Here is a 115,343-nt window from a genome sequence, read left to right on the forward strand (position 1 = left end):
CTACCCAAGCACTGGTCGCACTAGCCCGCAAGCTTGCCCGGGTGGTATTTGCTCTGTTGAAAAACCAGAGCGAATACTCACCTAAAGCGGTTTAGGGGCTAGGCATGAACCATAGAATCTCCCACATTTGATCGTGTTCCTTCAGCAGGAATGCAATTCCATGTGGGAGCGAGCCTGCTCGCGAAAGCGGTCTGGCAGGCCGCGAAATTACAGCGCCTGCCACCCACCGCCAAGTGCCTTGTACAACGCAATGCTCGCCTGCACCCGCGACAGCCGCAGTTGTACGTTCTGATCCTGCGCCGCATACAACGTGCGCTGGGTTTCCAGCACCGTCAGCAAGTCTTCGGCGCCGGCCTGATAGCGGCTTTGGGCGATGTTGAAGGCGGTCTGCGCCTGGCTCAATTCTTCGTTCTGCCACAACCGCTGCTCCTCAAGGCGCCGAATGCTGTTGAGGGCTTTCTCCACATCAGCGAAGCCATTGATGATCGCGCCACGATAGTTCTCCAGCAGTTCTTGCTGGCGTGCTGTGGCCTTGTCGCGTTCAGCGCCGAGACGGCCGTTATTGAAGATCGGCGCGACTAGCCCGGCGGTGAGGTTGTAGAACGGACTGCGGATCAAATCGTCGAACTGGTTGGCGCCGGAGCCGAGCTGTGCCGTCAGGGTCAACGCCGGCAGCATGGCTGCACGGGCGACTTTGACGTCGGCCTCGGCGCCAGCCAGTTGCGCTTCGGCGCGAGCGATGTCCGGACGACGGCTGAGCAGCTCGCTGGGTACACCGGCAGCGATATCTGGCCATTGCAGGTGATCGAAGGGCTCTTTTGGCGACAGTTGTTGCACCGGTTGGCCGAGCAGCGCAGCCAGGCTGATCAGCGCGTCTTGCGCTTGCTGCTGCACACGCGGCAATTGCCATTGCTGAGCGGCCACCAGACTTTTTTGCTGGGCCAGTTCCAATGCCGTCGCCGAGCCTGACTCATAACGCGTCTGCACCAGCTTCAGCACGCTTTGGGCGTTGGCCAGATTCAGCTCGGCGATGCGGCTTTGCTCGCGCAGCGACAGGGTTTGTGCATAGGTATTGGCAACGCCGCTGAGCAGTGTCAGCTCCACGGTCGCACGATCGAATTCACTGGCCTGCAGGGTGAATTGCGCACTGTCGCGGGACGCGCGTTTGCCGCCCCAGAAGTCGATTTCGTAAGTGGCACTCAGATTTGTATCGAAGTAATCCACGGCCTTGTTGCTGCTGTTGGCGTCCAGTTGGCTATAGCCGTTACCGCGCAGCAGTTTTTGCCGATTGGCGTTGAGCCCTGCTTTGACTTCTGGCAGCAATGAGCCGCCGGCGATCACCGTGTCGGCCTGCGCCTGACGCACCCGGGCAACGGCCGCCGCGAGGTCGAAGCTGCCGACTCGTGCCTGTTCGATCAGGCTGTCGAGTTCAGGGCTGCCGAACTGCGTCCACCACTGTGCATTGTTGCGGGCGGCGCGGGCGGCTTGTGGCGATTGCCACGTCGCCGGTGGCAGCAGGCCGCTGTCCGGGCGCTGGACGGGATTGGCGCAGGCGCTGAGGATCAGGCACACGGTCAACAAACTGAGGCGCGGTTTCATAGATCGATCATTCACTGGTAAGGGCCGTGACCGGGTCGAGCCGGGCAGCTTTGCGGGCCGGCATGAAGCCGAAGACAACACCGGTGATCAGGGCGCAACCGAAGGCGCCAAGCACCGCGATCAAGGAAAACGCCACGGCGACTTCGCTGAGCACCAGCACGCCGCCGACGATCAGCGCCAAGGCGATGCCGGCGATGCCGCCGACCACCGAGAGCATCACCGCCTCGGTGAGGAACTGGCGCAGGATGTCGCGCTGTCTGGCGCCGGTGGCCATGCGGATACCGATCTCGCGAGTGCGTTCGCGCACAGTCATGAGCATGATGTTCATCACGCCGATACCGCCCACCAGCAGCGAGATCGCGGCAATCGAACCGAGCATCAGTGACAGTGTGTTCTGCGTGCGCGCCTCGGCCTGGATCATCGCGGCGTTGTTGGTCAGTTCGAAATCTTTCTTGCCGTTGTGCAGGCGCAGCATCAGTTGTTCGATGGCCTGTTCGGCTTCCTTGACCCGGCGGGCGTCGGTGGCAGCGATGGCCACGTATTCGGGATCGCGGGTGCCGAACAGGCGCACGCTGGCCGCCGAATAGGGCACGGCGATGCGGTCGTCGCTGTCGGAGTCGCCGGAGCTGGCACCTTTTTCCGCCAGCACGCCGACCACCTGGAAGGGCACGTTCTCGATCAGGATGTATTGGCCGATGGGGTTGCTCACACCCTTGAGCAATTTACTGCGGACCTTGTGGCCGATCACTGCAACGGCCGCTGCGCTCGCTTCGTCGGCGTCGGTGAAATAACTGCCTTGCACCACGGGCCAGTTGAAGATTGCCGGGAAGTTTGTGTCGTTACCGCCGACATAACTCATATGGTCGACGTTGCCGTAACGTACGCCGGCCTCGGCGCCATTGACGGGCATGATTCGCTGCACTTGCGGCAGGCTCGCCAGTGCATGGACGTCGTCGAGGGTGACGATTCCCGGCGGCGTGCGCGGATTGGGCGCGGAACCGCTCAGATAAATGATGTTAGAGCCGAATGCGCCCATTTGCGCCATGACTTGGCGCTTGCTGCCTTCGCCTACCGCCAGCATTACCACCACTGACGCCACGCCAATGATGATCCCGAGCAGGGTCAGGGCGGTGCGGAAGCGGTTGATCCACATCACCCGCCATGCCGCGTGCAAGGCGTCCACCAGTTCACCTTTCCAGGCGCCGGTGGCCTCGGCGCCCTCGGCCAGACGCTTGCGCAAATCCACCGCCTGCAAGGCGCCGGGGTTGGCCGTGGTCTGTGCCTCGGGATTGTCTCGGGCGCTGTCGCTGATGATCAGACCGTCGCGGATTTCGATGATGCGTTTGGCCCGCGCCGCCACTTCGCGATCGTGGGTGATGAGGATCACCACATGACCCAGGCTCGCCAACTCGTCGAGCAGCGCCATGACCTCTTTGCCGCTGTGGCTGTCGAGGGCGCCGGTGGGTTCGTCGGCGAGAATGATGTGGCCGCCGTTCATCAAGGCGCGGGCGATCGAGACCCGCTGCTGCTGGCCGCCGGAGAGTTGATGGGGGCGGTTGCCCATGCGTGAAGCGAGGCCGAGACGATCAAGCAGGGCGGCGGCGCGGGCATGGCGTTCGGCGGCGGGGGTGCCGGCGTAGATGGCCGGCATCTCGACGTTTTCCTGAGCCGAGCCGGACGGAATCAGATGGTAGCCCTGAAACACGAATCCGAAGGCCTCGCGGCGCAGCCAGGCCAACTCATCGCTGTCCAGGTCGGCAACATGTTCTGCGGCGAAGCGATACTCGCCTGACGTTGGCCTGTCCAGACAGCCGAGGATGTTCATCAGCGTCGATTTGCCGGAGCCGGAAGCGCCGATGATCGCCACGAACTCGCCGGCCTGGATCGACAGGTTGATGCCGCGCAACACATGGACTTCAGGCGCGTCGCCGCCGCCGTAGGATTTGCGGATGTCCTTCAGGTCAATCAGAGGCGTTTGCATTCAGTCTCCGCTGCCGACAGCGGGGCCGATCAGCAAGTGATCACCTTCGCTCAAACCATCGAGAATCTGCACCTTGAGCCGGTCGCTGATGCCAGTGCGCACCTCGCGAGATTCAATGTTGCCGTTGGCGGCGACTACCTGAGCGGTCTGCAGGTTGGCCGTGTCGCTGCCTTGCAATGCTGCGACCGGTGCAGTGAGGACATCTTTGGCTTGATTGGCGACGAAGAATACTTGGGTGGTCATCTCGGCCATCAAGGCGTTGTCGGTGTTGTCGACGTCGAGCAGCACGGTGTACAGCACGACGCGGGCGCTGCCGCTTTTGCTGCTGGCCGGGCTGCCGCCGCCCTGGCTGGTCTGATCCAGCGGTTTGGGTGGCACTGGCAGAATCTGCCGCACAGTGCTGCTCCAGCGCCGGTGGCCGCCGCTGAGGGTGGTGAAGTACGCGCTCATGCCCGGTTTGACATGACCGATGTCGGCTTCGGACACCTCGGCCCACACCGTCATTGGCGAGAGCTTGGCGATGCGCAGGATCAATGGTGTCTGTTGCTGGGCATTGAGGGTCTGGCCTTCGCGCGCATCGAGAGCGACCACGGTACCGGCCATTGGCGCATAAATGCGGGTGTAGCCAAGTTCGGCCTGATCGCTGCGCAGGCTGGCTTGGGCCTGACGGATCTGCGCCTGGAACATGTCGATGCGGGCCTGCGTGGCTTTCAGCTCGGCGCGGGCGGTCTGCACGTCTTCTTCGCGGGTCGCACCGCCGGCGGCAAGATTTTGCTGGCGCTGGTACTTCTGTTGCGCCAGTTCATGCTGGGCGCGTTGTTCCTGCAATTGCGCCTTTAGATTCTCGACGGAGAAGCGCCCGGCATCGAGCTTGGCCTTCTGCGTCGACGGGTCGATTTCCACCAGCAACTGGCCTTCCTTGACCACGTCGCCGACTTCTACGTGGATCTTCTGTATCTGGCCCGAAGCCTGCGCGCCCACATCCACATAGCGGCGTGGTTGCAGGGTGCCGAGTGCAGTGACGCTGCTTTCGATATCGTCACGGGTGACTTGCACGGTGGCGAATCTATCCCGACCCGGCGGCATGATCTGCCACGCGGCGTAAGCGACAACGGGGATCAGACAAAGGACTACAAGCAGGGCGCGTCGGGCGGGGCGGGGACGTTTCATGCAGGGTTCCGGCCAGTGGAAATCGGCCCGTCGTTCGGCTGGCACACGGATTCGGGCAGCGCTGAACGCCGTCGCAGGGCGCGACAGACACGGGGAGCTGTCCTGTAAACGAGGAAAGTGCAGGGGAATTTAAGCGCGGACACACCCAGTAACAGCTATAGAACAGGACTATTTATCGGGCAAAGACAAACGCTACTTTAAATCTATATGAGAATTACTATAAATTACGCACCTTACGTTGCCACTATCTTGCTACCGCTCATCGCGGGGTGATCGATCAGTGTGCTCATGGACACAAACCGCACCTTTTGCGGCCGGGAGTCATGTTGGAAAACTACTATCGCGAGCTGGTGTGTTTCCTGAACGCCAAGCTGGGCAACCGTCAGGTTGCCGAGGATGTGGTGCATGACGCTTATCTGCGGGTGCTGGAGCGTTCCAGCGACACACCCATCGAGCAACCCCGGGCCTTCCTTTATCGTACGGCGTTGAATCTGCTCATCGATGATCATCGACGCAACGCGCTGCGCCAGGTCGAGCCGCTGGAAGTGCTCGACAACGAAGAGCGCTATTTCACGCCTTCCCCCCATGGCACCCTCGATCACGGCCAGCGTCTGGAAATGCTCCAGCGTGCGCTGGCTGAACTGTCGCCCGCCTGCCGCGACAGTTTTCTATTGCGCAAGATCGACGGCCTGTCGCACCCGGAAATCGCCGCACAGCTCGGTATTTCCAAGGCCCTGGTGGAAAAGCACATCGTCAATGCGATGAAACATTGCCGTCTGCGGATCAAACAATGGGATGCCCATTGAGCCGTCGTCGTTAAATTTTATTTCACTGTTCTCGTTCCTACTCAACAGACGACCTGCCGTCCTGCTCAAGGCCGGTCAGGTCACTTAGGCTTTCCTTTCCCCACTGTTGAGGGGTTCATCCAGAGGACACTGGAAATGACACAGGCAATTGCATCGCCCATCGTTCACGACCTGATCGGCGTCGGTTTCGGCCCTTCGAACCTGGCGCTGGCCATCGCTCTGCAAGAGCGCGGCCCGAGCCAGGGCGAGCTGGATGTGCTGTTCCTCGACAAGCAGGCCAACTACAGCTGGCACGGCAATACCCTGTCGACTCAGAGCGAGCTGCAGATTTCCTTCCTCAAGGATCTGGTGACCCTGCGCAATCCGACCAGCCCGTACTCGTTCGTCAATTACCTCAAGTATCACGGCCGCCTTGTGGACTTCATCAACCTCGGCACCTTCTACCCGTGCCGCATGGAGTACAACGACTACCTGCGCTGGGTCGCCGGGCAGTTCACCGAGCAGAGCCGTTATGGCGAAGAAGTGCTGACCATTGAGCCTGTGCTGCACAACCATCAGGTCGAAGCGCTGCGCGTGATTTCCCGCGACAGTCAAGGTCAGCAACATGCGCGGACCACCCGTTCGGTGGTGGTCAGTGCCGGCGGCACGCCGCGTATTCCCGAGGCGTTCAAGGCGCTCAAGGGCGACAGCCGCGTGTTCCACCATTCGCAATACTTGTCACAGATGGCCAGGCAGCCGTGCGTGAACAATCAGCCGATGAGCATTGCGATCATCGGTGGCGGGCAGAGCGCGGCGGAAGCCTTCATTGATCTGAACGATTCGTTCCCGTCGGTGCAGGTCGACATGATCCTGCGCGGCTCGGCCCTCAAGCCAGCCGACGACAGCCCGTTCGTCAACGAAGTGTTCGCGCCGGAGTTCACTGACCTGGTGTTCCAGCAAAACAACGCCGAGCGTGAGCGTCTGGTCAACGAGTACCACAACACCAACTACTCGGTGGTCGACATCGATTTGATCGAGCGCATCTACGGCATCTTCTATCGTCAGAAGGTGTCCGGGATTGCCCGCCATGCCTTCCGCACCCTGACCACCGTCGAAAACGCCACCGCCACCGAAAACGGTATCGAGCTGACCGTGCGCAACAACGCCACCGGCGAGGTAACCGTTCGCCTTTACGACGCCGTGGTGCTGGCCACCGGTTACGAGCGGCAGATGCACCGCAAACTGCTGGCGCCGCTGGAAGAATACCTGGGCGAGTTCGAGGTCGATCGCCACTACAAAGTGATCACCGATGAGCGCTGCAAGGCAGGCATCTACATGCAGGGTTTTTGCCAGGCCAGCCATGGTTTGAGCGACACACTGCTGTCGGTGCTGCCGATTCGTGCCGATGAAATTGCCGGCTCGTTGTATGAGCATGGCAAGCATCGTGGGCATCGTTCGATGGCGGATCTGTTGTTGGCGACTGCCAGCTAGATTCTGCTGCGACTGATTCATCGCCTTCGCGAGCAAGCCCGCTCCCACACTGTTTTTCTGTGTAGGCAGGAGAAAATGTGGAAGCAGGCTTGCTCGCGAAGGGGCCATTTGAAGCAACACAAATTCTGAATCCTGAACCCTTCCTGAAGAGCCCTGTAATTCCCCGACACACCTCCTTTTGCCGGTTTACTCTCCAGATATCGGGGCGTAAGCTTCGCGCGTTTTCATCAATAGCGGAGACCCACAGTGGGTACTTGTTCGAGTGACAGTTGTCGGCCGGTCTCGATAACCGGCAGATTCTCGGCAAGATAGCGCGCCTCTTTTGTGCCGTTGTCTCGCCGTAAAAGCGAGCAGCGGCATCCCGTGCATGGCCCGTCCTGGGTCATGTCTGGACGTTCCTTCTCATCGACACTGAAAGAGCGTGATTTCGACTCATCGTCGTCATCGCAGCCCTATCGACACGCCTGTCTTTTCTGACCGGCGCGCCAAGCCTTGCCGTGCCGGTTTTTCCGGCGGCACAGGCGCGGCCGTACCTGCTTGACGGTTTCCCGGCTGACCATAGGGGCAACAGCCATGAAACTTACGCTCAAGGAATTTTTCGCAGGCTTTCTGCGGACCCGCCACTTCGCCCGGCACTTCCGTCGTCTGGCGTTGCTGGAATCGATCACCGACACCACGGTCAGCCGTGAAGTCCCCCCCACTCTGGCCAACACGCTGGTCGATGCTGCCCATTGCGACAGTGGTGCATTGCTGTCTTCACTGGGCACCCATTGCGACGGCCTCACCGACTTGGAAGTCGATGCGCTGCGTGCGCAGTACGGTTTCAACGAAGTCGAACACGAGCAACCGCTGCCATGGTGGACCCATCTGTGGCACTGCTACAAAAACCCATTCAACCTGCTGCTGACACTGCTGGCGTTGATCTCGTGGCTGACCGAAGACCTGCAAGCCGCCGTGGTGATTTTCTCCATGGTGGTGCTGTCGACGCTGTTGCGCTTCTGGCAGGAAAGCAAATCCAACCAGGCGGCTGATGCGCTCAAGGCGATGGTCAGCAACACCGCCACCGTCATGCGCCGTGATGAGCCACGCACTGAAGTGCCGATCAAACAACTGGTGCCCGGCGATCTGATCGTGTTGTCGGCCGGTGACATGATTCCTGCCGATTGCCGCGTGCTCAGCGCCAAAGACCTGTTTGTCAGTCAGGCGGCGATGACCGGCGAGTCGATGCCAGTGGAGAAATTCCCACGTCAGGCGGATCGCGACACGCACAACCCGCTGGAGCTGGACAACATTTTGTTCATGGGCACCAACGTGGTCTCGGGCACGGCGGTGGCGGTGATTCTCACCACGGGTAACAGCACGTATTTCGGTGCGCTGGCGCAACGCGTGGGCGCGACGGATCGGGCCGTCACCTCGTTCCAGCAAGGCGTCAACAAAGTCAGTTGGCTGTTGATCCGCTTCATGTTCGTGATGGCGCCGCTGGTGTTGTTCATCAACGGTTTCACCAAGGGTGACTGGACGCAAGCGCTGCTGTTCGCGCTATCGATTGCCGTGGGCCTGACCCCGGAAATGCTGCCAATGATCGTCACCTCGACGTTGGCCAAAGGCGCGGTATTCCTGTCGCGCAAAAAAGTCATCGTCAAACGCCTCGATGCGATCCAGAACTTCGGCGCCATGGACGTGCTGTGCACCGACAAGACCGGCACCCTGACCCAAGACAAGATCTTTCTGGCGCGCCACGTCGACGTCTGGGGTGAAGACTCGGACGACGTGCTGGAAATGGCTTATCTCAACAGCTATTACCAGACCGGCCTGAAAAACCTGTTGGATGTGGCGGTGCTGGAACACGTCGAAGTCCACCGTGAACTCAAGGTCGGCACGGCGTTTCGCAAGGTCGATGAGATCCCATTCGACTTCGACCGTCGGCGCATGTCAGTGGTGGTCGAAGGGCGTGGTCAGGCGCATCAGTTGATCTGCAAAGGCGCGGTCGAAGAAGTGCTGGCGGTGTGCACTCGTGTGCGTCACGGCGACGTCGATGAAGCCTTGAGCGATGAATTGCTGACCCGGATTCGTCAGGTCACCGCCGCATTCAACGCTGAGGGCATGCGCGTGGTAGCGGTGGCAGCCCGATCGATGCCTGAAGGTCGCGACACTTACAGCCTGGCCGATGAGGCGCAGCTGACGCTGATCGGCTACGTGGCGTTCCTCGATCCACCGAAAGAAAGCACCGCGCCAGCGCTCAAAGCCTTGGCCGAACATGGCATCGCCGTGAAGGTGCTGACCGGCGACAACGAGTTGGTGACCGCAAAAATCTGCCGCGAAGTCGGCCTGGCGCAACAGGGCCTGTTGCTGGGCAACGACGTCGAGCGCATGAGCGATGCCGAACTGTCGGTGGCCGTGGAAACCACCAATGTCTTCGCCAAGCTGACGCCATCGCACAAGGAGCGCATCGTGCGCATCCTCAAAGGCAATGGGCATGTGGTCGGGTTCATGGGCGATGGCATCAACGATGCGCCGGCACTGCGCACCGCTGACATCGGTATCTCGGTGGACAGCGCGGTGGACATCGCCAAAGAAGCGGCGGACATCATCCTCCTGGAAAAGAGTCTGATGGTGCTGGAGGAGGGCGTGCTTGAAGGGCGCCGAACCTTCGCCAACATGCTCAAGTACATCAAAATGACCGCCAGTTCGAACTTCGGCAACGTCTTCTCGGTGTTGGTCGCCAGTGCATTCATTCCGTTTCTGCCGATGCTGCCGATGCATCTGCTGGTGCAGAACCTGCTCTACGACATTTCGCAGATCGCCATCCCGTTCGACAACGTCGATGACGAAATGCTGAAAAAACCACAACGCTGGCAGCCGGGCGACGTCGGGCGTTTCATGCTGTTCTTCGGCCCGATCAGTTCGATCTTTGACATCACCACGTTCGCCTTGATGTGGTACGTGTTCGATGCCAACACCCCCGATCACCAGACGCTGTTCCAGTCCGGCTGGTTCGTGGTCGGGCTGCTGACCCAGACGCTGATCGTGCACATGATCCGCACGCCGAAGATTCCGTTCCTGCAAAGCCGTGCCGCCATGCCGCTGCTGGTGATGACCGGGATCATCATGGCGGTCGGCATCTTCCTGCCGATGGGGCCGTTGGCGCATTACTTCAAACTGCAGGCGCTGCCATCGCTGTACTTCGTGTTCCTGCCGGTGATTTTGCTGGCGTACATGGCCCTGACCCAAGCGGTCAAAGGCTTCTACATCCGCCGGTTCGGCTGGCAGTAACACCACCGTACCTGTGGGAGCGGGCTTGCTCCCACAGGAGGGATGCGTTCTCAAGGAGGACTTCATCATGCAAGCCATCAACAACCTCAATCTCACCTCGCTGCTCGACACTCTCGTCAGCCTCAGCGCGGCTTTCATTCTCGGAGGCCTGATCGGCTTCGAGCGCCAGTACCGGCAACGCACCGCCGGCCTGCGCACCAATGTGCTGGTCGCCGTTGGCGCGGCAATTTTCGTCGACATGGCCAACCGTCTTGCCGGCGCTGAAGGCGCGGTGCGCGTGGTTGCCTACGTGGTCTCCGGCATCGGTTTTCTCGGTGCCGGGGTGATCATGCGCGAAGAAGGCAACGTGCGTGGCCTGAACACCGCCGCGACCCTGTGGACATCGGCTGCGGTCGGCGCCTGCGCCGGTGCCGATCTGCTGGCCGAAGCGGTGCTAGGAACGCTGTTTATCCTCGCCGCCAACACCTTGCTGCGACCGATCGTCAACAACATCAACCGTCAGCCGCTGGACGTGGTCTCGGCCGAAGTTACCAACATCGTCTACGTCATCGCCCGACGCTCGCAGCAAAAAGCCGTATTTGCCTTGCTCGAAGCGGAGCTTGAACGCAGTAACTACCCGGCCAGCGATGTTGACGTGCATGCCTTTGGCGCCGATGAAATCGAGATCGAGGCGACGCTGGCAACCACCTCGGTCGACGGTGACGAGCTGGACGCACTGGTGGCGCGGATCTCGACGTCGACGCTGGTGGTGCAGGCTTTCTGGAGTCCGAGTACAACCGATTAGCGCTGGGAAATATCCTACATCTCGGAGGGAAAAAACTTACATTTTCACGCGTAGGCATCACTCATTATTTTCCCCGGAGCAGAGATGCCCTGCGTCCTGAATAATCAGTGAGGCATTACTTTTTTCACAACTGTTGGGCCAGGAAAATACCGGCGGCGATGGCCAAAAGTATGGGGGCTTCAGTTGTCGGAATAAGCCATGGTTTATTTGTTACAGCGATAAGCCAGATTGCCGCTCGTGAGTTATTTGGGAAGCCAGGCCGCTGGGCCTGATAAATAACTATCCCTAGAGATGCCTACGATGAATAAGTTTTTCGCTGTGACTACCGCTGCTGTTGCCATGAGTCTTGCTTCTTTCGCCAATGCTGCGCCAGCAACCGGCAACCCAGGCACCGTGCGTTTTATCGGTGAAATCGTTTCCGGTGCATGTGGTATCGACGCCAGCTCCCTTGATCAAACTGTTTCGCTGGGTCAGGTCCCATCGAACCGTTTCAAGGCTACGGGTGATCGCTCCGACCCGGTCAAGTTCGACATCGTCCTGACCGACTGCGACACCACCACCCAGAAGAACGCCCGCTTCACCTTCAGCGGCGTGCAGGACCCATCGGTTCCTGCACTGTTCGCCACCACTGGCCTGGCCCAGAACGTCGGCATTCGCCTGCAGGCAAGCGCTGGTGAAATGCTCGATAACGGCAAGGAGCAGGTTGCGCCAGTCGTTCTGCAAGACGGCAACAACACCGTGACCTTCGCGGCGATGTACGAAGCCACCGCGGCTGCTGTGACCACCGGTGAAGCGGACAGCGTTGCCAACTTCACCGTTGCCTACAACTGATACGCCCGTATTGATTGTTTTAAGAAAAAGGGGCGATAGCCCCTTTTTTCTTATCTGTCAGAGCACTGTTTAAAGGGTATTGCCCGTGTACTGCCGCACACTTTTCGTGTCTTGCGTATTGATCCTCTCTGCGCGCTATTCAAATGCCGTGGAGTTCAATTCGGAGTTTCTGAATATTGATCGTAAAGACAATATCAGCCTCGGACAGTTTACCCATGCCCAATACACAGTACCCGGCAGTTACTTGCTGGACATTACTGTCAATCAGCGTTACTTCGGCAGCCGTTCCATAGAATTCAAAAGTGCTGACGATCCGCAGGAAAGTTACGCCTGTCTGCCGGAAGAACTGGTGGCGATGTTCGGTTTGAAACCGGAGGTGTTGAAGGGCCTGCCAAGGCTGGCTGACGGCCAGTGCGTTGATTTGCGCGGGATCGACAACGCCAGCATCAAGTACATCAAAAGTCTGGGCCGACTTTCGATCAGTCTGCCGCAGGCGACGTTCGAATATGACGATCCCAATTACATTCCCCCGGCTGCCTGGAGCGAGGGGCTGGACGGTGCATTGCTCGATTACCGGGTGATCGCCAACAGCCGCCAGTCCACGGCGTCCGGTGATTCCCGCTCGTTGCAAAGTTACGGCACCGCCGGGGTGAACATTGACGCCTGGCGGATTCGTGCCGATTACCAGGCCCGGCAAGAGTCCGGTCAGCAGAGCGGTGACATCAACAGCAAAGCGTTCCAGTTGAACCGTCTCTATGCCTATCGCGCCTTGCCGGCCATTCGCTCGAAGCTATCGGTGGGCGAAGATTATTTGAACTCCGATGTGTTCGATACGTTTGCCCTGCGTGGCGCCACGTTGAGCAGCGACGACCGCATGTTACCGCCCAGTCTGCGCGGTTATGCGCCGTTGATCAGTGGTTTGGCGCGGACCAACGCGACCGTGACCGTGTCGCAGCAGGGCCGAGTGTTGTACTCGACCACGGTCACGCCTGGCGCATTCAGCCTTCAGGATTTGAACAGCAGCGCCCAGGGCACGCTGGATGTCACCGTGCGCGAAGAGGACGGTACCGAACAGACCTTCACGGTCACCACGGCGGCGGTACCGTTTTTGTCCCGCGAGGGCGAGTTGCGCTACAAGGTCTCGGCCGGGCAGCCGCGGCTCAACGGTGCCGGCGGCACCGAGCCCGGGTTTATTGCTTCAGAGTTGGCCTACGGTTTGCCACGGGACTGGACGGTGTATGGCGGCGTGCTTGCAGCCTCGGATTACCTGTCGGATGCCATCGGCGTCGGCAAGGATCTGGGCGTGTTCGGCGCGTTGTCGGCAGATGTCACCACCTCGCGGGCCAAGTTGCGCTGGAGTGGCGAAACGGTGGTGGGTAACTCGTACCGGATCAACTATTCCAAGCGTTTTGATGCCATTGGCACAGACCTGCGGTTTCTCGGTTATCGCTTTTCAGACAAGACGTTTACCAACTTCTCGCAGTTTGTCGGCGACCCTGATTCCTACTCGCTGAACTCGGGTAAACAGCGCTATTCGGTGACGCTGGCCAAGCATTTTTCCTGGCTGTCGACGAGTGTCTCCTACGACCATTCCACCTATTGGGACGCGGCGCCCTCCGAGCGTTTCGGTCTGTCGCTGGCGCGCAGTTTTTCAATCGGCAACGTCAAGAACATCAATGCCAACCTGTCCGCGTATCAAACCCGCAATACGCGGCAGAACGACTCGCAGATCTATCTCGGGGTTTCCATTCCGCTGGGCGGTAACTCGATGCTGTCGAGCAACATGCAGCGCTCGGGGACCGGGGCGTCGTCGGGCAACGTCGGGTATAGCCACGACGACGGCGATGGCCTGAATTATCAGGTGTATGGCGGGATCGGTGATAACCGCTACGTCAATGCTTATGTCGGCAAACGAGCATCCACCTATCGGGCCAACGCTTCTGCTACCACCGATGGCAGCACCTACCGTTCGCTGACCGGCGAGTTCGACAGTTCGCTGGTCGCCACCCGCTATGGCGTGTCGGCCCATGGCAACGGTTCGAATGGCGATACCCGTTTGCTGGTATCGACCGATGGCGTGCCGGACGTGGCGTTCAGTGGTCAGACACGCTCCAACCAGGCCGGTTACGCGGTGATGGACGGTTTGCCATCGTTCCAGGCCTATGAAGCGCGGATCAACATGGAAAAATTGCCGCTCAACACCGAAGTCTCAAACCCGATCCAGCGTCTGGCGCTGACCGAGGGCGCTATCGGCTATGTGAATTTTTCCACCGCCCGTGGGCATAACGCCTACGTGACGTTGACCCGATCTGATGGCAAACCGGTGCCTTTCGGCGCGTCGGTGCAGGACAAACACACAAACAAGGAAGTGGGCATCGTCGGTGAAGGCGGGGTGACTTATCTGCTGGGCGTCAAAGCGCAGGCTGAGTTGGTCGCGGTGTGGGACGACGTCAATCGTTGTGCCTTGGCCGCACTGCCTGAAGAAGACGTCGTGACCAACATCGCCAAACCCGTGCGCTGCCTTTAATCCGGGCTTGAACCTGACCCGGCCTTTATCCTTGCGGAGAACCTTTATGCAATCTCTTTCATTGTCCACAACCCGTGGCCTGTTCAATCGTTTGGGCCTCATTGCAGGCCTGTGTGTTCCGTTATTGGCCAACGCGGCGGTGGTGCCGGACCGAACGCGAATCGTGTTCGAGGAGAGCGCGCCGTCAGTCAGCGTCACGCTCAGTAACAAGAACGCGCAGTTGCCTTTTGTCGTGCAGTCGTGGATCGAAAACGAAGCCGGCCAGAAGGTCACGTCGCCGTTCATGGTGCTGCCGCCATTGCAGCGCATTGAACCCAGTGAAAGCAGTGTGTTGCGCATCGTGAAACTGCCTGAGCTGGCGTTGCCCAAAGATCGCGAATCGGTGTTTTACCTCAACGTGCGCGAGATTCCACCCAAGACTCAGGCTGTCAATTCGATGCAGATCGCCTTGCAGTCGAAGATCAAGCTGTTCTATCGCCCGGCCTCGGTCAAACGCGAGCGTGGAGATGATCTGGCGCTGGGCTTGAAGCTGAAAATCGATCCGGGCACTAAACAGCTTTCGGTGGAGAACCCGACGCCGTTTCACATCACCGTGGTCGGGCTGCTGGCCGGTGAGCAAAAGCCCCGGATGCCGATCGACACGATCATGATCGCGCCCTACGCCAACGCACGCTTTCCATTGACCAGCACGGCGTTCACCTCGCTGCGGGTGTCGAACATGAACGACTTCGGAGGGCAGACCGATACGCTGTTCAAGTGCGTGGCAAACGTCTGCACGGGCGTCAAGCCATGAAGCGCACGCCGCTCAGGCTTTGTCTGGCGATGCTGTTGCTGATGTTTTCTCAGGCGTCCTGGGCGATGTTGTGCAAATCGCTGAATGACGGCTCGTACCTGAGTGAATACATCGGCCCGGTGTCGGTGCCCGATACGGTGCCGGACGGTACGATCATCTGGCGCTCGAAAACGCATGTGGTGCCCGCCAAGTGCTGGAAGGTTCACGACATCCATTTTGCCGAAGACGACCCGATCTATTTCTACGGCAACCCGGCTGGATTGAACGCGACACCCTGGGGTATTGAATTTGGTCTGGTGTACAAGGGGGTGACAGCCTGGGACGGTGACTGGAGCGCCAACCCGACCCAAGGGGTGAATACCGGTTTTGTTTCACGGGGCTGCCCCTCGGCCTCCAATGATGCAGAGATGTTGCCGTGTTCGTTGGTCAGTCCGAGCATCGCGTTTCAGGTGGTCATCCGCAAACGCGGGCTGTTACCGCTGCAGCGGCCCTCACAAGATACGTACGACGTCTTCCAGTTCGACGGGTTATATGGACTCAACGGCGGGCCAGGCAATCCGTTTGGCAATTTCCGTTTTCAGCTCAGCGGCCTGCAAAACATTGTCGGCACGGCTTGCAGTGTTGATGTGACCGTAACCCCTGAGCCGGGAATCGTCGATTTCGGGGTCATCCAGAAAACCGCCAACGGCCTCTCACCGCCCAATCCGACCCGGCCTTTCAGCCTGGCGCTGGAGAAACGATGCAGCACGGCGATCAACCTGGGCGCCACATTGGTCACCACTCAGCAGCAGGGTGATTACACCATCGTGCCGGCCAGTGATAGCCAGTTCGGCATTCAGGTGCGCGATTCACGCAACCAACTGGTACCGATCAACGAACCCTTTCCGCTGGTCAATTTTCCGGCGGACGTGACTCATATCGACGTGCCGTTCAGCGCTTCGGTCGTATCGTTGGGCGATCCCAAGGTCGGGCCTTTCGAGGCAATCATGGTGGTGCAGATCATCTATTACTGAGGCACGCCGCCGGCGCCAACGGCGGCATTTTGTTGCAGGCGTTATCTCTGGGAAATTTCCTACATGACTGTCGGATAAGTCCTTCGCAGCACGCTTTTGGCTATCGCCAATATGCCTGCTCTCAGCTCGATTAAGCGATGAATTGACGATGGCTTCCCCGCGTATTCTAGTGTTGGAAAATCAAGGTTTTGCGCGCAGCGTGCTGGTCAAGATGTTGCAGCGCCTGGGCGTACACGACGTGGTCCAAGCCACAGATGGCGAACATGCGATGGTGCAGATGCACCTCTATGGCGGCGTCGACATCGTGCTGTGCGACCTGACTGATCGCGGACTCGATTGCCTCGAGTTTCTGCGGCGCGCCAGTCAAAGCGGCATGGTGCGCGCGGTGGTGCTGTGCAGCGAATTGCAGCCGGAGTTGCATCGTGCGCTGGGGCACATGCAATCGTTGGCCGGGCTGCAACTGCTGGGGATACTCCGTCGACCGATTCAACTGCGCTCGGTGCATCGTTTGTTGCACCGCTACAGCCGCGCGCGGGCAGTGCCGGTGCCGAACATGCTGCGCAGAGAGCTGCCTACTGAAGAGGAAGTGCGGCGTGGGCTGGCGTTGGGCGAGTTCCGTGCCTGGTTTCAACCGCAGGTCGAACTTCAGACCGGCGCAGCCGTCGGCGTCGAAGCGCTTGCGCGATGGCAGCATCCGGCGCGGGGTGTGTTGCTGCCCAGTGAGTTCCTGGCGGCGGTGCTGGCGTATGACTTGATTGACCAGATGTTCAAACACCTGCTGGAACAGGGTTTGAGCCTGATGGGGATCTTGCGTCGCCAAGGCGTCAACCTGACGCTGGCGTTCAACCTGCATGCCTCGCAACTGGCGAACGGTGAACTGATCGAGCACATTAAACGGGCACTCGAGCGACATGCCTTCAAGGGCTCGACGCTGATGTTCGAATTCGCGGAAAACGGCTTGCTCGACAGCGCCCCCGGCATCCATGAAAACCTCCTGCGATTGAGACTGTTGGGCTGCGGTTTGTCGGTCGATGACTTCGGGGTGGGCTTCTCTTCGCTCAAGCTGCTCTGCCAGCTACCGTTCAATCAGATCAAGCTCGATGGACGCTTCGTCCAGCGTCTGGATCGCCAGCGCAATCGTGCCATGGTGACCTGCACGCAGGGGCTGGCGCAGTCGCTGGACATGAGGCTGGTGATTGAGGGGGTCAGTAGTCCGCGGATTCGCGAGGGGCTGCTGGAACTGGGGTGTGAGACCGGCCAAGGGTTTCACCTGGCCAGGCCCATGAATGGGCACGATTTGTTGCAGTGGCTGAAAACGCTGGAAAGCGCACGGTGAACTTTTCACCGTTTGCTCCGATATGGTTGCAGAATTTTCCTACACTTCATTCGCGCTCGTGTATTTTTGCCGCACGCACCGAATGGCTTGCTGTCCCACTCACACTCATGGCCTTGACGATGTCGGTTGCCGGCGTGCTCTCCAGAGGTTTTTATGCTTAAAGCGATAGTTGTGGACGATCATCCGTTCATTCGCTCTTCGGTCAAGATGCTGCTCAAACAGGAACAGTTCGACGTCGTGGCCGAGGCGGACAACGGCGCCGACGCTGTGCAACTGGCCCGTGAACACGCTCCGGACCTGATTATTCTGGATATCGCCATGCCCAAGCTCGATGGGCTGGAAGTGATTTCGCGTATCAGTGCACTGGGGCTGTCGAGCAAGGTGCTGGTGCTGACCTCGCAATCGGCGCTGTTCTATTCCATGCGCTGCATGAAGGCCGGCGCCGCTGGCTATATCTCCAAAACCAACGATCTTGATGAGCTGATCAAAGCCATCAAGGCTGTGATGGACGGCTATACCTTCTTTCCCAATCTGGCCACCAGTTCGGTGCGGCGAAGCGATGTTGATGCCACCGATCTTGAACTCATCCAGAGCCTGTCCGATCGTGAGCTGACGATCCTGCAACAGTTATCCAACGGGCTGAGCAACAAGGAAATTGGTGAAGCGATGTTGCTGAGCAACAAAACCGTCAGCACTTACAAGACCCGGCTGATCGAGAAGCTCAAGGTCAAATCGGTGGTGTACCTCGCCGATTTTGCCAAGCGCAATAACCTTGTCTAGATGAATACTTCTTTCAGAAAGTGCTTTGCGGGGCTGTTGCTGTCTGGCTTGCTGCTAGCCGGCAATGCTTTTGCCGCTGAGCCTGAAACATTGCAATTGCTTGGGCGTTCGACGGTCGATGAATATGCGGTTTCACTCGACGAGTCGGACTGGAGCTGGTTGCGGCATCGCAAAGCATTGTTGCTGGGCGCTTCGGCTCCCGATTACTCACCGTTTGGCATTACCACCAATGACAATGACTACGAAGGTCTGACGGCCGACTATGCGCAGTTGATCGCTCAGTTGCTGCATATCAAGGTCGAGGTGCGCCGGTTTGAGTCGCGCGACGAGGTGCTGGCTGCGCTTAAAAACGGTGAAATCGATTTGCTTGGCACCGCCAATGGTTACGAGGCAGTTGATCCCGACCTGGCAGTGTCCAGGCCCTATGCCGACGATCAGCCGACGTTGCTGACCCGCATCGGCGAGAACCAGGATCTGCCGGTGGATCTGGCTGGCAAGCGTGTGGCGATGCTCTATCACTATTTGCCACCAGAAGTGGTGAAGGCGTTCTATCCCAAGGCCACCATCCAGTTGTATCCCTCAACCTTGAGCGCTATCGGTGCGGTGGCGTTCAGTCAGGCGGACGTCTACCTGGGCGACTCGATCAGCTCCAACTACCTGATCAGCAAGAATTACCTCAATAACGTGCAGCTCAGTGATTTCTCGCGGCTGGAAGTGCAGCCATTCGGCTTTGCTGTGTCTCGTGGCAACGACCGACTGTTGCGTATCCTCAATGCAGCGCTGGACACGATTCCCACCACTGAGCGCATGAGTATTTTGCGCCGATGGAGTGCGGGGGGCGCGACCATGCCCGGGCGACAGACCCTGCACTTCAGCGTCAGCGAGCAACGCTGGCTGGAGCGTCACCCCAGGATAAACGTGGCGATCAATGAGAACTTTCTTCCGCTGACGTTCTTCGACAATGAAGGCAATTTTCGTGGCATCAGTGCCGATGTGCTGGCCAAAATCAGCCTGCGCACCGGCCTGAAGTTCGACGTACAACGGGCCGAGTCAGTCGCTGACCTGGTCGATCTGGTGACCAGCGGCAAGGCTGACATGCTCGCCGCGTTTACCCCCAGTGCCGAGCGTGAAGGTGCCTTGCGTTTTACCCGACCTTATCTGACCAACCCGTTCGTACTGGTTACGGCCAGCGGCGAGGGCGCTCCCCAGACCCTGGACCAAATGGCCGGCAAGCGTCTGGCGTTGATTCGCGGCAACGTGTTGCGCGAATACCTTGTGGAGCAGTTTCCCCGGGTGCACCTGGTGACGGCGAAAAATGCTGCCGATGCGATGAACATGGTTGCCAAGGGCGAGGTCGATGGTGCGATCAATTCCTTGCTCAATGCCCGTTACTTGATCTCCCGCCAGTATCGCGGCCGGCTGCAAATCACCAGCACCGTAGGGACTCAGCAGGCGCGTATAGCGCTGGCGACCGATCGCGGAGCCCTGGAGTTGTACTCGATTCTCGACAAGGCGCTGTTGAGCATTTCCCCTGAAGAAATGGATGAGCTGACCAACCGCTGGCGCACTGAAGTGGTGGTCGACGACAGTTATTGGCTGCGCCATCGCAGCACGATCATTCAAGGGTTCGTCATCGCCGGTGTGTTGTTGCTGGTGGCGTTCGGCTGGATTGCTTACCTGCGCATGCTGATGCGCAAGCGGCGCCAGGCTGAAATCGCCCTCAACGATCAGATGGAGTTCATGCGCGTGTTGATCGACGGCACGCCGCACCCGATCTATGTGCGCGACCGCGAGGGACGGCTGGTGACGTGTAACAGCGGTTACCTGCAAGTGTTTGGCGTTGAACGCGAAGCCGTGATCGGTAAAACCGTGACCGACGGCGTGCTGAGTGACGCTATCGAGGCGCAGGGCTATGCGAACGATTACCGGCAAGTCATGGATGAAGGCGTGCCGCGAGTTGAGGATCGCAAGCTCAGTCTGGCAGACGGTCGTCTGCTGACTATTTATCACTGGATGCTGCCTTACCGTGGCAGTGATGGCGAAGTCAGCGGGATGATTTCCGGCTGGATCGACGTCAGCGAACGCCAGCAACTGTTGCACGAGTTGCGCATCGCCAAAGACGGCGCCGACGATGCCAACCGCGCCAAGACCACGTTCCTGGCGACGATGAGTCATGAGATCCGCACACCGATGAATGCCGTGATCGGGATGCTTGAACTGGCCATGAAAAAAGCCGATCAGGGCGTCATGGATCGTTTCGCCATTGAGGTGGCCTCGGGCGCGGCGCGGGGCTTGCTCGATCTTATTGGCGACATTCTCGACATCGCACGGATCGAATCCGGCCGGTTGTCGCTGGCTCCGGAGCGGGCCAATCTGCGTGAGCTGATCGAGTCGGTGGTGCGGATATTCGAAGGCTTGGCGCGACAAAAACAACTGCGCCTGCAACTGGATCTGGATGCGCTGGCCAACGTAGACGTCTTGATTGATCCGCTGCGCTTCAAGCAAGTGCTGTCGAACCTGTTGAGCAATGCGATCAAGTTCACCGAGGTGGGTCACGTCGTATTGCGTGTGCGGGTAGAACCTGCGATTGACCAGGATCGGTTGGCGCTATGTCTGCGGGTCGAAGACAGTGGTCGCGGGATATCCGTGGAAGACCAGCAACGGCTGTTCACGCCGTTCACCCAGGCTGGCAACCATGGCCAGTCTGTGCAGGGCGGTTCCGGGCTGGGTCTGGTGATCAGCCGCACCTTGTGCGAAATGATGGGTGGCTCGCTGACGATGCACAGTGCGCTGGGGCAGGGCACACAGATTGAGGTGCGCCTGAGTTTACCCACCTTGCAGCCATTGGCCCGCGTTGCGGTGGCCGAGATTGAACCGGTTACGGTCAGTCGGGCGCTGAATATCCTGGTGATTGATGACTATCCGGCCAACCGTTTGTTGTTGTCCCAGCAACTGACTTATCTGGGGCACCGGGTCACGGACGCTGAGGACGGCGCCCATGGTTTGCGGGCGTGGCGCAATGAGTCTTTTGATGTGGTCATCACCGATTGCAACATGCCGATCATGAACGGCTACGAGCTGGCGCGGGCGATACGCGACGAAGAAACCGCACGAGCGTTGCCACGCAGCCTGGTGCTGGGCTTCACCGCCAATGCACAGGCCGAGGAGAAGTTGCGTTGTGCAGAGGCGGGCATGGACGATTGCCTGTTCAAGCCCATCAGCCTCAAGGATCTGAACGCGCGATTGGCTTCGATAACGCCTCATGTCCGACCTGTAACCGAAGAAGAGGATACCGGCAACGCGGAGGGTGGCATTGATTTTGACGTGAGCAGTCTTGAGCAACTGACCCGCGGTGACCGGGCGTCAATCAAGAGCCTGCTGACGGATCTGGCCACCAGTAATGACGACGACATGGCCAAACTCATGCGACTGTTCACGCAGCATGATTTGCCAGGGTTGGCTGACCTTGCACACCGGGTCAAGGGTGGCGCGCGGATCATCAAGGCGCAGTCGCTGATTCAGGCCTGTGAGGCTTTGGAAACCGCCAGCGAAGGTCTGGATTCGGCGGTGTTGACCGAGGCGGTGGACGCCCTGCAGCAAGCCATGGAACACCTCGCCGCGCAATTGGAAACCTACCTGGCGAACTGATCGCGGTTCGCTGGATCTTTTTCGTTTTGAACGTCGATATTTGCGAATTTTCCTACATTCGCCAATGACCCTCCCTCGTTAACGTGCAGTGGACTCAGCGTAAGGCTGATTCAGACAACGGGCGATCAACAGGGGCCATCAGCGCAACGCTGACGGCCCCTGTCGAAGCGCCGTACGCAACGAGCAGGGGCACTGATTCTCGGTAACGCCGACTCCCCTTCGCGCTGCGTGTCATCCCACTTTTATTGTTTGGAGCAGTTGATGAACCTTCAACATCTGTCTTCCCGTGCGCGACTGTCGGTCAGCGTGCTGGTTGTAGCGGCAGCTTTGAGTGCCTGTGCCAGCGCACCGATTCCGGAGCAACAGATTTCGCTGTCCAAAGAGGCGGTCAATCGTGCCGTTTCGGCAGATGCGACCCAATATGCCCCACTGGAAATGAAGGCGGCGCAGGACAAGATGTTCCTGATGGAGCGCGCCCTGGGCGAGAAAAATTACCCGCAAGCCAAAGTGCTGGCCGAGCAGATCGAAGCTGACGCCAACCTGGCCGAACGCAAGGCGCGAGCTGTGAAGTGGCAGAAGCAATTGACAGACGCCCGCAGCGGCATCCAGGTGCTCAAGCAGGAAATGCTGCAAGACCCGGTTACCGGTTTCAATCCGCCTGCCAGTGCTCAATAAGGAAAAGCCCCATGCAGACTTTCAAATTACTGCCAGCCGTTTCCCTGTTTGCCCTGATGCTCGCCGGTTGCGCCACACCGCCGGAAAACCCGCAATTGCTGCAAGCCCGTGCGCAATTCGCCGCGCTGCAACAAAAAGCCGAGTCAAACACGCTCGCGGCGATCGAAACCAAGGACGCGTTCACTGCGCTGAACAAGGCCGATCAGGCTTCCCTCAAGGATCGCAAGGCCCCAGATGTTGATCAGTTGGCTTATCTGGCCAGCCAGAAAATTGCTGCGGCCGAGCAGACCATTGTCGGTCGCCAAGCGGAGGCCGGCCTAAAGAAAATCGACGCCGAACGCACTCAGGTGCAGCTCGATGTCCGTACCCAGCAGCTCAAGGCCCTGCAAGCACTGAAAGCCAAGAAGACGGATCGGGGTGAGGTGGTGACCTTCGGTGACGTGCTGTTCGACACCGGCAAGGCTGATTTGAAGTACGGCAGCCAGCGTCAGTTCCAGCACCTAGCCGACTTCCTGGCCAGTAACCCGGAGCGCAAAGTGCGGGTGGAGGGCTTCACCGACAACGTCGGCAACGAGGCCGCCAATCAGGTGTTGTCCGAGCGCCGCGCGTCTTCTGTCGCCAGTGCGTTGTCGCAATTGGGGGTGGATCGTCGGCGTATCGTGACTCAGGGCTTTGGCGAGGAATTCCCGGTGGCCGATAACGGCAGCGCGGCAGGACGCCAGCACAATCGGCGGGTCGAAGTGATTCTGTCCAATGGAGCAGAGGTGGTGGGCGCGCGCCACTGATTGCACCCGTAAAGCCGGATACCCGCTCTCTCGTGAGGAGAGCGGGTTTGCTGCAAGTGTTGTACTTACGCTAGACGAATGCTTGTGATACCGCTCATTTGCTTCGGAAATTTCCTACAAATGTAGGGAAATTTCCTACTCAGCAAGTTCTCTTCGATCTCTAAATTACAGACCTCAACTGAGCCGCCGGCCTTCCATCAGTCGCTGCTCAGCCCCTATGCCATTGGCATTTCCACTGTCGACCCGGCAGTAAGAACGAGGTACTGAACATGAAGACGATCAACTCCAAACAGAACCCTGCACTGACGCTTTCGCCCCTTGCGCTGGCTATCTTCCTGTTGCTGCCGGTACAGGCGAACGCGTTCACTTCAACCGTCAACAACGGCGCGGTAGTCGATGGTGAAACCGTGGTCGGTGGCACGCAGAATATTGGCACCAACGGTACGGCCAACAACACGTTGATCGCAGTCACCGGGAGTCAGACGGTTTTTCAGAACGGCGTGTCGAATGACGCCACTGTCAACGGCGTCCAGAACGTTCAGAGTGGCATTGCCAACCGCAGCATCGTTAACGCCGGCGGCTCACAGGTGGTGGGCATCTCCGGTGTGGCCAACGACACTATTCTGAACGGTGGCGCACAGACGGTGCAAACCACGACAGGGCGGGCCAACCGTACCGTGATCAATCAGAATGGCGTTCAGACTCTGACTGTCGGGGGCACTGCAACTGACACCGTCATCAATAGTGGCGGGCTGCAGGTGTTGACCAATAAGGGCGTGGCGCGAGACACCCTGATCAACAGCGGTGGGGAGCAGAGTCTGCAAATAGGCATGTTCGGCGGCACGGTGGCAACCGGTACACGCATCGACGGTGGCTTGCAGAGTGTCTATGACACCGCCACGGTCAACAACAGCACCGTGAGCAATGGCGGGCGAATCAATCTGTACAAGGGCGCGCAGGCCAACGGGCTGGTCGCGGACGCAGGCGGTACCGTTAATGTCATGGAGAACGGCGTGAAAACCGTTGACTCCCTGACGCTCAATGGCGGCAGTGTTGCCTTTGTGCCAAGTACGGATGGCAGCTTCAAGACATTCACTGTCAATGCATTGTCCGGCAGCGGCAACATCCTGATGAACACCGATATCGCCAATCAGCAAAGTGATTTGCTGGTGGTGCAGGGGGCTGGCCTGGCGAGTGGCGATCATACGTTGATCGTGGGCGACTCCGGTCATGAACCCGCGGCTATTGACGGGCGTCTGGTGCTGGTCGATACCCAGGGCGGCAGTGCGAAATTTGGACTCTACGGTGGCCATGTCGATGCCGGCGCGTTCCGCTACACCTTGCAGCAACAGGGTGATGACTGGGTGCTGGCCAGTGGCAGCAGCGATCCCGTCGTTCCGGTCACGCCTGCCGATCCAGAACAGCCTGTCGCCCCGGTAACACCTGTCAATCCAGTGACGCCTGTCGATCCAGCAAAACCACTGGATCCGGTGACGCCGCCGACGCCGGTCAACCCACGGCCGGAAAACCTCTCAAAGGGCACTAACGCCGCCATCGCCGCGCACACGGCTGGCGCCAGTCTGTGGAGTGCGCAAATGAATGCGCTGGTCAAACGTCTGGGTGAATTGCGCATGGGGCAGGACGACGGTGGTATCTGGACGCGTGCCATCGGTAAGCGCTTCGATGTCAGCGAGAACTCCAGCCGTGCTTACACCCAGGACGTTAGTGGTCTGGAAATCGGTGCCGACAAGGCATTCGCGGTCGACAGCGGCAAAGTCTATGTCGGTGCCATGGTCGGCACGGCCCGTTCGGACCTGAACTTCGGCGAGGGCGCCTCGGGTGAGATCGATAGCCGCATGTTCGGCCTCTATGCCACCTATTTGAACGACAACGGCGTCTATGTGGACAGCGTGTTGAAGTACAGCCGCTTCGATAACGACATCAAAACCCCGAGCAATCTGGGTAATTCGGTAAAAGGTTCCTACAGCACCAATGGTGTGGGTGCCGACATCGAGATCGGCAAACGCATCGCGCTCAAAGATGGCTGGTTCGTTGAGCCGCAGGTGGAAATCACGGCCACTCAGACTCAGGGCGCGAGCTATACCGCCAGCAACGGTCTGCGGGTCAAGACCGATAATCTGAATTCGCTGCAAAGTCGTGTCGGTTCGCTCTTTGGTCGCAGTCTGGAACTGAGTAACGGTATGAAGGCCCAGCCATACGTCAAAGCATCCTTCATTACCGAGCACGCGGGCAGCAGCAAGGTCACCGTCAACGGCAATAAATTCGATGCGAAATTGCCGGGTAGCCGTGTGGAAGTCGGGTTCGGTGGCGTGTTGCAAGTCACGGAGAAAAGCAAGATTTCTCTGGATGCCGAGTACGCCAAGGGCAACGGTATCGAACAACCGTTCGGTGTCAGCTTGGGTTATCGCTATCTCTGGTAAGAAAAAAGGCAGCGCCGGGTAGTCCCGGCGCGTCTTTATTAAGGGAATTCGTATGCGTCTTGGGCGATTTTCAGAACTTTCTTACATAGATCGTCGAGCCTTTTGATTAGCGTGATCTACCTTCACGCCATTGTTGAAATCACATGCCCTACAAATGTTGGCGAATCCTGATCGTCGAAGATCAGCCTTATCTGCGTAGCAGAATCGAGAAGTCTCTCAAGGAGCTGGGTTGCCGCAGGCTGACTCCCGCGCAGTCCTTTCGGGAGTTGCTGGGCTTGACTCATTACTCGCACGATCCTTTCGAAGGCTTTGAACTGATGATCATCAATGGCGAACTGTTAGCGGCTACGGGGATTGATCCGGTGCGATTCTTCCTCAGCAACCCGCAGATTCGCCACGGTGTGATCTATGACGCACGTCGGGGTCAGTTAAGGGCTGAGATGATCCATGCCAGCCAGCGACGTCAATTGAGCCTCATACAGACGCCTGACCGGCAGTCCCTGGACGCCGTGCTGATGTCTCTTGGTGCTTAGGAAATTTCCTACGCATTTTGGGATCTTTCTTAGAGTATTCAGGCCTCTGATTCCACAAAATTGTGTTGCCCCTCAACAGATGAGTCGATCGCCATGCCCACTTTGCCGCTCCGTGTCCTGGTTCTAGAAGATCACACCTTCCAGCGTTCCGTAGCGGTGAGCATGCTCCAATCGCTGGGATGCCGAGAGGTGTTCGAGGCCAGTGACGGCGCCCAGGCCCTGGCGGTGCTGGAAACCGTCGGGCCGGTGGATGTTGCCCTGTGCGACTTACAAATGGAGGGCATGGACGGCCTCGAGTTTTTGCAGCGGGTGGGCGCGTCGGGGCAGGTCAAGTCGGTCATCATCAGCAGCTCGTTGTCGGCGGATCTGCGTCGGGCGGTGCATCAAATGGTGACGTTGCTTGGACTCGAGTTGTTGGGCGATGTGGGCAAACCATTGCATGTGCAGGTGTTGGAGGATTTGTTGAGAAAGGCCCTCGTCAGGCCGGTCAGTCAGCAGCCACCGATCAGCGCCAACACGCTGGCCAACGAAGACGCGGTCCGCGAGGCCTTGGCTGAGCGGCAGTTACAAGCCTGGTATCAACCCAAATTCAATCTGCTGACCGGAGAAGTCAGTGGTGTCGAAGTCCTGTGCCGCTGGCAGCATCCGACGCAGGGGATCATTTCGCCGGCGGTTTTCATGCCTGTGCTGGAGCGCTGCGGCTTGCTCGACGAGTTGTTGTTTTGCCAAATAAATGAGGCGTTGACGTTGCAGTGCAGCGCGAGGGCGCAAGGCTTTGTGTTGAACATGGCGTTCAATCTGCAGGCTTCTCAACTCGCCAGCAGCGATTTGACGGCAACCATCCGGAACATACTGGCCAGTCACGCGGCTCCCGGTTCAAATCTGACCTTCGAACTGACCGAAAGCGGCCTGCTGGAAGCACCGGCCACCAGCCTGGAAAGCCTGGTGCGCTTACGAATGATGGGTTGTCGCTTGTCCATTGATGACTTCGGTGCCGGATTCTCCTCACTGCAACGCTTGTGTCAGTTGCCCTTCAACGAGATCAAGCTCGACGCTGATTTCATTCGTAACCTTGAGCACGAGCCACGTTGCCGGGCGGCGATCAGCAGCACGCTGGCGCTGGGCGAAACCCTGGGCATGACAGTGGTGATCGAGGGCATCGAGACCGATGTGCAGCGCCGTGAACTGCTGGCACTCGGTTGCGCGCAAGGTCAGGGCTACTGGTACGCACGGCCGATGGCAGGGGCCGATTTGTTGAGGTGGCTGCAACAGCGCAGCGTGGTGCAGAGCTCGGAAAAATGAGCGGTTTTTTAGGAAAATTCTTATAGATAGCGTCTCAGGGCTTGCGTAGGCTTGCCGCCTTCAGAAACCGTCACCACCAGGAGATCAAGCATGATCAATAAAACCCTGCGCATCCTGATCGCCGACTCGCAGCATTTTCACCGGATGAACGTCGAACGTCTGTTCAATGGCCTCGATTACTACCGTGTTGCCCCTGTGCAGAGCCTTGTCGAGTTGCTGACCCTTGTGGAGTACGGCTGTGAACCGTTTGACGTGGTCGTCATCAATGCCGAGCTGACGGCCGGCTCACTGGACCTGCCGGGTTTTTTGCTGGAGAACCCGCAGGTCCGTCACGCGTTGATATACAACGATCCTTCGGCGCCGCTGCAGTTGGCTTCGGGGTTCGCCCAGGAAAATGTCCAGGTCAGTCACGCGGCGTTACCCAATGCACAAGCGATCAAGCACTTGATGTCGCGGGTCGAGGCATTCGCCGAGCATCAATCGTCAGCCTGGAACCAGGATCAGTTTGTGCGAAGTCGAGCCCACGCATAAAAAGATGTTTGCCGCAACTGTCAGGTCTGACAGGTGATTCGCTTTCCGTTCCGTGCAACAGCGCGCTGCGCAACCACTGAGTCTGGATCAGCCCATGCCGGTGGTCCTATCGCCAGATTTTGCACTGGGAGTGGTTATGAAGTCAGCGCTGATCGTCGACGATCATCCGGTGGTGCGCGCCGCCATCCGAATCGTGCTGCAAACCGAGGGCTTCAAGCAGATCTACGAGGCGTCCAGTGGCAACGAGGTGCTGCCATTGATCCGTGAGCACAAACCCCGACTGGTCGTGCTAGACCTGCGTTTGCCGGTGCTTGACGGGTTGGATGTACTGGCGCGAATCAAGGCCAGCGACCTTGACTGCCGAATTCTGGTCTTCAGTTCCCACGATCCCTTGTTTTACCAGGAGCGTTGTCTGCGTGCGGGGGCGATGGCCTACGTGACCAAGACCAACCAGTTGCAACAATTGCATAAAGCCATTCAGGCGGTGATGTCGGGCTACACCTATTTTTCCGCCCTGCCGGACAATGTCAGCGCACTGAACGCCGTGCAAACCACGGAAAAGCAGATGGTCGATCAACTCTCCGACCGGGAGTTGAGCATTTTTGTACAACTGGGGCAGGGCAGAGCCAACAAGACGATTGCCGAGGACATGCACCTGAGTCACAAGACCGTCAGTACCTACAAAACCCGCCTGATGAAGAAGCTCGGGGTCAGCTCGGCGGTGCACTTGCGCGATTTCGCCAAGCGCAATCATTTGCTCTGAGCGCCCGGTCATGAGGCCGGTATTACGGATTTTCTGGTTGTGGCTGAGCCTTGTGGCCACCAGTTGGGCGAGTGAACCGCCACAGTTGCTGGAGGTGCTGACCCGCACCGCTCTGGAAAGGGTCCAGCTTCCTCTGGACGAGCAGGATCGGCAATGGCTGCGTCAGCACGCGGTGTTGCGCATGGGCGTTTCCGGGCCTGATTATCCGCCGTTCGAGATAACCCGCAATCAACATGAGCTGGAAGGACTCACGGCCGATTACGCCGATCTGCTGGCGCAACTGCTCGGCATCGGCATCGAGGTCCGGCGCTATGCCAACCGCAATGCTGTGATGGATGCGCTCAAACGCGGTGATGTCGATCTGTTGGGCACCTCCAACAGTTTTGAGGTCGCTGACCCGAAAATCATTCTGTCTCGGGCCTATGCTGACGACCAGCCGATGCTGGTGACCCGGCTCGGTGAAACCTTGCCGGTGAACCTGGCCGGCAAGCGTGTCGCCATGGTCGAAGACTATCTGCCGCTGGCGAACGTGCAGGCGTTTTATCCCGAAGCGCTCGTGCAGCGCTACCCTTCGGCGATGGATGCCCTCGGTGCAGTGGCGTTTGGCGCAGATGACGTTTATCTGGGCGACTTCATCAGTGCCAACTACTTGATCAACACCAATTATCGCAACGACTTGCAATTGGCTGGGCCGTCGGGGCTCGATGCCAATCCGTTCGGCTTTGCGCTGTTGCGAACCGATGTGCGCCTCAGACGCCTCGTCGACAAGGCGTTGGCGAGCATTCCCATGGAGCATCGTCTGCGCATAGAACAGCGTTGGAGCGCGGGTCTCGCCGAGATGGCCGAACAGACGCAGGTGCAACTCAGTACCGCAGAGCAGCAATGGCTGGGCCAACACCCTGTGGTGCGAGTCGGCGGCATCGAAGATTTCGCCCCGCTGACGTTCTTTGATGCAAACGGCCGTTTCAGTGGGCTTTCGGCGCAATTGCTGAACTTGATCAGCCAGCGTAGCGGGCTGCATTTCGAGATCGTGCGCGGGGGCTCGCTGGACCGTCAGATCGAGCAACTGAAGATGGAGGCGCTTGACGTGTTGCCCGTGGTGACACCCAGCAGCGAGCGTGAAACCGAACTGCAGTTCACCCGGGCCTATCTGAACAATCCCTTTGTGCTGGTCAGTGCGGCCACAGCGCAGAGCCCTCGCGATCTCGACGATTTGGCGGGGAAGCGCCTGGCGATTTATCGTGGTCACCCATTGCGCGCTTATCTGCTGGGACGCGTACCCGCCATTCACCTGGTCGAAGTCAAAAGTCCCGCCGAAGGTATGGCGCTGATCGCCAAAGGCCAAGTGGACGCGACGGTCAGCTCGTTGCTGGTGGCGCGTTATCTGATTGCCCGCCAGTACCGCTCGCGTCTGCGCATTACCGGTACCGTGGGTGATCAACCCGCCCGTATCGCGCTGGCCACTTCGCCGCAGGCGCCAATACTGCATTCGATCCTGAACAAGGCACTGCTGAGCATCGCCCCGCAGCAGGTGGACGAACTGGTCGAGCGCTGGGGGCATGATGTGGTGGTGGAGGATAGCTATTGGCTGCGTCATCGCCGCATGATTGTCCTGGGATTTGTCGCTGCGGCGAGCCTGCTGTTGCTGGCATTGGTCTGGATCGGTCTTCAGCGCAGGCAAATCCGCCAGCGTCAGCAATGGTTGCAGCAATTGCAGGAAGCCAAGGACGTTGCGGACGACGCCAATCGGGCCAAGACCACTTTTCTGGCGACCATGAGCCACGAGATCCGCACACCGATGAATGCGTTGATCGGCATGCTCGAACTGGCGCTGAAAAGGGCCGATGAAGGCGTGACTGATCGCTTGGCGATTCAGGTGGCCTCCAACGCCGGGCAACAATTGCTGGCCCTGATCGGCGACATTCTCGACATTGCACGTATTGAAAACGGGCATTTGTCCCTGGCCCCCGAACGGGCCAATCTGCGTGAACTGGTGGTGTCGGTATGCCGGGTTTTTGAAGGGCTGGCGCGGCAGAAGCGCTTGCTGTGGCAGATCGAGCTTGATGCCGGCAGTGACGTCGATGTGTTGATTGACCCGACGCGCTTCAAGCAAGTGCTGTCGAATCTGCTGAGCAACGCGATCAAATTCACCGAGGAGGGCGAGGTGCGTTTGTGGCTTGCGGTGACAGCAACATCGGCCGAGCGACTGGCAGTGAGAGTGGTCATCGAAGACAGCGGGATCGGTATCAGCGCGCAGGATCGGCAACGGCTGTTCAGCCCGTTCGTTCAGGCCAGCAATAACGCGCAATCGGTGCGCAGCGGTTCCGGGCTGGGCCTGGTGATCAGTCGTAGCCTCTGCGAAATGATGGGCGGCGCGTTACGGCTAGACAGCGAACCCGGCCACGGAACGCAAGTTGAAGTCAGTCTCGAGTTGCCGCTGCTGACCGCGCTCGCGCAGAACCCGGCGACCGCTCAAACCCTGGGCGCGCCGGAACACGCCCTGAGCGTTCTAGTGGTGGACGATCATCCGGTGAACCGATTGTTACTAGGCTGGCAGTTGAGTGAGCTGGGGCATGTCACGGTCGATACCGAGGACGGCCATCAAGCACTGGAGTGTTGGCGGGCACAGCCGTTCGATGTGGTGATCACCGACTGCAACATGCCCCGGCGCAACGGCTATGAACTGGCACGATCAATCCGTGACGAAGAAGCCGCGAGCGGCCGTGCACCTTGCCTGATTCTGGGTTTCACCGCCAACGCGCAGGTCGAGGAGAAGGTTCGCTGTCTTGAAGCCGGCATGGACGAATGTCTGTTCAAACCGATCCGTTTGCACGATCTGCAGCAGGCCCTGAATGGCGCGAGCCAATGCGCGAGCGATGTCGATTCGACCGAGCATATTGCCCTGACAGAAATCGACTTGAGCACACTGGAGCAAATGGCCGGCGATGATCTCGCGTTGATCGAGCGCCTGCGTGAAGAAGTGTTGAACAGTCTGCATCACGATCTGCAACGACTTGACGATTTGAACGCCGAGGACGACCACGCTGGGCTGCGCGAGCTGGCCCATCACATCAAGGGCGGAGCACAGATGGTGGGCGCGGAGCGGGTGGTGTCGGCGTGCGCTGATCTTGAGCTGGCTTGTCGAGAGGCCGAAGCCGTCGTCATCATCGTGGCGATCAATGCGTTGCGCGCGGCCATGCACGGCCTCGCGCAACGTCTTCAGGCCTGAGCCGGTTAATCCCAGTCGGGCGCAAGGCCTTTGGGGCTGGTCAGGCGATGGCCGCGATCCAGCGTGGCGATTTGCGCCATGTCGGCGTCGCTCAAGGTCAGTGTGGCTGCGCCGAGGTTGCTTTGCAGGTTGGTGCGTTTGGTCGATGACGGGATCACCGCATACCCCGATTGCATGGCCCAGGCTAGCGTGACTTGCGCCGGGGTGGCGTGCAGGCGTTCGGCAATTTGTTCAATCACGGGATCCTTGAGCACTTCACCGTAAGCCAGGGTCATGTACGACGTGATCTGGATGCCCTGGCTGTTGGCGAACGCGGCCACTGTGCGGTTTTGCAGGTAGGGATGCAGCTCGATCTGGTTGGTTGCGATGTGCTCGGCGCCGACGGTAGCAATCGCTTGTTTCATCAGGTCGATGGTGAAGTTGGAAACGCCGATCTGCCGGGTCAGGCCCTGACGCTTGGCTTCAAGCAGGGCGCCCATGAACGCCTCGACCGGTACTTGACCATCCGGCGAAGGCCAGTGGATCAGCGTCAGGTCGAGGTAATCGGTCTGCAGTTTTTGCAGGCTTTCCTTGAGGCTGTCGATCAAGCGATCCTTGGCAAAGTTGGCGACCCAGATCTTGCTGGTGATGAACAGGTCTTCGCGGGCGATGCCGCTGGCAGCGATGGCTTGGCCGACGTCGGCTTCGTTTTCATAGATCTGCGCGGTGTCAATCACCCGGTAGCCGAGCTCAAGTGCGGTACTCACCGAATCAATGACCACCTGGCCTTGCAGGCGAAACGTACCAAGACCGAAAGCGGGAACAGACATGAAGGACTCCAGGGTTGCAGTGGGAATGGACAGGAGTATCCGCGCCTGCATCCATGAGAAAAACCGTTGGTGGGACAAAGCACCTTTGACCTCAGGTCATGAATCTTTTCGGATGTTTGTGTTGTCTGGGCCTTTCGCCAGCGCATCGTTCAGGAGGTAGAACGCTGAGGCCGATTTTTGCCGTCTAGTGCATTAATGGTCATGAATTTAAGCTTAATCCATCGCCTCACTCACCCTATTGGAGCCCTCCATGAAAAACATCATCGGTATCTACACCAGCCCTCGGGGCCATTGGGTCGGCGATGGTTTTCCGGTTCGTACACTGTTTTCCTACGACAGCATGGGCAAACACATCAGCCCGTTCCTGCTGCTCGATCATGCCGGTCCCGCCGAATTCACTCCGACCACCGAGCGACGCGGCGTCGGCCAGCATCCTCATCGCGGTTTTGAAACCGTGACCATTGTTTACGACGGCGAAGTGCAGCACCGCGACTCAACCGGCAGCGGCGGCACCATCGGCCCCGGCGATGTGCAATGGATGACGGCTGCTTCCGGGATTTTGCATGAGGAATTCCACTCCGAGAATTTCGCCAAAACCGGCGGCAATCTGGAGATGGTCCAGTTGTGGGTCAACCTGCCGGCCAAAGACAAAATGGCCGCGCCGGGTTACCAGACGATTCTCGATAGCGAGATCCCGAACATCGCGCTCAAGGACAACGCCGGCAGCCTGCGCCTGATCGCCGGTGAGTTCGAAGGCCATCAAGGCCCGTCGCGCACCTTCACGCCAATCGATGTGTGGGACTTGCGTCTGAACGCCGGCAAGTTGCTGACGCTCGATCTGCACGAGGGCCGTAACACCGCATTGGTGGTGTTGAAAGGTTCGGTGCAGGTCAACGGTCTGCAAACTGCGTGCGAAGGGCAGTTGGTGCTGTTCGAGCGCCACGGCCATCAACTGACCCTCGAAGCCAGCCAGGACGCGGTGGTGTTGCTGCTCAGCGGCGAGCCGATCGACGAACCGATCGTCGGCCATGGCCCGTTCGTGATGAACACCGAGCAGGAAATTCATCAGGCCTTTGCCGATTTCCAGTCCGGACGGTTTGGTCGAATGCACGCTTGACGCCTTAATCGCCAAAAACTTTGTGGGAGCAAGCTTGTTCCCACAGGTTTTCTTGTTGTCAGTGAAGTCGTGCTCATTTTCTGAAGTCAATGACTCCTACACTGTCCCCAATCTGTGCGATCTTCTCGCGATTGGCCCCCCGTCGGAGTTGTTTGATGCTGTCTCTGCTGACCGAACACCCTTTGTTTTGCGCGTTGATCCTGATCCTGCTCGACCTCGGGCTGTGGCGTCTGATCAGCGCCCGTGGCAGTGAGTGGAAATTGCTGGTGCGGGTGCTGATTTTCAGTGTGTTCAGTGCGCTGCTCTTCAACGAAGGTCTCAACCCGCTGGAGCCTGCACCCTGGGCGGACAATGTGCCGCTGCACTTGTCGGCGACCGGGTTGCAGATTGCCTGGTGGCTGTTCGGCGCACGCACCCTGACGGTGTTGATCGGCGCGGTGATGATGCAGAGGGTCGGGCACACCGGGCGTTTGCTACAGGACTTGTTGGGTGCCGTGATCTTTCTGATCGCGATCATTGCGGCGTTGGCCTACGTGCTGGATCTGCCGGTCAAAGGTGTGCTGGCGACGTCTGGCGCTTTGGCAATCATCGTCGGTCTGGCCTTGCAGAGCACGTTGAGCGATGTGTTTTCCGGGATCGTCCTCAACACCACCAAGCCGTATCAACTCGATGACTGGATCTCCATCGACGGCACCGAAGGTCGGGTCACCGACATCGACTGGCGCGCCACCCGCCTGCAAACCAGCCAGGGCAACATGGCGGTGATTCCCAACTCGCTGGCGGCCAAGGCCAAGATCATCAACTTCAGCCGGCCGAGCAACATGTTCGGCGTGGCCGTCAGTGTGCAAGTCAGCCCGCACGCGCGACCGAGCACGGTGATCGATGCGCTGGAGCGCGCGATGCAGGGCTGTCGTCAGCTTCTGGACACCCCAGCGCCGAGTGTGGCGCTCAAAAACGCTGGCAGCGATGGGGCAGAGTACGAAATCAATGGTTTCGTCGCGTCGATGGGCGAGAAACGTGTGGTGCGCAATCAACTGTTCGACCTGGCGTATCGGCACTTGCAGGCATCCGGGGTCAATCTGCTGTCGAGGGCCGAGCCTGTCGTGCCGGGCAATCTCTCGCGGCCGCGGGCGTTGCTCGACAGCTCACCGATTTTCTCGACGTTGCGTCAGGAAGAGAAAGACACCTTCAGCCAGAACATGACCCTGCAATCCTTCCGCGCCGGCGAGCAGATTCTGGGCGCCGGGGAGGTCAGCGATCACCTGTACATCATTGAATCCGGCGTGGTCACTGTGGCGCTGACCCGCCATGGCGCACCGTTCGAGTCCGCACGCATGGGGCCGGGCGAAGTGATCGGCGAGGCCGGCATTCTTTCCGATTCGTCGGTGCCCGCCACGTTTACCGCCAAGACCTTTTGCGCGTTGTACCGCATCGAGAAGACTTACCTGAAACCGTGCCTGGATGCCCGCCACGACATCAGCGACGCGATGCAAACCTTGCTCGATTACCGTCTGTACAAAGCGCAATCCCTGACCGAGGACGCGCCGGTCATCGTGCCGAAAAAAGGCTTTTTGCAATGGTTGCGTAATCGCGCCTGAGTGGCTTGGCACTGGTGCGATTGCCTGCGGTATTTGTGTCTCAAGGATTGCCTCGGCATCTTTTGGGGTTATTTTAGTCAGCCATCGGCGGAGCTATCCGCAGCCATATGCAAAAGGACTGGGCAATGAGCGAACCACGCCTGACAAATCTGAAACGCTACCTGCGACGTCTCGGCTTCGATGCTCCACCCGCGCCGACGCTGGAGACCCTGCGCCAATTGCAGTTGCGCCACACGGGCGCGTTTGTCTTCGAGAACCTGTCGACGATCGGCGGTGAACCGGTGTTGATCGACCTTGCCTCTGTAGAGCAGAAAGTCCTGCACGATGGCCGTGGCGGTTACTGCTACGAACTCAATCACCTGTTTTTTGCCCTGTTGCTTGAATTGGGCTTCGATGCCCGGGCCATCAGTGGGCGAGTGGTGATGAATCAGCCTGAAGGTACTTGGACCGCACGTACGCACCGTCTGAGTCTGGTGACGTTGGATGGCGTGCGCTACATCACCGATGTCGGCTTCGGTGGCATGGTGCCAACTGCACCGTTGATGCTCGACACAGAGGCCGAACAAACCACGCCACACGAACCGTATCGCATCGAAAACCGTGCCGATGGCTACATGCTGCGCGCCAACGTTGCAGGTGAATGGCGCCCCATGTACCTGTTTGACCTGCAACGCCAGGAAGACATCGATTACACCATAGGCAACTGGTACGTCTCGACCCACCCGGAATCGCCGTTCTGCCAACGCCTTATGGTCGCGCGCACGGGTAACGGCTGGCGCAAGACGCTGAACAACGGTAGTTTCGCGATCCATCGCATGGGCTCCGCCAGTGAACGGCGGGAGGTGACGGATGTTGATGAGTTGATCGAGTTGTTGCAGCAGGAATTCGATCTTCGCCTGCCTCAACAACCGCGCCTGAGCCACGCGCTGGGGCGGATGATTGTCCCCGCCTGAAGCCTAGGGCTTCGCCTCTGGCTCCAGTACCCGGCGTATCTCCCCGACGGCCGCCGACAGCTTTTTCTCAAGACTCTTGAGGTCGGCGGCAGTAATACCTTTCTTGAACTGCCCGCAGTGGCCTGACTCGGCCGGGCCCTGACTCTCTGTGCCATTGAGCAAGGCGTGGCGCAGGGTGTTATTGATCACCGTCTGATACCCAAACCCCTCGTTTTCCGCCACGGTGCGAGCGGCCTCGATGACCGCGTCGTCGAGCATGATGGTGATGCGGGTTTTACCCTTGGTGGACGCCACGGCGCCGCGTTTGCCTTGAGAGAAGTCAAATTCGTCTTTCATCGATCAAGCCTCTAAAGAATATTGGCGACGCTCGCTTGGGGTGGCGACACGCGCAGAAATAATTCGAATGACATTGGCTTCGCGGTAACTGTACGCAACGACCAGCAACCGTCCCTTACCGTCGAGGCCCAGGGTGATCCAGCGTGGCTCTGCATGGTCGTTGTCCTCAATCGTCAGCGCGCATTCGTCGTGAAAGACCGGTTCGGTCTCGGCGAGGCTGACACCTTTGTGCTTGAGTTTGTTGGCCGCGTTCTTGCTTTTGTCGTACTGAATGTCGAATGACTTCATTATGCATACTTTATATGTATAAAAAAGGGCGCGACCACACCGTCGGTCGCCATGAGCACTTCAGCCTAGTGGGTGATGACGCAAGGTCAGACGGGGATGTGTTGCCGGATTTGTGGGGGGATGCGAGCAGCGGGATAGAAGGTTGGGTGGCTACCTATCCATTATGTGACTGGTAAGTTGTATACAACTCTATGGACATTTGTAACGACTATTGAATACAGTGTGCGCATAACAAAAACCAGGGACCCCCCACCATGAAAACGCCCCATGTTTCACACCAACGGCCCGAGGATGAAAATCTCGGGGTCGGCGCGAATATGGCTTACGGCCTGCAACATGTTCTGACCATGTACGGCGGTATCGTTGCGGTGCCACTGATCATCGGTCAGGCAGCCGGGCTTTCGCCGGCAGACATTGGTTTGCTGATCGCTGCTTCGTTGTTTGCGGGGGGGCTGGCAACACTGCTGCAAACCCTGGGTCTGCCGTTCTTTGGCTGTCAGTTGCCGCTGGTACAAGGTGTGTCGTTCTCCGGCGTTGCGACCATGGTCGCGATCGTCAGCAGTGGCGGGGAGGGTGGCTTCCAGTTGGTGCTTGGCGCTGTGATTGCCGCATCCTTGATCGGCCTGCTGATCACTCCGGTGTTCTCGCGAATTACCAAGTTCTTTCCTCCCTTGGTGACCGGCATTGTGATCACCACTATCGGCCTGACGCTGATGCCGGTGGCCGCACGCTGGGCCATGGGCGGCAACAGCCACGCGCCGGACTTCGGCAGCATGCAAAACATCGGGCTGGCGGCGGTTACGCTGGTGCTGGTGTTGCTGTTGAGCAAGGTGGGCAGCTCCACGATCTCGCGTCTGTCGATCCTGTTGGCCATGGTGATCGGCACGGTACTGGCGGTATTGCTTGGCATGGCGGACTTCTCCAGCGTCACTCAAGGCCCGATGTTCGGCTTCCCGACGCCATTCCACTTCGGTATGCCGACGTTCCACTTCGCCGCGATCCTGTCGATGTGCATCGTGGTCATGGTGACGCTGGTAGAGACGTCGGCAGACATCCTCGCGGTCGGTGAGATCATCGGCACCAAGGTCGACTCCAAGCGTCTGGGCAATGGTCTGCGTGCGGACATGTTGTCGAGCATGTTTGCGCCGATCTTCGGCTCCTTCACGCAAAGCGCCTTCGCCCAGAACGTCGGGCTGGTGGCGGTGACAGGCATCAAAAGCCGTTATGTGGTGGCCACCGGCGGTGTCTTCCTGGTGATCCTAGGCCTGTTGCCGTTCATGGGGCGGGTGATTGCGGCAGTACCGACATCGGTGCTCGGCGGCGCAGGTATCGTGCTGTTCGGCACCGTCGCGGCGAGCGGTATTCGCACCCTGTCGAAGGTGGATTACCGCAACAACGTCAATCTGATCATTGTGGCCACCTCAATCGGTTTCGGCATGATTCCGATTGCCGCGCCGAACTTCTACGATCACTTCCCGAGCTGGTTCGCGACCATTTTCCACTCGGGCATCAGCTCGTCGGCGATCATGGCGATCGTGCTCAACCTGGCGTTCAACCACTTCACCACCGGCAACTCGGACCAGCAATCGGTGTTTGCGGCGGCGGAAGAGCGCACCCTGCGCTATCGTGATCTGGCGGCGCTGCGTGAAGGCGATTACTTCAGCGACGGCAAACTGCATGACTGCGATGGCAAGGAAGTGCCAGTGATCGAGCCTGATGCGGAGCATGACCATGGCCAAGGTGCGCCGAAGGTACAGGCGAAAAGCAGTGAGCATGTCTGACCGCTGACTGAATGCATAAGGCCGATCTGGAGACCGATCGGCCTTTTCGTTTCAAGGGAAAAAGATATTTTCGAGCGGCCACAAAAAAGCCCCTGAATCTTTCGATTCAGGGGCTTTGCTATTTGGCTCCACAACCTGGACTCGAACCAGGGACCCAATGATTAACAGTCATTTGCTCTACCAACTGAGCTATTGCGGAATTGGTGCGTATGTTACTGATTCAAAAAGAGAAGTCAAGCATCGATTAGCAAAATAAGTGATTCACCGGGACGGACGGTGGTTTATCCGCGATTGGCGGTTACCAGAACAGCGCCGGAGGTCTACCATGGCCGCCCGGAAGTGATATCACGCGCTGCCGGTCATTCGCCGAAAAGGTACGCGCCATGAATCACTCGAGTTTCAAATTCCGCACAAGTGAGGTGTTCGCATGAGCATTGCGCAAATCAGCCTGCCCAAAGGCGTCGGTCCACACGCCGAAAAACTCTTCGACGCGATCACTCAGGCCAGCAACGCTGAAGCGTTGAACCGTGCCGGTGGTAAGGCTGAAGGTTTTGTTCTTGGCCTGGAAAGCACCAAGGCGATCAAAAGCCAAATCGCCGAATCGCTGTATGTTGCCTATGACGATGCTGCCAGTCAGCGAGCGACTGAACTGGCTTAACTGCCGAAAGTCAGGGTACCGAGCATCAGTGTGGTGTAAGCCGCAGTGGCCGCCAGTTGCACCAGCCATAGCGCCAGGCCACCGAGGAATACGCCGGCTGCGACTTGCAGTACCAGGTTATTGCCGCGTTTGGCCGGCTGGCGTGGAATGAAGTCATCCAGATCGTCACGGTCAGCGCGCAGGTTGTCGTTTTTCATGTGGGTTCTCTTCAGAAAACTCGGATATACACAAAACTTAATTGTGTGCAGTCTAGAGGGTATCGGGATTATTCCGGGGCAATAAAAAACGGGAAGCCCTAAGGCTTCCCGTTTTTCATCACGCTGCGAAATCAGATGACCTGAACAATCGCATCCGTTACAGCCTTGATGTTGCTCTGGTTCAATGCCGCCACGCAGATGCGGCCAGTGTCCAGGGCGTAGATGCCAAACTCGTTGCGCAGGCGGTGAACCTGTTCGGTGGTCAGGCCGGAGTAGGAGAACATGCCGCGTTGGCGACCGACGAAGCTGAAGTCACGCTGTGGCGCTTTTTGCGCCAGCAGGTCGACCATTTGCTCACGCATGCCGCGAATGCGCAGACGCATTTCAGCCAGTTCGGCTTCCCACTGAGCGCGCAGCTGCGGGCTGTTCAGCACGGCAGCCACGATGCTTGCACCGTGAGTTGGCGGGTTGGAGTAGTTGGTGCGGATGACGCGCTTGACCTGCGACAGCACGCGCGCGCTTTCTTCTTTCGACTCGCTGATGATCGACAGGGCGCCAACGCGCTCGCCGTACAGGGAGAACGACTTGGAGAACGAGCTCGACACAAAGAACGTCAGACCGGATTCAGCGAACAGACGCACGGCAGCGGCGTCTTCGTCGATACCGTCACCGAAACCCTGGTAAGCCATGTCGAGGAACGGCACGTGACCTTTGGCTTTGACCACGTCCAGCACGTTGTTCCAGTCCGCCGGAGTCAGGTCGACACCGGTCGGGTTGTGGCAGCAAGCGTGCAGCACAACGATAGAGCCGTTCGGCAGGGCGTTGAGGTCTTCGAGCATGCCGGCACGGTTCACATCGTGGGTGGCAGCGTCGTAGTAACGGTAGTTTTGCACCGCAAAACCGGCGGTTTCGAACAGCGCGCGGTGGTTTTCCCAGCTTGGGTCACTGATCGCCACGACAGCGTTCGGCAGCAGTTGCTTGAGGAAGTCAGCACCGATTTTCAGTGCGCCAGTCCCGCCGACGGCTTGAGTGGTGATGATGCGACCGGCGCCGATCAGCGGCGAGTCGTTGCCAAACAGCAGCTTTTGCACGGCCTGGTCGTAGGCAGCGATGCCATCGATCGGCAGGTAACCGCGCGAAGCGTGTTGAGCTGCGCGAACGGTTTCAGCTTCGATCACGGCGCGCAGAAGTGGAATTCGCCCCTCTTCGTTGCAGTAAACACCAACGCCCAGGTTGACCTTGGTGGTTCGGGTATCGGCGTTGAATGCTTCGTTGAGGCCCAGGATTGGATCGCGGGGTGCCATTTCGACAGCAGAGAACAGGCTCATTATTACGGCGGCTCTGAATGGAGAGTGGAGGGACGTGTCGCGCTCCAGCCGAATGCACTAGAGCGGTGCACAAACGGGGAGCTAGTATAGAGGCCATCACCGAGCAATGGCGACAGGCGAATTGGCTTTTGAGGTAAGTTTTTCCGATTATTTCTCGACCGTTAGTCTAATGGTCGTGTCAGAGTCTCTACCCGATGTAGGACGTTTGCCTTGAAAGGTGAGGCAATCGCCACCACATTGAGCAAAATCCAGGTTTTTTCTTGCGCGACATCGGTCGTTTGCGCTCGTCCCCGTGGTGCTCCGCTTTGTTCGGAATGCCGCGATCCCAGAGGTGTTTATGTCCGAATTCCAGCTAGTCACCCGCTTCGAGCCCGCCGGCGATCAGCCAGAAGCCATCCGCCAATTGGTGGAGGGCATCGAAGCCGGGCTGGCGCACCAGACGCTGCTCGGTGTGACCGGCTCGGGCAAGACCTTCAGCATCGCCAATGTCATCTCGCAGATACAGCGCCCGACGCTGGTGCTGGCGCCGAACAAAACCCTCGCAGCGCAGTTGTACGGTGAGTTCAAGGCGTTCTTCCCGAACAACGCCGTCGAATACTTCGTTTCGTACTACGACTACTACCAGCCCGAAGCCTATGTGCCGTCGTCCGATACCTTCATCGAGAAGGATGCGTCGATCAACGACCACATCGAGCAGATGCGGCTGTCCGCGACCAAAGCGCTGCTGGAGCGCAAGGACGCGATCATCGTCACCACGGTGTCGTGCATCTACGGTCTGGGCAGCCCGGAAACTTATTTGAAGATGGTGCTGCACGTCGATCGCGGCGACAAACTCGATCAGCGCGCGCTGCTACGGCGTCTGGCTGACCTGCAATACACTCGCAATGACATGGATTTTGCCCGCGCGACCTTCCGCGTGCGCGGCGACGTGATCGACATCTACCCGGCGGAATCGGATCTGGAAGCGATCCGCATCGAACTGTTCGACGACGAGGTCGAGAGCATTTGCGCGTTCGACCCGCTGACCGGCGAAGTCATCCGCAAGATGCCGCGCTTCACCTTCTACCCGAAGAGCCACTATGTAACGCCGCGCGAGACTTTGCTCGACGCCATCGAGCACATCAAAGTTGAGTTGCAGGAGCGTCTGGAATACCTGCGCAGTAACAACAAATTGGTGGAGGCTCAGCGTCTGGAGCAGCGTACCCGTTTCGATTTGGAGATGATCCTCGAGTTGGGCTACTGCAATGGCATCGAAAACTATTCGCGCTATTTGTCCGGGCGTCCGGCGGGTGCGGCGCCGCCGACCCTCTACGATTACTTGCCGGCCGATGCCTTGCTGGTGATCGATGAATCACACGTCAGCGTGCCGCAGGTCGGCGCGATGTATAAGGGCGACCGTTCGCGTAAAGAGACCCTGGTGGAATACGGTTTCCGTTTGCCATCAGCGCTGGACAACCGACCAATGCGTTTCGACGAGTGGGAAGGGGTCAGTCCGCAGACGATTTTCGTCTCGGCCACGCCGGGTAACTACGAAGCCGAACATGCGGGGCGGGTAGTGGAGCAAGTGGTGCGTCCGACCGGGTTGGTCGACCCGCAAGTGGAGGTGCGCCCGGCACTTACTCAGGTCGATGATCTACTCTCGGAAATCACCAAGCGCGTGGCGGTCGAGGAGCGGGTGCTGGTGACCACGCTGACCAAGCGCATGGCCGAAGACCTTACTGATTACCTCGCCGACCACGGCGTGCGCGTGCGCTATCTGCACTCGGATATCGACACGGTCGAACGGGTCGAGATCATCCGCGATCTGCGTCTCGGCACTTTTGATGTGCTGGTCGGGATCAACCTGCTGCGTGAAGGCCTGGACATGCCGGAAGTGTCGCTGGTGGCGATTCTTGATGCCGACAAGGAAGGCTTCCTGCGTTCCGAGCGCTCGCTGATCCAGACCATCGGCCGCGCCGCGCGTAACCTCAATGGCCGGGCGATTCTCTATGCCGATCGCATGACCGGTTCGATGGAGCGGGCGATTGGCGAAACCGAGCGACGTCGCGACAAGCAAATCGCGTTCAACCTGGAAAACGGTATCACCCCGAAAGGTGTGTTCAAGGATGTTGCTGACATCATGGAAGGCGCCACCGTGCCGGGCTCACGCAGCAAGAAGCGCAAGGGCATGGCCAAGGCCGCCGAGGAGAACGCCAAGTACGAAGCCCAATTGCGTTCACCAAGCGAGATCACCAAACGTATTCGTGCGCTGGAAGAGAAGATGTATCAGTTGGCGCGGGATCTGGAGTTTGAAGCGGCGGCGCAGATGCGTGATGAGATTGCCAAACTGCGCGAGCGGCTTTTGGCTGTTTGATGGGTGGTTTTAGGGCCCCTTCGCGAGCAAGCCCGCTCCCACACTGGATCTGTGTTGTTCACATAAGTCCTGTGGGCTTGCTCGCGAAGGGGGGGGGGGCTACAGACACCCCGACAATCAGTGAGCCTCCCCAGCCTTTAGGCCTTGCGGCAATTTTTTGGTCAGTAAAATCGCCAGCATACTGATCCCCAGCGCAATCCCGACAAAATGAAACGCATCGTTATAGGCCATGATCGCTGCCTGTTGATGGACAATCTCACTCAACTTGCCCAGCGCCGCCGTATCACTGCCAAACCGATCCGCCATCGATGCCAGCCGCTCGGCAACTTGCGGATTGGTCGGCACCACCGCTTCGCGCAAGTAATCGAAGTAGGTCTTGGTTCGCGCATCCAATAGCGTCGCGAGCAAGGCAATGCCGATGGCGCCGCCGAGGTTGCGCAGAATGTTGAACAGGCTCGACGCAGAACCGGCATCCTGCGGCAGGATATAAGCCGTGGCGATCAGCGAAATGGTCACCATGATCAGCGGCTGGCCCAGCGCCCGAATGATCTGGATTTGATTGAACTGCGGCCCGGCAAAGTCCGGGTTGAGCACTCCCGAAGAAAAACTCGCCAGGCCGAACAGTCCGAAACCCAACGTGCACAGCCACTTCGGCGAGACAAACTTCATCAGCTTCGGCACCAGCGGAATCAGAAACAACTGTGGCACGCCCATCCACATGATCACTTCGCCGATCTGCAGGGCGTTGTAATTCTGGATCTGCGCCAGATACAAGGGCAGCAGATAGATCGAGCCATACAGTCCGACACCCATGCCAAGGCTGGAAATGCTCGACAGGCCAAAGTTGCGGTTGCGCAGGATGCCCAGGTTGATTAGCGGATTGGGTTTGGAAATCTGCACGATGACGAAGGTGATCAGACTCAGCAGCGCGATGCTGCCCAGGGTCACGATCAGGTTTGATTCGAGCCAGTCCTTGCGATGGCCTTCTTCAAGAAATACCTGCAAGCAACCGAGGCCGACGCCCAGGGTGAGAATGCCGGTGTAGTCGGTGCTTTTCAGCAGTTCCCAGTGCGCTTCTTTCTTCTCCAGCCCGTACATCAGCCCGGCGATCATGATCAGCCCCGGCGGAATGTTGATGTAGAAGATGTATTCCCAACCCCAATTTTCCGTGAGCCAGCCGCCGAGCGTGGGGCCGATGGACGGTGCAAAAGTGGCGGTCATGGCGAACATGGCCATGCCTTTGGCGCGATGGTGTTCGGGAAGCTTTATCAGCGTCAGGGTGAAGGCCAGCGGGATCAGCGCGCCACCGGTGAAGCCTTGCATGGCGCGAAAAACGATCATGCTCTCCAGGCTCCAGGCCATCGAGCACAACAACGAAGACGCCAGAAAACCCAGCGACACCCACACCGCCAGGCGCCGCGCCGAGAGCAACTGCACCAGCCACGCGGTCAGCGGGATCATGATGATTTCCGCGACCAGATACGAGGTGGAAATCCACGAACCTTCTTCCAGTGTCGCCGACAGTGCGCCCTGAATATCCTTGAGCGAGGAGTTGGTGATCTGGATGTCGAGCACCGCCATAAAGGCGCCGAGCATCACGCTCATCACCGCGATCCAGTCCCGCCGGGTCGGTTCGCCGACCGGACGGATCAGTGAATCACCGGCCATTGTCCGGGGCGTCTTTGATGTTCACGGTAGCGGTGACGGACATGCCCGGACGGATCTTGCCGTGCAGCGGATTATCGGCCTTGAAGGTCAGTTTCACCGGGATCCGTTGCACGACTTTGGTGAAGTTGCCGGTGGCATTGTCCGGCGGCAGCAGGCTGAACTGCGCACCGGAAGCGGCGAACAGGCTGTCGACCCGCGCCTCGATCGGCGTGTCGCTGTAGGCGTCGAAGGTCAGCTCGGCTTTTTGTCCGGGCTGCATGTGGCCGATCTGAGTCTCCTTGAAGTTGGCCTGCACCCAGATGTCTTCGTCCGGGACGATCGACAGCAGATAAGCGCCGGCCTGCACAATCTGGCCGTTACGCGCCGCGCGCTGGCCGACCAGGCCACTGATCGGGGCATGAATGTCGCTGCGGGTCAGATTGAGTTCGGCCTGAGCGAGATCGGCGCGGGCGTTGGCGATCTGAGCGTCGAGGCGTTTGATTTCGGCGGTCAGTGCGTTGACTTGCTGGCGCTGGCTTTGTGCATCGGCCTGTGCCTTGGCCACTTGCGAGCGGGCGATGTGGGTGTCGGCGGAAAGGGTGGTCACACGCTCTTCGGAGACATAGCCGGGTTTGCGCAGGGTTTGCGCCCGGGACAGGTCGATCTGCGAGCGGCCCAGGGTTGCCTGGGAGGCTGCCACCTGTGCATCGCTCGAGGCGATCAGGCTGGCCTGCTGAGTCAGCTTGCTCTGGGCTTGCAGTCGCTCGGCTTCGCGGGTGGCGAGGGCGGCGTTGGCCCGATCCACGGCCAGGCGGAAGTCTTCTCTTTCGAGGCGCACCAGCAATTGGCCTTTTTCCACATGCTGGTTGTCCTGCACCAGCACTTGATCGATGCGCGCGCTCAACTGACTCGACACGCGGGTTATCTCGCCCTGGACATAGGCGTTATCGGTGCTTTCATAAAAGCGCCCCTTGAAAAACCAGTGGGCGAAGAAGCCCCCGGCGATCAATAGGACCAACAGCAGTAAAATCAGCAGGCGACGCTTGAGTTGGGCAGGCATGGGCAAACTGTAGTCGAGGAATTGTAAGGAAAGTTATCAGGAGGCGAATCTGGCACGAAGCCGATAAACGGTAAATGCCATCGGCTGATATTCGGCCATTCACCGCGGCTTACGAGCATTCCAGACGCAAACTTGGCTTAAATGCCCTGCCCGCTGGAGCGGGGCGGGTGTCGCCTGTTACCATTCGCGGCTTGATTGTTCTTTGCTTTTCATTCTTTTCGAGACATGCCATGACCACCGTCCGCACTCGCATCGCGCCATCGCCTACCGGGGACCCCCACGTAGGTACCGCTTACATCGCATTGTTCAACTACTGCTTTGCCAAGCAGCATGGCGGTGAGTTCATCCTGCGCATCGAAGACACCGACCAGTTGCGTTCGACCCGCGAGTCCGAACAGCAGATCTTCGACGCCCTGCGCTGGCTGGGTATCGACTGGAGCGAAGGCCCGGACGTCGGCGGTCCGCACGGTCCGTATCGCCAGAGCGAACGCGGCGACATCTACCAAAAATACTGCCAGCAACTGGTCGACATGGGGCATGCGTTCCCGTGCTTCTGTACCGCTGAAGAGCTGGATCAGATGCGCGCCGAGCAAATGGCTCGCGGCGAAACCCCACGCTACGACGGCCGCGCACTGCTGCTGTCCAAGGAAGAAGTCGCGGCCCGCCTGGCCGCTGGCGAACCCCACGTCATCCGCATGAAAGTGCCGAGCGAAGGCGTCTGCGTGGTGCCGGACATGCTGCGTGGCGACGTCGAGATCCCGTGGGATCGCATGGACATGCAAGTGCTGATGAAGACCGACGGCCTGCCGACGTACTTCCTTGCCAACGTAGTCGACGATCACCTGATGGGCATCACTCACGTATTGCGCGGCGAAGAGTGGCTGCCATCGGCGCCGAAACTGATTCTGCTGTACGAGTACTTCGGCTGGGAGCAACCGGAGTTGTGCTACATGCCGCTGCTGCGTAACCCGGACAAGAGCAAGCTGTCCAAGCGCAAGAATCCGACCTCGGTGACGTTCTACGAGCGCATGGGCTTCATGCCGGAAGCGATGCTCAACTACCTGGGCCGCATGGGCTGGTCGATGCCGGACGAGCGCGAGAAGTTCTCGCTGCAGGAAATGGTCGACAACTTCGACCTCAAGCGCGTGTCCCTCGGCGGACCGATCTTCGACATCGAGAAACTGTCGTGGCTCAACGGCCAGTGGTTGCGTGACCTGCCGGTGGAAGAGTTCGCCGCGCGCGTGCAGAAGTGGGCGTTCAACGCCGAATACATGATGAAGATCGCGCCGCACGTCCAGGGCCGTGTTGAAACCTTCAGTCAGGTTGCACCGCTGGGCGGGTTCTTCTTCGCCGGCGGCGTCAATCCGGATGCCAAGCTGTTCGAATCGAAAAAGCTCTCGGGCGATCAGGTTCGCCAATTGATGCAGTTGATCCTGTGGAAGCTCGAAAGCCTGCGACAGTGGGAGAAGGACAACATCACCGCGACGATTCAGGCGGTGGTCGAATCCCTTGAGCTGAAACTGCGTGACGCGATGCCGCTGATGTTCGCGGCCATCACCGGGCAAGCGAGTTCGGTGTCGGTGCTCGACGCGATGGAAATCCTCGGGCCGGACCTGACCCGTTTCCGTCTGCGTCAGGCGATTGACCTGCTGGGCGGCGTGTCTAAGAAAGAAAACAAAGAGTGGGAAAAGCTGTTGGGCGCTATCGCCTGATTGCGTTTGACGCTGCTGGAGTCGCCGAAGGCCGGGATCGTTTGATGCCGGCCTTCGGCGTTTTCCCCAGATATACGGGGTGAGGGCGGTAAGTGGTTGTTATGTCGGCAAAAAACTTTGAAATATTTTAAAAATAAGTTTGACAGCCCTCCGATGCGCCATTAAGATTCGCCCCGTCCTCAGCGATGACATCAACGATGAGGGGCTATAGCTCAGCTGGGAGAGCGCTTGCATGGCATGCAAGAGGTCGACGGTTCGATCCCGTCTAGCTCCACCAATTTACACTTCGAAGCCTGGCCACACCGGCTCCGAAGCGATCAACACTCAGCGTTGATCAGTTGTATAGAAGGGTTTGCGTCCCCTTCGTCTAGTGGCCTAGGACACCGCCCTTTCACGGCGGTAACAGGGGTTCGAGTCCCCTAGGGGACGCCAGTTTTACAGAAGCGATGTTGCAAAAGATCGCTCCGCCGCGAGGCGAAAAATCCGGGGCTATAGCTCAGCTGGGAGAGCGCCTGCATGGCATGCAGGAGGTCAGCGGTTCGATCCCGCTTAGCTCCACCAATTTTACAGCTCATGGTCTGGCCACACCGACCTTGAGTCGATCAGCTCTCAGCACTGATCAGTTGTATAGAAGGGTTTGTGTCCCCTTCGTCTAGTGGCCTAGGACACCGCCCTTTCACGGCGGTAACAGGGGTTCGAGTCCCCTAGGGGACGCCACGATTACCCGCTCTGCGGGATTTATAAGGGTCATTCAATTATTGAATGGCCCTTTTGTTTGTCTGGCGTTTGGCCAATTCTCCTTTTTCCTTACACTGTGCTTCAGACCAGCGGTCATATCCTCGACTTGCAGAATATTATTATGAGAATAATATTCTGGTCGTAATATTCGGAGGCAACGATGAACGATAAAAAAGCTCAGACCCGCGAACGCATCCTCAAGGCTGCCAGTGCCGCGCTGATCCAGCGCGGCCCGGCGGACCCAAGCGTAGGCGAAGTGATGGGCGCAGCCGGGCTGACCGTCGGCGGCTTCTATGCGCACTTCGAAAGCAAGGACGCGATGATGCTGGAGGCGTTCAAGCAATTGCTCGGTCGCCGCCGCGACTTGATTGCCGACATGGACACCGAGCTGACCGGTGAAGAACGTCGCGCACTGGTCGCTACGTTTTACCTGTCGCGCAAGCACCGCGACTCCAGCGATGCAGCCTGTCCGATCCCGGCCTCGATCGGTGAGCTGGGGCGTTTGCCGGAGTCGTTCCGCATCGCGCTCAACGAACACCTGGAATTGATGATTGCGCAGTTGGCGTCCAGCCCTGAGGACACCGACAAAGCCCTGGCCGACGTGGCCTTGATGGTGGGTGGGCTGGCACTCGCAAGAGCGCTCGGCCCGGGAGATTTATCCGATCGATTGCTGCGCGCCGCCAAGTCGGCGGTGCGTTGACCTGAAGGCAACACGCCTGAGGAGAGAGCGATGAACACGTTGAAGTGGGTTCGTGGCGTTAATGGCACCTTGGGCTGGATTGCACCGAAACGCGTGGCGAGCAAAATGCGCCTGGCGTTCATGACGCCGCGGTCGCTGCCCCTGCGGGATTGGGAGTTGCCGCTGCTGGCCAATTCCGAACGCATCACGTTGCGCTTCGGTCTGTCAGCCCTGCGCTGGGGCCAAGGCCCGACCGTTTTGCTGATGCATGGCTGGGAAGGGCGGCCAACCCAATTCGCCGCGCTGATCACCGCGCTGGTCGAAGCCGGTTACACGGTCGTCGCACTCGATGGCCCGGCTCACGGCAGATCGCCAGGGCGTGAAGCCAATGTCGTGCTGTTCGCTCGCGCCATGCTCGAAGCGGCTGCCGAACTGCCGCCACTGCAAGCCGTTATTGGCCACTCCATGGGTGGCGCCAGCGCGATGCTTGCCGTGCAACTGGGCTTGCGCACCGAAACCCTTGTCAGCATCGCTGCTCCCGCCCGAATCCTGGGTGTGCTGCGCGGGTTCGCCCGTTGTGTTGGTATGCCGCCCAGAGCGCGTTCGGCATTTATCCGCCAGGTCGAGCAGGATGTCGGTATGCGCGCCGCCACGCTGGATGTCGCCCATTATCAGTTGGATATGCCCGGTCTGATCGTGCATGCCGAAGATGACAATTTTGTCTCGGTCAAAGAGTCTCAATGGATCCACGAAGCCTGGTTTGACAGTCGTCTTCTGCGCCTCGAAAGCGGTGGTCATCAGCGCGTGCTGGCCGACCCTCGGGTGATTGATGGCGTGTTATCACTGTTGGCCGGCCGCAGCCTTCAGGCACGGCAATCGGCCTGAGCATCCGTTACACTGCCCCGGTTGAATCATCTGACCGGGAGTGGGGCATGGGCTGGGATCGAGCAACGCCGTTTACCATTGATCTGCAAGTAGGCGCCGAGGACATCGACGGGCTGGGCCACGCAAACAACGCGGTCTACGTGACCTGGCTCGAACGCTGCGCCTGGCGCCACTCGCAGCGTCTGGGGCTGGATCTGGTCGAGTATCGGCGGCTCGACCGGGCGATGGCGGTGGTGCGTCACGAGATCGATTATCTGGCAGCCGCCTATGAGGGCGACGAACTGCAATTGGCGACCTGGATTGTCGATTGGGATCAGCGCCTGAAAATGACCCGGCATTTCCAGCTGATCCGCCCGAGCGACAACACCACTCTGTTGCGCGCCCAAACCACGTTCGTCTGCATCGAACTGTCCACCGGCAAACCCAAGCGCATGCCGGCGGAGTTCATCGAGGGGTATGGCCCGGCGATCCAGTCGTCAGAGTTAGCGAAAATCTAAATGTGGGCTTGCTCGCGAAGGCGTCGTGTCAGCCAGCACGTTTATCGACTGACACACTGCCTTCGCGAGCAAGCCCGCTCCCACAAGGGATCTGCGGTTTTTCTCGTAATCCAGTAAACTGCCGCACGTTTTTCCTCTGAGTAGTGTTTTTTCCATGCAAATTGCTCTGGCGCCCATGGAGGGGTTGGTCGACGACATCCTTCGTGACGTGCTGACCCGCGTTGGCGGTATCGACTGGTGCGTGACCGAATTCATTCGGGTCAACGATCAGTTGCTCACCCCGGCCTATTTCCACAAGTTCGGCCCGGAGCTGCTCAACGGTGCGCGCACGGCGTCCGGAGTGCCTTTGCGCGTCCAGTTGTTGGGTTCCGACCCGGTGTGCCTGGCGGAGAACGCTGCACTGGCCTGCGAACTCGGCTCCGAAGTGATCGACCTCAACTTCGGTTGTCCGGCCAAGACTGTCAACAAATCCCGTGGTGGGGCGGTGCTGCTCAAGGAGCCTGAGCTGCTCAACCAGATCGTCGAGCACGTGCGTCGCGCCGTGCCTGCGCACATCCCTGTCACCGCAAAAATGCGTCTGGGCTTCGACAGCCCGGACGGCTCGCTGGTCTGCGCCACGGCGTTGGCTGAAGGCGGCGCCGAACACATCGTGGTTCACGCCCGAACCAAAATGGATGGCTACAAACCGCCGGCGCATTGGGAGTGGATTCCTCGCGTGCAGGACGTGGTCAAGGTGCCGGTATTCGCCAACGGCGATATCTGGAGCGTCGAAGACTGGCGCCGTTGCCGTGAAATCAGCGGCGTGGAAGACATCATGCTCGGTCGCGGCCTGGTTTCGCGCCCGGATCTGGCCAGGCAGATCGCCGCTGCACGTGCTGGTGAGGAAGTGGTCGAGATGACCTGGGCCGAGCTGATGCCATTGATTCAGGATTTCTGGCTGCAAGCCAAAGCGCAGATGACTGCGCGCCAATCCCCGGGCCGTCTGAAGCAATGGCTGGCCATGCTGACACGCAATTATCCCGAAGCCACTGAGCTGTTCACCGTCCTGCGCCGTGAGACGGAACCGGATCATGTCTCGCGCTTGCTGGGTCTGCCGGTCGCTGAAGTGGCCTGAAAAAAAACTGAAAATAATCTCTTGAAATCAAATCAGTGGTCCCTATCTAAGGGGTACGCGATGCCGAATTCGGGTCGCGCAGACATAAAACCTTGCTGATTGTTTTCAGGAGATTTGAACCATGAGCACTGCATTTTCCCTCGCACCGCTGTTCCGTTCCTCGGTAGGCTTCGACCGTTTCAACGACCTGTTCGAAACCGCCCTGCGCAACGAGCCAGGCAGCACCTATCCACCTTACAACGTGGAAAAACACGGTGATGACCAATACCGCATCGTCGTAGCGGCAGCCGGTTTCCAGGAAGAAGACCTGGAACTGCAAGTCGAGAAGGGTGTGCTGACCGTCAGCGGCGGCAAACGTGACGCCAACGAAGGCGTGACCTTTCTGCATCAGGGCATTGCCCAGCGTGCTTTCAAACTGTCCTTCCGCCTGGCCGATCACATCGAGATCAAGGCTGCTGATCTGAGTAACGGTCTGCTGAGCATCGACCTGCTGCGGGTGATTCCGGAAGAGGCGAAGGCCAAGCGCATCCCGATCAACGGGACGCAAAAGCCGGCTCTGCAGCACTGATTCACTTGCGCACACACATTGTCTGAACAGGCGCTGAGCCGTTGAACGAAGGCCCCGATACGTCGGGGCCTTTTTTGTGCGCATGCGTCCTGCTTGAGTGAGCCGAGTACCAGCGCCGACAACTCTTCCGGGCTGAACTGACGAACACCGAGCTGGACTTGTTTATCGCTGCCCATGAAACGTTTGAATGCTGCGGCGGTGCGATCAGGGTGCGTGGTCAGGCGCGCGCGGGCGGCGTTGCCCACCAGAATCGTGTCGTCTTCATCGAGGCTGACCACCGAGGGCGTCAGCACATCACCCAAGGCGTTGGGAATCAACCGGGCCTGACCGTCCTGCCAGACGGCGATCAAGCTGTTGGTGGTGCCAAGGTCGATGCCCAGCAGGGCCGGGCGGGGGAGGGTTGCATCCTGCATGACAGATCTCGAAACGGCGCAAAAACCGCGACCCTACAGGTTGCTGTCAGCACTGGCAATTGCCGTTCTGTTGCAAGCTGCGCGTCTGCGAACATCAGGACAGCAGCTTTTTCAGTTCTTCCAGCGGCAATGGTCGACTGTGTAAATAACCCTGATACAAGTGACAGCCCAGGCCTTGCAGAAAGGCCAATTGTTCCGGGGTTTCCACGCCTTCGGCAATCACTTCCAATTGCAGGCTGCGGGCCATGGCGACGATGGCGCGGATGATCTCGGCGTCGTTTGGGTCGGTGGTCGCATCGCGGATGAACGACTGGTCAATTTTCAGCGTATCCACCGGTAAACGCTTGAGGTAAGTCAGCGACGAGTAACCGGTGCCGAAATCGTCCATGGCGAAGCTCACGCCGAGTTTTTTCAAGCGGCGCATTTTGTTGATGGTGTCTTCCAGGTTCTGGATGACGATGCCTTCGGTGATTTCCAGTTTCAGCAGCGAGCAGGGCAGGCTGTGGCTGGTCATGCTGTGTTCAATGCGCTCGACGAAGTCGTTCTGCCGGAACTGCCGGGGGCTGATGTTGACGCACAGACTGAAGTTAAGCGGATCAACCAGTTTCAGGGCGATCAACGTTTTGAATGCCTCGCAGGCTTCGTCGAGGATCCACGTCCCGACTTCCAGAATCAGGCCGCTATCCTCCAGCACTTTGATGAACTCGGCGGGCGACTGTGCGCCGAGAGCCGGGTGATTCCAGCGTACCAGTGCTTCGGCGCCGATGATGCGGTTGTCCCGAGCGTCGATCTGCGGCTGAAAATGCACGTTGAATTCGCCGCGAGACAAGGCCAGGCGCAAGTCGGTCTCCATGCGCAGTCGTTCGCTGGCGGCTTTCTGCATGGTGTGGTGATACATCTGCGTGGTGTTGCGCCCGGAATCCTTGGCCCGGTACAGGGCAATGTCGGCGCGCTTGAGCAGGTCGGTCGGGGTCGAGCCGTGGTCCGGAATCAGCGCCACGCCAATGCTTGGCGTGACCTGCAAGCGCTGGCCGTCGAGAAACATGGGCTCCGATAGCAGTTCACGGAGCGTGTCGGCCAGTTCGCGCACTTGCGTGCTGACTTCATTGCGCGAGCCTTCCAAACCGCTGAGCAATACCACGAACTCATCGCCGCCCAGACGGGCGACCGTGTCTTCCATGCGTACGCTCGCTTCAAGGCGGGCGGTGATGATTTTCAGTACCGTGTCGCCGACCGGGTGGCCGAGCGAATCGTTGATGTGCTTGAAGTGATCCAGATCGAGAAACAGCAATGCGCCACGCAAATTATGGCGTTTGAGCAGGGCGATCTGCTGGCTCAGGCGATCCATCAGCAGGGCACGATTGGGCAGGTTGGTCAGCGGATCGTGGTAAGCCAGGTGGCGGATTTGTGCTTCAGCGTTTTTCAGCAGGCTGACGTCCCGAGCGGTGAGCAGCAGGCACGCTGTTTCATTCAGGGTGATCGGTTCGACCGAGACTTCTACCGTCAGCAATTCCCCGCGCTTGTTGCGCCCGAGCATTTCCTGATGATGTACGCGGCCCTTGATCTGTAATTCGGCAAGCAACGCCGAGCGCTGTTTTTCTTCGGCCCAGATGCCCACCTGATAGGCGGTTTTGCCCACGACTTCATCGGCGCGATAACCGGTGAGGCGACAGAAACCGTCGTTGACCTCCAGATAGCGCCCGGTATCGCGCTCGGTAATGGTGATCGCGTCGGGGCTGGAGTGAAATGCCTTGGCAAACTTCTCTTCGCTGGCTTTGAGCGCCGCTTCCGAACGTTGCTGCTGGGTGATGTCGCGCAGCGTGGTGACGATGCACGGTTGATTGCCAACGCTGATCTGGCGACTGGAAATCACGCAGGTCAGCGATTGGCCATCCTTGTGCTGGACGATGATCGCCACATTGCTCAGGCCTTGTTCGCGGATCACCCGTTCGATACGTTGCAGGCTTTTCGCCGAGGCATCCCACAGGCCGATCTCTTCGGCGGAGTGGCCAATGATATCAACGGCGCTCCAGCCGAATGTTTGGCTGAAGCTTGAATTGATCTCGATGAACTCGCCGCTGTCCTGGCGCGTAACGCAGATCGGATCGGGGCTGACCTGAAACAGCGTGGCGAATTTCTCTTCCGACGCGACCAGTCGTTGCTCGCGCTCGACCTGGTCGGTGATGTCCAGCAACGTGCCGGCCATGCGCAGCGGGGCGCCGTTTTCGTCGCGATAGAGGCGGGCGCGGCTTTCCAGGTAGCGTGAACTCCCGTCCGGGAGCTGTACGCGATAAGTCAGCTGATAATTGCCCGCCGGGCCTTCGCGCAGGCTGCGGTAGGCATCGCGCATGCTGTCGCGTTCTTCGCCGGGCACGCCTTCGAAAAACTCGTCGAACGATTCATGAAACGGTTTCGGCTCCAGGCCGTGCAATTGCGCGGCTCGTGCCGAGCCGTAGAGCATGCCGCTGGGGATGTGCCAGTCCCAGGTGCCGAGTTGTGCCGAGTCCAGCGCCAGGTCGAGGCGTTCCTGGCTGTCCTTCAGCGCGTGTTCGGCGGCTTTGCGTTCGGTGGTGTCCAGGAAGGTGCTCAGCAGATACGGCTGGCCTTCGAGTTCGACTTTCTGCGCGCTGAGAATGCCGTCATGAACCTGACCATTGCTGGCGCGAAACTGCACTTCCATGCTGATCAGTTCGCCCTTGGCCTTGGTTTTCTTCACCAGTTCGGCCCGTTCCTCCGGATGCACCCACAGGCCCAGTTCCAGCGTGGTGCGGCCAATCGCGCTCTGCACCGGCCAGCCGAACAGGCTTTCGAAATACTGGTTGGCTTCGCTGATCAGGCCGTCTTCCTGGCGGGTCAGTAAAACCATGTTCGGACACAGGTGAAACAGCGTGGCGAAACGTTTTTCCGAGCTGCTCAGGGCCTGTTCGCGTTGCCGCTGGTGGGTGATTTCGCGAATCACCCCGATCATTCGGGGGCGGCCGTTTTTGTCCGGGAGCAGACTTCCGCTGACCTCCAGCCAATGCAGGCTGCCATCGGGCCAGCGGATGCGGTGATGCATCGCCTGTTCCAGCGGCGCTCCGGCGATCACTGCGTGGAAGGCGCGAACGGTTTTTGCCCGGTCTTCCGGTGGCAACAGGTCAAGGTATTCGAGGTCTTCCGGCAGTGGCTTGCGCGGATCGAAACCGAACAACGCCTGAGTCCCCCGCGACCAGCTGATCTGCCCGCGTTCGATGTCCCAGTACCAGGCGCCGAGCCTTGCGCCATTGAGCGCGGCCAGTAATTGCGGCGCGCTCTCCCAGCTCTGCTCGGAGTAGCGCGGGTCAATGGCTTGAATGCGCGGCATCGGCGGAATTCGGTCAACAGACTTCGGCATCGTTAACAGGCCTTGAGCGGATGGTGGCGTTAGGCACAGGGACAGCGGCTCTATAGGAGTAGCACAAGTTAGCCCAGAGTCCCTGGCAGATCGATTTGTGCGTCCAATAAGGCCATAAATGCTCTTGCCGCATTCGATAGCGTCCGTTCGGTGTGCACGATATAGCCTAGCCGGCGGCTGAGTTGTATGCCCGGCAATGCGATGCTTGCCACCTGCTCATCGAGCATGGTGCGCGGCAAAACGCTCCAGGCAAGGCCGATGGAAACCATCATCTTGATGGTTTCCAGATAGTTGGTGCTCATGGCGATGTTCGGCGCCAACCCTTGGGCCTCGAATAAGCGCTGCACAATATGGTGTGTGAAGGTATTTCCGCCGGGGAATACGGCCGGATGACGGGCGATGTCCTCAAGAGTGACGGGGCCATTACTGATCAGCGAGTGTTCCGGAGCGACGACAAAATCCAGCGGATCGTCCCAGACAGGTGTGGCTTTGACCAACGAATGAGGCTCCGGCGCCAGGGTGATGACCGCCAGTTCTGCACGCCCATGGAGAATTTCCTCGTAGGCCACTTCCGAATCGAGGAACTGAATATCCAGCGCGACCTGTGGGTAGCGGCGGGTGAACTCTCTTAATAAGGGGGGCAGGCGGTGCAGGCCAATGTGGTGACTGGTGGCCAGGGTCAGGCGGCCGCTGACTTCGCCGGTCAGGTTGGTCAGGGCGCGGCGGGTGTCGTCCAGCACGTTGAGGATCTGATAAGCCCGTGGCAGCAGGGCGCGACCGGCCTCGGTCAGGCCGACTTCACGGCCCAGTCGATCGAACAGGCGCACCTTCAATTGCTGTTCCAGCCCGGCAATGCGTTTGCTGATGGCCGGTTGTGTCAGGTGCAGGCGTTCACCGGCGCCGGAGAAGCTGCCAGTCTCGGCAATCGCGATAAAAGCGTTGAGGTTGGCCAGATCCATTGGTTGTATTCCAGTTGGTTATCCAAAGCATAAAAAATATGAATTTGAGTTATTTAATGTAACCCCATAGGATCGGCCTCACAAGCCAAAGGGTTATTGATAAGCCCAAGGCATAGAAACAAGCTGATGAGGAACCGTCTGATGGCCGGCAAAACGCTCTACGACAAGCTCTGGGATTCGCATTTGGTCAAGCAGCGCGACGATGGCTCGGCGCTGATTTACATCGATCGTCACATCATTCACGAAGTGACCTCGCCGCAAGCCTTTGAAGGCCTGCGTCTGGCCGGGCGCAAGCCATGGCGTATCGATGCCAATATCGCCACCCCGGACCACAACGTACCGACGACTCCGGAGCGCAAGGGCGGCATCGAAGCCATCGCCGACCAGGTCTCGCGTTTGCAGGTTCAGACCCTCGATGACAACTGTGATGAGTACGGCATCGTCGAGTTCAAGATGAATGACGTCCGCCAGGGCATCGTCCATGTGATCAGCCCGGAGCAGGGCGCGACCTTGCCGGGCATGACGGTTGTGTGCGGTGACTCGCACACCTCGACCCATGGCGCATTTGGCGCATTGGCTCACGGCATCGGCACTTCCGAGGTCGAGCATGTGCTCGCCACCCAGTGCCTGGTCGCCAAGAAAATGAAAAACATGCTGGTGCGCGTTGAAGGCCAATTGCCGTTCGGCGTGACCGCCAAGGACATCGTCCTTGCCGTGATCGGCAAGATCGGCACCGCCGGCGGTAACGGCCATGCCATCGAATTTGCCGGCAGCGCGATCCGCGACTTGTCCGTCGAAGGCCGCATGACCATCTGCAACATGTCCATCGAAGCCGGCGCCCGCGTGGGTCTGGTGGCAGCGGACCAGAAGACCGTTGATTACGTGAAGGGCCGTCCTTTTGCACCGAAAGGCGCCGAATGGGACATGGCCGTCGAGGCCTGGAAGGATCTGGTTTCCGACGTCGATGCCAGGTTCGACACTGTGGTTGAACTCGACGCTGCGCAGATCAAGCCGCAAGTCAGTTGGGGCACTTCGCCGGAAATGGTCCTGGCCGTTGATCAGAACGTCCCTGACCCGGCCAAAGAGATGGATCTGGTCAAGCGCGACTCGATCGTCCGCGCCTTGAAATACATGGGCTTGACCGCCAATCAGGCGATCACCGACATTCAACTGGATCGCGTGTTCATTGGTTCCTGCACCAACTCGCGGATCGAGGATTTGCGCGCTGCGGCAGTCATCGCCAAGGGCCGTAAAGTCGCTTCGACCATCAAGCAAGCGATTGTGGTGCCGGGCTCGGGTCTGGTGAAGGCGCAAGCTGAATCCGAAGGTCTGGACAAGATTTTCCTCGACGCCGGTTTTGAATGGCGTGAGCCGGGTTGCTCGATGTGCCTGGCAATGAACCCGGACCGATTGGAGTCCGGCGAACATTGCGCCTCGACGTCCAACCGTAACTTCGAGGGCCGTCAAGGCGCCGGTGGCCGTACCCACCTCGTCAGCCCGGCCATGGCCGCAGCGGCGGCGGTGAACGGTCGTTTCATCGACGTTCGTGAATTGATTTAAGGAGCGCAGCATGAAAGCTTTCACCCAGCACACAGGTCTTGTCGCGCCTTTGGATCGTGCCAACGTCGACACCGACCAGATCATTCCGAAGCAGTTCTTGAAATCGATCAAACGCACCGGTTTCGGCCCTAACCTGTTCGACGAGTGGCGTTACCTGGATGTGGGTCAACCGTATCAGGACAACTCCAAGCGCCCTCTGAACAAGGAATTCGTCCTCAACGCCGAGCGTTATCAAGGCGCCAGCGTGTTGCTGGCCCGCGAGAACTTCGGTTGCGGCTCCAGCCGTGAGCACGCGCCGTGGGCGCTGGAAGAATACGGTTTTCGCAGCATCATCGCGCCGAGTTACGCCGACATCTTCTTCAACAACAGCTTCAAGAACGGTTTGCTGCCGATCATCTTGAGTGACGCTGAAGTCGACGAACTGTTCAAACAGGTCGAGGCCGAGCCGGGTTATCAATTGCAGGTCGATCTGCACGCGCAAACCGTGACCCGTCCGGATGGAAAGGTTTACAACTTTGAAATCGATGCGTTCCGCAAGCACTGCCTGTTGAACGGTCTGGACGATATCGGTCTGACCTTGCAGGACGGCGATGCGATTGCGACGTTTGAGGCCAAGCATCGGGTCAGCCAGCCGTGGTTGTTTCGCGACGCGTGATTGATTCGAGATTGATGCAGTCAGGGCCAGCCTCTTCGGGAGCAAGCCCCCTCCCACAGGGTTGTTGTATAGGCCACAAATCCAGGGTGGGAGGGGGCTTGCTCCCGAAGGCGGCAGTCCAGGCAATACAAGGCTAAAACCAAAAGGAAGTCCCCATGACCAGCACTGCCCAGCACACTCAGGTCGTACAAAAGCAATTCGGTGAGCAGGCCGCCGCCTACCTGAGCAGCGCCGTTCACGCGCAAGGCACCGAATTTGCGCTGCTACAGGCTGAACTGGTCGGGCAGGGCGAAGCCCGAGTACTGGACTTGGGGTGTGGCGCCGGTCATGTGAGTTTTCACGTCGCACCGCGGGTCAAGGACGTGGTCGCTTACGATCTGTCGCAGCAAATGCTCGACGTGGTCGCAGCCGCTGCCGTTGATCGCGGCCTGAGTAACATTGCCACCGTCAACGGCGCCGCCGAGCGATTGCCGTTTGCCGATGGCGAGTTCGACTTTGTGTTCAGCCGTTATTCGGCGCATCACTGGAGCGATCTGGGTGTGGCTCTGCGCGAAGTGCGTCGGGTGCTCAAGCCCGGCGGCGTGGCGGCGTTCGTTGATGTGTTGTCGCCGGGTAGCCCGTTGTTCGACACTTACCTGCAAAGCGTCGAAGTGCTGCGCGACACCAGTCATGTGCGCGATTATTGCGCCGGCCAGTGGTTGCGGCATGTCAGCGAAGCCGGGCTGCATACCCGCAGCACCACGCGGCAGCGTTTGCGGCTGGAGTACAGCAGTTGGGTGGAGCGCATGCGTACACCCGAAGTGATGCGCGCGGCGATCCGTCAGTTGCAGCAGTCGATGGGTAACGAAGTGCGCGACTATTTCGAGATTGCGGCCGATGGTTCGTTCAGTACAGATGTCATCGTGCTGATGGCCGAGCGATAAGAATTTATCCGGGCGTGCCGGTAATGGCGCACCGATTGAAGACACGAGGAAAGCATGAGCAAGCAGATTCTGATTCTCCCAGGTGATGGTATTGGTCCGGAAATCATGGCCGAAGCGGTCAAGGTTCTTACGCTTGCCAACGACAAGTACAGCCTGGGTTTCGAGCTGAGCCATGACGTGATCGGTGGCGCCGCCATCGACAAACACGGCGTGCCGCTGGCCGACGAAACCCTCGACCGTGCCCGTGCTGCCGACGCCGTGCTGCTGGGCGCCGTGGGCGGCCCGAAATGGGACACCATCGAGCGCGACATCCGCCCTGAGCGCGGCCTGCTGAAAATCCGTGCGCAACTGGGCCTGTTCGGCAACCTGCGTCCGGCGATTCTCTACCCGCAGTTGGCCGACGCGTCGAGCCTGAAGCCGGAAATCGTTGCCGGTCTGGACATCCTGATCGTCCGTGAGCTGACCGGCGGCATCTACTTCGGCGCGCCTCGTGGCACCCGCACGCTTGAAAACGGCGAGCGTCAGGCCTACGACACCCTGCCGTACAGCGAAAGCGAAATCCGCCGCATCGCCCGTGTCGGTTTCGACATGGCCATGGTGCGCGGCAAGAAGCTGTGCTCGGTGGACAAGGCCAACGTGCTGGCGTCCAGCCAACTGTGGCGTGAAGTGGTCGAGCAGGTGGCCAAGGATTACCCAGAGGTCGAGCTGAGCCACATGTACGTCGACAACGCCGCCATGCAACTGGTGCGCGCACCGAAGCAGTTCGACGTGATCGTGACCGACAACCTGTTTGGCGACATTCTGTCCGACGAAGCGTCGATGCTCACCGGCTCCATCGGCATGTTGCCGTCCGCTTCGCTGGACTCCAACAACAAGGGCATGTACGAGCCTTGCCACGGCTCGGCGCCGGACATCGCAGGCAAAGGCATCGCCAACCCCTTGGCGACCATTCTGTCGGTATCGATGATGCTGCGTTACAGCTTCAATCTGCACGACGCGGCCGATGCCATCGAAAAAGCCGTCAGCGTGGTGCTGGATCAAGGTCTTCGCACCGGTGACATCTATTCGGCCGGTTGCACCAAAGTCGGTACGCAGGAAATGGGTGACGCAGTAGTCGCCGCGCTGCGGAATCTGTAATCTCTCGGGCCCGCTGCGAAATTCAATACAAAGCAGCGGCCCACTTTTCAAAAAGGTGTAGTTGCGATGAAACGTGTAGGTCTGATCGGTTGGCGCGGGATGGTCGGTTCCGTGCTCATGCAGCGGATGCTGGAAGAGCAGGATTTCGATCTAATCGAGCCGGTGTTTTTCACCACGTCCAATGTCGGTGGCCAAGGCCCGTCTGTGGGCAAGGACATTGCTCCGCTCAAGGATGCTTACAGCATTGATGAGCTGAAGACCCTCGACGTGATTCTGACCTGCCAGGGCGGCGACTACACCAGCGAAGTGTTCCCGAAGCTGCGCGAAGCCGGCTGGCAGGGCTACTGGATCGACGCGGCTTCCAGCCTGCGCATGAACGATGACGCGGTCATCATTCTCGATCCGGTCAACCGCAAGGTCATCGACCAGCAACTGGATGCAGGCACCAAGAACTACGTCGGCGGCAACTGCACCGTCAGCCTGATGCTCATGGGGCTGGGCGGTCTGTTTGAGGCGGGTCTGGTCGAGTGGATGAGCGCCATGACCTATCAGGCCGCTTCTGGTGCCGGTGCGCAGAACATGCGTGAGCTGATCAAGCAGATGGGCGCGACCCACGCCGCTGTCGCCGATCAACTGGCCGACCCGGCGAGCGCGATTCTCGACATCGACCGTCGTGTGGCCGAAGCCATGCGCAGCGACGCGTACCCGACCGAGAACTTCGGCGTACCGCTGGCCGGCAGCCTGATCCCGTGGATCGACAAGGAACTGCCGAACGGCCAGAGCCGTGAAGAATGGAAGGCCCAGGCCGAGACCAACAAGATTCTGGGTCGCTTCAAGAGCCCGATTCCGGTCGATGGCATCTGCGTGCGCATCGGCGCCATGCGTTGCCACAGCCAGGCGCTGACCATCAAGCTGAACAAAGACGTGCCGATCGCCGACATCGAAGGGCTTATCAGCCAGCACAACCCTTGGGTCAAACTGGTACCAAACCAGCGCGAGATCAGCATGCAGGAGCTGAGCCCGACCAAGGTCACTGGCACCCTGAATGTTCCGGTCGGTCGTCTGCGCAAATTGAACATGGGTTCGCAGTTCCTCGGCGCCTTCACCGTCGGCGACCAACTGCTGTGGGGCGCGGCTGAACCGCTGCGTCGCATGCTGCGGATCCTGCTGGAGCGTTGATCGCTTGAAGCCATGAAAGAGCCCGCCCCTTGTGAGAGGTGCGGGTTTTTTATGCCTGAATTTTTTCGGGTGACTGTGCCGGCCTTTTCGCGAGCAAGCCCCACATGGGAATGCATTTCAAGTGTGTGGGGGCTTGCTCGCGAAGGCATCCGGACGGCCACCACAAATCCCGCAGAAATTGCCTGCATGGCGGTCACCCGGTAAAGTGCCGCTCCCCCCGTTTCGCCAGAGGCCGCACCATGACCCAGACCCTAGATATTGCCGTGATCGGCGCCACCGGTACTGTCGGCGAAACCCTCGTACAGATTCTCGAAGAGCGCGACTTCCCGGTCGGCAACCTGCACCTGCTGGCCAGCAGCGAGTCTGCCGGCAGCTCTGTGCTGTTCCGTAACAAGAATGTGCGCGTGCGCGAAGTCGATGAGTTCGATTTCAGCAAGGTCAAACTGGTGTTCTTCGCCGCCGGCCCGGCCATCACCCTGAGCTACGCCGCTCGCGCCCATGCCGCCGGTTGCTCGCTGATCGACCTGTCCGGCGCCTTGTCGGCCGAGCAAGCGCCGCAAGTGGTGCCGGAAGCCAACGCCGATGTGCTTGCCGGTTTGAAAGCGCCGTTTCAGGTCAGCAGCCCGAGTCCGTCGGCTACCACGCTCGCCGTGGTGCTGGCGCCGCTGCGTGATCTGATCGACCTGCAATACGTGAATGTCACCGCCAATCTGGCCGTTTCCGCCCAGGGGCGCGAAGCGGTCAGCGAGTTGGCGCGACAGACTGCCGAACTGCTGAACATGCGTCCGCTGGAGCCCACGTTCTTTGACCGGCAGATGGCGTTCAATCTGCTGGCTCAGGTCGGCACGCCTGACGCAGCGGGCCATACGCTGCTGGAAAAACGTCTGGTGCGCGAGTTGCGTCAGGTGCTGGCCCAGCCTTTATTAAAGATTTCCGCAACTTGCGTTCAAGCCCCGGTGTTTTTTGGCGATAGCCTTAGCGTGACCTTGCAGTCAGCAAAGGCTGTCGACCTGGAAAAAATCAACGCTGCACTCGAAGATGCGCCGGGAATCGAGCTGGTTGAAGCCGGTGATTACCCGACAGCAGTCGGTGATGCGGTAGGGCAGGACGTTGTCTATGTCGGTCGCGTGCGCAGTGGTGTCGACGACCCGGCGGAACTTAATCTGTGGCTGACGTCAGATAACGTACGCAAAGGTGCAGCCCTTAACGCTGTGCAGGTGGCTGAATTGTTGATAAAAGACCTGCTGTAAAAGATACTTGGCAACAATTTGTCGACCGATTCTAGGTGAGCGCTATGCTTGCCCGAAGCGCTTGACGACGTGTCACCCTCCGGGACCTTCCGGGGCATCAATGAAATGATCGCGCGCGGCATCTGTCGTCGTCGCGCGCAATGCCTTACGGCAGCGGCAATCAACATCTTCTCGCTGGCCGAGGAACGTTCAAACAAAGGATGAGGCTATGGTTCAAGTTCGCAAACTGGTGTTAGCAATAGCGGCCGCCTCGGCGCTGTCCTCCGGTATGGCGCATGCCCTCGGGCTCGGGGAGCTGACCCTGAAGTCGACCCTGAACCAGCCGCTGATGGCCGAGATCGAGTTGCTCGACGTCAAGGATCTCACCGCGGCCGAAGTGGTGCCGAGCCTGGCTTCCCCTGAAGATTTCGCCAAGGCCGGCGTCGATCGTCAGGCCTTTCTAAACGATCTGACCTTCACCCCGGTGCTCAACGCCAGCGGCAAAAGCGTACTGCGCGTGACGTCGAGCAAGCCGTTGTCGGAGCCGATGGTCAAATTCCTCGTGCAGGTGATGTGGCCCAATGGCCGTCTGCTGCGCGATTACAGCGTGTTGCTCGATCCGTCGAAGTTCTCGCCGCAGACCGCTGACGCCGCCACGCAACCGGCGCCGTCGCAAACCATCACCGCGCCGACCACTGGCGCAACGCATCCTGCCCAGTACACCACGACGCCACGCGATACCTTGTGGGAAATCGCGGCAAAGGCGCGCAACGGTGGTTCGGTGCAGCAGACCATGCTGGCGATTCAGGCGCTTAACCCGGACGCGTTCATTGGCGGCAACATTAACCTGCTGAAAACCGGTCAGGTGCTGCGCTTGCCGGACTCGGTGCAAAGCACTGCGCTGCCGCAGTCCAGGGCCATCGCTGAAGTTGCAGCGCAGAACGAAGCCTGGCGTCAGGGGCGTCGCTATGTGGCCAAGCCTGGCACCGGCCAGCAACAGCTTGATGCGACCAAGCGTGGTCGCGCCAATACCGGTATTGCGCCGAATGCCGAAGACAAGCTGAGCCTGGTTTCGGCCGAAAGCGCGAAGGCGCGCGGTAAAGGCCCGGCAGGCGATGCCAAGGCCTTGAGCGATAAGCTTGCGGTCACTCAGGAAAGCCTCGACACGACTCGTCGTGACAATGAGGAACTGAAAAGCCGCATGGCCGATCTGCAAAGCCAACTGGACAAGCTGCAACGCCTGATCGAGCTGAAGAACAATCAACTGGCGAAAATGCAGGCCGAAGGGCCTGGCGCTGCGCCAGCCGTGAATCCTGCTGTTGCACCGGTGCCGGCCATCACCGCCGAGTTGGCTGCTACGCCTGCAGAAGCTGCATCGGCCTCTCCGACCCCGGAATCGGCTATTGCGCCGCCGGTTGATACGCCGACTGAGACTCCAATTGTCGAGCCGAAACCGGCTGTCGATGACGAGAAGACATTCAACGAACTGCTGACCAATCCGGTCCTGCTGGGCCTGGTTGGTGGTGGTGCCGTCGTTCTGCTGCTCTTGCTGCTGTTGTTGGCCCGTCGCCGCAAAGCCCAGCAAGAAGCCGATAAGCATGTGCGCATGGCCCGCGCTCTGGCCGATGAACAAGACTTCTCCGCCGAGCAGGATCTGCCGGAAAGCAGCTTCGAAGGTCTGGAAGTGCCTGCTGCGAGCGTCAAACTCAATACGCCGGCTCCAGCGCCAACTCCAGCGCCAGTAGTGGCGCCTATCGTGATGGCCGAACCTATTGCCGCGCCACTGGTTGCGCCGGCAGCCGAGCGTTCTGACGATGTGTTGGACAAGGCGCAGTCGCACATCAGTGCCGGTCGCCTGAACCAGGCTGCTGCGTTGCTGGAAGAGGGCGTCAGCCTCGAGCCGCAGCGCAGTGACCTGCGTCTGAAGTTGATGGAAGTCTACGGTCAGCAGGGCGACCGCGATGCGTTCGTGGGGCAGGAGCGTCAATTGGTGGCCAATGGCGACAACTTCGCCAAGGTCGAAGAACTGAAAAGTCGCTTCCCGGCCATGGCGGTAGCGGTTACGGCTGGTCTGGCGGCTGCCGCTGTCGCCGCCGAACTGGATGCACAATACGTCAAGGACTTGCTGCTGGATGAGCCGCAAGAGCCCGCACCGGCATCTGTGGAAGATGATCTGGACAGCACGTTTGACCTGAGTCTGGATGACCTCGACAACATTACCCCGGTGGCGCCTGCACCCGTCGTTGAGCCGCAAGCGCCCGTTGAACTCGACGAATTCCCGTCAGACGACGACCTGAGTTTTGAATCGGTGCTGCAACAGCAGACCGACATCAAAGAGAACCTGGATGACCTGTCGGATTTCGATCTGGATCTGGATCTTGGTGCCGAGCCAGCCCCGTCCACGGCCGCATTGGCCGATGACGACTTCCTGCTGGATCTTGATGAAGGAGTGAAGGACCTGCCGCCGGTCGAGCCGCCGGTCGTTGCTGACGTGCCGCAGGATGATCTGGAGCTGCCAGCCGATTTCGATCTGTCGCTGTCTGACGAGATGGATAGCAATCCAGCCGCTGAACCGGATGCGTTCGCTGCCGAACTCGATGACGTCAATGCCGAGCTGGATCGTCTGTCGCAGAGCATTGCCGAGCCAACGTTCACCGAAGCTGATGCGGCGCTGGGTGGGGATCTGGGCGAAGACGATTTCGATTTCCTCGCCGGCACCGACGAGGCGGCGACCAAGCTTGATCTGGCCCAGGCCTACATCGATATGGGCGACAGCGACGGCGCCCGTGACATTCTCAACGAGGTGTTGACCGAGGGTGACGAGAAGCAGCGCGGCGAAGCCAGGGAAATGCTGTCGAACCTGGTTTGATTCAGCCATTAGCGGTAAACAAAGCGGCAGCCCATTGAGGCTGCCGTTTTTGTTTGGGTTGGATTCGGCGGTGCTTGATTGGCCGTCTTCGCGAGCGAGCCTGCTCCCAGCGTTGGAATGCATTTCAATGGTGTGCGGGCTTGCTTGCGAAGAGGCTGGGCCGGTCGGCAGAGAACTCACTGGCATCCCCGGTTTACAGCCTTATAATGCCCGCCTTTGCAAAAACAGCAGGCTGTCCCACCTTGGCAAACATAGATAACCCGGTCGCCGAAATGGCGCCCGACGGCTTTTACCGCATCGCGCTGGGCGTTGAATACAAAGGCTCGCGCTACAGTGGCTGGCAGCGTCAGTCCACCGGTGTGGCTACAGTGCAGGAAGCCCTCGAAAAAGCTTTGTCGAAAGTCGCCAACTCGCCGGTTTCGCTACAGTGCGCCGGGCGTACCGACGCGGGCGTACATGCCTGTGGACAGGTGGTGCATTTCGACACTCAAGTCGATCGCTCGCTCAAAGCCTGGGTGATGGGCGCCAACATTAACCTGCCCCACGACATCAGTGTCAGTTGGGCCAAGGTGATGCCGGCGCACTTTCATGCGCGGTTCAAAGCCATCGCCCGGCGTTATCGCTATGTGATCTACAACGATCAGATCCGTCCGGCGCATCTCAACGAAGAAATCACCTGGAATCACCGTCCGCTGGATGTCGAACGCATGGCCGAGGCCGCGCAATACCTGATCGGCACCCATGATTTCAGCGCGTTTCGTGCCGGTCAGTGCCAGGCCAAGTCGCCAATCAAGAAGATGCATCACCTGCGCGTGACCCGTCACGGCAAGATGATCGTGCTCGATATCCGCGCCAATGCTTTCCTGCACCACATGGTGCGCAACATCGCTGGCGTGCTGATGACCATCGGCGCGGGCGAGCGCCCGGTTGAATGGATGAAGGAAGTGCTGGAAAGCCGCGAACGTCGTTCCGGTGGTGTGACGGCGCATCCGTATGGTCTGTATCTGGTGCAGGTCGAGTACCACGATGAGTTCCCGTTGCCCGAGCGTTTTATCGGGCCACACTTCCTGACGGGTTTCTCGGAACTTGACGGCTGACGCCCTCGAACGCTTTTGTTACCATCCGGGACTTTCCCGGATTTGCCTCGGAGTTTTTATCGACATGTCAGCCGTTCGCAGCAAGATTTGCGGGATTACCCGCATGGAAGACGCGTTGGCTGCTGTTGAGGCCGGGGCGGATGCGATCGGATTCGTGTTCTACGCCAAGAGCCCGCGCGCGGTGACCGTGCAGCAGGTGCGGGCGATCATCAAGTCATTGCCGCCATTTGTGACCACGGTGGGCCTGTTCGTCAACGCCAGTCGCTGCGAGCTGGGGGAAATCCTCGATGCCGTGCCGCTGGATCTGTTGCAGTTCCATGGTGATGAACCGGCGCATGAGTGCGAAAGCTGGCATCGTCCTTACATCAAGGCATTGCGGGTCAAGGCCGGTGACGACATTGCTGGCGCCTGCAACGCCTATCCGACCGCCAGCGGCGTGCTGCTCGACACCTATGTCGAGGGGGTGCCCGGTGGAACCGGCGAGGCGTTCGACTGGTCATTGATTCCTCGGGGGTTGAGCAAGCCGCTGATTCTGGCGGGCGGGCTGACCCCCGAGAACATTGCAGACGCCGTGGCGCGGGTTCGGCCTTACGCGGTGGACGTCAGCGGTGGGGTAGAAGCGAGCAAAGGCATCAAGGATCATGCAAAGATTCGGGCGTTCATCAACGCTGTACGCAAAGCGCCATATTGATGTGACGGCTGGCAGTCTGCCGCCGTCCATCAATGCACTTGCACAAAGCAGGCGAGGCTGAGGGTTTTTGGGTTGTACGAAGGTCAGTTTTGCTGGCCCGGCGCCCCACCAATCATCGCCACACACATGAATTTAGCTGAAGGGCATACGCGGGGCTGCGAACCAGAGCGTTCGGGCCGCCGGTACTGGAGAAAGAAAGCATGAGCAACTGGTTAGTAGACAAACTGATCCCTTCGATCATGCGCTCGGAGGTCAAGAAGAGCTCGGTGCCTGAAGGTCTGTGGCACAAATGCCCGTCCTGCGAGGCTGTGCTGTACCGTCCGGAGCTGGAAAAGACCCTGGACGTTTGCCCCAAGTGCAACCACCACATGCGCATCGGCGCACGGGCGCGCATCGACATCTTCCTCGATGCCGAAGGTCGCAATGAACTGGGCGCCGATCTGGAGCCGGTTGACCGTCTTAAATTCCGCGACGGCAAGAAGTACAAGGATCGCCTGACCGCTGCTCAAAAGCAGACCGGTGAAAAAGACGCACTGATTTCCGTAAGCGGCACCCTGCTGGGTATGCCGGTGGTGGTTTCGGCGTTTGAATTCAGCTTCATGGGCGGTTCCATGGGCGCCATCGTCGGTGAGCGTTTCGTGCGTGCTGCCAACTACGCGCTGGAAAATCGTTGCCCGATGATCTGCTTCGCCGCCTCCGGTGGTGCGCGTATGCAGGAAGCGCTGATCTCGCTGATGCAGATGGCCAAGACTTCCGCTGTGCTGGCGCGTCTGCGTGAAGAGGGCATCCCGTTCATCTCCGTGCTGACCGATCCGGTCTACGGCGGCGTTTCAGCCAGTCTGGCCATGCTAGGCGACGTGATCGTTGGCGAACCGAAGGCCCTGATCGGTTTCGCCGGCCCGCGCGTTATCGAGCAGACCGTGCGCGAAAAACTGCCGGAAGGCTTCCAGCGTAGCGAGTTCTTGCTGGAACACGGTGCAATCGACATGATCATCCACCGTCAGGAACTGCGCCCACGTCTGGGTAACCTGCTGGCACAAATGACCGGCAAGCCGACGCCGGTGTTCGTCGCAGCGCCAATCGAGCCAATCGTGGTTCCGCCGGTGCCTGCCAACCTATGACCGAGCGCACCCTTGGCGAGTGGCTCGCCTACCTTGAGCAGTTGCATCCCTCGGCCATCGACATGGGGCTGGAGCGTTCGCAACAGGTAGCGTCCCGCATGGGGCTGGGCCAGCCGGCGCCCAGGGTGATTACGGTTGCCGGCACTAACGGCAAGGGTTCAACCTGCGCTTTTGTGGCTTCTTTGCTGCGGGCACAGGGCCTGAGCGTTGGTGTCTACAATTCTCCGCACCTGCTGCGTTATAACGAACGGGTGCAACTCAATGGCGTCGAAGCCACTGATTCGCAGTTGTGCCAGGCTTTTGCTGCCGTAGAGGCTGGGCGCGGCGACACTTCTCTGACTTACTTCGAAATGGGCACCCTCGCGGCGTTCTGGCTGTTTCAGCGGGCCGGGCTTGACGCTGTGGTGCTTGAGGTCGGTCTGGGCGGGCGTCTGGATACGGTCAATGTGGTGGACGCCGATATTGCACTGGTGACCAGCATTGGTGTTGATCACGCCGACTATCTGGGTGATACACGCGAGTCTGTGGCCTTCGAGAAGGCCGGTATCTTCCGCCAGGGCAAGCCGGCCTTGTGTGGCGACCTCAATCCTCCGCAACCGCTACTCGACAAGGCTCGCGAACTGGCGTGCCCGTTCTTCCTGCGTGGGCGTGACTTCGACCTGGGCATCACTGATCGGTACTGGCAGTGGCGCGGGACTGACGCGCAGGGCTGTGTTGTCGAGTTGCACGATCTGCCACTGCTCGATCTGCCGATGGAAAACGCCGCGCTGGCGTTGCAGGCTTATTTATTGCTCGGTTTGCCGTGGAATGCGCCGCAGATCGCGGCGGCCTTGCAGGCGACGCGTGTGGTTGGGCGTCTGGATCGCCGTCCGTTCGAGTGGAACGGCAAGCGCCTGAACCTGTTGCTGGATGTCGGTCACAATCCGCATGCGGCCGAGTATCTGGCTCGTCGCCTGGCTTCGCGGCCTCCGGTTGGCAAACGTCTGGCGGTATTCGGCTTGCTGGCGGACAAGGATCTGGAGGGTGTTGTCGGCGAATTGAATGCTAGTGTCGAGCACTGGGCTGTGGCGCCGCTCGATTCGCCACGTGCTCGCCCGGTGAATGAATTACATGCGGCATTGCAGAACCTTGGCGCATCCGTCACGTCATACGATAGTGTCGCCGCCGCTCTGGAAGGGCAGTGCGCTGTGGCCACAAGCGACGACGAGATTCTGTTGTTCGGATCATTTTATTGTGTCGCCGAGGCCCTTGAATGGCTGGTCCGGCGCTCCACGGAGGAAGCGGCAAATGGCTTTGCTGGATAAAGCGTACAAACAGCGCATGGTCGGCGCTCTGGTGTTGGTGGCGCTGGCGGTGATTTTCCTGCCGATGCTGTTTTCCCGGCAGGATGAGCAGCGCCAGGTCACGGTTGATGCGCCGGCTGCTCCGCAAGCGCCTGCCGTGACGCCAGTGCAGTTGGAGCCGGTTGCCGTGCCTGAGCCGCAAGACTTGCCGCAAGAGCCTGTGCCAAGTGATGAAGAGGTCGCCGAGCAATCGGCGCCTTCTGCGCCGATTTCACCGGCACCTGTGGCTTCGGTGCCAGTCGCCAAGCCGACTCCGGCACCCGTGGCCAAGCCGATTCCTGCGCCTTCTCAGCCTATTGCTGCAGCGCCGACCAAGCCTGACACCACGCAGAGTCGTGTCGATGCCAATGGTCTGTCGGTGAGCTGGTCGGTGCAACTGGCTAGCCTGTCGAGCCGTGCCAATGCCGAAAGCCTGCAGAAAACCCTGCGCAGCCAAGGGTACAACGCCTACATCCGTTCTGCCGATGGCAAGAATCGGGTGTTCGTCGGGCCTCTGATCGAGCGCGCTGAGGCCGATCGTCTGCGTGATTTGTTGAGTCGCCAGCAGAACCTCAAGGGTTTTGTCGTGCGCTTCCAGCCTGAGCGCGGTTAAAAACTATCACGCTGATTGAAAAGCACTGACAATCGCAGCTTACCGACAGCCATGCGCTCTGCTAAAATGCGCCGCCTTATCCGTCTGTAGGCTGCACTGTGCCATTTACCTGGGTTGACTGGGCGATCGTTGCAATCATCGCCATCTCCGCTTTGATCAGTTTGAGCCGCGGCTTCGTCAAGGAAGCATTATCGCTGGTGACCTGGATCATCGCAGGAGCTGTCGCCTGGATGTTCGGTGGCTCACTGTCCGAGTACCTCGCCGGATACATCGAAACCCCATCGGCCCGCGTGATCGCGGGCTGTGCCATCATGTTTGTCGCCACACTCATCGTGGGCGCAATGATCAATTATCTTATCGGCGAGTTGGTTCGCGTCACCGGGTTATCCGGGACCGATCGATTCCTCGGCATGGCCTTCGGCGCTGCGCGTGGCGTGTTGCTGGTGGTCGTGGCGGTCGGGCTGTTGAGCCTGGGGCCGGTACAGCAGGACGGGTGGTGGAAAGAATCACAGCTCGTGCCAAAGTTTCTATTGGTCGCCGACTGGTCCAAAAACCTGATTCTCGGGTGGAGCAGTCAGTGGCTTGCCAGCGGAATCAGCGTACCCGCTGATATTCCGTTCAAGGAGCAGCTCTTGCCGTCGGCCAAAACGCCGCAGTGAGTGTTGTTCAGTTCAGATCCATAAAGTAGGGGTTGCGTCGCATGTGTGGCATCGTCGGTATCGTCGGTAAGTCGAACGTCAATCAGGCGCTGTATGACGCGCTAACCGTGCTCCAGCACCGCGGCCAGGACGCTGCCGGTATCGTGACCAGCCATGATGGCCGGTTGTTCTTGCGCAAGGATAATGGTCTGGTGCGTGACGTGTTTCATCAGCGTCACATGCAGCGCCTGGTCGGCCATATGGGTATCGGTCATGTTCGCTACCCGACTGCGGGCAGCTCGACTTCGGCCGAAGCTCAGCCGTTTTACGTCAACTCGCCTTACGGCATCACCTTGGCGCATAACGGCAACCTGACCAACGTTGAGCAGTTGGCCAAAGAGATCTACGAATCCGATCTGCGTCACGTCAACACCAGTTCCGACTCGGAAGTGCTGTTGAACGTTTTCGCTCACGAGCTGGCCCAGCGCGGCAAGCTTCAGCCGACCGAAGAAGACGTGTTTGCCGCTGTCACCGACGTGCACAACCGTTGCGTTGGCGGTTACGCCGTCGTGGCAATGGTGACCGGTTACGGCATTGTCGGTTTCCGTGACCCGCATGGTATTCGCCCGATCGTATTCGGCCAGCGTCACACCGACGAAGGCGTCGAATACATGATCGCCTCGGAAAGCGTTTCCCTGGACGTGCTCGGATTCACTCTGATTCGCGACCTGGCACCGGGCGAAGCGGTCTACATCACTGAAGACGGCAAGCTGCACACCCGTCAGTGCGCGACCAACCCGTCCCTGACTCCGTGCATCTTCGAACACGTCTACCTGGCGCGTCCGGACTCGATCATTGATGGTGTGTCGGTTTACAAGGCCCGTCTGCGCATGGGTGAGAAGCTCGCCGAGAAGATCCTGCGCGAGCGTCCAGAGCACGACATCGATGTGGTTATCCCGATCCCCGACACCAGTCGCACTGCAGCGCTTGAGCTGGCTAACCATCTGGGCGTGAAGTTCCGCGAAGGTTTCGTCAAGAACCGTTACATCGGTCGTACTTTCATCATGCCGGGTCAGGCTGCCCGCAAGAAGTCGGTACGCCAGAAGCTCAATGCCATTGAGCTGGAATTCCGCGGCAAGAACGTGATGCTGGTCGACGACTCGATTGTTCGTGGCACCACTTGCAAGCAGATCATCCAGATGGCCCGCGAAGCCGGCGCGAAAAACGTCTACTTCTGCTCGGCCGCTCCAGCAGTGCGATTCCCGAACGTGTACGGTATCGACATGCCAAGTGCTCATGAATTGATCGCTCACAACCGTTCGACTCAGGATGTGGCTGATCTGATCGGTGCTGACTGGCTGATCTATCAGGACTTGCCTGACTTGATCGAAGCGGTCGGCGGCGGCAAGATCAAGATCGAAAACTTCGATTGCGCGGTGTTCGACGGCAAGTACGTCACTGGCGACGTCGACGAGGCTTATCTGGACAAGATCGAACAGGCACGCAACGATGCCTCGAAGGTCAAGACCCAAGCGGTCAGTGCGATCATCGATCTGTACAACAACTGAGTTTCTACCGGCCCTGAGGGGCCGGTTTTGTATCTGGCAAAAGACTTCCATTTATTCAGCGCAGGGCAAGGAGTGACAGCATGAGTCAGGAATGGGATGCCGGTCGGCTTGATAGCGACCTCGAAGGCGTAGCGTTCGATACCCTGGCCGTACGTGCCGGTCAGCACCGTACGCCGGAAGGTGAGCACGGTGATCCGATGTTTTTTACGTCCAGCTACGTGTTCCGCACCGCTGCCGACGCGGCTGCGCGGTTTGCTGGTGAAGTGCCGGGCAACGTCTACTCGCGTTACACCAACCCCACGGTGCGCGCGTTTGAAGAGCGCATTGCGGCGCTGGAAAGCGCCGAGCAGGCTGTTGCGACCGCCACGGGTATGGCCGCGATCATGGCGGTGGTGATGAGTCTGTGCAGTGCCGGCGATCATGTTCTGGTATCGCGCAGTGTGTTCGGTTCGACCATCAGCCTGTTCGAGAAGTACTTCAAGCGTTTCGGCGTTGAAGTCGATTACGTACCCTTGGCCGAACTTTCGGCTTGGGAGGCGGCGATCAAGCCCAATACCAAATTACTGTTCGTCGAGTCGCCCTCCAATCCGCTGGCTGAGTTGGTGGATATCACCGCGCTGGCGCAAATCGCTCACGCCAAGGGCGCTATGCTGGTGGTCGATAACTGCTTCTGCACGCCTGCGTTGCAGCAGCCATTGAAGCTCGGTGCGGACATCGTCGTGCACTCGGCGACCAAATTCATCGACGGCCAGGGCCGTTGCATGGGCGGCGTGGTGGCTGGTCGTAGCGAGCAGATGAAAGAGGTCGTCGGTTTCCTGCGTACCGCCGGGCCAACCCTGAGCCCGTTCAACGCGTGGATCTTCCTCAAAGGTCTGGAAACCCTGAACCTGCGGATGAAGGCCCACTGTGCCAACGCGCAACAACTGGCTGAATGGCTGGAGCAGCAGGAGGGCATCGAAAAAGTCCATTACGCCGGTCTCAAGAGCCATCCGCAGCACGAGTTGGCCCAGCGCCAGCAGAAGGGGTTCGGTGCCGTGGTGAGTTTCGAGGTCAAGGGTGGCAAAGAGGGCGCCTGGCGTTTTATTGATGCAACCCGGTTGATCTCGATTACCGCCAACCTCGGCGACAGCAAAACCACCATCACGCACCCGAGCACCACCTCTCACGGCCGACTCGCGCCGCAGGAGCGTGAAGCAGCAGGCATCCGCGACAGTCTCATCCGCATCGCCGTAGGGCTGGAAGACGTGGTCGACCTGCAAGCCGACCTGGCGCGCGGTCTGGCGGCGTTGTGATCGAGTTGTCCACTCTGAAAGCGGGGACCCATGGCCGTGTTGCGCTGGTCACGGGTGCCGCGCGAGGAATCGGCCTGGGCATCGCTGCCTGGCTGATCAGCGAAGGCTGGCAGGTCGTGCTGACGGATCTTGATCGGTCGCGTGGGTCGAAAGTGGCGAAAGTGCTGGGCGAGAACGCCTGGTTCATCGCCATGGACGTGGCGCAGGAAAGCCAGGTCGCGCTGGGCGTGGCTGAGGTGTTGGGGCAGTTTGGGCGTCTCGATGCGCTGGTGTGCAATGCGGCGGTCGCTGATCCGCACAACATCACCCTGGAAAGCCTGGATCTGGCTTACTGGAATAGGGTGCTGGCGGTGAATCTCAGTGGGCCGATGTTGCTGGCCAAGCATTGTGCTCCTTATCTGCGAGCGCACAACGGCTCGATCGTCAATCTGGCGTCGACCCGTGCCGGGCAGTCCGAGCCGGATACCGAGGCATATGCGGCGAGCAAGGGCGGTCTGTTGGCGTTGACGCATGCGCTGGCTATCAGCCTCGGGCCAGAGATTCGCGTCAATGCAGTCAGTCCGGGCTGGATCGATGCGCGCGATCCTTGCGCGCGTCGCGCCGAACCGCTGGCCGATACCGATCATGCCCAACATCCGGCGGGCAGGGTAGGGACGGTCGAGGATGTGGCGGCGATGGTGGCGTGGCTGCTGTCGCGCAATGCCGGATTTGTCACCGGGCAGGAGTTCGTGGTCGATGGCGGTATGACCAAGAAGATGATTTACGCGCAGTGAAAGCCAGCTTCAAGCTGTAAGTCAAAGCACGGCAGTGAGGCGCCTGGTGTATGTGTTCTTGCTTTTGCTTGTTGCTCGACACTTATCGCTGAAAGCTGTTTTTGAAAAAAACTTCAATCCTGCTATTGACTTAGGTTCACTACCTGCGTAAATTTCGCGGCCTCGGAGATGCAAACGGGTGATTAGCTCAGCTGGGAGAGCGTCTGCCTTACAAGCAGAATGTCGGCGGTTCGATCCCGTCATCACCCACCACTCCCCGAGAGACTTGCGTAAGCAAGAGCGTAGGCTGAAAGTGCCTGCACCGACGCGCAGCGGTAGTTCAGTCGGTTAGAATACCGGCCTGTCACGCCGGGGGTCGCGGGTTCGAGTCCCGTCCGCTGCGCCATATTTTACGAGTCAGGCATTGTCTGGTTCGCGATTGCAAAGCACCGAAGCTTTCAGTCAAAACGAGTTACTTGAGCGCAAGCTCAAAGCGATACGCAGCGGTAGTTCAGTCGGTTAGAATACCGGCCTGTCACGCCGGGGGTCGCGGGTTCGAGTCCCGTCCGCTGCGCCATATCTGTTTCAAGGACCACTGAACGCCTTGAAGCACCGAAAAAGCCGTTGGCTGATTCGGAAGCGATAGCAAAAACCCTGGTCGAAAGACCGGGGTTTTTTGTGTCTGAAATTTGACCTTTCCCGTTTGGCTTCTTTCAGTCGACCGATATTGAGCACAAATCCCTGTGGGAGCCTGCTGGCGATAGCGCCAGTGCAGCCAATATCTTTGGAAGATGCACATCACCATCGTGAGCAGGCTGTAAGCGCGCGGCCAGCTCACCTTCCGAACTCCAGTATTCGCAGTGTGCAAATGAAATCACTGAGTCGCTGCCGCAAAGCGGGCGTCCGTATAACCACGCGAGGCCTTTGAGCGCTTATACAGCGTAGCGAAATTCAGGACAGACCAAATCTTGCGATTTACTGCTGCGTTGGCATGCTGCGGTCTGTGTCGTGACGGCCATGATTAAGGTCGTATCTGGATGTGTCTCCAGCTTACCGGTCAGTATAGTCAACTCCATCCCGATGCCGGAGTGCCTGAAATTGGACAATACCCGTGAGCGATTGATTGACTCAGCGCTGAAGCTGTTTCTGTCGGAAGGTATATACATTACTGGTGTGATGGCCATCGCCGCGATGGCGGGTGTTACCAAGATGACGCTCTACAGCCATTTCCCCTCAAAGGATGCGCTGATCGTGGCTTGCCTCGAGAAGCGTGATCTGCGCTGGCGCGAAGAGGTCGCGCGCACTTTGGCAAGACAACCTGACCCTGTCAGTGGAATGCTCGCTTTTTTCGATCTGTATCAACGCTTTCTTTTGAAAGATAGCGGGCGCGGATGTCTGTTCGTCAACAGTGCGGCTGAATTCCCACAATTTAGCCACCCAGTGCATTTGGCTGTAAGCAGGCATAAGCAAGGGGTGCGCGAAAACCTTACTGCATTGGCCGTGAGTGCCGGTCTGAGCGACCCTCACGTAGTTGCTGAGGGGTTGTTTATCTTGCTGGAGGGTAGTTTTGTCACCGGCGCCATGGGCCAGGACGCGCAGGTATTCGACACTGCGCGGCAAATGGCTCATTGCTGGATCCGCAAGCAGGCTGGGCAGGAGCAAAGCGTATGACCCTTGGCTTGTTAGCGGCCATTGCTGCCACTTTTTCTTGGTCGCTGCTTTACATCTTTCCGGGGCTTGTCGGCGATTACAGTCTTTTTGATCTGGCTGTGGTGAGCTATGCCTTTGCCGGTTTGGGTAGTCTGTTAGTGCTGTTTGTTTACCGTGACGAAGTGCGGCAGTTGAGGCTGGGCGACTGGGCTTGCGCCGCACTGTTGGGCTTCCTGGGATACATCGGTTACTTCTTTCTGATTACCACTGCGGTCTTGGCAGCCGGGCCGGTGATCCCTCCGGTGATGATGGGGTCAGTGCCTATCGTGCTTGCGATTGCCGGCAACATGCGCAGCTCCAGCGTGCCTTGGCGCGCCATTTCCGGGCCGTTGTTGGTGGCGGCTTTAGGCATCAGTCTGGTCAACTTGAGCGTGTTTGATTTTGGTAGCGCCACGGTGGTGCTACCGACAACCTCGATAATGTTTGGGCTCCTGGCATCGTTGCTTGCAATCGGATTCTGGACGGGTTTTGGCCTGATAAATGAAAGTGCTTTGGCTCGACGCCCAAGTATGTCGCCCATGTTGTGGTCCGCCATGCTGATCTTCATGTGCAGCGTCGAAATGCTGGCTTTCATCCCGGCTGGGCTTTACTTGAAGTTGTCCCACTTCGCTAGCCATTCGGGCGGGTTGGCAGGTACTCAGGCGCTAATAGTCTGTGGATTAATTCAGGGCGTGGGAGCCACCCTTGCAGGTGCCTGGGCATGGTCAATCGCAACCCGGCGCCTACCTCTGGCGCTGAGCGGGCAATTGATCGCCAGCGGGACTATTTATGCAACTGCGATGGGTTTGCTCATCAACCAGCGCTGGCCCTCTCCTATGGAAGCGCTTGGGACAGGGTTGCTATTCGTTGGGGTGGTGTGGGCTATTCACGCCTTTTATCGCAGAAGAGCACATAGCGAGATGCATCGTTTAAAAACTGGCCTTTGACTAATGTGAATGTGTCGGTACGGGCATTTCAGGTACCTGCTTTGGATTGATTTGTACTGGGCGGACGCAGACAGCAGGCTCACCCCTGCAGAAGCTGGACAGCGTTTTGTCCAGTGACTTGCTGCGGCGCAAGGTCGCAGTAATTCTGATTCTTTAGTCAGATTTTTGTAACTGCTTGTTTGCCGCAGCCGCAGAAACCTTTAAAGTTAACCTTTCGGTCAGCTTTGCACTGTCAACACGGCTCTTGGCCTCGCCAGAAAGGGCTTCTGCAAGACTCGAGATTCCCAGTAGATAACCAGAAGGGTGGACTCATAACCGCCCAGAGGATGATCCATGTCCAACCGTGAAATATCCCGGCGCTCGTTCCTTCAGGGTGGGCTGGTGGCGGGAGTGAGCGTTACGCTCACGCCGCTCAGCAGTCAGGCGCTGGCTGCCTTGATGGAAAACAGCGTCACCGTGCCGTCCGAAAAGTGGCTCGGCAACAACGGCAAGGCGCGCCAGCGTAACGACGCCCTGTCCAAGGTCTGCGGCAGCAAGGTGTTTGCTCGCGACATCCGCTCCAGGGACATGCCGGGTTGGCCTGAGCAGCAAGGCCACGCCATGCTGCTCAAAACCATCAAGGCTGACCATATCTATAACGGTTACGACCTGTCGTGGCTGGGCGCCGATTTGCAGCCTGACCGCATCGTCACCGCTGCCGATCTGGACAAGGACGGTATCGTTTTCCCGGAAGAGCACGCGCCAGATCCACTTTTGCCTGAGGGCAAGGTGCCGATGTTCATCGGCCACCCGGTCGCTATCCTGATCTGGAACGACTTCGAGCGTTTTCGTCAGGCCAAGAACAAGCTCAAATTCAATGACAAAGCGATTCGTTACGGCGCCAAGGTGCCTTACTACGAAGGCGACCCCTACGGCAGCTTCCGCTACGTACGTGTGGGTGGCCCGACGTCGGCAGATGAAGATGAATTCGCCAGCCTCAAGGACTCGATCCTGTTCCCGATGCTGAAAAACCGTCGTCCGGTGTGGAATTCCCAGCCGAACCTGCACGGCAACCTGACCGAGCGCGGTTTGTTCTACGCCGACCGCATGAAGAAAGAGATCGATACGCCGCCGGATAACTGGCTGGTGTTCGACGAGCGTTACAAGACCCCATCGATCGAACCTGCCGCCATGGAGCCGGACAACGGGAACGGTTGGTACGACCCGGCCACCAAGACGCTGCACTTCGTGGTGGCGACCCAGTGCCCACTGGAAGCTGCGACCGAGACCGCGAAAATGATCGCGCCCTCGCGCTTCGGTCTGGCGAACCTGAACATGCACCCCGGTTACACCGTCGGTTACGGTTCCAAAGACCACAACATCTTCGTTTACTACGCAGCACTCGCTGCGCTTTACGGTGCCGGTGTGCCGGTGCGCCTGGCCAACGATCGCTACGAGCAATTCCAGAGCGGCATCAAGCGCCACCCGTTCGACATCCGCTACCAATTGGCCGTGGACAAGAACGATTACACCTTCAAGATTTTCCGCGCCGAAATGAGTGTCGACGGTGGCGGGCGGGTCAACTACAGCCCCTCGGTTGCGGCAGTTGGCGCCACGGCGGCGCAGTCGATCTATTACATGCCGCAGAACGATCTGCAGGTCACCGCTTATCACTCACGCGCTGTTGAGGCGGGCTCGATGCGCGGTTACGGCACGCTGCAAAGCATGGCGTCGACCGAAATGATGGTTGACGAAATTGCCAATCGGCTCGGCGTCGATGCGATCGATTTGCGCCGCAAGAACGCGTTGCGTTCGGGTATGAAGAACACTCAGGGCGCGATCCCGGCCGGTGCTCTGCGCCTGCACGAGATTCTCGACAAGGCCGCAGTGCACGAAGTCTGGAAAAACCGCGACGCCATCAAGAAGCAGCGCGAAGCAGATGATCCGGACAACTGGTACGGCGTCGGTTTCGCCATTTGTCAGAAAGACTTCGGCACCGGCTCCGAAGCACCGATGGCCAGTATCGAATTCACTGCCGAGGGGCGCATCACCCTGCGTCATATCGGCATTGAAATCGGCACCGGCATGTCGACTTCGCAAGCCCTGGTCGTCGCTGATTTCCTCGGTAGCCCTGCCCATGAAGTGAAGACCGGCGAAACCGAATGGAAGGAAATGCAGCTGATTACCAGCGGCAACCCTTACATCATGAGCCAGGCCGAGCAGGACAATCTGCTGCGCAACCCGCGTTGGGTCGGCAAGCTGGCTTCGGCTTCCTCGGCGACCAACTCGGCTTACTACTTCAGCCACGCAACCCGTGAGGCAGCGCGCGTGCTGTTCAACAACGGTTTGTGGCCGGCGGCCATGGAAATCTGGCGTCAGGGGCCTTACGGCGGTCAAGCCAACCCTTACGTCGTGCGTCGTGAAGACGCGCATTGGGTCGACGGCAAACTCACGGCCAACGGCATGCAGCCGTTGAGTTTCGAAGAGTTGGCCAAGCACGCTCATGAGCGCGGTCTGGTGACCGGCGCCACTGTTCATGCGTTCAACCGCTGGAGTTGGGCCGAGGCCGAATACAGCATCGACGGCGTGCGCGAGCGTTTGCCGCTTGACGGTCTGGCGGTGAAGTACGGCGATGGTGCGCCGAAGGCGAAGAAAGCGCTGATGAGCACGGCGGGTTTCCACCTGTTGGATCGCCAGAACATCAACTACCCGGTTGTTCAGTTGAACAACGCGGCGGTGACTTACTACAGCCCGGTCGCCACCCTGGTCGAGTTGAAGGTCAACAAAGGCTCGGCGCAAGTCGAAGTGCTCAACCATCATTCTTGGGTCGAATGCGGTCGGGTGTTGGTTGAAGAACTGGTCAAGGGGCAGCTCGAAGGTGGGGTCGCCATGGGTATTGGTCATGCGCTGATGGAAGAGATGCCGCTGTACGAGGGCGGGCCGGGGGAGGGTGACTGGAACTTCAACCGTTATCGCCTGCCAATGGCCCGGCACGTCGCGGTGTGGAAGCAGACGGCAGAGATTCTGCCACCGCTGTCACCCAGCGATCCGTCCAAAGGTATCGCTGAAGTGGTGATGATTCCGGTGGTCGGCGCCATTGGCAATGCCGTGGCGCACGCCATCGGTAAACGTGTTCGCGATCTGCCTATCACTGCTGCGCGCATCAAGGAGGCCCTCAATGGCTAACCGTCCGCTTCAACTGACCCTCAATGGTCAATCCGTCGGCCCGGTGGACATCCCTGATGACCTGCCGATGATCGACTACCTGCACGAATACAAAAACCTGACTGGCTCGCGTCTGGGCTGCGGCCAGGGTATTTGCCACGCTTGCGTGGTGATCGTCGATAACCCGGACGGCACCAGCGAAGAAGTGCGCACCTGCATTACCGGCGCGCATTACTTCGAAGGCAAGAAAGTCCGCACCATCGAATCGCACGCCAAGCGTGACGAGAGCGGGCAGGTCACCGAGCTGAATCCGATCCAGCAGCGCTTTGTTGATGAGTTCGCCTTCCAGTGCAGCTACTGCGCGCCGGGCTTCGTCAACGCCGCGACCGTGTTGGTGGAAAAGCTGCAACGCCAGCCAATCGTCCAAAGCAAACTCGAACAAGTCATCGAGGACAGCCTCGGTCATCACATATGCCGTTGCACCGGGTACGTGCGTTATTACAACGCGACCCGCAACGTGCTGACCGATCTCGGCCTGGTCAAGGAGGGTTAAGCATGAAGCTATTACTGACCCGCCTGACCCTGGCGGTCGGGCTGGCTGCGCCAGTGTTGTTTGTCCACGCCGATGATCAGGTCAAGCGCGGCCAATACCTCGCCCGCGCCGCCGACTGCATGGCTTGCCACACTGCACCGGGTGGCGCGCCATTTGCCGGCGGGCTGCCAATCGTCTCGCCGTTCGGCACGATCTACGGCACCAACATCACCCCGAGCAAAGAGCATGGCATCGGTTTGTACAGTGATGACGAGTTCTACGCTGCGTTGACCGAGGGCAGGCGTCGTGACGGCGCAAACCTGTATCCGGCGATGCCGTACACCTCGTATCACCTGATGCCGCGCGAAGATTCGGATGCGATTCATGCGTACCTCAAAACCGTTGAGCCGATCGAGCGGGCAGCGCCGGTCACCAGCCTGAGCTTTCCGTTCAATGTGCGTCTGGGCCTGATGGGCTGGAACATGATGTACGGCAAAGACGTGAAGCTGGAATCTGCCGACGGCAAAAGCGACGCCTGGAAGCGTGGCCAGTACATGGTCGACGTCCTCGGCCACTGCGGCGAGTGCCATACGCCACGCGGGCTGTCGGGCGCAATGCAAATGGACAAGCGTCTCACTGGTGGCATCCTCAATGGCTATCTGGCGCCGAGCCTGCTGGCCACTGATCTGGCCGCTCGCGGCTGGAATCATCAGGACCTGAGCACATTCCTCAAGCATGGCATGAGCGCGCAGGGCACGATGTTCAACGAGATGTTCCCGGTGTTCCACAACAGCACTCAGGGCTTGAACGATACCGATCTGGCTGCCATGGCGACCTTCCTGCTCGGCGATCAACCGCCGGCAGCCAAAGAGCTCGTCGCCGTGCCGGTCGACAAGCTCGGCGCGAGTGCCCAACGGGGCCGTCAGGAATATTTGAATGTCTGCGCCGGTTGTCACGCGGCGGGTGGTGAAGGCAAGCCGCACATCGCTGTTGCCATGCGCGGCAACACCACGCTGCGTCTGGAAGATCCACGCAATCTGTTGCGGGTCATCGAGGACGGTATCGGCGAGCAGAAATTCTCCGGGTTCGAACACATGCAACCAATGCCGGGTTTTGCCGACAAGCTCAGTCCTGAGCAACTGACCGATCTTCTCAACTACCTGCGTCAAGGGTGGGGCGGCCAGTCCGGAGAGTTGGCGGTAAGCGAGGTTCAGAAGCTGCAAGCTGACGCGCCGCCCATCGAGCACAAGGCGCACTGACATGCAGCATCTCGATCTGCAAGTGGTGCGGCGTGCATTGGAGTGGTCGGTAGCGGGGCAGTGCATCTGGCTCTGTACCGTGTTGACCACCTACGGCTCGGCGCCGCGTGCGCCGGGTTCGCTGCTGGCAGTGAATGACGGCGGGCAGTGGATCGGGTCGCTGTCCGGCGGCTGTGTCGAGGAGGATTTTCTCGAGCGCCTCGCCGAGGGTGCGTTTTTCGATGCGGTCAACGTCGTGCGTTACGGCGAAGGCGACGATCCGCGTTCGCGGGTCAGTCTGCCCTGTGGCGGTATTCTCGATGTGCTGGTAGAGAAATTTGACGCTGGCTGTGACGTGCAGGCGCATCTGCGTGAACTGGAATCGGCGCTGCTTGGTCAGCGTCGGCTGATTCGTGAAGTCGATCTGGCCAGTGGTGCGCGCAGCCTTTTTGCAGATCGCGAACAGGGTGCGCGGATCGAGCGTGAGATCGATCGGGTACGAATCCGCGTTGGTGCGGCTCAGCGTCTTTTGCTTGCCGGGTATTCCAGCGTGGCGCAGGCGTGTGCCGAGTTTGCGGTTGGCTTGGGTTTCGAAGTGATTCTCTGCGATCCGCGTGATGAGGTGCTCGAAGGCGTGGTACTCAGTGGCGTAGAGATTCGTCGGCAATTGCCGTCGGTGTTCATTGCCGACGGTGGCTGCCATCGCGACACGGCGGTGGTGGCGCTGACGCATGATCCGCGTATCGATGATCTGGCAATGATGGAGGCGGTGCGCACCGAGGCCTTTTACATTGGCGTGATGGGTTCACAGCAGACGTCGCAGAAACGCTTTGAGCGCCTTCGCAGGATTGGCGGATTGGGGGAGGGCGAGTTGGCGCGGATTCACGCGCCGATCGGCCTGAACCTGGGCAGCAAGACACCTGCGGAAATCGCCTTGGCGGTGTTGGCGGATATCTTGCGGATCCGTAGCGGGATTGCTCGGGATCACCTCTAAACGCCTTGCGTTCAATAAAAAGGGCCGCTGTTCAGCGGCCCTTTTTTTACATTCCGAATTTGTCACGCAAGCCGTAATACCAGGCACCCAGCGCAGCAAACGGCGTACGCAGCATTTGCCCACCCGGGAACGGGTAGTGCGGCAAGTCGGCAAACGCATCAAAACGCTCAGCCTGACCACGCAGTGCCTCTGCCAATACCTTGCCTGCCAGATGTGTGTAGGTCACGCCATGGCCGCTGCAACCTTGCGAGTAATAGATGTTGTCGCCCAGACGTCCAACTTGCGGCAAACGCGACAGCGTCAGCAGAAAGTTGCCGGTCCAGGCGTAGTCGATCCTCACGTCCTTGAGTTGCGGGAAAGCCTTGAGCATTTTCGGGCGGATAATTGCTTCGATGTTCGACGGATCCCGCGCGCCGTACACCACGCCGCCGCCGAAAATCAGGCGTTTGTCGCCAGTCAGGCGGTAGTAATCGAGCAGGTAGTTACAGTCTTCGACGCAGTAGTCCTGCGGCAATAGCGCTTTCGCCAGTTCTTCACCCAGCGGTTCTGTGGTGATCACTTGCGTGCCGCACGGCATCGATTTGGCTGCCAGTTCCGGCACCAGATTGCCGAGGTAGGCATTGCCGGCAACGATGATGAATTTGGCCCTGACCTTGCCTTGCGGCGTGTGCACGACCGGATTGGCGCCGCGTTCGATGCGCACGGCTGGCGACTGTTCATAGATGACGCCGCCAAGGGACTCCACGGCAGCCGCTTCGCCCAGCGCAAGGTTCAACGGATGAATGTGGCCGCCGCTCATGTCGAGCATGCCGCCAATGTACTGATCACACGCGACGACTTCGTGGATGCGGCGTTGATCGAGTAGTTCGAGTTGTGAGTGCCCGAAGCGCTCCCATAGACGCTTCTGCGATTCAAGATGACCCATCTGTTTGGCCGTAAGGGCGGCGAATACACCGCCGTCCTTCAGGTCGCACTGGATGTTGTACCTGGCGACGCGCTCGCGAATGATCCGGCCGCCTTCGAAGGCCATCTCGCCGAGCAACTGCGCCTGTTTCGGGCCAACAGTACGCTCGATCACATCAATGTCGCGGCTATAGCTGTTAACGATTTGCCCGCCATTGCGTCCTGAAGCGCCGAAGCCGACTTTGGCGGCCTCCAGCACTGTCACGCGAAAACCGTTCTCCAGAAGGAACAGGGCCGAGGACAGCCCGGTATACCCGGCACCGATTACACAGACATCCGTCTCCACATCATCCTGCAAGGCTGGACGTGGCGGTACGGCATTGGCCGACGCAGCGTAATAAGACTCTGGGTAAAGGGTGTTCGCCATTCTGTCGCCTCTGTTTAATATATTTTACGAGTGCGTCGATCCTACCGGAGTTGAAAAACCTCCGCCAGCCACCGGAAAATCTTCTTCATTGGCCGCAAATTAAATATTTTGCATATTCATAGGGTTAGGTGAAAAAAAGGTGTTGACACCCCTTCGGAATTCCGTAGAATGCCGCCTCACAGCAGGCACGTAGCTCAGTTGGTTAGAGCACCACCTTGACATGGTGGGGGTCGTTGGTTCGAGTCCAATCGCGCCTACCAAACAAAATCCGCTCTGCTGGGCGGTCTAGAAGGGCTCACCGAAAGGTGGGCCCTTTTTCTTTGCCTAAGAAAACGTTCACAAATTATAGGCTTCGTTCACACAAGGCAATGTGAACGTAGATTCCTACCTCCCTCTGTTCACACTCAGAATTGTGAATGAACCCACTTAACCTATTGATACGTATGGCCTGAGCCCTTTCTTGTCTAGGTGGTGGTACGTTCGCAAGCTCACTCCCTTGCCCGTTGTTCGTCCCTCACAAGGGCAGGCTTCTAACCAACTGAGCTACGTGCCTGCTGTGAGGCGATAGACGCCTATCGGCCACGCTCTACACCCCAACGCTGTGTGTTAAATCGTGGACGCCCACAGGTGATGCTGTAGGAATTCCTGTGAGGGTTTGTTTAGCAGGGGTGGGGCAGGGGGTTAGGGGTGGTCCCTATATATATGCATTGTTGCTTCTGAATTTCTAGCCCAAATGCTGACATCGTGAAAGGATGGCGTATTGACTATACGCTTGAGGTCGGAAATGAAATTATCTGTTCAAGGAAGACGGGTAGCTATTTCAGTCGGGGTATTGAGCGTGACCCTGTTGCTCATCAGTTCGCTTTATGGCGTGACAGTGAGTGCGAAACTTAGAGGGCAAGATGCAGGACCTAAATGTCCTCTGGACCACCCAATTGAAATATATGTCTCGAATTTCACGTTCAAAAGACTGGCTGGCGTGATCGTTCAGATAGAAGGGTGGAGGGATGGCAATAGCACTAATATATTAAGTGGTCGTAACTTATCTTTTACACGGGTCCTAGCTCCCTTTGAGTCTGGGAGTGCGTGTTACTCTGATTCAGCGTTTCAACCTGAAAAAAGAATGAAGCCAGCAGCATCTGTTGTTAATGATAATGCTGTGATTGCAGCCAGGATCGACCGTATATCTACGTTGCAAAAAAGATTTAGCAATCCGTCTATTACAACGAAAGAAAAGTTAGATACCATTGATGAGATTGACGAGTTGATGTCTCTCAATTATGGACGCGTAAAGGTGGTGAAGGAGGAAGAGTCTGTCGTCCTGAATTGGAGGGAGCAGCTAAATGATTTTGAGAATAGATCGGCTGGGGTAGTTCTCGTTGTTGCTGACTTTGAAACTGAATTTAGATAGGAAGTAAGAAAAATCTGTTGGGGTCTTGACAACGTAGTAGGCAAAAGACTATTTTTGCAATAGGCAAACGGGCCTAGCTGTTCCTAGCCAACCGTATGTCCCTCAAAGGGGGCGCTAGATGGTGAAGTGTACCTGTATGGCGGAGCCTTGAATGGCGTAGTTGACAGGGAGAAAGCTTGATAGTCCGCGCCGATGGATTGTAGACCGGCCCGTCAGCTACGGACGTATGTGTAGCTCCATATCCAGACTTGGGATAGTTAAGTCGGGCAGGTTACTGGTAGCTGAACTATCAGGCGCAGCAGGCGTAAGCCCCTGTGAAGAACGGCCAATGTGGTAACGCATTGAGCACCCCAAAGGGGCATCTAGGAATCTCCTAGAAACAGAGCGTAATGCTCTCTATGCCCTAGCTATGTCCATTCCTCACCATTTTGAATCTGGTCAGTGATGCTCAAGGTCATTACACCCCTTCTGTTTTAATAAATAATTATTCTATTTGCCGCCTACAAGGCTAAGTCTCTGTACGTCAGCTTCATATTCGTCAGCAATCCGCTTGCTAATCGCCACTTCACGCTCTACATCTGCTTTCCTTGGGCGTCCTACTGGTCTTACGCTACCAGTTACCTTAAGCATCTCCTTAACCGCTGCTATGTTTCCGTTGACTAGTTCCTGTTTCAATATCTCAATTGACTTATCATGCCAATAGATACGGTGTTCCTCCTTCCATCCTTGTTCCTCTGCGTAAGTATCTAAAGTGAGCATGGTTACACCTAAGCGTTTAGCCAGGTCACAGTGTGAGTTGGTCTCAATGTATTCAGTTTTGTCTTTGTCTGTCAGATTCATGGTGTTCTCTGTCTTGTATGTTGGATTGTAATTATCAGGGTGAGTGAATAGCAGATGATGTTTAGGGCTATGGCTAGAATGCTGTAGTTCTGTATTATCTGTAAGATTAATAACTGAGTGTACTGAAGGCATAGCAGGAGGGTTAGTAGGTAAGTCACAGTCTAGATAGCTGACGCTTCCTCAATTCCCTCTAGGCGGCATCTAGAGATGTAGCCTACGGCTTGTAGGGTGATACGATTATTAAGAGAAATGGCGTATAACGCTTGATGATCGTTGCGCTTGTTAACAATCTCTTTGGCTAAACCCCTTGAGATAACTATATTTTTGATTGCGAATGAGGTGAAGCTAGGTATTCTGATTATGTCTGAATCTGACATTGTAATTATCCATTGGTAGGTATGGCTTAACGTCACTGCGTGACAGAAGCAAGATCAAGAGCACGCCACGTAGTGGCATACGCAAATAAGAAAGATCAAGAGCGGCTTACTAGTAGGTGTTCTGCTTTTGATTCTCTCTTTAATGCGTGCTCTTTGTCGGCTGTGCCGACGTTGCTTTTGATCTTAGTCCTTAAGTATTAAGTGTCCACAATCCCTTAAAGATACTCTAAGAGAAAGTGGACAGTTTGAACTGTCAGTTAGCAGTCTTAATCCATTTGGATACAATGCTTTTGCTGACATCCATGACTGACGCTATCTTTCTGATTGATAGACCTTCAGAGGATAGTGCCTTAGCAGTCAGAACATTATCTTCTAGCTTGCTTCTAGAGTGCGTGCAAGGTGCTGGTCTAGTAAGATCCTTTAGGATGTGGTGGCAACCCTTAAGATCAAACGCTAGATGTAACCCTGATTCCTCTGTAGGTACGAAGTGAACTGTAGGTCTATCGTTGTTGAATGTCCTGATGCTACTACGTGTAGCGGCTTGAAATATCAACTCTCTATAGCGTTCGTTACGCAGGGCTTGCTTACCTATTACTGAAGAGATATCCATCTTCTCCAGCATCTCAGAGTTGTTCTGGTCATCAATAGGATTAGGGTTACCATGAATCAACGACAGTGTGTGGTGTACGTCTGAATAGCCATTCAAACCCCTTGCATCAAAGGGAATGCGTATTACGTTAGGGTGGTCGTCGAATGGGTACTTGCACCACTCGTGAACCTGGACAAGGAGAGGTTCGCCTTGCACGAATTCTATTGCATCACGTAACAGCGTATGCCCATAGACCCTATCATTCCATTCTTCAGCTACAGCACCATCAGGGAGCGTAAGAAGCATGGTCTTGCTAACCTTACTGCCCCCAATTAATGGGTAGATGTAACTCTCAAATTTATAGCGTCTGTATTCCGGTGTGAATTTAGACGCTGCAATGGTGTAACCCTTGGTGAGGGCATGTTGATAGGCGAGGGTGCCTGTGACGTTGGCTCCAAGGATGTGTGTCTCAGAGGCGTGCTCATAGATTCCGCTTAAGTCAAAGTAATCAATCACCCTGACTTGCCACTTCCATTTACTTTCTTTCTTGCTCAGATACTCCTTGATGAATACATCAGCCTTGCCCCTAAGGAGTGCCCCTAGGCAAGTAGTAATGGTTGACATTCCCTTGTCATCTATTACATCTGAATAGATTGCTCTTGCTTCCTTAGTCGTCCCTTGTTTGATAGACGCTTTGGTCGAGTCGTTATCAATCTCAATGAATTTCTCTAGGAAGTTTGTATAAGCGTGGTCTCCAATGTCTCGGGTGAGATTGTTAGCGACCGATGGAACTTCATCAATGACCACAATCCAATCTTGCAGGTAGCAAGGATCAAGGTCTAGCAAGGTCTTATGCGTGATGATAAGAACCTTAGGTTCATCTTCAAGCAGCGTGCATTCTACGGTGTCAGTGACATGCTTGTGAGTGTCACTATTGATTACGCAAATGTGATTAACGCCGATTGCTTGGATTCGCTTAACGACATCCTTTGATAGTACCTTGGTAGGTACAGCATAGAGGTAGCGTTTATAAGGGTCGGAATCTAGCTCTCTGATGAATTGCTCTGTCTTGCCTGTACCCGGCGTAGCTTCTGCTACGTAAATAAATTTAGGCTCACTTGGGCTCAATCAATTTCCCTTCTTTAAGTAGGTTGTCTACCAGTTTGATAATGTAGCTTGGATGCGTGAAATTGCCTGTCAGCTCATGAGGTACTTTGTTCCCCTTGATATTCAAAACTTGATAGTAACCATACTGGCTCATGCCGTATTCTACGAATTTGTAGTCACGTATGCCTGAGATGATTCGGTTCTTTTGCTCAATGCTGCAATCCATTGCGCCTAGCTCAGAGCGTCGTTCCTGTAGGGCTTGTTGTTCTGCTTCAGTTAGATATGTATTGCCCATTAGTTATCTCCTTGATTGTAAGTGGCACGGATAGCGGCCATTAGCTCAGCTTGCTCTCTCATAGTTGCACCAGTTAGCATGCTCTTAGACGTACCTGTCACGTTGCCTTGTTCATCACGCTGGAGGATGCTCTTCTGAGATTGAGGAGCGAAGCTTTTAGATGCGTTGTCAGCGTCCATCAGTTGCCGAACAAGTGGGTCACCTTTATACATTTCATCAGCTACACGCTGCTTAGATTCTTTCCATAGTGAGAGAGCGTCCTTGGCAGAGCTAAGAGGTTTGCCTTTTGATTGGGGAGCTTCCTCAGTAAGCTGGTAGCCTTGTTCGATTAAATCAGTGAGCACGCCCATAGGGCTATTGCCTGTACGTCGAGCAAGCTCGTTAACATCTGTCATAGTAATTGTTTTCATTTTTCTTACTCCAAGGGAATTAACTTAAATTGGTTACGATATGAGGAGCCGAGCCTTACCTTTCGTAAGGCAATGAGTTCGTGTTCTACTAGGTATTGAATGGTTCTGCTACAAGAGCTAGATGATTTGCCTGTCGCTGAGCAGAACTCATCAATGGGGATTTCACACCAGCGTAAGCCATCGTTACTCTTGTTCCTGATCATCAACCACACTAGCTTATGTTCAGTAGTGTTTAGGCGCATGATCTTGCTTTCTATAATTTTATCTATGTCCATCGCGTTCTCTTTTTATTGTTACTCTCCAATGCCCAAGATGTGGGTGGTCACCATTTAGGCAATAAAAAAGACCGCAACCTACTTACTCTGTGAAAGCAGTGTGAGGAAGCAATCTTTATATTTATATAATATATACTTATTTTTGAGAGGAAAGACTACAACGGTCCCCCAAATTATTTTCTACGTGTAACTCTGAGTAGTCATCATCCCATTACTCACTGTCACTATAAGCCCCTTCACAGGGGCTATTAGGCTGCATGGCTATGATGGTGGGGATTGCTATGTATCGTCACTCCTATGAGCTTACAGGGCCTTTAATCAATAAGATGAAGTACATCCTTAGCATTCAAATGAGAGTATCTAGCGACAGACCTTGTGTCCCTATGTCCCGACACAATCATTATCTGAGCGTTGTTAAATCCTTTCTTGGCTACATTGGTTATGCGTGTATGTCTGAGTTGGTGAAGCCTGACGCTATTGTCTAAGCCGGCTTTGTTCCTTGCCAATCTGACAGCCTGTGAGACGCTATGAGGCGTCACTGTGAACAGTCTTCCCTTGTGTGCTCTGTCTGCTAGTGCCAGTCGCTGAGCTTCTTTCAATAACTCTATGGCCCTGATGGTTAGAGGCACAGACCTAGTGCCATTCTTACCATCAATCACATCCGCAATACGTTCATCCAGGTGAAGACAGTGAGTCGTGAGCTTGAGTATTTCTGAGCGTCTCATAGCGGTTTCATAGGCAAGCTCTACGATGAGAGCCATGGTGGGGGATAGCTTGTTGAGTAACTGTCTAAGCTCGCCAGCACTGATTACCTTGTCGCTAGATTTGTCTGGCTTCGGTAGGGCTATTTCACTTACGGGATTGTGTATGTCGATGAGCAGGCCACGCTTAGCGAACCTGAAGAAACGGGACATGAACGCTAACTGAATACGACAGGTAGCAGGCTTGACCGTCTGTAGACGCTTCAGCTTGAAGTCATTGACTAGCTGAGGGGTGATGTCATGGATTGACTGAGGGAACGCAGCAAAGAGCTGGTCAACGATCTTGATTGCATGGTCATAGCTACCCTTGCCCTTAAGCAGGGTTTCACAGTAGGTCATGCCCAAGGTGTAAAGCGTATGGGTTTGGTGTTCCTTGGTGACAGCCTCAAGCTGATCAGCCCATGCTTGGGCCAGTGCTTGAGTGGGGAAGGTTTTGGACTGGGCAGGTTTCCCTTTCAAACGTACCTGAGCGTTCCAGTTTCCTGACGGGAGGGAGCGAATATTAGCCATTGTTGACGCCTCATAATGTGAATGGGCGTTCTCTTAGGGCCTTAAGCTTCGTGGCTTAGCGCCTAGCATGGTGGCTCTTGACATGGTGGGGGTCGTTGGTTCGAGTCCAATCGCGCCTACCAAACAAAATCCGCTCTGCTGGGCGGTCTAGAAGGGCTCACCGAAAGGTGGGCCCTTTTTTGTTGTCTGGGGTTTGCAAGGCCCAGCCTTGAGTCGCCAATTCGGCGCATCCAGAGGGGGGGCTTTAATCCTTCTCGGGCGCACATGGGGAGTGTGCTGAAGGGGTGTCCGGTCAGGCTGATTTTTGTGATGTCGAGTTTGAGATTGGCTGAGTGGATCGCCTTTTGTCGCCAGCAGTCTTTTAAAATGTGTGGATATTTAATAGCTTACGATTTTATTTAACCAACCGGTTATGAAAAATACCTTGTAGCAGGGTGGGAGTTTCAGTAACATTTGTCCCGCGTTCACCACCACGGTTTATGCATTTTTAAATCCCGAGCTTCCATCAGCTGCTTGGGATTTTTTTTGCCTGTAATTTGGCTTTTTCGGGTTCTCTCTCCTTGTTTCAATCGCTCGATACATGACCGGCGATGTTGCGCGAGCATGTCCTTTATTTTTCGACTACTACTGACTGGCGATTTCCATCTCTTTACAGAAGGAGTCTGGCGATGCTGGTTCAATGGTTTCTAGCGGCTGTTCACTTACTGGCTTTTGCGTTGGGTTTTTGGGCGGTTCTGACTCGTGGAGCGGCGTTTAGCCGCTTGGTTGCAGGCTCAGGGGATGCCGGGCGCGTTTTGCTCGCCGACAATCTATGGGGTATTTCTGCTTTGGTTCTGCTGGTGACGGGTGGGATGCGCGCCTTTGGTGGCTATGAAAAGGGCACTGACTACTACCTGCATCAGCCGCTCTTCCATTTGAAAATGACACTGTTTGTGCTGATTTTGCTGATAGAGCTCTCGCCGATGATCACGTTGGTCAAGTGGCGGATCTCGTTAGTGCGAGGTGCGGCGCTCGATACTGGCCGTGCAAAGCTGTACGCACGAATCAGTCATGTCGAGGCGTTGTTGTTGGTGCTGATGGTGGTGGCGGCCGCAGGTATGGCGCGTGGCGTGACGTTGGATTAGGCGGGCGAATTCTCTGCGCTCTATCGGAAACGTCCGACAGCCAGCCTTGGGAATGGCAGGTAGTATCGCTCGGCAACAGAGGATAGGGGCGGCAAGGAGCTGGAGTGAGGAGTTATGTGTCAGGCGCCGTGCCCAGCGAGTGGGGAGCGGATAGCAGTACGGCGCGTGAATCTTTAGCCAGTCATTACACGGGGCAAACGAACTGGCTACTGACTGCGAAAGCGGCTCAGGGCGTTTGTGGCTTGTCCGGGGCGGTCAGGCCAGCCTGGATGCGCTGGTAAATTTCTTCACGGTGCACCGCAACGTTTTTCGGGGCGTTGATGCCGATGCGGACCTGTTGGCCGCTAACGCCGAGGATGGTGATCGTAATGTCATCACCAATGTTTATGCTTTCACCGACTTTGCGGGTGAGTATCAGCATGGTCTTCTCCTTGATTGCTTTGTAGGGCACCTGATTCAGACAGTGCAGAGGTCGGTGGTACGTATAGATTAGTGCGAAGTCTCACGGTTTGGGTGCATCTTTCTGACGCGCAGATGTGGCATTAATTCCCAGGGCGTAACTATACAGAGGCTGCAATCATCAATCTCGTTGTTTTGTGCCCATTTTGCGGGGCTCGCGAAGTATTTATGAATGTTAAGATCACCGCTTTGAGATTTTCGAGGAAAGCGTTGTGCGCAAATGGGTCTGGATGGTCGCGGCACTGGTATTGGCTGGATGTGGTGAAGGCAAAAGTGTGGACACACAGAAGCCCAAAGTGGCAGTCGCAACAGCGCCTGCGGAGTCCTCTGCCCCGCAGTGGGATCTTGAGGTGCGCGGTGAAACGCCTCAGGCCGTCAGCGATTTGAGCGGCTGGTTGATCGAGCACGCGTTCGTTCCGACGGTCATCAAGGACGGTAGCGGCAAAACGCGAATTCTGATTGGCCCTTTCAACTCCCAGGCCGAGGCAGAGGCGCGAAAGGTGCTGGTGGATGCTGCCTTGGTGAAGGCCAAAAAGCAGAATGTTGAGTCAGTGTTGGTTGAGCATCCTCTGACGCCTTAAGCGATTCATTCGACGGAGCTGCTTGGCGGGCGATCGAGCTGGCTGATGTCGACATGTAAGAGGACAACCTTGGGGAAATCGTCGGTGCCTGCACTGACGGGTTTTGCGGCTGAGTTGCCTCGGGCTCTTCAGTGGTGAGTTAATTTGATGGGCTCTTGGCGATACAGCAATACTGCCAGTTAACCATCAATAAAAAGGCCTCGAATATAACGTTCGAGGCCTTTTTACGTTGCATGTCAGCCGCAGGCTTTCATGTTTACGGGGCCGACAAATTCATTGCCACGCCCCATCACGCACGCCACGCTCTGATTGCGCTGGCGCTCCCAGTCCTGGACCGGGTAGGTCTTGTCCCATGCCTCATACAGTTGGCGATCCTGTTTAGAGAGGCGCAAGCCGTACTGCTTGCTCATGTAGAAATAGGTGCGTGCGATCATGCCGCGAATTGAAGGGCGGGGCATGACCTTCTTGGCCTTGAAGTCGACCTGGGTCAGGCATGAGCCGTATTGGCCGGATTGCGTCGGCAGCCATCCGTAGCTGAAGTTACTGCGGTCGCCGTTGACCTCGCCGATGCTCGGTACCAGGTTATGAAGATCCGCTTCGGCCTTCTGGTAGCTGGGGTCGTAGCGTGTGCAGTTTTTGCGTCCACCTTTCTGCCAGCATTGGCGCTGATGTCCGAACTGCCACGCCGGCACAATGTGCTCCCACTCGATGCGCGAAGCGCGCTTGGCATTTTTGCGTGGTACATAACCGCAAGCTTTCAAATCGACCTTGTTGCCGGTGTATTTGCAGCCGCAATAAAACTCCGTGGACTGCGGTGCATAAAGTTTCCAGGCGACCTTTTTGGCTTCATTGAACGTACGAGGTGCGCCAGCCTGGGCCCCCGTGGCGATGAACAGCAACAGCAAAGCAAAACAGCGGACAATCATTGAATCAATCTTCCTTCGGCACAACCCAAAAAATCTGCACGCCGCCATCATCGCGATAGGCGAGGGTAACGTTATCGTTCTCGTCGATTTCCTCGAGCAGGCGCTCCCACTGATCCGTCGGTTCGTCCGGCAAGCGGAAGATCAATGCGGCCTTGGCTTTTTGTGCGGTGGGAGAATTGATGATTTTCTGAACGCGCACGCCCATTCGTTCGTAAGTGTCAGGAGCGTCAAGAGAGGTGGCCACGAGGTTATCCTTATTAAGCTGTACGTGCATACAGTATTTAACTGTGGGCATTTTCGCAACTGCTTAAAATTCAAGAAAATCCTCTGACAGCGGTTTTCCGATTTTGGTGTGAGTCGTGTCGAATTTTTTGTAGGGAAATTACAGGGGAGCTGTAGGCGACGTACCGCTCGCCAATCAGGCGAGTGGTACGAAGAGTGCCCGACGGAGAGTCGATCGGGCGAAGGACGGTCAGTATTCCCAGAACATCCGTTGCAGTTCTTTGCTGTCGTTGGTTTTGGTCAGTGCGACCATCGCCAGGATGCGGGCTTTTTGTGGATTCAGGTCGTGAGCGACAACCCAGTCGTACTTGTCGTCAGGCTGTTCAGCGTTACGCAGCACGAAGCCGCCGGCGTTGACGTGAGACGAGCGGATGATTTGCACGCCCTCCTTGCGTAGCGCCTGAAGCGTCGGTACTACGCGTGACGAGACGGATCCGTTGCCAGTGCCGGCATGGATGATGGCCTTTGCGCCAGACTGGGCGAGTGCCTTGTAGGCGGTATCACTCACGTTGCCGTAGGAATAGGCGATTTCTACGTCAGGAAGGCTCTTGATGTTCTTGATGTCGAATTCCGAATCCATGGTGTGGCGCTTGGCGGGTAAACGGAACCAGTAGGATTTGCCTTCGACCACCATGCCCAATGGGCCCCAGGCACTTTTGAACGCTTCGGTCTTGATGTTGATCATTTTGCTGACGTCGCGACCAGACTGGATTTCATCGTTCATGGTCACCAGTACACCTTTGCCACGCGCTTCTTTGCTGCTGGCCACAGCTACGGCGTTGTACAGGTTGAGCATCCCGTCCGCTGACATTGCTGTGCCCGGACGCATGGAACCTACGACGATGATCGGCTTGTCGGTCTTCTCGACCAGGTTCAGGAAGTAAGCGGTCTCTTCCAGGGTGTCGGTACCGTGGGTGATGACGATGCCGTCGACATCCTTGCTGTCGGCCAGTTCTGAGACGCGACGGCCCAGTTGCAGCAGGTTGTCGTTGGTGATGCTTTCCGAGGCAATCTGCATGACTTGTTCGCCGCGCACATTGGCGAGCTTGTTCAACTCAGGGATGCCAGCAATCAATTGCTCGACGCCCACTTTTGCGGCCTGATACGTCGCGCTATTGGCGGCACTGGCGCCAGCGCCGGCGATGGTGCCGCCTGTGGCGAGAACCACGACATTGGCAAGTTTGGTCTGGGTTTCGACTTCTTTTGCCTGGAGGGCGGTCGGCAGTAGCAGGAGAAGGGCCAAAGCGCCCGGAACCAAAGTGTTGAAAGCAGATTTCATTATTTTTCTCTCTAGTAGTGAGACGGTGCTGATGCAGGTTCATCTAGATGCGCCCCAGGTCGATCTGGATGCCCGGGGTGTGGTGAAGGGAGCAGGATCTATACCAGACGTACCTTTGCGCTAGAGATCTGTTTAACCTTTTGATTTTCATCAATATTTTTCTAAAGAATGCGGAGTATGGCGAACCCTGTAGCCGGGTTTCCGAACAAAAGACATTTTCGCGTTCGGCTTCCCGAAAAGTACTACTGCTTCTGTCGTATGGATCGGGTTGTCAGATTCTGATTTTGTGCTAAAGAAACCGCGACGTAGGCCGATGCGTCCTCAAGAGCACTAAATTCGAGGGAGTTCACATGTCACTCACGGTCGGCTTTTCAAATCCAGCTGCTGTCACCATCGGCGGTAAAACTGCAGCGACGATCAATTCATTGAGCGAGGCGTCAGAGGGTGCTACTGCCGAGGCGATGGGCAAAAAAGATGAAGGTGATGGCAATCAGGTCAGGACCGGTGGTGCCTTGCAAAAAAGCAGCGAGGCTGAAAGCGGCGATAACCTGAGCATCAGCGTCAAGATGTTGTTGAAGCGGATGCAGGAACTGCAGAAGCAGCTCCAGGAGCAACAACAGCAATTGGCTGCCGCACAAGCTGCGAGGTATGCGACGCCCGAAGCCAAGTCGCAGGCAGTCATGTCCATTCAGGGGCAGATCGCTCAAACCAGTGGCGCATTGGCAGAGGTCGCGGGTGAACTGGTCAAGGAAATGACCAAGAACTCCGGCGGCGGAAATTTGGTCAATACCACGGCATAAGCTTGGAAGGGCCGCTTCCAGGATTTGCCCTGCAATAAATGACGATTTCTGATTGTTGACAAATGTCGGCGGGATTCGCATAGTTCGATCTACGCAAACGTTTGCGCGGCTTCCCCGATGCGCTATCAGTCGGTGGGGCGATGTAGCTTACGCCAGCGCAAGCGTTGCTCACAATAATCATAAGATCGGAGTGAACCCATGAAGCTGCCATTCGCTGGACGTCTTCTTGCTGTCGCTATGCTGGCTGCCACAGCCGCTGCACTGCCTGTCTCTTCGGCGTTCGCCGAATCCCCTGAAAAACCCAAAGTCGCGCTGGTCATGAAATCTCTGGCCAACGAATTCTTCCTGACCATGGAAGACGGCGCCAAGGCCTACCAGAAAGAACACTCCGCCGATTTCGACCTGATCTCCAACGGCATCAAGGACGAAACCGATACTGCGGGCCAGACGCGTATCGTCGAGCAAATGATCCTTGCAAAGGTCAATGCGCTGGTCATCGCACCTTCCGACTCCAAGGCCATGGTGCCGGTGATCAAGAAAGCCGTCGATGCCGGTATTACCGTGATCAACATCGACAACCAACTCGATCCGCAAATCGTCAAAAGCAAAAACATCAGCGTTCCCTTCGTAGGTCCGGATAACCGTAAAGGCGCGCGTCTGGTCGGTGAGTACCTGGCCAAGCAGCTCAAGGCGGGTGACGAAGTCGGCATCATTGAAGGCGTGTCCACCACGACCAACGCCCAGCAGCGTACCGCTGGCTTCAAGGATGCGATGGACGCGGCGCAGATCAAGGTGGTTTCCCTGCAGTCCGGTGATTGGGAGATCGATAAGGGCAACAAGGTTGCCGCTTCGATTCTCAGCGAATACCCGGATGTCAAAGCGTTGCTGGCAGGCAACGACAGCATGGCCGTTGGTGCTGTTTCCGCCGTGCGTGCTGCCGGCAAAGCTGGGCAAGTGCAGGTGGTTGGTTACGACAATATCAACGCCATCAAGCCCATGCTCAAGGATGGTCGCATTCTGGCGACTGCCGATCAGTTCGCTGCCAAGCAAGCTGTATTTGGTATCGAAACTGCGCTGAAAATCATCAAGGGCGAGAAAGTCGACAGTGGTGCCAATGGTGTGATTGAAACGCCGGTCGAACTGGTCACCCAGTAAATCCTCTGACGACACAATGGCGCTCGTCCGACCGGGCGAGCGCATGGAGAGTTTTTATGTCAGTTTCCGCCCCGAACGCTGTCCTCTCGGTCAGCGGTATCGGTAAGACCTATGCGCAACCGGTGCTCACAGGCATCGAATTGACGCTGATGCGCGGTGAAGTACTGGCGCTGACCGGCGAGAATGGCGCCGGTAAAAGCACCTTGTCGAAGATTATTGGCGGACTGGTCACGCCGACCACCGGCCAGATGCAATTTCAGGGCAAGGACTATCGTCCGGGCAGTCGTACCCAGGCTGAAGAGCTCGGCGTGCGTATGGTCATGCAAGAACTCAATTTGTTGCCGACACTGTCAGTGGCGGAGAACCTGTTTCTTGACAATTTGCCGAGCAACGGTGGCTGGATCAGTCGCAAACAGCTGCGTAAAGCGGCTATCGAGGCGATGGCTCAGGTCGGTCTTGATGCGATCGACCCGGACACGTTGGTCGGCGAGTTGGGCATCGGGCATCAGCAGATGGTTGAAATCGCCCGCAACCTGATTGGCGATTGCCATGTGCTGATTCTTGACGAACCGACCGCAATGCTCACCGCGCGGGAAGTCGAAATGCTCTTCGAGCAAATCACCCGTTTGCAGGCGCGTGGCGTCTCTATCATCTACATCTCGCATCGCCTCGAAGAGCTGGCCCGAGTGGCACAGCGCATTGCCGTGCTGCGTGACGGCAATCTGGTCTGCGTCGAGCCGATAGCCAACTACAACAGCGAGCAACTGGTCACGTTGATGGTCGGTCGTGAGCTGGGCGAGCACATCGACATGGGGCCGCGCAATATTGGCGCCCCGGCGTTGACGGTCAAGGGGTTGACTCGCTCCGATAAGGTACAGGACGTTTCGTTCGAAGTGCGCGCCGGGGAGATCTTCGGGATTTCCGGGCTGATCGGCGCCGGGCGTACAGAATTGCTGCGTTTGATTTTCGGGGCGGATGTCGCCGACAGCGGCACGATTGCACTCGGCTCGCCGGCGCAAGTGGTAAGTGTGCGTTCGCCTGTCGATGCAGTGCGTAATGGTATCGCGCTGATCACCGAAGACCGCAAGGGCGAGGGTTTGCTGCTTAGCCAGTCGATCAGCGCCAACATCGCCTTGGGCAACATGCCGGAAATTTCCAGTGGTGGTTTCGTCAACAATGGCGCTGAAATCTCTTTGGCGCAGCGCCAGATCGATGCCATGCGTATTCGCAGTTCGAGCCCCACACAGCTTGTGTCAGAACTGTCCGGTGGTAACCAGCAAAAGGTTGTGATCGGTCGCTGGCTGGAGCGTGATTGTTCGGTGCTGCTGTTCGATGAGCCAACCCGGGGTATCGACGTCGGCGCCAAGTTCGACATCTATGCCTTGCTCGGTGAGTTGACTCGCCAGGGCAAGGCACTGGTGGTGGTGTCCAGTGACCTGCGTGAGCTGATGCTGATCTGCGATCGGATCGGCGTACTGTCGGCGGGGCGTCTGATCGAGACCTTCGAGCGCGACAGTTGGACCCAGGATGATTTGCTTGCCGCCGCGTTCGCCGGCTACCAAAAACGTGATGCGCGGCTCAACGAAGCCGCGCCTAGGGATCTCCCATGAAAACAGCATCTTCTGCCGGCAAACGTAGTGGCAACTTTTATGGGTTGGGCACTTATCTGGGGCTGGCCGGTGCTTTGCTGGCAATGGTCGCGCTGTTCTCGGTCTTGAGCAGCCACTTTCTGTCCTATAACACGTTCAGTACGCTGGCCAACCAGATCCCCGATCTGATGGTTCTGGCGGTCGGCATGACCTTTGTGTTGATCATCGGTGGCATCGACCTCTCGGTCGGTTCGGTGCTGGCGCTGGCGGCATCGACGGTCAGCGTCGCCATTCTTGGCTGGGGCTGGGGCGTCTTGCCAGCGGCGTTGCTCGGCATGGCGGTATCGGCGCTGGCGGGCACGATCACTGGCTCGATTACCGTAGCGTGGCGGATTCCGTCGTTCATTGTTTCCCTTGGCGTGCTGGAAATGGCTCGCGGGCTGGCCTATCAGATGACCGGGTCACGCACCGCCTATATTGGTGACGCTTTTTCCTGGTTGTCGAATCCGATCGCTTTCGGCATCTCGCCGTCATTCATCATCGCCTTGCTGGTGATTTTCATTGCGCAGGCCGTTTTGACCCGCACCGTATTCGGTCGCTATCTGATCGGCATCGGCACCAACGAAGAGGCTGTGCGGCTGGCGGGTATCAATCCGAAACCTTACAAGATCCTGGTGTTCAGTCTCATGGGGCTGCTGGCCGGTGTCGCCGCGCTGTTTCAGATTTCTCGCCTGGAGGCGGCTGATCCGAATGCCGGCTCCGGTCTTGAACTGCAAGTGATCGCTGCCGTGGTGATCGGCGGAACCAGTCTGATGGGTGGGCGTGGTTCGGTGATCAGCACTTTTTTCGGTGTATTGATCATCTCCGTGCTTGCGGCGGGGCTGGCGCAGATCGGTGCAACCGAGCCAACCAAGCGCATCATTACCGGTGCGGTAATCGTCATCGCGGTCGTACTCGATACTTATCGCAGTCAACGCGCTAGTCGACGGGGCTGAGACATGGCAACGATCAAGGATGTGGCTGCCCTTGCAGGGATTTCCTACACCACCGTGTCGCATGTGGTGAATAACACCCGGCCGGTCAGTCAGGAGGTTCGGGTCAAGGTCGAGGCTGCAATCAAGAGCCTTGACTACGTACCCAGCGCAGTGGCGCGCTCATTGAAGGCCAAGACAACTGCAACCATTGGCTTGCTGGTGCCCAACAGCCTCAACCCGTACTTTGCTGAACTGGCACGGGGCATAGAAGATTACTGCGAGCGTAATGGCTACTGCGTCATCCTCTGCAACTCTGATGACAATCCGGAAAAACAACGCAGTTATTTGCGTGTGCTGCTGGAAAAGCGCATTGACGGTTTGATCGTTGCCTCGGCTGGCGGTGACAGTGGTTTGGCGCAGGGGCTGGCGGGTGTGAAAACGCCAATGGTCATCGTCGACCGTGGTCTGGATGGCGTGAATGCTGATCTGGTGCGTATCGATCATGAATACGGCGCTTACCTCGCTACCCGTCATTTGCTGGAATTGGGTCATCGTGACATCGCGACCATCGGCGGCCCGGCGAGCACCAGCGTGGCGCAGATGCGTCGTGCCGGATATTGCCGGGCGTTGACAGAGGCCGGTATCGAGGTGCGAGAGGAGCGCATGCTGGAAAGTGACTTCACCAGCACCGGCGGCTACAACGCTGCGGCGATCCTCCTTGAGCGCAATCCGCCGAGCGCCATTTTTGCCGGTAACGACATGATCGGTATCGGTGTTTTGCGCGCGGCGGCAGAACGCAACGTGCGGGTGCCGACCGAACTGTCGGTGATTGGCTTCGACGATATTCAGATGAGTCGTTACGTGTACCCGGCGCTGACCACCGTCGGCCAGTCGATTCTGCAGTTGGGCGAAATGGCGGCTGAGGTGCTGCTGCGAAGGATTGCTACCCCGAATCTGGGCACTGATCAGCGGATCGTGACCCCGAGTATTGTTTTGCGCGAGTCGACTGCGCCGTTGTCCGGCGTGTTCACCGAATACCGCTGAAACCGAATTGACGAGTAGTGATGTATGCCAGCAAATGTAGTGGTAATAGGCAGCCTGAACATGGATCTGGTGACCCGGGCGCCTCGGCTGCCCCGGGGCGGTGAAACGCTGATCGGACATTCCTTCAAGACCGTGTCCGGCGGCAAGGGCGCCAATCAGGCCGTGGCTGCGGCGAGATTGGGTGCACAAGTGGCAATGGTTGGCTGTGTCGGTAATGACGACTATGGCGTGCAATTGCGTGACGCCTTGCTGGCCGAACAGATCGATTGTCAGGCGGTGAGCGTTGTCGAGGATTCAAGTGGTGTGGCGTTGATCGTAGTCGATGACAACAGTCAGAACGCCATTGTGATCGTTGCTGGAGCCAACGGCGCAATGACGCCAGCGGTGATCGATCGGTTCGATGCTGTAGTGCAAGCGGCTGATGTTGTCATCTGCCAGCTCGAGATCCCGGATGCGACGGTGGGGCATGCGCTCAAGCGTGCGCGAGCGCTGGGCAAGACCGTTATCCTCAATCCAGCGCCGGCCAGTCGTCCTTTGCCGGCAGACTGGTTTGGGGCGATCGATTACCTGATTCCCAATGAGAGTGAAGCTGCCGCGTTGAGTGGCTTGCCGGTTGACTCGCTGGAAACCGCCGAACATGCGGCAAGTCACTTGATCGCAATGGGGGCTGGCAAAGTCATCATCACCCTGGGTGCCGAGGGGTCTTTATTCGCTAACGGTAAAGGTTTCGAGCATTTCCCTGCGCCGAAAGTGAAAGCTGTCGACACCACGGCGGCGGGTGACACCTTCGTCGGTGGTTTTGCCGCTGCGTTGGCTGATGGCAAGTCCGAGGCCGAAGCGATTCGATACGGGCAAATTGCTGCGGCATTGTCGGTCACTCGGGCCGGCGCCCAGCCATCCATTCCAACAATGTCCGACGTACAGGCCTTCAAACCCTCATGAAAAAGACTCCTCTACTCAACGTCGCGCTGTCACGACTGATCGCATCTCTGGGCCATGGCGACATGGTCGTGATCGGTGATGCCGGGCTGCCGGTGCCGCCGGGTGTTGAACTGATTGATCTGGCGCTGACCCACGGCGTTCCGGATTTCGTCAGCACCTTGAAGGTCGTGCTCAGTGAGATGCAGGTGGAAAGCCATGCGCTGGCCAAAGAAATCTTCGACAAGCAGCCGACTGCGCTGACCACACTGGACGAGCTGAATGAAGAAGGCGCGCTGGGGCGTCGCGATCTGCTCAGTCACGAGCAATTCAAAGTACTCAGCCGACAGGCTCGGGCGATTGTTCGTACGGGAGAATGTCAGCCGTACTGCAACATCGTGCTGGTCGCCGGAGTAACGTTCTAATTTTCGTTTTCACAAGCACAAGGAATGCGCCATGCAACGCTATGCTAAAAAACTGCATCACTTCATCCGGAGCCTGCTGCTTTTGTCCGTGATAACCGCAACCGGCGCTCAGGCGGCGGAAAAAATCGACCTGATCATCGACACTGATCCGGGCGCTGACGACGTGGTCGCGTTGCTGTTCGCTCTGGCTTCGCCGGACGAACTGAATATTCGTGCGTTGACCACCGTGGCTGGCAACGTGCGACTCGACAAAACGTCGCGTAACGCGCGTCTGGCTCGCGAGTGGGCAGGGCGCGAGGAGGTGCCGGTTTATGCCGGTGCGCCGAAGCCACTGATGCGCACACCGATCTACGCCGAGAACATCCATGGCAAGGAAGGCCTGTCGGGTGTCAGCGTGCACGAACCGAAAAAAGGTCTGGCAGAAGGTAACGCGGTCAACTACCTGATCGACACCCTGAAAAAAGCCAAGCCACACAGCATCACTATCGCCATGCTCGGCCCGCAGACCAACCTGGCGCTGGCGCTGATCCAAGAGCCCGACATTGTTCAGGGCATCAAGGAAGTGGTGGTGATGGGCGGTGCGCACTTCAATGGTGGCAACATCACCCCTGTGGCTGAGTTCAATCTGTTTGCGGATCCGCAAGCGGCTGACGTCGTGCTCAAAAGTGGCGTCAAGCTGACCTATCTGCCACTGGACGTTACCCACAAGATTCTCACCAGTGATGCGCGTCTGAAGCAGATTGCTGCGCTCAACAATAATGCGAGCAAAATTGTCGGTGACATCCTCAACGAGTACATCAAAGGGGATATGGAACACTACGGCATTCCGGGCGGCCCGGTGCATGACGCCACTGTCGTGGCTTATCTGCTCAAGCCGGAACTGTTCACCGGTCGTTCGGTGAATGTTGTGGTCGATAGCCGTGAAGGGCCGACCTTCGGTCAGACCATTGTCGACTGGTATGACGGCCTCAAGGCACCGAAGAACGCATTCTGGGTTGAAAATGGCGATGCCCAGGGTTTCTTCGATCTGCTGACCGAGCGCCTGAAGCGTCTGAAGTAAATGATCGGCCCGCAGGCGCCAGCCTGCGGGTTTCTATTCCCTCTCGGCGTGTTCATGCTTGATCTGTTCGGTTCGGGAGCGCTCGAAAATCTGCTCGATGAATAGCTGGGCGGCTTCCGTTCCCAGTTCCTTGATCAATAGATCGATACCAATAAGCGCCAACTCTTCGGTGGTTCCCGGACTGTAAGAGCTATGTCCGTCTGCCCATTTGGCTTTGATGTCGGCGTCGATGCTTACGCTGGTCATGATCAGGCTCGAAAAGTCGGGAGGTCTGTGCGTCGAGTTAACCATTTTGTCGGGCGTTTGGCACTGTGACTTAGGCATGAGCGCAGCGCTATGCGACACTTGGTCTTTTCCGGCTTATCCAAGGATCGTGTTGTGCAGATCGATTTGAATACTCCTGATGGCCTCACGCTCGACGCTGTACGCCATTTGCTGGCATCGGCCAGCGATGATGAACACACGCAATTGCGCGTGACCAAGGGCGGTATCGCCTACATCTCGTCGGGAGTAACTGGCGGGCAGGATATTGACGACCTGCTGTTTCGACTTGAAACCTGGGCCAAGGGCTCAGGTTATGTGGGGAATATTGCGGCCAGCGACGAGGTGTGGGTGATGCAGATTTTCAATGCGCTCAAGGACAACTGGCCGAATCCGCCGTATGACTACATCGACGTCTACTGAACTTCGTAAATATTAAGTCACGATTGATTGGTGAGCAGGCTGAGCGCCGTTCAGGCACACTCGGCGTTTTTCCTGTCGTGGGGCAGGGTGATGGCAGTTGTCATGAAACCAAACGCCGGATTGGCGGTCGCACGATCTCAGTTAACTATTTGAAAACAAGGAGGCTTCATGTCTTTGAAGTTCGCGTCACTGGGTGCACTTATGGCCGTCGCCCTGTTGGCCGGTTGCAGTACAACCTCCAGCGAGTCGGCAAAGGAGTCCGTGGCGACCGAAACCGGTCACAGCCGATGTGAAGCGACGGCGGCGGAGTTCGCCATTGGCAAAAAAGCTTCGCCAGAGCTGCTGGAGCAGGCCCGCGCCAAGGCAGGTGCGCAGAACGCGCGCTTCCTCAAGCCCAATGACATGATTACGCTGGAATACCGCTCCGATCGCTTGAACCTGAACACCGACAACAACCTGGTAATCACTCGCGTCAACTGCGGCTGATTACAGGCTGCTTTTGTTACAGGCATAAAAAACCCCGTCACATGGACGGGGTTTTTTTAGTGCGCCGAGAAATTACTCTGGGCGAACCTGTGCAGCTTGCATACCCTTTTGGCCTTTCTCAGCCACGAAGGAAACGGTCTGGCCTTCTTTCAGGCTTTTGAAACCGTCGGATTCGATAGCTTTGAAGTGTACGAACAGGTCGTCACCGCCACCTTGAGGAGTGATGAAGCCGAAGCCTTTTTCATCGTTGAACCACTTAACGGTGCCGGTTTGGCGATTAGACATGGTGTATCTCCAAGAAACATATATTTTTCAGTACTGTGCTGCTCAGGCCAACTGGGCACACCCGGGTATCATAGTCGAAATGTTCGCTTTGGTAGCCCCCCGGACGTGCTGTTTGCCAATCAGTCGTGTTTTCTTTACTGCCTTTATCGGCTGAAAGCCCCGTTTTATAAGGCTTTTAGCGGAACGTAAAGACGATAAAAAAACCTGTAAAACCTGCATAAATCGTCTGAAAAGACGCAAATTCAGCCCTTTTCAAGGGCGCTGGGCCGAGTCAGGACGCTTTTTGTCCTACTTTTTCGCCGGAGTATTCGCCTTGCATTTGGCGATTTGGCGCAGCGCTTTCTGCTGCAGTTCAGGGGTCGCCTTGTTGTCCATCAGCGCCTGAATGTCGCTCGCCGGGTACGACTTGATTGCATCAGCACCACAGGCGCAATGAGATTTGGCCGCTGCGGCGCCGATCTGTGGGGTGGCCGCCTCCGTGCACTGCGTCATGTACTTCTGACGCTCGCCCTTCGGCCAGTCAGCGTGAGCGCTCAATGGCAGCAGCAGAACAATGGGGGCGACTACGGCGAATAAGGTATTCAGACGCATGCGAGGATGCTCCTTGTGGGTCAATGTCTTTTTATCTGAGGGCTGAAGGGCCTATCAAGTTCAGCACTCTGGCATAAAAGCAGACGATATGCCTTCTGATGAAACTGAGGCATAAGTGACCGCTCATCTGTGCTAGCATGCCTGGCTCAAGCGTTCTCAGGCTCCGGATGACCTTCAGTCCCGGCAGCGGTCAACGTGCGAATATCCTGATTTGAATCCCAGTCACTCTGGTTCGGTTTTCCGGTTGGCCGCAAGGCTCCTGCCGCTGTAAGGCAGGCGTTCGTCATTGAATGGCCTGGATCGGATCTTGTACTGGCTCATCCCAACCCACGTGACCTTTGGTAGGGGTCACCACTAGGAGAGGAGGCGCCATGCCAACTATTACTCTTCCCGACGGCAGTCAACGTTCATTCGATCACCCGGTTTCCGTAGCCGAAGTTGCCGCATCCATCGGTGCAGGTCTGGCCAAGGCGACTCTGGCCGGTAAGGTCAATGGTCAACTGGTCGACGCCAGCGATATCATCAGCAGCGACGCGACCCTGCAAATCATCACGCCTAAGGATGAAGAAGGGCTGGAGATCATTCGTCACTCTTGCGCCCACCTGGTTGGTCATGCGGTCAAGCAGTTGTACCCGACTGCCAAAATGGTGATCGGCCCGGTCATTGATGAAGGTTTTTATTACGACATCGCCTTCGAACGTCCTTTTACTCCGGACGATATGGCTGCTATCGAACAGCGCATGCAGCAGCTGATCGAAAAAGATTACGACGTCATCAAGAAAGTCACTCCGCGTGCCGAAGTGATCGAAGTGTTCAAGGCTCGTGGTGAAGACTATAAGCTGCGTCTGGTCGAGGACATGCCGAACGAGCAGGCCATGGGCCTGTACTACCACGAAGAATACGTTGACATGTGCCGCGGTCCGCACGTGCCTAATACACGGTTCCTGAAATCCTTCAAGCTGACCAAGCTGTCGGGTGCCTACTGGCGCGGCGATGCCAAGAACGAGCAATTGCAGCGCGTTTATGGCACCGCTTGGGCAGACAAGAAGCAACTGGCAGCTTACATACAGCGCATCGAAGAAGCTGAAAAACGCGATCATCGCAAGATCGGCAAGCGCTTGGGCCTGTTCCATACCCAGGAAGAAGCGCCGGGCATGGTGTTCTGGCACCCGAATGGCTGGACTCTGTACCAAGTGCTTGAGCAGTACATGCGCAAGGTTCAGCGCGATAACGGCTATCTCGAGATCAAAACGCCGCAAGTGGTTGACCGTAGCCTGTGGGAGAAATCCGGGCATTGGGCCAACTACGCTGACAACATGTTCACCACGCAGTCGGAAAGTCGCGACTACGCCATCAAACCGATGAATTGCCCCTGCCATGTGCAGGTGTTCAATCAGGGCCTGAAGAGCTACCGTGAACTGCCGATGCGTCTGGCCGAGTTCGGTGCCTGCCACCGTAACGAGCCGTCGGGCGCATTGCACGGCATTATGCGTGTGCGTGGGTTCACTCAGGACGATGCCCACATCTTCTGCACTGAAGAGCAGATGCAGGCCGAATCCGCCGCGTTCATCAAGTTGACCATGGATGTTTATCGTGACTTCGGCTTTACCGATGTCGAGATGAAGCTGTCCACTCGTCCGGAAAAACGCGTGGGCTCCGACGAGTTGTGGGATCGCGCTGAGGCTGCACTGGCTGCTGCCCTCGATTCTGCGGGCCTGCCGTACGATCTGCAGCCGGGTGAGGGTGCGTTCTACGGTCCCAAGATCGAGTTCTCGCTGAAAGATTGCCTCGGTCGCGTGTGGCAGTGTGGTACCTTACAGCTCGATTTCAACCTGCCTGTCCGTCTCGGCGCCGAATACGTCTCCGAAGACAACAGCCGCAAGCACCCGGTCATGTTGCACCGCGCGATCCTCGGTTCTTTCGAGCGTTTCGTCGGGATTTTGATCGAGCACTATGAAGGTGCGTTCCCTGCTTGGCTGGCGCCAACCCAGGCAGTGATCATGAATATCACTGATAAACAGGCGGATTTTGTTGCTGAAGTTGAAAAAACTCTCAACGAAAGCGGATTTCGTGCCAAGTCCGACTTGAGAAATGAAAAGATCGGCTTTAAAATCCGTGAGCATACTTTGCTCAAGGTTCCCTATCTTTTGGTTATCGGAGATAAGGAAGTCGAGATGCAGACTGTCGCTGTGCGTACTCGTGAAGGTGCTGACCTGGGCTCGATGCCCGTCGCCCAGTTCGCTGAGTTTCTCGCGCAAGCGGTTTCCCGGCGTGGTCGCCCAGATTCGGAGTAATTACTATTAAGCGTGAAATGAGACAAGATAAACGAGCTGCACCGAAAGCCCCGATCAACGAGAATATCTCGGCACGCGAGGTTCGGTTAATTGGGGCTGAAGGTGAACAGCTTGGGATTGTGTCAATTGAAGACGCGCTTCTTAAGGCTGAAGAGGCCAAGCTGGATTTGGTGGAAATTTCCGCCGATGCAGCACCCCCTGTTTGCAAGTTGATGGACTACGGCAAATCGATCTTCGAAAAGAAGAAGCAGGTTGCCGCGGCCAAGAAAAACCAGAAGCAGATTCAGGTTAAAGAAATCAAGTTTCGTCCAGGGACGGAGGAAGGGGATTACCAGGTAAAACTGCGCAACCTGGTACGTTTCCTGAGTGATGGGGACAGGGCCAAGGTATCCTTGCGATTCCGCGGCCGTGAGATGGCCCACCAGGAGCTGGGGATGGAACTGCTCAAGCGGGTTGAAGCTGACCTGCTCGAGTACGGTTCGGTCGAACAGCATCCTAAGATGGAAGGACGCCAGCTGATCATGGTCATCGCCCCGAAAAAGAAGAAGTAATCAACAGGGCACGGCAGGCCTTCTGATTATGTTTATCAACTGAATGCGGAGTATCCGAACATGCCAAAAATGAAAACCAAAAGTGGTGCTGCTAAGCGGTTTCTGAAAACTGCTAACGGTATCAAGCACAAGCACGCTTTCAAGAGCCACATCCTGACTAAAATGTCGACCAAGCGTAAGCGTCAACTGCGCGGTAGCAGCTTGCTGCATCCGTCTGACGTGGCAAAAGTCGAGCGCATGCTGCGCCTTCGTTAATTTTAGTCAAGAATAGAGGAAGTAACTCATGGCTCGTGTAAAGCGTGGCGTCATTGCCCGTAAGCGTCACAAAAAAATTCTGAAACTTGCTAAAGGCTACTACGGCGCACGCTCCCGCGTATTCCGTGTTGCCAAGCAAGCGGTAATCAAGGCAGGCCAATACGCCTACCGTGACCGTCGTCAGAAAAAACGTCAGTTCCGCGCTCTGTGGATCGCTCGTATCAATGCTGGTGCTCGTGTTAACGGCCTGTCCTACAGCCGTTTCATCGCTGGCCTGAAAAAAGCGTCCATCGAGATCGACCGTAAGGTTCTGGCTGATCTGGCAGTGAACGAAAAAGCGGCGTTTGCTGCGATTGTCGAGAAAGCTAAAGCCACCTTGGCTTAAGTACCCCCGACAGTCACCCGGCCTCACCTCTGTGGGGCTTGGTGTTAAACGTCATAAATAGGGGAAGAGCCTTCAAGCTCTTCCCCTATTTTGTATCTGGAGTCTGTACATGGAAAACCTGGATGCGCTGGTCTCTCAAGCACTAGAGGCTGTGCAAAGCGCTGAAGATATCAATGCCCTGGAGCAAATCCGGGTTCAATACCTTGGCAAAAAGGGCGAGTTGACTCAGGTGATGAAGACCCTGGGGAATTTGCCGGCAGAAGAGCGTCCGCAAGTCGGCGCCCTGATCAACGTTGCCAAGGAACGTGTCACAGGCGTTCTCAATGCGCGCATGGCTCTGTTTGAAGAAGCTGAACTGGCTGCCAAACTGTCTGCCGAATCCATTGACGTGACGTTGCCGGGTCGCGGTCAGACCTCTGGTGGCCTGCACCCGGTTACTCGGACTCTGGAGCGTGTCGAACAGTTCTTCACGCGTATCGGCTACGGCATCGCCGAAGGCCCTGAAGTCGAAGACGACTATCACAACTTTGAAGCGCTCAACATCCCAGGCCATCACCCGGCCCGGTCGATGCACGATACCTTCTATTTCAACGCCAACATGTTGTTGCGCACCCATACCTCGCCGGTACAGGTTCGCACCATGGAATCCAAGCAGCCGCCGATCCGCATCGTCTGCCCAGGCCGCGTGTACCGTAGCGACTCCGATATCACCCACTCGCCGATGTTCCACCAGGTCGAAGGCCTGCTGGTTGATCGCGATATCAATTTTGCCGATCTCAAAGGCACTATCGAAGAGTTCCTGCGGGTCTTCTTCGAGAAAGAACTGGCCGTACGTTTCCGTCCTTCCTATTTCCCGTTCACCGAGCCATCCGCTGAAGTCGACATGGAATGTGTGATGTGCAGCGGTAAAGGTTGCCGTGTCTGCAAGCAGACTGGCTGGCTGGAAGTGATGGGCTGCGGCATGGTTCACCCGAACGTGCTGCGCATGTCCGGCATTGATCCAGAGGAGTTCTCCGGCTTTGCCTTCGGCATGGGCGTCGAGCGTCTGGCCATGCTCCGTTACGGCGTGAACGACTTGCGTCTGTTCTTCGACAACGACTTGCGGTTCCTCGCGCAATTTCGCTAGTCGTAACGAATTCTTAGGAGAGCAGGATGAAATTCAGTGAACAATGGCTGCGTGGCTGGGTTAGCCCGCAGGTAAATCGCGACGAGTTGGTTGCCCGTCTGTCGATGGCCGGTCTTGAGGTCGATAGCGTGACCCCGGCCGCCGGTGTATTCAGTGGCGTGGTAGTGGGCGAGGTACTGAGTACCGAGCAGCACCCTGATGCCGACAAACTGCGTGTGTGCCAGGTCAGCAATGGCGCGCAAACCTTCCAGGTCGTGTGCGGAGCGCCAAACGTGCGCCCGGGCCTGAAGATTCCGTTCGCGATGATCGGTGCAGAACTGCCGGGCGATTTCAAGATCAAGAAGGCCAAGCTGCGGGGCGTTGAGTCCAACGGCATGCTGTGCTCGCAAGCCGAGTTGCAAGTCGGTGAAGGCAACGATGGTCTGATGGAGTTGCCGGTCGATGCGCCGGTGGGCGAAGACTTTCGCGTGTACCTGGACCTGGAAGACGCCAGCATCGAGGTCGACCTGACCCCCAACCGCGGTGACTGCCTGTCGCTGGCCGGTCTGGCCCGTGAAGTCGGCGCGCTGTATGCGGCTCCGGTCACCCGTCCGGTGGTCATGGCCATTCCTGCCGTGCACGACGAAGTGCGTTCGGTAGAAGTGCTGGCACCAGCCGCGTGCCCGCGCTACTTGGGCCGTGTCATCCGCAACGTTGACCTGTCCAAGCCAACCCCGCTGTGGATGGTTGAGCGTCTGCGTCGCGCTGATGTGCGTAGCATTGATGCTGCCGTCGACATCACTAACTACGTGATGCTAGAACTCGGTCAGCCGCTGCACGCCTTCGATCTCGCCCAAATCAATGGCGGCATCCGCGTGCGCATGGCGGAAGAGGGCGAGAAGCTGATTCTGCTGGACGGTCAGGAAGTCAGCCTGCGCGGCGATACGCTGGTGATTGCCGACCATACCCGCGCCCTGGCGATTGCCGGTGTGATGGGTGGCGAGCACAGCGGTGTATCCGCGACCACTCGAGATGTGTTCCTTGAGAGTGCGTTCTTTGATCAGATCGCTGTCGCGGGCAAGGCCCGTTCGTACGGTCTGCACACCGATGCTTCGCACCGCTACGAGCGCGGTGTTGACTGGCAACTGGCCCGTGAAGCCATGGAGCGCGCCACTGGCCTGCTGCTGGAAATCACTGGTGGCGAAGCCGGCCCGATCATCGAGACCGTCAGCGAGCAGCACTTGCCGTCGATCGCCCCGATCACTCTGCGTGCGCAGCGCATCACCCAAATGCTGGGCATGGAAATGGATTCGGCGCAGGTCGAGCGTCTGCTCAGCGGCCTGGGCCTGAGTATTTCCGCCGACGGAGCAGGGCAGTGGCGCGTTGAAGTGCCAAGCCATCGCTTCGATATCAGCCTGGAGGTCGACCTGATCGAAGAGCTGGCTCGTTTGTATGGATACAACCGTCTGCCGGTGCGCTACCCGCAAGCGCGTCTGGCGCCCCAAGCCAAGGCCGAAGCGCGTAGCGATCTGCCTGAATTGCGCCGTCTGTTGGTGGCTCGTGGTTATCAGGAAGCGATCACCTACAGCTTCATCGATCCGAAACAGTTCGATCTTTTTAATCCGGGCGTCGAGCCGCTGTTGTTGGCCAATCCGATCTCCAACGATATGGCCGCCATGCGTTCGTCGTTGTGGCCAGGTCTGGTTAAAGCCTTGCAGCACAATCTGAACCGTCAGCAAGACCGTGTGCGTTTGTTCGAAAGCGGTTTGCGTTTTGTCGGTCAGCTCGAAGGTCTGAAGCAAGAGCCGATGCTGTCGGGCGTTGTTTGCGGTAGCCGTCTGCCGGAAGGCTGGGCGCAAGGTCGCGATACGGTTGATTTCTTCGACGTCAAAGCTGACGTGGAAGCTGTGCTGGGCTTCGCTGGTGCACTGGATACGTTCACCTTCGTTCCGGGCAAACACCCGGCGCTGCACCCAGGTCAAACCGCGCGCATTGAGCGCGAAGGGCGTGAGGTCGGCTTTATTGGCGCAATCCACCCTGAATTGTCGAAGGCTCTCGGTCTCGACCGCCCTGTCTTCGTTTTCGAGCTGATCCTGGCTGAAGTGGCGCTCGGTAAAATGCCGAAATTCCACGAGTTGTCGCGCTTTCCTGAAGTGCGTCGTGACCTTGCACTGATCGCACACAAAGACGTCGCAGCCTCCGCTGTATTGGACGTAATTCGTGAAAATGCAGGCGAATGGCTCACAGATCTCAGGCTGTTTGACGTATATCAGGGTAAAGGTATTGATCCTGATAGAAAAAGCCTCGCAGTTGGCTTGACCTGGCAGCATCCATCGCGCACTCTTAATGACGATGAGGTGAATTCGACGACGCAAAATATCCTCACCTCGCTCGAACAAAGGTTGAACGCCACGTTAAGGAAGTGACGTATGGGGGCTTTGACGAAAGCTGAGATGGCGGAACGTCTGTATGAAGAGCTGGGCCTGAACAAGCGGGAAGCCAAGGAATTGGTAGAACTGTTTTTTGAGGAAATCAGGCACGCTCTTGAAGACAACGAGCAGGTCAAATTGTCGGGTTTCGGCAATTTCGACCTTCGGGACAAACGCCAGCGGCCTGGCCGCAACCCGAAAACGGGGGAAGAAATCCCGATCACGGCTCGCCGTGTGGTCACCTTTCGTCCAGGGCAGAAGTTGAAGGCCCGAGTTGAGGCTTATGCTGGAACCAAGTCATAACGACGAACTTCCCGTTATCCCGGGCAAACGTTACTTCACCATCGGTGAAGTCAGCGAACTGTGTGCTGTAAAGCCACACGTGCTGCGTTACTGGGAGCAGGAGTTTCCTCAACTCAACCCCGTCAAACGCCGCGGTAACCGCCGGTATTATCAGCGCCAGGATGTGCTGATGATCCGGCAAATCCGTGCGCTCCTTTACGATCAGGGTTTCACCATCGGCGGCGCACGCTTGCGTCTGTCCGGCGATGAAGCCAAAGATGACACCACCCAATACAAACAGATGATCCGGCAGATGATTGCCGAGCTCGAAGATGTGCTGGTTGTGCTCAAGAAATAAAAAGCTGCGTTTGAATGCTTCCAGTTTTCAAAAGCTTGCGATATATTCTTGAGCGCTCTTCGAGGCGAAGAGCGATTTACAAAACCAGTCGGGGCGTAGCGCAGTCCGGTAGCGCACTAGCATGGGGTGCTAGGGGTCGAGTGTTCGAATCACTCCGTCCCGACCATAATTCCTGAGTAAAATCAGACACTTAAGCCGATCAAATGGATCGGCTTTTTTGCGCATGCGCAAAACCCGCGCAAAACTCGCGCAAAACTACCCGGTGATTTCGCTGATATTTAGGTCTGGAATTGCCTCAGACCATACGATTTCTGCGTGATCCTTTTGGTAGTTTTTGGTCATGGTTTCGCTGGCGTGGCCGGCGATCTTCTGACCATCCTTTCCGGCTTTCTGATACAGGTGCAGCGACAGTGCTCGCACTTCGTGGAAGCCCGGCATTTCCTCCTCTTTCCATCCCTTGTAACAACCCGCCACTTCCCGGGCCTCTTTGAAGGCTCGCGTCAAATACCGTTCTTCGACCTGAGTCCAGTGGTCCTTCGTCTGCGCCTGCTTTTGCTTTTTGCGATCGGGCCGGCGGTGAATCAGGTACGGCGA

Annotated in this window: 100 protein-coding genes, 10 tRNA genes and 1 pseudogene (1 of these 111 running past the window's edge); 83 read left to right on the forward strand and 28 right to left on the reverse strand. The window is 57.8% G+C overall.

Translation table 11 applies throughout. The annotated features are described in order from the left end of the window. Positions 1-207: 207 nt before the first annotated feature. The 3 genes from AACY11_RS09725 to AACY11_RS09735 are packed head-to-tail and all read right to left on the reverse strand — an operon-like array spanning position 208 to position 4,750. Positions 208-1,599 carry an efflux transporter outer membrane subunit gene (locus AACY11_RS09725; protein WP_339494555.1) on the reverse strand — a complete coding sequence of 464 codons (1,392 nt, stop codon included), beginning with the start codon at positions 1,597-1,599 and terminating at the stop codon, positions 208-210. 7 nt (positions 1,600-1,606) lie between these two features. Beyond that, positions 1,607-3,580: a MacB family efflux pump subunit gene (locus tag AACY11_RS09730; protein ID WP_339494556.1), complete on the reverse strand. Its 1,974-nt coding sequence runs from the start codon at positions 3,578-3,580 to the stop codon at positions 1,607-1,609. Next, positions 3,581-4,750, reverse strand: a complete 1,170-nt coding sequence (locus AACY11_RS09735) for an efflux RND transporter periplasmic adaptor subunit (RefSeq protein ID WP_339494558.1) — start codon at positions 4,748-4,750, stop codon at positions 3,581-3,583. A gap of 323 nt (positions 4,751-5,073) precedes the next feature. On the opposite strand from AACY11_RS09735, the gene AACY11_RS09740 reads away from it, so the two are divergent. The 19 genes from AACY11_RS09740 to AACY11_RS09830 all read left to right on the forward strand — a co-directional run bounded on the left by AACY11_RS09740 (position 5,074) and on the right by AACY11_RS09830 (position 32,270). Continuing rightward, complete coding sequence (locus AACY11_RS09740; protein WP_339494559.1) at positions 5,074-5,556, forward strand: sigma-70 family RNA polymerase sigma factor; 483 nt, start codon at positions 5,074-5,076, stop codon at positions 5,554-5,556. 135 nt (positions 5,557-5,691) lie between these two features. Next, positions 5,692-7,026 carry a lysine N(6)-hydroxylase/L-ornithine N(5)-oxygenase family protein gene (locus tag AACY11_RS09745; RefSeq protein ID WP_339465557.1) on the forward strand — a complete coding sequence of 445 codons (1,335 nt, stop codon included), beginning with the start codon at positions 5,692-5,694 and terminating at the stop codon, positions 7,024-7,026. 573 nt (positions 7,027-7,599) lie between these two features. Continuing rightward, the gene (gene mgtA, locus AACY11_RS09750; protein ID WP_339494560.1) at positions 7,600-10,299 is read left to right on the forward strand and encodes a magnesium-translocating P-type ATPase; all 2,700 of its coding nucleotides are present in this window, start codon (positions 7,600-7,602) and stop codon (positions 10,297-10,299) included. Positions 10,300-10,366: 67 nt separating this feature from the next. After that, positions 10,367-11,083 carry an MgtC/SapB family protein gene (locus tag AACY11_RS09755; protein ID WP_123533034.1) on the forward strand — a complete coding sequence of 239 codons (717 nt, stop codon included), beginning with the start codon at positions 10,367-10,369 and terminating at the stop codon, positions 11,081-11,083. Between the two features lie 300 nt (positions 11,084-11,383). After that, entirely contained in the window at positions 11,384-11,914 is a 531-nt protein-coding gene (locus AACY11_RS09760; RefSeq protein ID WP_221732937.1) for a fimbrial protein, read from the forward strand. A 148-nt stretch (positions 11,915-12,062) separates the two neighbouring features. Continuing rightward, the gene (locus AACY11_RS09765; RefSeq protein ID WP_339494562.1) at positions 12,063-14,441 is read left to right on the forward strand and encodes a fimbria/pilus outer membrane usher protein; all 2,379 of its coding nucleotides are present in this window, start codon (positions 12,063-12,065) and stop codon (positions 14,439-14,441) included. Between the two features lie 46 nt (positions 14,442-14,487). Further along, a complete protein-coding gene (locus AACY11_RS09770) occupies positions 14,488-15,234 on the forward strand; it encodes a fimbrial biogenesis chaperone (RefSeq protein WP_339494564.1) in 747 nt (248 codons plus the stop codon). Further along, positions 15,231-16,247, forward strand: coding sequence for a fimbrial protein (locus tag AACY11_RS09775; protein ID WP_221732935.1), 1,017 nt, complete (start codon positions 15,231-15,233; stop codon positions 16,245-16,247). The genes AACY11_RS09770 and AACY11_RS09775 overlap by 4 nt, the downstream gene beginning before the upstream one ends. A gap of 148 nt (positions 16,248-16,395) precedes the next feature. Beyond that, positions 16,396-17,583, forward strand: a complete 1,188-nt coding sequence (locus AACY11_RS09780) for an EAL domain-containing response regulator (protein ID WP_260455988.1) — start codon at positions 16,396-16,398, stop codon at positions 17,581-17,583. Between the two features lie 153 nt (positions 17,584-17,736). Then, the gene (locus tag AACY11_RS09785; protein ID WP_221732934.1) at positions 17,737-18,363 is read left to right on the forward strand and encodes a response regulator transcription factor; all 627 of its coding nucleotides are present in this window, start codon (positions 17,737-17,739) and stop codon (positions 18,361-18,363) included. After that, the gene (locus tag AACY11_RS09790; protein WP_339494569.1) at positions 18,364-22,011 is read left to right on the forward strand and encodes a transporter substrate-binding domain-containing protein; all 3,648 of its coding nucleotides are present in this window, start codon (positions 18,364-18,366) and stop codon (positions 22,009-22,011) included. Positions 22,012-22,272: 261 nt separating this feature from the next. Further along, complete coding sequence (locus AACY11_RS09795; RefSeq protein WP_221732932.1) at positions 22,273-22,686, forward strand: DUF4398 domain-containing protein; 414 nt, start codon at positions 22,273-22,275, stop codon at positions 22,684-22,686. Positions 22,687-22,697: 11 nt separating this feature from the next. Then, positions 22,698-23,471, forward strand: a complete 774-nt coding sequence (locus tag AACY11_RS09800) for an OmpA family protein (RefSeq protein WP_221732931.1) — start codon at positions 22,698-22,700, stop codon at positions 23,469-23,471. A 269-nt stretch (positions 23,472-23,740) separates the two neighbouring features. Further along, a complete protein-coding gene (locus AACY11_RS09805) occupies positions 23,741-25,912 on the forward strand; it encodes an autotransporter outer membrane beta-barrel domain-containing protein (RefSeq protein WP_339494571.1) in 2,172 nt (723 codons plus the stop codon). A gap of 143 nt (positions 25,913-26,055) precedes the next feature. Further along, positions 26,056-26,445, forward strand: coding sequence for a hypothetical protein (locus tag AACY11_RS09810; protein WP_221732929.1), 390 nt, complete (start codon positions 26,056-26,058; stop codon positions 26,443-26,445). Between the two features lie 93 nt (positions 26,446-26,538). Then, positions 26,539-27,747: an EAL domain-containing response regulator gene (locus AACY11_RS09815; protein WP_221732928.1), complete on the forward strand. Its 1,209-nt coding sequence runs from the start codon at positions 26,539-26,541 to the stop codon at positions 27,745-27,747. 90 nt (positions 27,748-27,837) lie between these two features. Beyond that, positions 27,838-28,278: a chemotaxis protein CheY gene (locus AACY11_RS09820; protein WP_339494573.1), complete on the forward strand. Its 441-nt coding sequence runs from the start codon at positions 27,838-27,840 to the stop codon at positions 28,276-28,278. Positions 28,279-28,414: 136 nt separating this feature from the next. Next, complete coding sequence (locus AACY11_RS09825; RefSeq protein ID WP_221732926.1) at positions 28,415-29,041, forward strand: response regulator transcription factor; 627 nt, start codon at positions 28,415-28,417, stop codon at positions 29,039-29,041. Positions 29,042-29,051: 10 nt separating this feature from the next. Further along, complete coding sequence (locus AACY11_RS09830; RefSeq protein WP_339494575.1) at positions 29,052-32,270, forward strand: ATP-binding protein; 3,219 nt, start codon at positions 29,052-29,054, stop codon at positions 32,268-32,270. A 5-nt stretch (positions 32,271-32,275) separates the two neighbouring features. Here the strand turns inward: AACY11_RS09830 and dkgB are convergent, their stop codons facing one another. Then, the gene (gene dkgB, locus AACY11_RS09835; RefSeq protein WP_339494577.1) at positions 32,276-33,079 is read right to left on the reverse strand and encodes a 2,5-didehydrogluconate reductase DkgB; all 804 of its coding nucleotides are present in this window, start codon (positions 33,077-33,079) and stop codon (positions 32,276-32,278) included. A 250-nt stretch (positions 33,080-33,329) separates the two neighbouring features. Here dkgB and AACY11_RS09840 point away from each other — a divergent pair, with 250 nt between their 5' ends. The 3 genes from AACY11_RS09840 to AACY11_RS09850 all read left to right on the forward strand — a co-directional run bounded on the left by AACY11_RS09840 (position 33,330) and on the right by AACY11_RS09850 (position 36,747). After that, on the forward strand, positions 33,330-34,196 hold the full coding sequence (locus tag AACY11_RS09840; RefSeq protein WP_339433445.1) for a pirin family protein: 867 nt from the start codon (positions 33,330-33,332) through the stop codon (positions 34,194-34,196). A 155-nt stretch (positions 34,197-34,351) separates the two neighbouring features. Then, the gene (locus AACY11_RS09845; protein ID WP_339494578.1) at positions 34,352-35,794 is read left to right on the forward strand and encodes a mechanosensitive ion channel family protein; all 1,443 of its coding nucleotides are present in this window, start codon (positions 34,352-34,354) and stop codon (positions 35,792-35,794) included. A 125-nt stretch (positions 35,795-35,919) separates the two neighbouring features. Continuing rightward, complete coding sequence (locus tag AACY11_RS09850) at positions 35,920-36,747, forward strand: arylamine N-acetyltransferase family protein (protein WP_339494579.1); 828 nt, start codon at positions 35,920-35,922, stop codon at positions 36,745-36,747. A 3-nt stretch (positions 36,748-36,750) separates the two neighbouring features. On the opposite strand, the gene AACY11_RS09855 is transcribed toward AACY11_RS09850, so the two are convergent. Together AACY11_RS09855 and AACY11_RS09860 are read right to left on the reverse strand one after the other, a co-directional pair. Beyond that, positions 36,751-37,083: a BrnA antitoxin family protein gene (locus AACY11_RS09855; protein ID WP_221732920.1), complete on the reverse strand. Its 333-nt coding sequence runs from the start codon at positions 37,081-37,083 to the stop codon at positions 36,751-36,753. Between the two features lie 3 nt (positions 37,084-37,086). Continuing rightward, positions 37,087-37,371 carry a BrnT family toxin gene (locus AACY11_RS09860; protein ID WP_221732919.1) on the reverse strand — a complete coding sequence of 95 codons (285 nt, stop codon included), beginning with the start codon at positions 37,369-37,371 and terminating at the stop codon, positions 37,087-37,089. 254 nt (positions 37,372-37,625) lie between these two features. On the opposite strand from AACY11_RS09860, the gene AACY11_RS09865 reads away from it, so the two are divergent. Then, entirely contained in the window at positions 37,626-39,152 is a 1,527-nt protein-coding gene (locus AACY11_RS09865; RefSeq protein WP_339494580.1) for a nucleobase:cation symporter-2 family protein, read from the forward strand. Between the two features lie 123 nt (positions 39,153-39,275). On the opposite strand, the gene AACY11_RS09870 is transcribed toward AACY11_RS09865, so the two are convergent. Then, a tRNA-Asn gene (locus AACY11_RS09870) sits at positions 39,276-39,351 on the reverse strand. Positions 39,352-39,579: 228 nt separating this feature from the next. On the opposite strand from AACY11_RS09870, the gene AACY11_RS09875 reads away from it, so the two are divergent. Beyond that, positions 39,580-39,810 carry a hypothetical protein gene (locus AACY11_RS09875; protein WP_339433441.1) on the forward strand — a complete coding sequence of 77 codons (231 nt, stop codon included), beginning with the start codon at positions 39,580-39,582 and terminating at the stop codon, positions 39,808-39,810. Here the strand turns inward: AACY11_RS09875 and AACY11_RS09880 are convergent. Next, the gene (locus AACY11_RS09880) at positions 39,807-40,007 is read right to left on the reverse strand and encodes a hypothetical protein (RefSeq protein ID WP_339433440.1); all 201 of its coding nucleotides are present in this window, start codon (positions 40,005-40,007) and stop codon (positions 39,807-39,809) included. The genes AACY11_RS09875 and AACY11_RS09880 overlap by 4 nt on opposite strands. Positions 40,008-40,138: 131 nt before the next feature. Next, positions 40,139-41,335, reverse strand: coding sequence for an amino acid aminotransferase (locus AACY11_RS09885; RefSeq protein ID WP_339494582.1), 1,197 nt, complete (start codon positions 41,333-41,335; stop codon positions 40,139-40,141). A gap of 337 nt (positions 41,336-41,672) precedes the next feature. On the opposite strand from AACY11_RS09885, the gene uvrB reads away from it, so the two are divergent. After that, positions 41,673-43,688: an excinuclease ABC subunit UvrB gene (gene uvrB / locus AACY11_RS09890; RefSeq protein WP_339433438.1), complete on the forward strand. Its 2,016-nt coding sequence runs from the start codon at positions 41,673-41,675 to the stop codon at positions 43,686-43,688. Between the two features lie 117 nt (positions 43,689-43,805). Here the strand turns inward: uvrB and AACY11_RS09895 are convergent, their stop codons facing one another. Beyond that, positions 43,806-45,296, reverse strand: coding sequence for an MDR family MFS transporter (locus tag AACY11_RS09895; protein WP_339494656.1), 1,491 nt, complete (start codon positions 45,294-45,296; stop codon positions 43,806-43,808). Positions 45,297-45,345: 49 nt separating this feature from the next. Beyond that, complete coding sequence (locus AACY11_RS09900; protein ID WP_339433437.1) at positions 45,346-46,395, reverse strand: HlyD family secretion protein; 1,050 nt, start codon at positions 46,393-46,395, stop codon at positions 45,346-45,348. Between the two features lie 230 nt (positions 46,396-46,625). On the opposite strand from AACY11_RS09900, the gene gltX reads away from it, so the two are divergent. From gltX to AACY11_RS09950, 10 genes are all read left to right on the forward strand, one after another. Next, positions 46,626-48,107 (forward strand): glutamate--tRNA ligase, encoded by a 1,482-nt coding sequence (gltX, locus tag AACY11_RS09905; protein WP_339433436.1) that lies wholly within the window; start codon positions 46,626-46,628, stop codon positions 48,105-48,107. Positions 48,108-48,308: 201 nt separating this feature from the next. After that, a tRNA-Ala gene (locus tag AACY11_RS09910) sits at positions 48,309-48,384 on the forward strand. A 79-nt stretch (positions 48,385-48,463) separates the two neighbouring features. Beyond that, positions 48,464-48,539 (forward strand) — tRNA-Glu (locus tag AACY11_RS09915). A 53-nt stretch (positions 48,540-48,592) separates the two neighbouring features. Then, positions 48,593-48,668 (forward strand) — tRNA-Ala (locus AACY11_RS09920). An 80-nt stretch (positions 48,669-48,748) separates the two neighbouring features. Then, a tRNA-Glu gene (locus AACY11_RS09925) sits at positions 48,749-48,824 on the forward strand. Between the two features lie 181 nt (positions 48,825-49,005). Next, entirely contained in the window at positions 49,006-49,545 is a 540-nt protein-coding gene (locus tag AACY11_RS09930; RefSeq protein ID WP_339433435.1) for a TetR/AcrR family transcriptional regulator, read from the forward strand. A gap of 30 nt (positions 49,546-49,575) precedes the next feature. Further along, positions 49,576-50,409, forward strand: a complete 834-nt coding sequence (locus tag AACY11_RS09935) for an alpha/beta fold hydrolase (RefSeq protein ID WP_339494583.1) — start codon at positions 49,576-49,578, stop codon at positions 50,407-50,409. Positions 50,410-50,456: 47 nt separating this feature from the next. Further along, positions 50,457-50,906 (forward strand): acyl-CoA thioesterase, encoded by a 450-nt coding sequence (locus AACY11_RS09940; protein ID WP_339433433.1) that lies wholly within the window; start codon positions 50,457-50,459, stop codon positions 50,904-50,906. 154 nt (positions 50,907-51,060) lie between these two features. Next, positions 51,061-52,020 carry a tRNA dihydrouridine synthase gene (locus AACY11_RS09945; RefSeq protein WP_339433432.1) on the forward strand — a complete coding sequence of 320 codons (960 nt, stop codon included), beginning with the start codon at positions 51,061-51,063 and terminating at the stop codon, positions 52,018-52,020. A gap of 121 nt (positions 52,021-52,141) precedes the next feature. Beyond that, complete coding sequence (locus AACY11_RS09950; protein ID WP_339433431.1) at positions 52,142-52,588, forward strand: Hsp20 family protein; 447 nt, start codon at positions 52,142-52,144, stop codon at positions 52,586-52,588. An 86-nt stretch (positions 52,589-52,674) separates the two neighbouring features. On the opposite strand, the pseudogene AACY11_RS09955 reads toward AACY11_RS09950, so the two are convergent. The 3 genes and pseudogenes from AACY11_RS09955 to AACY11_RS09965 all read right to left on the reverse strand — a co-directional run. Next, a pseudogene (locus AACY11_RS09955) lies at positions 52,675-53,001 on the reverse strand (Hsp70 family protein); the annotation flags it as partial. Between the two features lie 94 nt (positions 53,002-53,095). Further along, positions 53,096-56,374, reverse strand: a complete 3,279-nt coding sequence (locus AACY11_RS09960) for a PAS domain S-box protein (RefSeq protein ID WP_339494585.1) — start codon at positions 56,372-56,374, stop codon at positions 53,096-53,098. Between the two features lie 68 nt (positions 56,375-56,442). Then, complete coding sequence (locus AACY11_RS09965) at positions 56,443-57,333, reverse strand: LysR family transcriptional regulator (RefSeq protein WP_339494586.1); 891 nt, start codon at positions 57,331-57,333, stop codon at positions 56,443-56,445. 141 nt (positions 57,334-57,474) lie between these two features. Between AACY11_RS09965 and leuC the strand changes: the two genes are divergently transcribed. The 25 genes from leuC to AACY11_RS10090 all read left to right on the forward strand — a co-directional run bounded on the left by leuC (position 57,475) and on the right by AACY11_RS10090 (position 84,523). After that, positions 57,475-58,893: a 3-isopropylmalate dehydratase large subunit gene (gene leuC, locus AACY11_RS09970; protein WP_339465531.1), complete on the forward strand. Its 1,419-nt coding sequence runs from the start codon at positions 57,475-57,477 to the stop codon at positions 58,891-58,893. A gap of 10 nt (positions 58,894-58,903) precedes the next feature. Then, positions 58,904-59,548 carry a 3-isopropylmalate dehydratase small subunit gene (leuD, locus tag AACY11_RS09975; protein ID WP_339433427.1) on the forward strand — a complete coding sequence of 215 codons (645 nt, stop codon included), beginning with the start codon at positions 58,904-58,906 and terminating at the stop codon, positions 59,546-59,548. A gap of 155 nt (positions 59,549-59,703) precedes the next feature. Further along, the gene (locus AACY11_RS09980) at positions 59,704-60,471 is read left to right on the forward strand and encodes a class I SAM-dependent methyltransferase (RefSeq protein WP_339465528.1); all 768 of its coding nucleotides are present in this window, start codon (positions 59,704-59,706) and stop codon (positions 60,469-60,471) included. A gap of 54 nt (positions 60,472-60,525) precedes the next feature. After that, positions 60,526-61,608, forward strand: coding sequence for a 3-isopropylmalate dehydrogenase (gene leuB / locus AACY11_RS09985; protein ID WP_064588354.1), 1,083 nt, complete (start codon positions 60,526-60,528; stop codon positions 61,606-61,608). 66 nt (positions 61,609-61,674) lie between these two features. Then, on the forward strand, positions 61,675-62,787 hold the full coding sequence (gene asd, locus AACY11_RS09990) for an aspartate-semialdehyde dehydrogenase (RefSeq protein WP_339433425.1): 1,113 nt from the start codon (positions 61,675-61,677) through the stop codon (positions 62,785-62,787). Between the two features lie 239 nt (positions 62,788-63,026). Next, positions 63,027-64,037 (forward strand): aspartate-semialdehyde dehydrogenase, encoded by a 1,011-nt coding sequence (locus AACY11_RS09995; RefSeq protein WP_339433424.1) that lies wholly within the window; start codon positions 63,027-63,029, stop codon positions 64,035-64,037. A gap of 208 nt (positions 64,038-64,245) precedes the next feature. Then, positions 64,246-66,885 carry a FimV/HubP family polar landmark protein gene (locus tag AACY11_RS10000; protein ID WP_339494588.1) on the forward strand — a complete coding sequence of 880 codons (2,640 nt, stop codon included), beginning with the start codon at positions 64,246-64,248 and terminating at the stop codon, positions 66,883-66,885. Between the two features lie 272 nt (positions 66,886-67,157). Beyond that, positions 67,158-67,982: a tRNA pseudouridine(38-40) synthase TruA gene (gene truA, locus AACY11_RS10005; protein ID WP_339433468.1), complete on the forward strand. Its 825-nt coding sequence runs from the start codon at positions 67,158-67,160 to the stop codon at positions 67,980-67,982. Positions 67,983-68,046: 64 nt separating this feature from the next. After that, positions 68,047-68,673: a phosphoribosylanthranilate isomerase gene (locus tag AACY11_RS10010; protein ID WP_339494589.1), complete on the forward strand. Its 627-nt coding sequence runs from the start codon at positions 68,047-68,049 to the stop codon at positions 68,671-68,673. Between the two features lie 200 nt (positions 68,674-68,873). Further along, a complete protein-coding gene (accD, locus tag AACY11_RS10015) occupies positions 68,874-69,794 on the forward strand; it encodes an acetyl-CoA carboxylase, carboxyltransferase subunit beta (protein WP_339433421.1) in 921 nt (306 codons plus the stop codon). Then, a complete protein-coding gene (gene folC / locus AACY11_RS10020; RefSeq protein ID WP_339465524.1) occupies positions 69,791-71,098 on the forward strand; it encodes a bifunctional tetrahydrofolate synthase/dihydrofolate synthase in 1,308 nt (435 codons plus the stop codon). Before accD ends, folC begins: the two co-directional genes overlap by 4 nt. After that, complete coding sequence (locus tag AACY11_RS10025) at positions 71,082-71,729, forward strand: SPOR domain-containing protein (RefSeq protein WP_339494590.1); 648 nt, start codon at positions 71,082-71,084, stop codon at positions 71,727-71,729. The genes folC and AACY11_RS10025 overlap by 17 nt, the downstream gene beginning before the upstream one ends. 98 nt (positions 71,730-71,827) lie before the next feature. Further along, positions 71,828-72,388: a CvpA family protein gene (locus AACY11_RS10030; RefSeq protein ID WP_039771589.1), complete on the forward strand. Its 561-nt coding sequence runs from the start codon at positions 71,828-71,830 to the stop codon at positions 72,386-72,388. Positions 72,389-72,429: 41 nt separating this feature from the next. Next, the gene (gene purF / locus AACY11_RS10035; protein ID WP_339433418.1) at positions 72,430-73,935 is read left to right on the forward strand and encodes an amidophosphoribosyltransferase; all 1,506 of its coding nucleotides are present in this window, start codon (positions 72,430-72,432) and stop codon (positions 73,933-73,935) included. Between the two features lie 80 nt (positions 73,936-74,015). Next, positions 74,016-75,227: an O-succinylhomoserine sulfhydrylase gene (locus AACY11_RS10040; protein ID WP_339433417.1), complete on the forward strand. Its 1,212-nt coding sequence runs from the start codon at positions 74,016-74,018 to the stop codon at positions 75,225-75,227. Beyond that, positions 75,224-76,000, forward strand: coding sequence for an SDR family oxidoreductase (locus AACY11_RS10045; protein WP_339433416.1), 777 nt, complete (start codon positions 75,224-75,226; stop codon positions 75,998-76,000). Before AACY11_RS10040 ends, AACY11_RS10045 begins: the two co-directional genes overlap by 4 nt. A 176-nt stretch (positions 76,001-76,176) precedes the next feature. Next, positions 76,177-76,252, forward strand: a tRNA-Val gene (locus tag AACY11_RS10050). A gap of 56 nt (positions 76,253-76,308) precedes the next feature. Continuing rightward, positions 76,309-76,385, forward strand: a tRNA-Asp gene (locus tag AACY11_RS10055). Positions 76,386-76,479: 94 nt separating this feature from the next. Continuing rightward, a tRNA-Asp gene (locus AACY11_RS10060) sits at positions 76,480-76,556 on the forward strand. A 521-nt stretch (positions 76,557-77,077) separates the two neighbouring features. Next, positions 77,078-77,650: a TetR/AcrR family transcriptional regulator gene (locus AACY11_RS10065; RefSeq protein WP_339433415.1), complete on the forward strand. Its 573-nt coding sequence runs from the start codon at positions 77,078-77,080 to the stop codon at positions 77,648-77,650. Beyond that, positions 77,647-78,615, forward strand: a complete 969-nt coding sequence (locus AACY11_RS10070) for a DMT family transporter (RefSeq protein WP_339433414.1) — start codon at positions 77,647-77,649, stop codon at positions 78,613-78,615. The genes AACY11_RS10065 and AACY11_RS10070 overlap by 4 nt, the downstream gene beginning before the upstream one ends. Before the next feature lie 333 nt (positions 78,616-78,948). Continuing rightward, on the forward strand, positions 78,949-81,780 hold the full coding sequence (locus AACY11_RS10075; RefSeq protein ID WP_339494591.1) for a xanthine dehydrogenase family protein molybdopterin-binding subunit: 2,832 nt from the start codon (positions 78,949-78,951) through the stop codon (positions 81,778-81,780). Further along, on the forward strand, positions 81,773-82,312 hold the full coding sequence (locus AACY11_RS10080) for a (2Fe-2S)-binding protein (protein WP_339433412.1): 540 nt from the start codon (positions 81,773-81,775) through the stop codon (positions 82,310-82,312). The genes AACY11_RS10075 and AACY11_RS10080 overlap by 8 nt, the downstream gene beginning before the upstream one ends. A gap of 2 nt (positions 82,313-82,314) precedes the next feature. After that, the gene (locus AACY11_RS10085) at positions 82,315-83,550 is read left to right on the forward strand and encodes a c-type cytochrome (protein ID WP_339465516.1); all 1,236 of its coding nucleotides are present in this window, start codon (positions 82,315-82,317) and stop codon (positions 83,548-83,550) included. A 1-nt stretch (position 83,551) separates the two neighbouring features. Beyond that, positions 83,552-84,523, forward strand: a complete 972-nt coding sequence (locus tag AACY11_RS10090) for an XdhC family protein (protein ID WP_339433410.1) — start codon at positions 83,552-83,554, stop codon at positions 84,521-84,523. A gap of 46 nt (positions 84,524-84,569) precedes the next feature. Here AACY11_RS10090 and AACY11_RS10095 read toward each other — a convergent pair whose 3' ends face one another. Further along, positions 84,570-85,853: an NAD(P)/FAD-dependent oxidoreductase gene (locus AACY11_RS10095; RefSeq protein ID WP_339494592.1), complete on the reverse strand. Its 1,284-nt coding sequence runs from the start codon at positions 85,851-85,853 to the stop codon at positions 84,570-84,572. Between the two features lie 183 nt (positions 85,854-86,036). On the opposite strand from AACY11_RS10095, the gene AACY11_RS10100 reads away from it, so the two are divergent. Together AACY11_RS10100 and AACY11_RS10105 are read left to right on the forward strand one after the other, a co-directional pair. Beyond that, positions 86,037-86,113: transfer RNA gene (locus AACY11_RS10100), tRNA-Val, on the forward strand. A gap of 524 nt (positions 86,114-86,637) precedes the next feature. Continuing rightward, positions 86,638-87,264 carry a hypothetical protein gene (locus tag AACY11_RS10105; protein ID WP_339494594.1) on the forward strand — a complete coding sequence of 209 codons (627 nt, stop codon included), beginning with the start codon at positions 86,638-86,640 and terminating at the stop codon, positions 87,262-87,264. 489 nt (positions 87,265-87,753) lie between these two features. Here AACY11_RS10105 and AACY11_RS10110 read toward each other — a convergent pair whose 3' ends face one another. The 5 genes from AACY11_RS10110 to AACY11_RS10130 form a co-directional block, all read right to left on the reverse strand. After that, a complete protein-coding gene (locus AACY11_RS10110; protein ID WP_339494595.1) occupies positions 87,754-88,104 on the reverse strand; it encodes a hypothetical protein in 351 nt (116 codons plus the stop codon). Positions 88,105-88,734: 630 nt separating this feature from the next. After that, on the reverse strand, positions 88,735-90,198 hold the full coding sequence (locus AACY11_RS10115; protein WP_339494596.1) for a DEAD/DEAH box helicase: 1,464 nt from the start codon (positions 90,196-90,198) through the stop codon (positions 88,735-88,737). Next, positions 90,185-90,472, reverse strand: a complete 288-nt coding sequence (locus tag AACY11_RS10120) for a hypothetical protein (protein WP_339494597.1) — start codon at positions 90,470-90,472, stop codon at positions 90,185-90,187. The genes AACY11_RS10115 and AACY11_RS10120 overlap by 14 nt, the downstream gene beginning before the upstream one ends. Further along, complete coding sequence (locus tag AACY11_RS10125) at positions 90,472-90,882, reverse strand: hypothetical protein (protein ID WP_339494598.1); 411 nt, start codon at positions 90,880-90,882, stop codon at positions 90,472-90,474. The genes AACY11_RS10120 and AACY11_RS10125 overlap by 1 nt, the downstream gene beginning before the upstream one ends. A gap of 589 nt (positions 90,883-91,471) precedes the next feature. After that, positions 91,472-92,428: a tyrosine-type recombinase/integrase gene (locus AACY11_RS10130; protein WP_339494599.1), complete on the reverse strand. Its 957-nt coding sequence runs from the start codon at positions 92,426-92,428 to the stop codon at positions 91,472-91,474. 668 nt (positions 92,429-93,096) lie between these two features. Here AACY11_RS10130 and AACY11_RS10135 point away from each other — a divergent pair. Beyond that, entirely contained in the window at positions 93,097-93,552 is a 456-nt protein-coding gene (locus tag AACY11_RS10135; protein WP_339494600.1) for a DUF2214 family protein, read from the forward strand. Between the two features lie 226 nt (positions 93,553-93,778). Here the strand turns inward: AACY11_RS10135 and csrA are convergent, their stop codons facing one another. Next, on the reverse strand, positions 93,779-93,973 hold the full coding sequence (gene csrA / locus AACY11_RS10140; protein ID WP_003179932.1) for a carbon storage regulator CsrA: 195 nt from the start codon (positions 93,971-93,973) through the stop codon (positions 93,779-93,781). A gap of 250 nt (positions 93,974-94,223) precedes the next feature. Between csrA and AACY11_RS10145 the strand changes: the two genes are divergently transcribed. Further along, positions 94,224-94,592 (forward strand): SPOR domain-containing protein, encoded by a 369-nt coding sequence (locus tag AACY11_RS10145; protein ID WP_339494601.1) that lies wholly within the window; start codon positions 94,224-94,226, stop codon positions 94,590-94,592. A 236-nt stretch (positions 94,593-94,828) separates the two neighbouring features. Here AACY11_RS10145 and AACY11_RS10150 read toward each other — a convergent pair whose 3' ends face one another. The 3 genes from AACY11_RS10150 to AACY11_RS10160 all read right to left on the reverse strand — a co-directional run bounded on the left by AACY11_RS10150 (position 94,829) and on the right by AACY11_RS10160 (position 97,079). After that, positions 94,829-95,518 carry an endonuclease I family protein gene (locus AACY11_RS10150; RefSeq protein WP_339433993.1) on the reverse strand — a complete coding sequence of 230 codons (690 nt, stop codon included), beginning with the start codon at positions 95,516-95,518 and terminating at the stop codon, positions 94,829-94,831. A gap of 4 nt (positions 95,519-95,522) precedes the next feature. Further along, positions 95,523-95,792, reverse strand: a complete 270-nt coding sequence (locus tag AACY11_RS10155; RefSeq protein ID WP_339433994.1) for a DUF1654 domain-containing protein — start codon at positions 95,790-95,792, stop codon at positions 95,523-95,525. 198 nt (positions 95,793-95,990) lie between these two features. Next, entirely contained in the window at positions 95,991-97,079 is a 1,089-nt protein-coding gene (locus tag AACY11_RS10160) for an asparaginase (RefSeq protein WP_339466735.1), read from the reverse strand. A 350-nt stretch (positions 97,080-97,429) separates the two neighbouring features. Between AACY11_RS10160 and AACY11_RS10165 the strand changes: the two genes are divergently transcribed. The 8 genes from AACY11_RS10165 (at position 97,430) to AACY11_RS10200 (ending at position 105,044) form a co-directional block, all read left to right on the forward strand. After that, entirely contained in the window at positions 97,430-97,879 is a 450-nt protein-coding gene (locus tag AACY11_RS10165; RefSeq protein ID WP_339433991.1) for a hypothetical protein, read from the forward strand. A gap of 198 nt (positions 97,880-98,077) precedes the next feature. Beyond that, positions 98,078-99,034 carry a sugar ABC transporter substrate-binding protein gene (locus AACY11_RS10170; RefSeq protein WP_221733325.1) on the forward strand — a complete coding sequence of 319 codons (957 nt, stop codon included), beginning with the start codon at positions 98,078-98,080 and terminating at the stop codon, positions 99,032-99,034. A gap of 56 nt (positions 99,035-99,090) precedes the next feature. Beyond that, positions 99,091-100,644: a sugar ABC transporter ATP-binding protein gene (locus AACY11_RS10175; protein WP_221733326.1), complete on the forward strand. Its 1,554-nt coding sequence runs from the start codon at positions 99,091-99,093 to the stop codon at positions 100,642-100,644. Further along, a complete protein-coding gene (locus AACY11_RS10180; protein ID WP_339433988.1) occupies positions 100,641-101,618 on the forward strand; it encodes an ABC transporter permease in 978 nt (325 codons plus the stop codon). Before AACY11_RS10175 ends, AACY11_RS10180 begins: the two co-directional genes overlap by 4 nt. Positions 101,619-101,621: 3 nt before the next feature. Next, a complete protein-coding gene (locus tag AACY11_RS10185; RefSeq protein ID WP_339494604.1) occupies positions 101,622-102,641 on the forward strand; it encodes a LacI family DNA-binding transcriptional regulator in 1,020 nt (339 codons plus the stop codon). A 24-nt stretch (positions 102,642-102,665) separates the two neighbouring features. Then, entirely contained in the window at positions 102,666-103,583 is a 918-nt protein-coding gene (gene rbsK, locus AACY11_RS10190; protein ID WP_339494605.1) for a ribokinase, read from the forward strand. Beyond that, on the forward strand, positions 103,580-103,984 hold the full coding sequence (gene rbsD, locus AACY11_RS10195; protein ID WP_339433985.1) for a D-ribose pyranase: 405 nt from the start codon (positions 103,580-103,582) through the stop codon (positions 103,982-103,984). Before rbsK ends, rbsD begins: the two co-directional genes overlap by 4 nt. Before the next feature lie 31 nt (positions 103,985-104,015). Then, the gene (locus tag AACY11_RS10200; protein ID WP_339433984.1) at positions 104,016-105,044 is read left to right on the forward strand and encodes a nucleoside hydrolase; all 1,029 of its coding nucleotides are present in this window, start codon (positions 104,016-104,018) and stop codon (positions 105,042-105,044) included. Between the two features lie 33 nt (positions 105,045-105,077). On the opposite strand, the gene AACY11_RS10205 is transcribed toward AACY11_RS10200, so the two are convergent. Then, positions 105,078-105,290, reverse strand: a complete 213-nt coding sequence (locus AACY11_RS10205; RefSeq protein WP_339433983.1) for a hypothetical protein — start codon at positions 105,288-105,290, stop codon at positions 105,078-105,080. A gap of 132 nt (positions 105,291-105,422) precedes the next feature. Here AACY11_RS10205 and AACY11_RS10210 point away from each other — a divergent pair, with 132 nt between their 5' ends. Both AACY11_RS10210 and AACY11_RS10215 read left to right on the forward strand, forming a co-directional pair. Continuing rightward, positions 105,423-105,728 (forward strand): hypothetical protein, encoded by a 306-nt coding sequence (locus AACY11_RS10210; protein WP_339433982.1) that lies wholly within the window; start codon positions 105,423-105,425, stop codon positions 105,726-105,728. Positions 105,729-105,896: 168 nt separating this feature from the next. Beyond that, entirely contained in the window at positions 105,897-106,214 is a 318-nt protein-coding gene (locus AACY11_RS10215) for an I78 family peptidase inhibitor (protein ID WP_339433981.1), read from the forward strand. 72 nt (positions 106,215-106,286) lie between these two features. Here the strand turns inward: AACY11_RS10215 and AACY11_RS10220 are convergent, their stop codons facing one another. Next, complete coding sequence (locus tag AACY11_RS10220; RefSeq protein ID WP_003179963.1) at positions 106,287-106,499, reverse strand: cold-shock protein; 213 nt, start codon at positions 106,497-106,499, stop codon at positions 106,287-106,289. A gap of 288 nt (positions 106,500-106,787) precedes the next feature. Then, a complete protein-coding gene (locus AACY11_RS10225; RefSeq protein WP_339433980.1) occupies positions 106,788-107,090 on the reverse strand; it encodes a hypothetical protein in 303 nt (100 codons plus the stop codon). 371 nt (positions 107,091-107,461) lie between these two features. Here AACY11_RS10225 and thrS point away from each other — a divergent pair, with 371 nt between their 5' ends. The 9 genes from thrS (at position 107,462) to AACY11_RS10270 (ending at position 114,915) form a co-directional block, all read left to right on the forward strand. Then, complete coding sequence (gene thrS / locus AACY11_RS10230) at positions 107,462-109,384, forward strand: threonine--tRNA ligase (protein ID WP_221733336.1); 1,923 nt, start codon at positions 107,462-107,464, stop codon at positions 109,382-109,384. After that, positions 109,384-109,935: a translation initiation factor IF-3 gene (infC, locus tag AACY11_RS10235; RefSeq protein WP_221733351.1), complete on the forward strand. Its 552-nt coding sequence runs from the start codon at positions 109,384-109,386 to the stop codon at positions 109,933-109,935. Before thrS ends, infC begins: the two co-directional genes overlap by 1 nt. 60 nt (positions 109,936-109,995) lie before the next feature. Beyond that, positions 109,996-110,190, forward strand: a complete 195-nt coding sequence (rpmI, locus tag AACY11_RS10240; RefSeq protein ID WP_002553160.1) for a 50S ribosomal protein L35 — start codon at positions 109,996-109,998, stop codon at positions 110,188-110,190. A 28-nt stretch (positions 110,191-110,218) separates the two neighbouring features. Next, positions 110,219-110,575 carry a 50S ribosomal protein L20 gene (rplT, locus tag AACY11_RS10245; protein ID WP_002553161.1) on the forward strand — a complete coding sequence of 119 codons (357 nt, stop codon included), beginning with the start codon at positions 110,219-110,221 and terminating at the stop codon, positions 110,573-110,575. 109 nt (positions 110,576-110,684) lie between these two features. Next, on the forward strand, positions 110,685-111,701 hold the full coding sequence (pheS, locus tag AACY11_RS10250; RefSeq protein ID WP_003226365.1) for a phenylalanine--tRNA ligase subunit alpha: 1,017 nt from the start codon (positions 110,685-110,687) through the stop codon (positions 111,699-111,701). A gap of 26 nt (positions 111,702-111,727) precedes the next feature. After that, on the forward strand, positions 111,728-114,106 hold the full coding sequence (gene pheT / locus AACY11_RS10255) for a phenylalanine--tRNA ligase subunit beta (protein ID WP_339494606.1): 2,379 nt from the start codon (positions 111,728-111,730) through the stop codon (positions 114,104-114,106). 3 nt (positions 114,107-114,109) lie between these two features. Next, positions 114,110-114,412 (forward strand): integration host factor subunit alpha, encoded by a 303-nt coding sequence (gene ihfA / locus AACY11_RS10260; RefSeq protein WP_002553164.1) that lies wholly within the window; start codon positions 114,110-114,112, stop codon positions 114,410-114,412. After that, on the forward strand, positions 114,393-114,749 hold the full coding sequence (locus tag AACY11_RS10265; RefSeq protein WP_003179985.1) for a MerR family transcriptional regulator: 357 nt from the start codon (positions 114,393-114,395) through the stop codon (positions 114,747-114,749). The genes ihfA and AACY11_RS10265 overlap by 20 nt, the downstream gene beginning before the upstream one ends. Before the next feature lie 89 nt (positions 114,750-114,838). After that, positions 114,839-114,915, forward strand: a tRNA-Pro gene (locus tag AACY11_RS10270). An 89-nt stretch (positions 114,916-115,004) separates the two neighbouring features. On the opposite strand, the gene AACY11_RS10275 is transcribed toward AACY11_RS10270, so the two are convergent. Next, positions 115,005-115,343 carry the 3' portion of a tyrosine-type recombinase/integrase gene (locus AACY11_RS10275; RefSeq protein ID WP_339494658.1) on the reverse strand. 774 nt of this gene lie beyond the right edge of the window, so the window shows 339 of its 1,113 coding nt (coding positions 775-1,113); its start codon lies beyond the right edge, outside the window; the stop codon is at positions 115,005-115,007.

It is taken from the genome of Pseudomonas sp. RA_105y_Pfl2_P56, assembly GCF_963970845.1.
Classification (GTDB): Bacteria; Pseudomonadota; Gammaproteobacteria; order Pseudomonadales; family Pseudomonadaceae; genus Aquipseudomonas; species Aquipseudomonas baetica_A.

What these genes read in the sequence shown, in the direction of transcription:
- AACY11_RS09725 (WP_339494555.1), bottom strand. Translation starts at nt 1,599, where the DNA reads ATGAAACCGCGCCTCAGTTTGTTGACCGTGTGCCTGATCCTCAGCGCC.
- AACY11_RS09730 (WP_339494556.1), bottom strand. Translation starts at nt 3,580, where the DNA reads ATGCAAACGCCTCTGATTGACCTGAAGGACATCCGCAAATCCTACGGC.
- AACY11_RS09735 (WP_339494558.1), bottom strand. Translation starts at nt 4,750, where the DNA reads ATGAAACGTCCCCGCCCCGCCCGACGCGCCCTGCTTGTAGTCCTTTGT.
- AACY11_RS09740 (WP_339494559.1), top strand. Translation starts at nt 5,074, where the DNA reads ATGTTGGAAAACTACTATCGCGAGCTGGTGTGTTTCCTGAACGCCAAG.
- AACY11_RS09745 (WP_339465557.1), top strand. Translation starts at nt 5,692, where the DNA reads ATGACACAGGCAATTGCATCGCCCATCGTTCACGACCTGATCGGCGTC.
- mgtA (WP_339494560.1), top strand. Translation starts at nt 7,600, where the DNA reads ATGAAACTTACGCTCAAGGAATTTTTCGCAGGCTTTCTGCGGACCCGC.
- AACY11_RS09755 (WP_123533034.1), top strand. Translation starts at nt 10,367, where the DNA reads ATGCAAGCCATCAACAACCTCAATCTCACCTCGCTGCTCGACACTCTC.
- AACY11_RS09760 (WP_221732937.1), top strand. Translation starts at nt 11,384, where the DNA reads ATGAATAAGTTTTTCGCTGTGACTACCGCTGCTGTTGCCATGAGTCTT.
- AACY11_RS09770 (WP_339494564.1), top strand. Translation starts at nt 14,488, where the DNA reads ATGCAATCTCTTTCATTGTCCACAACCCGTGGCCTGTTCAATCGTTTG.
- AACY11_RS09775 (WP_221732935.1), top strand. Translation starts at nt 15,231, where the DNA reads ATGAAGCGCACGCCGCTCAGGCTTTGTCTGGCGATGCTGTTGCTGATG.
- AACY11_RS09780 (WP_260455988.1), top strand. Translation starts at nt 16,396, where the DNA reads ATGGCTTCCCCGCGTATTCTAGTGTTGGAAAATCAAGGTTTTGCGCGC.
- AACY11_RS09785 (WP_221732934.1), top strand. Translation starts at nt 17,737, where the DNA reads ATGCTTAAAGCGATAGTTGTGGACGATCATCCGTTCATTCGCTCTTCG.
- AACY11_RS09790 (WP_339494569.1), top strand. Translation starts at nt 18,364, where the DNA reads ATGAATACTTCTTTCAGAAAGTGCTTTGCGGGGCTGTTGCTGTCTGGC.
- AACY11_RS09795 (WP_221732932.1), top strand. Translation starts at nt 22,273, where the DNA reads ATGAACCTTCAACATCTGTCTTCCCGTGCGCGACTGTCGGTCAGCGTG.
- AACY11_RS09800 (WP_221732931.1), top strand. Translation starts at nt 22,698, where the DNA reads ATGCAGACTTTCAAATTACTGCCAGCCGTTTCCCTGTTTGCCCTGATG.
- AACY11_RS09805 (WP_339494571.1), top strand. Translation starts at nt 23,741, where the DNA reads ATGAAGACGATCAACTCCAAACAGAACCCTGCACTGACGCTTTCGCCC.
- AACY11_RS09810 (WP_221732929.1), top strand. Translation starts at nt 26,056, where the DNA reads ATGCCCTACAAATGTTGGCGAATCCTGATCGTCGAAGATCAGCCTTAT.
- AACY11_RS09815 (WP_221732928.1), top strand. Translation starts at nt 26,539, where the DNA reads ATGCCCACTTTGCCGCTCCGTGTCCTGGTTCTAGAAGATCACACCTTC.
- AACY11_RS09820 (WP_339494573.1), top strand. Translation starts at nt 27,838, where the DNA reads ATGATCAATAAAACCCTGCGCATCCTGATCGCCGACTCGCAGCATTTT.
- AACY11_RS09825 (WP_221732926.1), top strand. Translation starts at nt 28,415, where the DNA reads ATGAAGTCAGCGCTGATCGTCGACGATCATCCGGTGGTGCGCGCCGCC.
- AACY11_RS09830 (WP_339494575.1), top strand. Translation starts at nt 29,052, where the DNA reads ATGAGGCCGGTATTACGGATTTTCTGGTTGTGGCTGAGCCTTGTGGCC.
- dkgB (WP_339494577.1), bottom strand. Translation starts at nt 33,079, where the DNA reads ATGTCTGTTCCCGCTTTCGGTCTTGGTACGTTTCGCCTGCAAGGCCAG.
- AACY11_RS09840 (WP_339433445.1), top strand. Translation starts at nt 33,330, where the DNA reads ATGAAAAACATCATCGGTATCTACACCAGCCCTCGGGGCCATTGGGTC.
- AACY11_RS09845 (WP_339494578.1), top strand. Translation starts at nt 34,352, where the DNA reads ATGCTGTCTCTGCTGACCGAACACCCTTTGTTTTGCGCGTTGATCCTG.
- AACY11_RS09850 (WP_339494579.1), top strand. Translation starts at nt 35,920, where the DNA reads ATGAGCGAACCACGCCTGACAAATCTGAAACGCTACCTGCGACGTCTC.
- AACY11_RS09855 (WP_221732920.1), bottom strand. Translation starts at nt 37,083, where the DNA reads ATGAAAGACGAATTTGACTTCTCTCAAGGCAAACGCGGCGCCGTGGCG.
- AACY11_RS09860 (WP_221732919.1), bottom strand. Translation starts at nt 37,371, where the DNA reads ATGAAGTCATTCGACATTCAGTACGACAAAAGCAAGAACGCGGCCAAC.
- AACY11_RS09865 (WP_339494580.1), top strand. Translation starts at nt 37,626, where the DNA reads ATGAAAACGCCCCATGTTTCACACCAACGGCCCGAGGATGAAAATCTC.
- AACY11_RS09875 (WP_339433441.1), top strand. Translation starts at nt 39,580, where the DNA reads ATGAGCATTGCGCAAATCAGCCTGCCCAAAGGCGTCGGTCCACACGCC.
- AACY11_RS09880 (WP_339433440.1), bottom strand. Translation starts at nt 40,007, where the DNA reads ATGAAAAACGACAACCTGCGCGCTGACCGTGACGATCTGGATGACTTC.
- AACY11_RS09885 (WP_339494582.1), bottom strand. Translation starts at nt 41,335, where the DNA reads ATGAGCCTGTTCTCTGCTGTCGAAATGGCACCCCGCGATCCAATCCTG.
- uvrB (WP_339433438.1), top strand. Translation starts at nt 41,673, where the DNA reads ATGTCCGAATTCCAGCTAGTCACCCGCTTCGAGCCCGCCGGCGATCAG.
- AACY11_RS09900 (WP_339433437.1), bottom strand. Translation starts at nt 46,395, where the DNA reads ATGCCTGCCCAACTCAAGCGTCGCCTGCTGATTTTACTGCTGTTGGTC.
- gltX (WP_339433436.1), top strand. Translation starts at nt 46,626, where the DNA reads ATGACCACCGTCCGCACTCGCATCGCGCCATCGCCTACCGGGGACCCC.
- AACY11_RS09930 (WP_339433435.1), top strand. Translation starts at nt 49,006, where the DNA reads ATGAACGATAAAAAAGCTCAGACCCGCGAACGCATCCTCAAGGCTGCC.
- AACY11_RS09935 (WP_339494583.1), top strand. Translation starts at nt 49,576, where the DNA reads ATGAACACGTTGAAGTGGGTTCGTGGCGTTAATGGCACCTTGGGCTGG.
- AACY11_RS09940 (WP_339433433.1), top strand. Translation starts at nt 50,457, where the DNA reads ATGGGCTGGGATCGAGCAACGCCGTTTACCATTGATCTGCAAGTAGGC.
- AACY11_RS09945 (WP_339433432.1), top strand. Translation starts at nt 51,061, where the DNA reads ATGCAAATTGCTCTGGCGCCCATGGAGGGGTTGGTCGACGACATCCTT.
- AACY11_RS09950 (WP_339433431.1), top strand. Translation starts at nt 52,142, where the DNA reads ATGAGCACTGCATTTTCCCTCGCACCGCTGTTCCGTTCCTCGGTAGGC.
- AACY11_RS09960 (WP_339494585.1), bottom strand. Translation starts at nt 56,374, where the DNA reads ATGCCGAAGTCTGTTGACCGAATTCCGCCGATGCCGCGCATTCAAGCC.
- AACY11_RS09965 (WP_339494586.1), bottom strand. Translation starts at nt 57,333, where the DNA reads ATGGATCTGGCCAACCTCAACGCTTTTATCGCGATTGCCGAGACTGGC.
- leuC (WP_339465531.1), top strand. Translation starts at nt 57,475, where the DNA reads ATGGCCGGCAAAACGCTCTACGACAAGCTCTGGGATTCGCATTTGGTC.
- leuD (WP_339433427.1), top strand. Translation starts at nt 58,904, where the DNA reads ATGAAAGCTTTCACCCAGCACACAGGTCTTGTCGCGCCTTTGGATCGT.
- AACY11_RS09980 (WP_339465528.1), top strand. Translation starts at nt 59,704, where the DNA reads ATGACCAGCACTGCCCAGCACACTCAGGTCGTACAAAAGCAATTCGGT.
- leuB (WP_064588354.1), top strand. Translation starts at nt 60,526, where the DNA reads ATGAGCAAGCAGATTCTGATTCTCCCAGGTGATGGTATTGGTCCGGAA.
- asd (WP_339433425.1), top strand. Translation starts at nt 61,675, where the DNA reads ATGAAACGTGTAGGTCTGATCGGTTGGCGCGGGATGGTCGGTTCCGTG.
- AACY11_RS09995 (WP_339433424.1), top strand. Translation starts at nt 63,027, where the DNA reads ATGACCCAGACCCTAGATATTGCCGTGATCGGCGCCACCGGTACTGTC.
- AACY11_RS10000 (WP_339494588.1), top strand. Translation starts at nt 64,246, where the DNA reads ATGGTTCAAGTTCGCAAACTGGTGTTAGCAATAGCGGCCGCCTCGGCG.
- truA (WP_339433468.1), top strand. Translation starts at nt 67,158, where the DNA reads ATGGCGCCCGACGGCTTTTACCGCATCGCGCTGGGCGTTGAATACAAA.
- AACY11_RS10010 (WP_339494589.1), top strand. Translation starts at nt 68,047, where the DNA reads ATGTCAGCCGTTCGCAGCAAGATTTGCGGGATTACCCGCATGGAAGAC.
- accD (WP_339433421.1), top strand. Translation starts at nt 68,874, where the DNA reads ATGAGCAACTGGTTAGTAGACAAACTGATCCCTTCGATCATGCGCTCG.
- folC (WP_339465524.1), top strand. Translation starts at nt 69,791, where the DNA reads ATGACCGAGCGCACCCTTGGCGAGTGGCTCGCCTACCTTGAGCAGTTG.
- AACY11_RS10025 (WP_339494590.1), top strand. Translation starts at nt 71,082, where the DNA reads ATGGCTTTGCTGGATAAAGCGTACAAACAGCGCATGGTCGGCGCTCTG.
- purF (WP_339433418.1), top strand. Translation starts at nt 72,430, where the DNA reads ATGTGTGGCATCGTCGGTATCGTCGGTAAGTCGAACGTCAATCAGGCG.
- AACY11_RS10040 (WP_339433417.1), top strand. Translation starts at nt 74,016, where the DNA reads ATGAGTCAGGAATGGGATGCCGGTCGGCTTGATAGCGACCTCGAAGGC.
- AACY11_RS10070 (WP_339433414.1), top strand. Translation starts at nt 77,647, where the DNA reads ATGACCCTTGGCTTGTTAGCGGCCATTGCTGCCACTTTTTCTTGGTCG.
- AACY11_RS10075 (WP_339494591.1), top strand. Translation starts at nt 78,949, where the DNA reads ATGTCCAACCGTGAAATATCCCGGCGCTCGTTCCTTCAGGGTGGGCTG.
- AACY11_RS10080 (WP_339433412.1), top strand. Translation starts at nt 81,773, where the DNA reads ATGGCTAACCGTCCGCTTCAACTGACCCTCAATGGTCAATCCGTCGGC.
- AACY11_RS10085 (WP_339465516.1), top strand. Translation starts at nt 82,315, where the DNA reads ATGAAGCTATTACTGACCCGCCTGACCCTGGCGGTCGGGCTGGCTGCG.
- AACY11_RS10090 (WP_339433410.1), top strand. Translation starts at nt 83,552, where the DNA reads ATGCAGCATCTCGATCTGCAAGTGGTGCGGCGTGCATTGGAGTGGTCG.
- AACY11_RS10095 (WP_339494592.1), bottom strand. Translation starts at nt 85,853, where the DNA reads ATGGCGAACACCCTTTACCCAGAGTCTTATTACGCTGCGTCGGCCAAT.
- AACY11_RS10105 (WP_339494594.1), top strand. Translation starts at nt 86,638, where the DNA reads ATGAAATTATCTGTTCAAGGAAGACGGGTAGCTATTTCAGTCGGGGTA.
- AACY11_RS10110 (WP_339494595.1), bottom strand. Translation starts at nt 88,104, where the DNA reads ATGAATCTGACAGACAAAGACAAAACTGAATACATTGAGACCAACTCA.
- AACY11_RS10120 (WP_339494597.1), bottom strand. Translation starts at nt 90,472, where the DNA reads ATGGGCAATACATATCTAACTGAAGCAGAACAACAAGCCCTACAGGAA.
- AACY11_RS10125 (WP_339494598.1), bottom strand. Translation starts at nt 90,882, where the DNA reads ATGAAAACAATTACTATGACAGATGTTAACGAGCTTGCTCGACGTACA.
- AACY11_RS10130 (WP_339494599.1), bottom strand. Translation starts at nt 92,428, where the DNA reads ATGGCTAATATTCGCTCCCTCCCGTCAGGAAACTGGAACGCTCAGGTA.
- AACY11_RS10135 (WP_339494600.1), top strand. Translation starts at nt 93,097, where the DNA reads ATGCTGGTTCAATGGTTTCTAGCGGCTGTTCACTTACTGGCTTTTGCG.
- csrA (WP_003179932.1), bottom strand. Translation starts at nt 93,973, where the DNA reads ATGCTGATACTCACCCGCAAAGTCGGTGAAAGCATAAACATTGGTGAT.
- AACY11_RS10150 (WP_339433993.1), bottom strand. Translation starts at nt 95,518, where the DNA reads ATGATTGTCCGCTGTTTTGCTTTGCTGTTGCTGTTCATCGCCACGGGG.
- AACY11_RS10155 (WP_339433994.1), bottom strand. Translation starts at nt 95,792, where the DNA reads ATGCACGTACAGCTTAATAAGGATAACCTCGTGGCCACCTCTCTTGAC.
- AACY11_RS10160 (WP_339466735.1), bottom strand. Translation starts at nt 97,079, where the DNA reads ATGAAATCTGCTTTCAACACTTTGGTTCCGGGCGCTTTGGCCCTTCTC.
- AACY11_RS10165 (WP_339433991.1), top strand. Translation starts at nt 97,430, where the DNA reads ATGTCACTCACGGTCGGCTTTTCAAATCCAGCTGCTGTCACCATCGGC.
- AACY11_RS10170 (WP_221733325.1), top strand. Translation starts at nt 98,078, where the DNA reads ATGAAGCTGCCATTCGCTGGACGTCTTCTTGCTGTCGCTATGCTGGCT.
- AACY11_RS10175 (WP_221733326.1), top strand. Translation starts at nt 99,091, where the DNA reads ATGTCAGTTTCCGCCCCGAACGCTGTCCTCTCGGTCAGCGGTATCGGT.
- AACY11_RS10180 (WP_339433988.1), top strand. Translation starts at nt 100,641, where the DNA reads ATGAAAACAGCATCTTCTGCCGGCAAACGTAGTGGCAACTTTTATGGG.
- AACY11_RS10185 (WP_339494604.1), top strand. Translation starts at nt 101,622, where the DNA reads ATGGCAACGATCAAGGATGTGGCTGCCCTTGCAGGGATTTCCTACACC.
- rbsK (WP_339494605.1), top strand. Translation starts at nt 102,666, where the DNA reads ATGCCAGCAAATGTAGTGGTAATAGGCAGCCTGAACATGGATCTGGTG.
- rbsD (WP_339433985.1), top strand. Translation starts at nt 103,580, where the DNA reads ATGAAAAAGACTCCTCTACTCAACGTCGCGCTGTCACGACTGATCGCA.
- AACY11_RS10200 (WP_339433984.1), top strand. Translation starts at nt 104,016, where the DNA reads ATGCAACGCTATGCTAAAAAACTGCATCACTTCATCCGGAGCCTGCTG.
- AACY11_RS10205 (WP_339433983.1), bottom strand. Translation starts at nt 105,290, where the DNA reads ATGACCAGCGTAAGCATCGACGCCGACATCAAAGCCAAATGGGCAGAC.
- AACY11_RS10215 (WP_339433981.1), top strand. Translation starts at nt 105,897, where the DNA reads ATGTCTTTGAAGTTCGCGTCACTGGGTGCACTTATGGCCGTCGCCCTG.
- AACY11_RS10220 (WP_003179963.1), bottom strand. Translation starts at nt 106,499, where the DNA reads ATGTCTAATCGCCAAACCGGCACCGTTAAGTGGTTCAACGATGAAAAA.
- AACY11_RS10225 (WP_339433980.1), bottom strand. Translation starts at nt 107,090, where the DNA reads ATGCGTCTGAATACCTTATTCGCCGTAGTCGCCCCCATTGTTCTGCTG.
- thrS (WP_221733336.1), top strand. Translation starts at nt 107,462, where the DNA reads ATGCCAACTATTACTCTTCCCGACGGCAGTCAACGTTCATTCGATCAC.
- rpmI (WP_002553160.1), top strand. Translation starts at nt 109,996, where the DNA reads ATGCCAAAAATGAAAACCAAAAGTGGTGCTGCTAAGCGGTTTCTGAAA.
- rplT (WP_002553161.1), top strand. Translation starts at nt 110,219, where the DNA reads ATGGCTCGTGTAAAGCGTGGCGTCATTGCCCGTAAGCGTCACAAAAAA.
- pheS (WP_003226365.1), top strand. Translation starts at nt 110,685, where the DNA reads ATGGAAAACCTGGATGCGCTGGTCTCTCAAGCACTAGAGGCTGTGCAA.
- pheT (WP_339494606.1), top strand. Translation starts at nt 111,728, where the DNA reads ATGAAATTCAGTGAACAATGGCTGCGTGGCTGGGTTAGCCCGCAGGTA.
- ihfA (WP_002553164.1), top strand. Translation starts at nt 114,110, where the DNA reads ATGGGGGCTTTGACGAAAGCTGAGATGGCGGAACGTCTGTATGAAGAG.
- AACY11_RS10265 (WP_003179985.1), top strand. Translation starts at nt 114,393, where the DNA reads ATGCTGGAACCAAGTCATAACGACGAACTTCCCGTTATCCCGGGCAAA.